The sequence below is a fragment of the Alphaproteobacteria bacterium genome (assembly GCA_017308135.1).
Taxonomy (GTDB): domain Bacteria; phylum Pseudomonadota; class Alphaproteobacteria; order CACIAM-22H2; family CACIAM-22H2; genus Tagaea.
The window spans coordinates 679,265-794,607 of the sequence record JAFKFM010000008.1; the positions used below are offsets into that span (position 1 = coordinate 679,265).

Below are 115,343 nucleotides of genomic sequence, written 5' to 3' on the forward strand. Positions count from 1 at the left end.
CCCATCGTCGCGCGCACCGCTTCGATCCCGAACGGATCGCATGTATTGCCGATCAAAATCACGCCGCCCGCCCCGACCGCATCGGCCGTGCGCACGCAAGTGCCGAGATTGCCGGGATCGCGCACGCCTTCCAGCGCCAGCCAAAGCGGCGCCGAATTCGGATCGAGATCGGCGAGACGGCGCAAACGCTGGCGGAACACGCCGATGACGCTTTGCGCGTTGTCGCGCTGGGAGATTTTCTCCAGCACCGCGTCCGACACTTCCAGCAATTGCGCGCCGGCGGCGGCGGCCCGGTCACATAGCGCCGCGATGGTTGGATCGGGCCGATACGCCAGCATCTCGGGCGCGAAACCGTGATCGAGCGCTTGGGCGATCGTGCGCGCGCCTTCGGCCAGGAAAAGCCCCGTCTCGGCGCGCGCCTTGCGCATATGCAGCGCGCGGATTTCCTTGACCAGCGGATTGGCCACACTGGCGATCTCGCGCACGCGCGGGCCGGAACTGTTCGAACGAAATTCGGTCACTGGATTGGGAAACCGCGACGAGACTGGGATTCCAGTTTATGCTTTATCGTTCCGGCCATGCAAACATCCCCTTCCGTTCTGATCCTCGGCGGTACGACCGAGGCTTACGATCTCGCCGCCGCCCTCGTCGCGCACGGGGTTTCGCGCGTCGTCACATCGTTCGCGGGACGGACGAGAACCCCTCGTTTGCCCGCGGGCAAATGGCGTAGCGGCGGCTTCGGTGGCGCGGAAGGCCTCGCCGCGTATTTGCGCGCCGAGAAATTCGATGCAGTGATCGACGCCACGCATCCTTTCGCCGCCGCGATGGCGATCAATGCCGCCGAGGCGTGCACGCAGGAGGGCGTGAAGTTGCTGCGCCTGGAACGTGAACCCTGGCGCGCCGGCCCCGGCGATCGCTGGACGGAGGTGGATACGCTCGACGAAGCCGCCGTGAACCTGCGGTGCGGTGCCAAGCGCGTGCTGATGGCCGTCGGCCGCCAGGAATTGGCGCCCTTCGTATCGCTCGACGATGTCTGGTTCCTGATCCGCTCGGTCGAAGCGCCCGAGCCGATGCCCGCGTTCAAGAAATATGAATTGCTGCTATCGCGCGGGCCGTTCGACGTCGCGGGCGAGCGCGCTTTGCTGCGCGACAAGCGCATCGACCTGATCGTCTGCAAGAACAGCGGCGGTACGGCGACGCAAGCCAAGCTGATCGCCGCGCGCGAGCTCGGCATTCAGGTGATCATGAAGCGCCGTCCGCCCCGGCCCGAATTGCCGATCGCCTATACGATCGACGATGCGCTCGCTTGGATCAAGATTCGCTGACCGGCTTCTTGTCGCCGTACCAGCGCGGCGTATAGATCCAGCGCCCGTTATCGAATGTCGTTGTCGTCGACGAGCCAACGATCACGACCGTGCGCATATCCACATAAGCCGGGTCGAGCGTCCCGAGCGTGACAACGCGCGAAGTTTCGTCCGGGCGGCCGATATCGCGGCCCAGTACTACCGGCGTTTGCGGAGCACGATGCGCGCGGATCGCCGTCAGCGCCTGCGCCAATTGCGTGGGCCGCGCACGAGAGATCGGGTTGTAGAGGGCGAGCACCAGATCGGCTTGCGCGGCCAATGACAGGCGGCGCTCGATCACGTCCCAAGGCTTGAGATTGTCGGACAGAGAGACGACGCAGAAATCGTGGCCCAGCGGCGCACCGCTGCGCGCGGCCGCGGCTTGCGCTGCCGATATACCCGGCACGATCTTCAATTCCACGCCGTGCCAGGCCGGATCGGCGTTGTCGTGCAACGCTTCCAGCACCGCCGCCGCCATCGCAAATATCCCCGGATCGCCCGACGACACCACAGCGACCGACCGGCCTTGCGCCGCCAACGCGAACGCATGGCGCGCGCGTGCCATCTCTTCGCGGTTGTCGGTGGCATGGACGATTTGATGCGGTGCGAACGGCCCCGCCATCCGCAAATAGGTCTCATAGCCGATCAGATCGTCGGCCCCGGCCAATTCGCGCTGCGCCTCGGGCGTGCGCCAGTCGAGCGATCCGGGGCCGATCCCGATCACACTCAGTTTTCCGCGCGCGCGCCCGATCGTCGCCGGATCGATCGGCGCATCGGCGACGGACAGCTTCACGGGATCGGCATCGAGGGCGGCGACGATGCGCAACGGCCGATCCAGCATTTTCGCAATCGCATGGATCGCCGGATCGGCGGCGTCTTCCCCGGCCACGACGACACAGGCGACGGCTTGCGGCGCCAGGCCTTGTGCTGCGAGGGCGGCCATCACGCGATCGGCGGCGCCGCTTTGAACATCGACGCGCACCGCGCGCGGATGGAAAACGAGTTCGCCCTCTGCCGGCGTGACCGCCTTCGGCGTAACGCGGATCGTCAACGTTCCGGCGGGATCGATCGGCAGGCGCGTTTCTTCGAGCCACGGCGCAACGCCGTCGATGCGAACCTTTGCCCCGGCGAGCAGATCGGACATGAAGCGCTTGCCCGCCGCCGGATTGGCGAGGACGTAGCCTTCCGGCGCCAGTTCCAGCGTCGTGCCGAAACGCACCTCGCCGGTCGTGGTGATCGCGGGTGCCGTTTCCAGCGCCGCACCGATCCGTTTTGCGAGATCGTTGACGCCGCGCAAGCCGCCGAGCAGCGGCACGATCGCGCTGCCATCCTCCGCGACCACCACGACCGGCGGTTCGGCGCGCTTGTCCTGCAGCAAGGGCGCAAGCGCACGCACCACGATGCCGGTCGCGCAGAGCACGATGATCGGCGTATCGCGGGCGAACAAATCGCGTAAATGAACGCCGAATTCCTCGAACGCGATATCGGCGTCGGTTACGCGGGACTTCAGGCCATGGATTTGCGCGCCCGGCAATGCGGCCGCGATCTTACGCGCGACCGGCAGACTGCCCGCCCCCAGAATCACGATCGCTGGAGCGCGGGCGTTCATCCCTGCCAACGCGTGCCGGGAACGAGGATCATCGAGAAATACGGCACGCTTGCCGGATCGATCTCGGCGAAGGGCACGATGCGTTGCGCCGCCATCGTCGCGCGTTCGACATAGAGCGCGCGGTCCGCGAGGCCGAGCTTGACCAGCACGCGGCGCACTTTCTCGAAATTGCTGCCGAGCTTCATGATCGCCGCCGCGTCGGCCTGCGCCAAGCGCGCTTCGAGATCCGCCTCCGGCGACACGCCCGACAACACCGTCAAAGTCTGATTGCGGTAGACGAGCGGTGCCGCCAACGCCGCCGAGCTCGCGACGATCGAGCACACGCCGGGCACGACATCGGTCGGGTAGCGCGTGCTGAGCCGGTCATGCAGATACATGAACGAGCCGTAGAAGAACGGATCGCCTTCGCACAGCACGGCGACATCCGTTCCGGCGTCGAGATGGCGCGCGATTTCGTTCGCCGCTTCGTCGTAGAACGCGGCGATGATGGTCTCGTAACAATGCGGCGGCTCGAGCTTCTCGGTCGTCACCGGATAGATCAACGGCATCATCGTCTGGCGCGGATCGAGATAGGATTCGACGATCGACAGCGCGTTGCTCTTCTTCGCCTTGGCCGAGAGATAGGCGACGACCGGTGCCGCACGCAGAATGCGCAATGCCTTGACGGTCAGAAGCTCGGGATCGCCCGGCCCGACGCCGAGCCCGAAAAGACGGCCGATCTTGTTCATCACTCGACCTCCGTCGCCAGCGCGTTGACGGCGGCGGCGGCGATGGCGCTGCCCCCGCGCCGCCCGCGCAGCGCCACGAAGTTCACGCCACGGCTGTTCGCCGCGAGCTCGTCCTTCGACTCAGCCGCGCCGATGAAGCCGACGGGAAAGCCGAGGATCAAAGCGGGGCGCGGCGCGCCGTCGTCGAGCATTTCGAGCAGGCGGTAAAGCGCCGTCGGCGCATTGCCGATGGCAACGACCGAACCGGCGAGATCGGGACGCCAAAGCTCGAGCGCGGCCGCCGAGCGCGTATTGCCGATCCGCGCGGCGAGATCGGGCACTTGCGGATCGCCCAGCGTGCAGATCACGCGGTTCTTCGCGGGCAAGCGCGCGCGGGTGATTCCTTCGGCGACCATGCGCGCGTCGCACAGGATGGGTGCCCCCGCCGCCAGCGCATCGCGGCCCGCCTTCCCCGCCCCGTCGGAGAAAACCAAATCGCCGGCCGCGTCGACCATGCCGCAAGCATGGATCACGCGCACCGCAAGCTTCTCCAAATCGGGCGGGAGGCGGGAAAGATCGGCTTCCCGGCGGATCGTGGCGAAGGATCTGCGATAGATCTCGGCGCCGTCGCGAATATAGTCCATCGACTTCCTAAGCTGCCGAAACGATGCCGGCGATTTTGGCGCGTGCGGCGTTTTCCGCGACGCACCGCCCGAACCGCGCCGAATCGTTTCCGTCTTTGCGGAACACCGTATAGCGCCCCGGCGCTTGCGCGAGGAGCGTGATATCGGCCGTGCCCGCGACGGCGCAGGATTTGGCGCAGCCGGTCAGATGGACCGTCTTCCCGCCCAACGCACCCAAATCGCGCGCCAGCGCCAGCGCGTCGTTCTTCGTGTCGGCAAAGGCCGAGGTGCAGCCGGAACTTCCCGAACACGCGACGATCGACGCCAACGGCAAAGCGGGATCGACGATCAACCCGGCCGCCGTCACCGCTTTTGCCGCCGCTTGCGCATCGGCGATCCCCGGCAGCACGACGCCTTGCCAAGGCGTCAGGCGCAGCGTGCCGTCGCCATAGGTCTGCGCGAGAGCGGCGAGGTCTTCGAGCATGGCGGGCGATAGGCGCCCGAGCGGCGGCACGGCGCCGAGAAACCATTTCCCGTCGCGCTGCGGATGGATGCCGACATGACTCATCGGCCGCAACGCCGGCCGGACCCAACTTTCACGACTCAAATCGCCGCCCAGTCGCGCCAGAATTTCCGCGCGCGATGTGGATTTCAGCAGATCGCGATAGCGCCGGATTTCCGGATCGGCACCCGCAAGTTCCAGGAACAGCGCGATGGCCAAGTTCACGGCCTTCGCCGCATCGGTTTCAGCGAAAACGAGATAGGGAACGCCGCGCGCGGCCTGTTCGACCGTACCCGCGATGCCGAGCGCGACATGGCCGTCGCCCATCGCGGCGAGCCAAATGTCGTTCGGGTGATCGATCGCAATGAGGCTTTCGCCCGCGTCGAGCGACACGCCGAATTTCGGGTTCAAACGCTCGGCGATGCCGTCACTTTGCAGGAAGGCGTCGATTTCGGCCGCCAGCGGCAGCGCATCGAAACACTGTACGGGATCGATACCGGCGGTCGGGCTGACCAGCACGTTGCGCGCCCCGTCGGCCTCGGGGCGTGTGGGCCCCAGCCCGGCCGCGACGAGTTCGGCGATCAACGCCGCTTCGCCGGCGGCATCCACACCACGCAGTTGCAGATTGGCGCGGTTGGTGATGTCGATCACGCCTTTTGTATGCTGCCTAGCGATCCCGGCGATGGCGCGCGCGGCCGAAGCGGAAAGTTGGCCGAAGGCGAGCCGCAAACGGCAAATCCCGCCGTCGCGCGCGGGCACGATTCTGAACAAACCCGGACAGGCCGTATTGCTCCGCATGCGATTCCCTGATCGAATTCGCCTCGACCGGTAAAGATCATACTCGTCCCGATCCCGCAACGCCCGTAATGTCCGGATCGGCCTGACGAATCGAGGACAAATGGACGCGTGGCTGGAGATCGTGGGGATCGGCGAGGACGGGCTGGCGGGCTTGAGCCCGGCGGCCCGCGCAGCCATCGCGCGCGCCCAGATCCTGGCCGGCGGCAAGCGCCATCTGGCGCTGGTTCCGGATGGGGCGCAGGAACGCTGGCCATGGCCCAGCCCGCTGGAAGCCGGGATCGAAAAACTGCTCGCCCTTCGCGGCACGAAGGTCTGCGTTTTGGCGAGCGGCGACCCGATGTGGTTCGGCGTCGGCGCCACGCTGGCGCGGCGATTGGCGAAGGACGAGTACCGGGTCCACCCGGCCCCGTCTTCCTTCGCGCTGGCGGCCGCGCGCATGGGCTGGCCGCTACAAGATGTCGTTACAATCAGCGTCCATGGCCGTCCAATAGAGGCGCTGCATCCGCATCTGCAACCCGGCGCCAAGCTGCTCGTGCTGAGCGATAGCGGCGACACGCCCGCAGCCATCGTGCGCATTCTGTGCGCGCGCGGATACGCGTCGAGCGACGTCACCGTGCTCGAGCATATGGGCGGCGAAGGCGAATTGCGCTTCGATGCGCGCGCCGACGCATTTCCACCCGACCGGCGGCGCGACCTGAACCTCGTCGCCGTCGCCTGCGTCGCCGACGCAATGGCGCCATTGCTGCCTATCGTCGCGGGCTTGCCGGACGAGGCCTATGTCCATGACGGGCAATTGACCAAGCGCGATGTTCGCGCGGCGACGCTCGCGCGCCTTGCCCCCTATCCCGGCGCGCTGCTGTGGGATGTGGGGGCCGGTTGCGGCTCGATCGGCATCGAATGGATGCGCACGCATCCCGCCTGCCGCGCCATCGCGGTCGAACGCGACGAGCCCCGGCGTGACATGATCGCGACCAACGCGAAGGCGCTGGGGGCGCCTGGATTGCAGATCGTCGCGGGTACGGCCCCCGCCACCCTCGAAGGACTGGAAACGCCCGACGCCGTGTTCGTCGGCGGCGGGGTCAGCGAAGCGGGCCTCTTGGAAAAATGCTGGGCGGCGTTGCGCCCCGGCGGTGTGCTGGTCGCCAATGCCGTGACGCTGCAAAGCGAAGCGGTGCTGATCGCCGCCCGCGCAACCTATGAAGGCGAGTTGGTGCGAATCTCGGTCGCGCACGCCTCGCCCGTCGGTAAGTTCGATGCGTGGCGCACGTCGATGCCGGTCACGATCCTGACGGCGCGCAAACCCGCTTAGCTTTTGTCGCCGCCGTCGTTGAGGCGCAGCAAATAGCTATCCATGATCCAGCCGTGCTCGCGGCGTGCCTCGGCGCGCACGCGCGCGATTTCGTCGGCGACGTCGGCGAGCTTGCCGGAGATCACGATCTCCTCCTTCATGCCGACATAGGCGCCCCAATGGATATCGACGTCGCGCCCGGCGAGCGACTTATAAGCGTCGCGCGCGTCGAGCATCACGGCCGCATTGTCGAACCCTTCGGGCCAACCGGCCGACAGACGCCGCCCAGTAGTGATCGCGACGGCGCCGCCGATGCTGTTGAGCGTCGTCTTGCAGCGCGCGGCGAGCGCCTGGATCGAGCTGATCCCGGCGATCACCTCGAATTCGATGTCGTGCGTACCGGCCTGGACGATCGTTTCGACGATGCGGATCGTGCTGTCGTAGAGCGACGGGTCGCCCCACACCAGAAACGCGCCGCATTCGCCGTCCTTCAATTCCGTGGCGAAGAGGCGCTCGAACACCGCCTGTTTGTCGCGGTTCAGATCGTCGACGGTCGCTCGGTAGTCGGGCGTGTCGCGCGCCCAGTCGGGGCTGGTCGCGTCGGCGAAGCGATAGACGCGATCCTTGGCGATATAGCGGCGGCAGATTTCCTTGCGCAGTTCGATCAGCTGCGACTTCGCCTCGCCCTTCTCCAGCAGGAAAAACACATCGACCCGGTTGAGGGCGTTGATCGCCTGGATGGTGATGTGCTCCGGATCGCCGGCCCCGATCCCGATAATCGCGATTCTCTTCATGCGCACTCCGCCGCCGGCGCATCTCGAAGCGCCCGCAAGGCGTCTATATAGCCGCGACTTGCGGCCGCGTCATGCCCCGTCGCGGGCGGGTTCAGCCGATGCGCAACGGCGGCCGGGCGGACATCGCGGCGGCGAGGTCGGGATCGTGCGTGACCAGCAGCATGGCGAGGCCGCGTTCGACGGCGAGTTCGCGCAGCAATTCCATCGTCGCGCGCTGGATCGGCGGATCGAGACGCGACGTCGGCTCGTCCGCGAACAGGAAAACGGGATCGACAATCAACGCCCGCGCGATCGCCACGCGCTGCAACTCGCCGCCGGAGACCTGACTGGGCGGCCGATCGAGCAGCTCGAGCGGCACCGATAGCCGCGCCAAGATTGCCTCGACGGCGGACCAAGCAGCGCCATGACGGCGCACGACGTCATCCAGCGCAACGCGCAGGGTCGAATACGGCGCGAAGGCCGCGACCGGATCCTGATAAAGCTTTTGATACCGCCAGGCTTCGACGCCGTCCGCGTGACGCACCACGCCGCGCTGCGGCGGCAAAAGCCCCAGCAACACCGCGCCCAGAGTCGTCTTGCCGCCACCGCTGGGGCCTTGCACGCAGGCGATCTCGCCGCGCGCAAGCGCAACGTCGATGTCCTCGAACAACAAATTCGCACCACGCGCGACGGCAAGTTTCTCGCCCCGCAGCACGTGTTCGCCGCCGGCATGCGCGTCCGGACGCGGCCAATTCGCCGGATCGGCGGCGACGAACATCTTCGTGTAATCTTCACGCGGCGCCGACAGCACATCGCGCGTGTCGCCGGTCTCGACGATGTCGGCGTTGCGCATCACGGCGATCCGCCCGCCCAGCGCGCGGGCGAGACCAATATCGTGGGTCACGACCACGACGGCGCGGCCATGTTCCATCTGCGCGCGCAGCGACGCGGCGACGCCGGCGCAAGCGTCGGCGTCGAGCCCCTTGGTCGGCTCGTCGGCGATCAGCAACCCCGCCTCCGCCGCCATCGTCGCGGCGATGGCCACGCGCTGCGCCATACCGCCGGACAGACGGAACGGCAATTGCCGCGCGGACTCCGAAAGGCCCAAGCGGCCAAGATCCTTGGCCGCACGCGCCTTGGCGTCGGCCCAATCGCGTCCCGCGACCAGCGCATGGGTTTCCGCGATCTGGCTTTCGACGCGCATCAAGGGATCGAGCGACAGCCACGGCTCCTGCGGCAGCAACGCGATCCGCCTGCCCCAAAAGGCGCGCCGCTCGCCTTGCGTCAGCGTATCGATCCGGTGGCCCGCGACGCTGATTTCGCCGCGCGCGACGAGACCGGGTCCGAGATCGCCCATGATCGCATGCGCCAGCAGCGATTTGCCCGAGCCGCTTTCGCCCATCACGACCAGGCATTCGCCCGCCGCGACGCGCAGTTCGGCGTCGCGCACCAGCGCTTTTCCGCCCGCGCGAACCGACACGCCCTTGATCTCCAGCATCGGTGCGGCACTCATGCTTCGTCTCCGGCCGAAGCGACCAAGCGCAGACCAAGCACCGTCGCGAATATCAGCGCCGCCGGCGCCAGTAATTGCCAAGGCGCGTCGGCGTAGTGCGGCAGCAACTCGACCATCATGCTGCCCAGCTCCGGCGTGGGCGGACGCAAGCCGATGCCGACGAAGCTGAGGGTGGAAACCGCCAGCACCGCGCTCGCCACGCCGAATGCCGCGAGCGTGCCGATCAACGGCGCCAATTCGGGCAACAGATGCCGGCGGAAGACGTGCCATCCGCCGAAGCCGAATAATCGTGCGGCCTCGACATCCGGGGCCGCCAGACGCCCGGCGGCGAAGGCGCGCACCGGGCGGAAGAACTCGACCCATTGCGTCGCCACGAGGCCCGCATAAAGCGGCCAAAGCTGGCCGGGCGCCAAAGCGGCGATCAGCACGACCGTCAATAGGCCGGGCAGCGCCATCGTCGCGTCGCACAACCCGGACAAGGCGCGATCCGCGGCGCGCCCGCGCGCGGCGGCCGCGAGTGCCGCCAGCGCCGTGCCGATGACGCCCGCCAGCAGCACCGCCGCCGCCGCCAGCCCCAGCGACAGCCGCGCGGCGGACGCGAGGCGCGCCAGCATCGACCGGCCGAGATGATCCGTGCCGAGCAGGAATTCGCCCGAGGGCGGGCGCAGCGTCGCGCGCAGATTCTGGCGCAGCGGATCGGCGTCGATCAGCAAAGGTCCCAACAGCGCGAAGGCGAGGATTGCGGCGAGCAATAACGCACCCGCAAGGCGGGAAAGAGGTATCGCCGTCATTCGCGCCGCCCCCTGGGGTCGAGCGCCAGGCAAAGCGCATCGACGGCCGCGTTGAGCGCCACGAAGATCAGCCCCATCGCCAGCGCGGTGCCCTGGATCATCGGCACGTCGCGCGCGACGACCGCATGGACCAGTGCATGACCGATCCCGGGCCACGCGAACAGCGATTCGACGACGACCACGCCTTCGACCAGCCAGACGAGCTGCACGCCCATATAGGCGACGACCGGAACGGCGGCGTTGCGCAGCACGTGGCGGCGCAGCACCGCCCCTTCCGCAAGGCCCTTGGTCCGCGCGAAATGCGTATCGGCGCGCGCCAGCACGCGCGCGGCCGCCTCGCGCGTCACGCGCATCGACATCGCGGCAAGGCCGATCGCCAGCGTGGCCGCCGGCAAAGGCCACGCGGCGGCGTTGTCGTATCCCGCGGCCGGCAGCAAACCCCACTGCACAGCAATCAACAGCATCAGGCCGAGGCCGATCAGATAAGCGGGTGTCGCGCGCAACGCCGCCGCGACGACCAGACCGGCGGCATCGAGCGCGCCGCCGCGCATCGCCATGGCGATGCCGAGCGGCACGCCGACCAGCGCCGACAGACCCAGCGCCAGCAGCGACAGCCCGACCGTCGCGCCGAGCTGGAGGCTCAGTTCCTCGATCACATCCTCGCCGCTGACGAGCGACACGCCGAGATCGAGCGTCGCGATCTGGCCGAGCCACACCGCCAAACGCGCGGGCCACGGCCGATCGAGGCCCAGTTCCGCGCGCACCGTCGCGGCGGCGCGCGCCGACGCCAGATCTTCGCCATAGCGCGCGGCGGCGATGCGGAAGGCTTGGTCGCCGGGCAACATCTCGACGATCGCGAAGCTGGCGATCCCCACCAGCAACGCGACCATCACAGCTTGCGCCAGACGCCCCGCCAGAACGCGGGTCAGGGCGCCCATTTCATCGCGGACAAGCGGTAGGACAATTCGAAGGGATCGACGCTCGCCCCTTCCACGCGCCGGTTGATCGCGACCGCGTAGTCGAACCACGCGATCGGCACGACCGGCAATTCGGCCTGCAGCAAGCGCGCGATGTCGCCGCGCGCCTTGGCGCGCGCCGCCGCGTCGGCCGGCGCGGACAGCGCCGCCAAAGCCGCCGCCATCACGGGGCTCGACCAATTCATCGCCCCCCAATCGCCGCCTTTGGGCCCGAAATCCTGCAACATCGTGCCGATCGGATCGGGGACGAGGGCGAAGTTGCGCGCGAGCAGCGCCATTTGCAGCGTGCCGTCCTGATGCCCGGCGGGAATTTCGCCGCTATTGACGATCGCGACCGTCACGTCGATCCCCGCATCGCGCAGCTGCGCTTGGATCGCGGCGGCCATCGGCGGCTGTTCGGGCCGGTCGGAGAAGGTCCGCAGCGTGACCGCGAAGCGCTTGCCGTCCTTGACCAGAATGCCGTCGGCGCCCGCCCGCCAGCCCGCGGCGGCGAGCAATTCCTTGGCGCGCGGCAGCGAATGCGCCAGCGGCGCCAAGTCCGGCGCGTGCCATTCGGCCAGGCCCGGCGGAAACATTTGGGTGGCCCGCGTGGCGGGGCTGCGCAGAATCGCTTCGGCGATACCTTCGCGATCGAGCGCGAAGCTGACCGCCTGACGCACGCGCACGTCGTCGAAATAAGGCGGTGCCGCGTTGAGCTTCAGCATGCGCGTGCGCGGAATCGCCTGCACGTCGAGATGGAGGCGCGCATTGCGTTGCAAACGCGCCACCGCTTCGGGCGGCACGACGTATACGAGATCGGCCTGTCCGCCTTCGGCCATCGCCACGCGCGTCTCGCCGCGCGGCACCGCCAGATAGCTCGTACGCGCGATCGCCGGCGCCGCCCCGCGCCAATCGGCGAAACGCTCCGCCTCGACGCGCAGCGGCGGTTCGACCACCGTGGCGCGATAAGGGCCGCTGCCGACGATCCGCGCCACGTTGCCCGCCGCATCGTAGGCGGAGGGGGCGAGCACGATCGTGCTGGAATGCGCCAGGAACGCGGGCAAGGCCGAGAACGGCCGCGACAATGCAATGACGATCGCCTCGCCTTCGGGCGCGATCGTCGCGATCGGCGCGTTGGCGAGCAATCCGGCGGCGTTCGCCTTGGCGCGATTGAGCGACGCGGCGACGGCCGCCGCATCGAGCTTCGTGCCGTCGTGGAAGGTTGTGCCCGCGCGCAAGTCGAAGCGCCAGGTTTTGCCGTCGGCCGACACCGACCAGCTGCGCGCGATCGCCGCCTCGGGCAGGCCGCCTTTATCGGCGCCGACGAGCGTCTCGGCGATCTGCATCCGCGCGAAGACATAGCCCGAGCGCGCCGGATCGAGGCCGGTGATCTCCCACGGCGAAACGACCCGCAAGATACGCGCCGCATCCTGCGCTGCCGCCGGCAACGCCGCCGCTCCGGCTATCGCCAATGTCGCGATCGCCGCCAAAAACACCGTCCGCCGCTTCGTCATTGCCAACCTCGCTCTGGAAAACGTGACTCAAATAAGCAATGATATAGCATTGCGCGTCAAGATTTTTTGGCGCAGGTTCTTCGCCTTAAATAGGAGGTCTTAATCTTAAACAATTGACTAAATAAACTTCTTTATAACTGTTATATTATATCACCCATCGGGAGCCACCAATGCTAGCCGCCGATAGCCGCCTTCCCGTCACCGTTCTGTCCGGCTTTCTCGGTGCCGGGAAGACGACCCTGCTGAACCATGTCCTGCGCAACCGCGAAGGACGGCGCGTCGCGGTCATCGTCAACGACATGAGCGAGATCAATATCGACGGCGCCCTCGTCCGTAACGGCGACGCCAAGCTCAGCCGGACCGAGGAAAAGCTGGTCGAGATGTCGAATGGCTGCATCTGCTGCACGCTACGCGACGATTTGCTGAAGGAGGTCCGCGACCTCGCCGCCGCCGGGCGCTTCGACTATCTCTTGATCGAGTCGACCGGCATTTCCGAGCCGATGCCCGTCGCGGCGACGTTCCAGTTCCGCGACGAGGACGGCCAAAGCCTGTCCGACATCGCGCGCGTCGACACGATGGCGACAATCGTCGATGCCGAGCGCCTGATCCGCGACTACGAGTCCAGCGATTTGCTGGGCCATCGCGGTCTGGCGCTGGGGCCGGAGGATACGCGCCCCGTCGTCGGCCTGCTGGCCGAGCAGATCGAATTCGCCGATACGCTGATCGTCAACAAGGTGGACCAAGTCGATAGCGAGCAACTCGATCGCGTGCTCAGCCTCGTCAAAGCGCTGAACCCGTCCGCGCGTATCGTGCTGGCCGATCACGGCCGCGTGAAGCTCGACGAGATTCTGGGCACGCATCGCTTCGACCCTGTGAAGGTCGAGGAATTCCCGGGCTGGGCGCAGGCGATGGCCGGCGGCTTGCCGTCGGAAACCGAGGAATTCGGCGTGCGCAATTTCGAGTTCCGCGCGCGGCGCCCCTTCCATCCCGCGCGCTTCAAGGCGTTCATCGATTCCGAATGGCGCGGCGTGGTGCGCGCCAAAGGCTATCTGTGGCTCGCCACGCGCTTCCATTGGGCGGGCACGCTCGACCAAGCCGGTGCCGCGGTGAAGGTCGAAGCCGCCGGGCTGTGGTGGTCGTCGATGCCGCAGGAACGCTGGCCCGACGATCCCGAATGGCGCCGCCACTACGACGCGACCTGCGCAGGCGAATTCGCCGACAAGCGCCAGGAGCTCGTCTTCATCGGCATCGGCATGGACGAAGCCGATTTGCGCAAACGCTTGGAAGGCTGCTTGCTGACCGACGACGAAATGGCGCTGGGCCCGAAAGCTTGGCCGCGCAAATTCGCCGATCCCTTTCCACCCTGGAAACGGAGCGCGCAATGACGGCGACGCTTGAACGCGAAGCGCTTGTCCTGCACGGCTATGCGCCGTCGATTCTTGATCGCATCCGCGACAAGGCGGTCGAACTCGCGATATGGGAACGCGAACTGCCGCAAGCATTCGCCGAGTGGCTCGACGCGCTGCCGTCCGAGAATTTGCCCGATGCGCGCGCAATCGCGGACGATAACGGCGTCGTAGCCACCATCGCGGCGATGCTCGACGGCGCGCGCACGCCCCAGGGCGCGATGCGCGACATGTTGCTGGACGATATCGCGGGGCTCGCCCGGCGATTCATGGCAATCATGGACAGCGCGCAGGTGGATATCCGCCTCGAAGCCGTCGATCACGACGCATGCTGGAAGTTCCACCGCGATTGCGTCGAGGCGCGCCTGCTGGCGACCTATCGCGGGCCCGGCACGCAATGGGTTCCGCCGGCCTTTGGCAAAGCCGCTCTCGACCGCCAGAAGGATTATCGCGGGCCGATTCCAAGCCTGTCGCGCTTCGCCGCCGGCATGTTCAAAGGCAGCTGCGCCGCCCCCGCCAGCGGGATCGTCCATCGCTCGCCGCCGATCGACGGAGCGGGCGTGACGCGGCTGGTGCTGTGCCTCAATTTGCCGCGTCCCGTACACCATTGATTTTCCGTCGTTTCCGTCGGAAACGCGTTACACGGCATGACGGGCGCCAGCGTTCGGCGGCGCCAGGACCAATCGAAACGGGTTTGCGCGGGCCGAAGGCATCCACAGGCGGGCACATCCGGTAACATTCCGGAACAGCACCGCAGGGCGGTGCCGCTATATTCGTCGGCATGACACGCTTCGAACGAACGAACACGACATGCCGCCGGTAAAAAGCCGCACTTCGATCTTCATCACGTGGCTTCTAACGCTCGCCGTGCTGGGCGGGGGTGCGGCCGGGGCCTGGTATTGGTTCGTCCAGATGCCGCGCGAGCGCGCCGTCGCGACGCCCGCGCCGCGCTTCCGCCCGGCGGCGACGGTCGGCGTGGCGCAAGCGACCCGCGCCGACGTGCCCGTCGTCGTATCGGCGATCGGCACCGTGCAGCCGGTCGTCACCGCCACGGTGCGCACGCAGCTTGCCGGCATTCTGGTCGGCATCAATTTCACCGAAGGCCAGATGGTGACCAAAGGTCAGGTTTTGGCGCAGATGGATGCGCGGCCCTATCGCCTCGCCCTCGCCCAAGCCCAGGCCAATCTCGCCCGTGATCAGGCCCAGCTCGCCGATGCGCAGCGCGATCTCGGGCGCTATCGCACGCTGCTGGCGCAGGATTCGATCGCGCGCCAGCAGGTCGATACGCAAGCCTCGCTGGTGAAGCAGCTCGAAAACACCGTCGCCGCCGACGAGGCGTTGGTCGGTACGGCGCGGCTCAATCTCGAATACACGACGATCACCGCACCGGTGGCCGGGCGTATCGGCCTGCGCCAAGCCGATATCGGGAACTACCTGACGCCCGGTGACGCGAACGGCATTGCCGTTATTACGCAGCTCGATCCCATCGACGTGATATTCGCGGTTCCCCAGGATCGCCGCCCCGCCTTGCAAGCGCGCATCGCCGGCGGCGCGCCGTTGCCCGTACTCGCCCTCGATCAACAAAGCGTCGCAACACTCGCCGAGGGAACGTTCCTCACCTTCGACAATGTCGTCGACGCGACCAGCGGCACGGTGAAGGCCAAAGCGCGCTTCGCCAATACGGACGGCCGCTTGTTCCCCAACCAATTCGTCAATGTGCGCGTGCGCGCGGATACGATCGCGGGCGCCATCACCGTGCCGGTCTCGGCCGTGCGTCATGGTGCACGCGGCGCGTTCGTCTTCGCGCTGAATGCGGACCGTACCGTCAGCCTGCGCCAGGTCACGACCGGAATCGCCGACGGCGATCGTATCGTTATCCTGTCGGGCATCTCGGAAGGCGAGCGCGTTGTCTCCGAAGGCGCCGACAATCTGGTCGACGGCGCGCAAGTCGTGATGCCGGGCGACGGGCCGCGCGAACGCCCGCCGGGTGCGGGCGGCGGCGGCGGACGCCAGCGCCCGTGAGCGATCCCGCGAACGACGCGGTCGAAGACGGCCTCAATCCGTCACGGCTTTTCGTGCTGCGCCCCGTGGCGACGACGCTGCTGATGCTGGCGATCGTGCTGATCGGCCTGGTGGCGTTGCGCTTGCTGCCGCTGTCGTCCTTGCCCGAGGTCGATTACCCGACGATCCAGGTCCGTACGCTTTATCCGGGGGCGAGCCCCGACGTGATGGCGAACACGGTGACCGCCCCGCTCGAACGCCAATTCGGCCAGATGGCCGGGCTCGACCGGATGTCGTCGTCGTCCTCGGCGGGCGCCTCGGTCATCACGCTGCAATTCGCGCTCGATCTGCGCTTGGACGTGGCCGAACAGGAAGTGCAGGCCGCGATCAACGCGGCGAGTTCACTGCTGCCCAGCGACCTGCCCGCCCCGCCGATCTACGCCAAGATCAACCCCGCCGATGCGCCGATCCTGGCGCTGGGCGTCACCTCGCCGACGCGCGGCCTGCCCGAAATCCAAGATCTGGTCGATCAGCGCTTCACCAAGAAGATCGCGCAAGTGCCCGGCGTGGGCCTGGTGAGTTTGAGCGGCGGCCAGCGCCCGGCCGTGCGTATTCAAGCCAACGTGCAGGCTTTGGCTGCGCGCGGGCTGTCGCTGGACACGCTGCGCACGGCGATCGCGGCCGCCAACGTCAACACCGCCAAGGGCAGCTTCGACGGGCCGACGCGCTCGTGGAGTATCGATGCCAACGACCAGCTCGCCGATGTCGCCGCCTATCGCAATCTCGTGATCGCTTATGCCGATGGCGCGCCGGTGCGCTTGTCGGACGTGGCCGAGGTGGTCATGTCGGCCGAGAATACGCGCCTGGGCGCTTGGATGAACGCCACACCGGCGATCATCGTCGAAGTGCGCCGCCAGCCCGGCGCCAACGTCATCGGCACGGTCGATGCGATCAAGCGCGCCTTGCCCGAACTCGAGCGCCAATTGCCCGGCGATATGCGCGTCACGCTGCTGACCGACCGCACCGAAGGCATTCGCGCTTCGGTGCGCGACGTCAGTATCGAACTCGTGCTCGCCGTCGTACTGGTGATGCTGGCGATCTTCCTGTTTCTGGGCGATCTGCGCGCCACGATCGTCGCGGGCATCGCCGTGCCCGTCTCGCTGATCGGCAGTTTCGCGGCGATGTATCAGCTCGGCTTCAGCGTCAACAATCTGTCGCTGATGGCGCTGACCATCGCGTCGGGCTTCGTCGTCGACGACGCGATCGTGATGATCGAAAACATCGCGCGCCATTTGAAGAAGGGGGCCACACCCTTCGCCGCCGCGATCGAAGGCTCGAAGGAGATCGGCTTCACGATCATCTCGCTGACTGTCAGCCTGATCGCCGTGCTGATCCCGCTGCTGTTCATGGACGACGTCGTCGGGCGGCTGTTCCGCGAATTCGCGATCACGTTGGCGATCTCGATCCTGATTTCGGCGATCGTCGCGCTGACGCTGGTGCCGATGCTGACCGCGCGCTGGATGAAGCCGGAAGCGGAAGGCGAAGCCCCCGCCCTCGTGCGCTGGACGATGGCCTGGTTCGATGCGGTGGCGCGCGTTTACGCGGCGATGCTCGATTGGGTTCTGGCCTATCGCGCGATCACGTTGTTGTTCTTCGCGGCGACGCTGGCGCTGACCGTGGCGCTCTATATCCAAATCTCCAAAGGCCTGTTTCCCGAACAGGACACCGGCCAGATCCGCGCCACGATCATCGCCGACCAAGACGTATCGTTCCAGCGCATGTCGGCGCTGCAAGCGCAGATCGCCGACGCGATCCTCGCCGAGCCGGAAGTCGCGAGCCTCAGTTCCAATGTCGGCGTCGACGGGCAGAACCCGACGCTCAACCAAGGCCGCATGCTGATCAACCTGGCGCCCAAGGACCAGCGCGGCCCTCAAAGCGCGCTGCTGGACCGCTTGCGCGAACGCGCGCGCGCCGTCGCGGGCGTCATGCTGCATCTTCAGCCCGTGCAGGATTTGACGATCGAGACCGAAAGCGGCGCCAATCGCTATCGCTTCTCGCTGGAGGGCGCGAAGCTCGACGAGGTCAACGCGACGGCCGAACTATTGCTGACGGCGTTGCGTCGCGAACCGATGCTGCGCGACCCGACGTCGAACGTGCTGGCGCGGGGTGCCTCCGTCACCGTCGCCATCGACCGCGATGCGGCGGCGCGCCTGGGCATCAGCGCCGCGACGATCGACGCCGCCCTCTACAATGCCTTCGGCCAACGTATCGTCTCGACGATCTTCGCGCCGGCCGCGCAATATCGCGTGATCCTGGAAAGCCAGCCCGGCATGCTGGCGACACCGGATTCCCTCAACCGGCTTTACGTGCCGGTGAATTCCACCACGTCGGTACCGCTGGGTACGATCGCGCGTTTCGTGACCGGCCAAGCGCCGCTACTGGTCTCGCGCGTCGCGCAATATCCCGCCGCCACGATCGGCTTCGACGTCGCCCCCGGCGTGGCCTTGGGCGATGCGGTCGACCGCATCACGGCGGTCGCCGCACAGATCGGCATTCCGCCGGGTGTCGCGATAAAATTCACCGGTACCGCCAGCGCTTTCCGCGCGGCGCTGACCAATCAGGTCTATCTGATCCTCGCGGCGATCGTCGTTGTCTATATCGTGCTGGGCGTGCTGTACGAAAGCTTTGTGCATCCGCTGACCATTCTATCGACGCTGCCGTCGGCCGGCGTTGGCGCGTTGGTCGCGCTGATGTTGACCGGGAACGACCTCGGCGTGATCGGCATCATCGGCTTGGTGCTGTTGATCGGCATCGTCAAAAAGAACGCGATCATCATGATCGATTTCGCGATCGAGGCGCGGCGCGCCGGCGAAACCGATCCCGTCGCCGCGATCCGCCAAGCGGCGCTGCTGCGCTTCCGCCCGATCCTGATGACCACGCTGGCGGCGTTGTTCGCCGCCTTGCCGCTGATCTTCGGGGCGGGCATGGGTGCGGAATTGCGGCAGCCTTTGGGTATCGCCATCGCCGGCGGCTTGATCGTCAGCCAAGCGCTGACGCTGTTCACCACGCCGGTCATCTTCCTGTTCTTCGATCGGCTGGGGCGATGAATCTCTCCGCCCCCTTCATCCGCCGCCCGATCGGCACGATCCTACTGACGATCGGCCTCGCCTTGTCGGGCCTGGCGTCGTTCTTCCTGTTGCCGGTGGCGCCGCTGCCGCAGGTCGATTTCCCGACCATCGTCGTCACCGCCACCGTACCGGGCGCAAGCCCCTCGACCATGTCGGCAAGCGTCGCCGCCCCGCTGGAAAAGCATCTCGGCACCATCGCGGGTGTGACCGAGATCACATCGCGCTCGGGTATCGGCAGCAGCAACGTGATCCTGCAATTCGATCTGAGCCGCTCGATCGATGGCGCCGCGCGCGACGTGCAAGCCGCGTTGAACGCCGCGCGGCTCGACCTGCCCGCCGCCCTCAAAAGCAATCCGACCTATCGCAAGATCAATCCGGCCGACGCGCCCGTGCTGATCCTGGCGCTGACCTCGCCCACGCTCACACCGCCCGAGATCTACGACGCCGTGTCCAACATCGTGCAGCAGCGCCTGTTGCAGATCGAAGGTGTCGGCGACGTGGAAATGGGCGGGGCCGCCCTGCCCGCCGTGCGCGTTGATCTCAACCCGCTGGCGCTGACTCGTTTCGGTATTTCCAGCGAGGACGTTCGCGCGGCCCTGGCCGCGATCAGCGCCAACCGGCCGCGCGGCGCCATCGAAGGCGAGGCTTTGTCCTGGCAGGTCTATACGACGCGCCAGGGCCGTTTCGCCGCCGACTATAAGGATTTGGTCGTCGCGTGGCGCAATGGCGCCGCCGTGCGCCTGTCGGATGTCGCGGAGATCACCGACGGCCCCGAGGATGTGCGCACGATGGGCCTTTATAACGGCCAGCCGGCGGTGATGATCCTGCTGAGCCGCCAGCCCGGTGCGAACATCGTGGCGACGGTCGATGCGGTGAAGGCGGAATTGCCAATCCTCGAAGCTTCGCTGCCAGCGGGTATTTCGTTGCATGTCGCCTCCGACCGCACCAAAACGATCCGCGCGTCGTTGAAGGAAGTCGAGACCGCGTTGGTCGTCGCCACGCTGCTGGTCGTCGTGGTGGTCAGCTTCTTCCTGCGCTCGCTGCGCGCGACGTTGATCCCGCTCGTCTCGATCAGCGTGTCGCTGCTCGGCACGCTGGCGATCATGTATCTGGCGGGGTTTTCGCTGAACAACCTGTCGCTGATGGCGCTGACCATCGCGACCGGCTTCGTCGCCGACGACGCGATCGTGGTGATGGAGAATATCGCCCGCCACATCGAAAAGGGCGAAAGCCCGCGTATGGCCGCCTTGAACGGGGCGCGCGATGTCGGCTTCACGGTGCTGTCGATTTCCGTCGGCCTGATCGCGGCCTTCATTCCGCTGCTGTTCATGGGCGGCGTGGTGGGGCGCATTTTCGCCGAGTTCGCGGTGACGATGACGATCGCCATCGCGATCAGCCTCGTCGTCTCGCTGACCACGACTCCCATGCTCGCTTCGCTGCTGCTGCGTGGCGATGAAAAGCCCAATACGTTGAGCCGGGCAGCCGAATATCTGTTCGGCCTGGCGCAGCGGCGCTACGCGCATGATCTCGATTGGGCCCTCGCCCATCCAAAGATCGTCATGTTGGCTTTCGCCGCGACGCTCGCGGGCAGCGTCTATCTGCTCCAGACGATCCCCAAGGGCTTTTTCCCGGAGCAGGACACCGGCGCTTTGATCGGCGGTCTGCGGGCCGATCAAAGCATCTCGTTCCGCGATATGCAGAACAAGTTGCAGCAGATCGAACGTATCGTGCGTTCCGATCCCGGCGTCGAAGCCGTCGTCGCCTTCACCGGCGGCACACGCGCCGGCAGCGGTTTCATGTCGATCGCGCTGAAGCCGGTGGCGCAACGGGATTCGAGCCGCGCGATCATCACGCGCTTGCGCCCGCAACTCGCGCGCGTCACGGGGCTTACGGTGTTCCTAAGTCCCGTCCAAGACATGCGCATCGGCGCGCGCAGTTCCAACAGCGCGTATCAATATTCGCTGAAGGCCGACGATCCCGACACGCTGTGGGACGCGGGGCAGAAACTTCTGGCCAAGTTGCGGAACACGCCGGGCCTGACCGACGTGGATATCGACCAGCAGCGCAGCGCCATGTCGGTCTATGTCGAGATCGATCGCGACCGCGCGGCGCGCCTGGGCGTCACGATGCAAGCGGTCAACGCCGCGCTCTACAACGCTTTCGGCCAGCGTCAGGTCGCGACGATCTACGCCGATCTCAACCAATATCGTGTGGTGCTCGGCGTCGCCCCGCGCTTCACCGGCGCGCCCGAGGCGCTGGAGAATATCTACGTGCCCATCGGGGCGGCCGCTCTCGCGACTGCCGCCGCCGGTACGCCGCGCGACGCGAGCGCGGGTTCCCCCGTCAGCACGAACCCGCGCGGTTTCGTGCCGTTGTCGCAGATCGCGCGCTGGGCGCCGCAAGCGGCACCCGCGTCGATCGCGCATGATGGCGGCCAGCCGGCGGCGACGTTGAGCTTCGCGGTGGAAGACGGCGTGACTTTAGGCGAAGCCGCCGATCTGCTGCTCGAAGCGCAGCGTTCGCTGAACCTGCCGACCTCGGTCCATGGAAGCTTCGCCGGCAGTGCGCGCACCTTCGCGCAGACGACGCGCACGATGCCGCTGTTGATCCTCGCCGCCATCGTCGCGATCTATATCGTGCTCGGCATTCTCTACGAAAGCTGGATCCATCCTTTGACGGTCTTGACGACGCTGCCTTCCGCCGGAATCGGCGCGTTCCTGGCGCTGCTGGCGACGGGTACGGCCTTCGATCTGATCGGCATGGTCGGGATCATTCTGCTGATCGGTATCGTCAAGAAGAACGCAATCATGATCATCGATTTCGCCCTGGCGGCGGAACGCGCACGCGGCCTTACCCCGCGCGAGGCGATCCGCGAAGCCGCGTTGCTGCGCTTCCGCCCCATTCTGATGACGACGCTGGCAGCGGTCTTCGGCGCGGTCCCGCTCGCCATCGGTTTCGGCGACGGGGCGGAGTTGCGCCGCCCCTTGGGCATCGCCATCGTCGGCGGCATGATTGCGAGCCAATTCCTGACCCTGCTGATCACGCCCGTCGTCTATCTCGCCCTCGAACGTTTGCGCCTGCGCCGAACGACGCTGGGACAGGTCACGCCATGATCGCCCGCCGCACCCTTCTTCTCGCTTGCACGGCATTGGTCGCCGGTTGCGATCTTGTGCCCGACTATCTGCGCCCGACGACGGCGGCGATCCCCGCGACGTTCAAGGAGGAACCGGGCTGGCGCGTCGCCGCCCCGGCTGACGACATCGCGCGCGGCGATTGGTGGCGGCTGTTCGAGGATCCGATCCTCGACGATTTGCAGCGGCGCGTGATCGTGTCGAACCAGACGCTCGCCGCCGCGAAGGCCGCCTACGATCAAGCGCGTGCGCTCGTGCGCGAACAGCGCGCCGCCTATCTGCCGACGGTCAGTTTGAGTGCGGGCGGCAGCATGACCGAGAACCCGAGCACGAATTCGACCAGCCGCACGACGACGACGACCAATCGCAGCTCGGGCGCCTATACGGTCTCGTATAACGCGACCTTGGGGGCGACGTGGGAACCCGATCTATGGGGCCGCATTGGTGCCACGGCGAGCCAAGCGGGCGCGTTGGCCGAAGCAAGCCGCGCCGATCTGCTCGCCGCCACGCTATCCGCGCAGGGCGAACTGGCATTGAACTACGTTCAACTGCGCGGGCTTGAAGCGCAGAAGACGATCTACGCCGATACGATCACGGCCTACGAGCGCGCCTTGACCATCGTGCAGAACCGCTACGACGCGGGCACGGCGCAGCGTTCCGACGTGCTGCAAGCGGAGACCGCGCTCTATAACGCCCGCGCCAACGCCAGCGATCTCGACCGCCAGCGCGCCCAGCTTGAACACGCGATCGCCGTGCTGGCGGGCGAAAACCCTTCGACCTTCTCGCTTCATCCGGCGGTGAGCGAACCCGTTCTGCCCGCGATCCCGTCGATCCTGCCGGGCGAGCTGCTGCAACGCCGGCCGGACGTCGCCGCCGCCGAACGGCGCGTGGCCGCCGCCAACGCCAATATCGGCATCCAGCGCGCGGCCTATTTCCCGGCCGTCGATCTGACCGGCGATCTGACGTCCAGCGCGCAGCGCGTGGGCCGCTTGTTCGATGCGGCGAGCACGCTGTGGTCGCTGGGCGTCTCGGGCGCGGTGACACTGCTCGATTTCGGCGCCACCGCCGCGCGTGTCGAACAAGCGCGCGCCGCCTACGCGCAGACGGTCGCGAATTATCGCGGCGCGGTCCTCGTTGCCTTCCAGCAGACCGAAGACCAGCTCGCCGCGATCCGTGTGCTGGCGAACGTGGCGGAGTTCCGTATCGCCGCCGCGCACGCCGCCAATCAAGCCGAGACGATCGCGCGCAATCAATATCTCGCGGGCCAGATCGGCTATGCCGACGTGATCGTGGTGCAGACGACGGCGCTGAGCGCGCGGCTTGCCGAAGCGCAGTCGATCACCGACCGGCAGAGCGCGGCGGTCTCGCTGATCCAGGCGATCGGCGGCCATTGGCGCGACGACGCACTCCAGACCGCGCCGTAATTACTGTTCGAGGCCGGAAGCGAGCAGCCAATCGCCGATCGGCTTTACCTGGCTGCCGACCATGTCGCGCCCGGTGACGACGGGCACGTTCGCCGCCCGCGCCATCGCGGCAAGACGCGTCTTGGGCGGATCGGCGACGATATCGGCGACGCAAATCGCCTTGGCGATCTGGGCTTCGTCGAACGGCGACGGGTCGCCGTCACGCATGCCCAACGGGGTCGCATTGACCAGAATATCGGTGGCGGCACCGTCATACGCCGCAACAGGGCCGAGATCGCGCAAGCTTGCGACCGCCTTGGCCACCACCTCGGCGCTGGCGTCGGCAATCGCCAAGCGCTTGCAGCCTTGCGCCAGGATCGCCTGGGCGATCGGCAGTCCCGCCCCGCCAATCCCGGCGAGCAGGATGTTCGACGTGGCAACCGGTACGTCGCGGACCAGCAGCGCGTTGACCAGCGCGATACCGTCATATTGCGCGCCGACGAAGCGCCCGCCTGCCCCACGCTTCGCCGCGTTGACGCTGCCCGCGCGCTTCGCCACCTGCGAGATGGCTTCGAGATGCGGAATGATCGTGCGTTTATGCGGCATCGTCACGAGCAAGCCGTCAATCGACTTGTCGGCGGTCGCCGCCGCCATGAAGGCGTCGAGATCGCCGGGATCGACATGGCGCGTTTCGATCTCGACCGCGACGCCAAGCTCGCGCAGATATTCCGTCAGCAAGGCGGGCGTGCGCACGGTCGTCACCGGCGCGCCGATCATCACATAGCGCTTCATCGCTTCACTTGAATTTGTAAACGCCGAGCTTCTCGAAGATCGAGTAGATCCGGTTCGCGTATTTGGTGAACTCCGGATACTCGCCCAGATGCGCCGGGCGCGGCCGGGGCAGATCGATCTTGATCTCCTCGACGATCGTGCCGGGGCCCTTGGACATGACCAAAACGCGGTCGCTGAGGCCCACCGCCTCGTCGATCGAGTGCGTGATGAAGAGCACCGTCTTGCGCGTGTCGAGCCACAGCATTTCCAGATCGTGGCGGATCTGGGTGCGGCTGATCGCGTCGAGCGCGCCGAAGGGTTCGTCCATCAGCAGCATCGACGGATCGTGCACGAGCGCACGCGCGATCGACACGCGCTGACGCATGCCGCCCGAGAGCTGCCAAGGATAGCGGTTCTCGGCACCCTTCAGGTTCAGGCGCTCGAACAGCGACTCAGCGCGCGCTTGGATGACCGATTTGTCGAGGCCGCGGATTTCCTGCTGCAGCATGACGTTCTTCATCGCCGTGCGGAAATCGAGCAGAAGGTGATCCTGAAACACGATCCCGACTTCGGTGATCGGCTTGGTCAACGGCTTGCCGTCGACCTCGATGCTGCCTTGCGTCACGGGCTCCAGGCCCGAGGCGAGCAGCAAGGTCGTGCTCTTGCCGCAGCCCGACGGGCCGATCAGGCTGACGAACTCGCCCGGCTTGATGTCGAGATCGATCGGCCCCAGCGCGTGATAGGCGGAGCCGTCGGTCCCGTACACCTTGGTGATGCCGCGCGCGACGATGGAAGCGCCTGTCGTCATTCTCAATCGGTCCTGTTGCTAAAGATCACGCGTGCCGGGGACGGTTCCACGGCATCAGAAACTTCTCGGCCGCGAGCATCGCGCCGTTGAACACGAGCGCCACCAGCGCCGTGGCGATCAGGCCGCTGAACATCAGTTCCATATCCATGAAGCTGGACGCGCGCATGATCATGAAACCGAGCCCGGCGCTGGAGCCGATGAATTCCGCGATGATGACGCCTTCGACCGCCTTCACGATGCCGATCTTCATACCGGCGAAGATGTAGCCCATCGCGGCGGGCAAGCGCACATAGCGGAAGGTTTGGAAGGCCGATGCGCCCATCGAGCGCGTGATGTAGCGCAGCCTCGGATCCGTGGCGCGGAAGCCGGACATGCTGTCGACCAGAATCGGGAAGAAGCACATCAGGAAGACGATGAACACCGCGACCGCCGGGCTCACGCCGAACCACACGATCAGGATCGGCCCGATCACCGTCTTGGGCATGATGTTGAGGAAGACGATGACCGGGAACAGCCCGCGTTCGAGCGTGCCGACCGAGATGATGGCAAGTGCGAGCGGCACGGCGACCAGCACGGCCATGCCGAAGCCCAAAGCGATCGACATCGACGTCGCCCAAGCTTGCGCCAGCACGATCGTCCGATCGGCGACGAGGCGCGCAAGGAAATCCGACGGCTTGGGCAGGATATAGAGCGGCACGTCGTTGATCCGCACCAACGCTTCCCATAGCCCGAGGCACAAAGCGACCGCGAGCGTGGGATAGGCGATCCACGCGATCCAGGCGGTACGTTGGCGGAAGGTTTTCATCGGTGCGGTCATGCCGGCGCGTTCGTTCGATCTGAAAACGGATCCGGCGACGCGGAAGATCGCTCCCCCGCGCCGCCGGAAAACCCGATTACGGGCAGAGAACCGGCGTCGCCGGCAGGTAAGCGTTGGTGTAGTAGTTCGTGATCGGCTTGTCGGTCGGGAAGCCCATCGCGGTGGTCATCACCTCGTAGGTCTTCTGCCAAACTTCCGGCTTGGTGGCGCCGATCGTGTCGCCCTTGCCCGCCGGGCAGACCGACGCGAAGCTGTAGACCGCACCCTTCAGCAGATCTTCCTTCGACTTTTCCATATCGGGGAACAACGCCTTCAGCGCGTCGACCGAAGCGGACGGATCCTTGATCGCCGCTTCCCAGCCCTTCGCCGTGGCGGCGACGAACTTGCGGTACACGTCCGGACGCGCGGCCAGCTTGTCGTCGCGCGCGACGAGGCTGAGCGAAATCAACGGCACGCCGTTGTCGTAGAAGTAAATGACGCTGGCTTTCCGGCCTTGCGCCGCCAACGGCACGACGATGTTTTCCGGCGTTTCGGCGACGGCGTCCACACCCCCCGAGGTCAACAGTCCGAGGCTCGCGGCTTGTGCTGCCGAAACGATCGTGACCGAGGATTCGGGAATGCCGTTCGCCTTCAGGAACAACGGCACGAGCGGCACAACGGCGGCCCCCGGCGCGACGGCGATCTTCTTGCCGGCGAGATCCTTGGGCGACTTGATGCCGGAGCTGTCGAGGAAGTTGATGCCGAACTGGCCCGCCTTCCAGATCGTCGAAACGATCTTGATCGGCGCACCCTTCGACGCGGCGTTGAGGATCGCGCCCGCATCGGCGAGACCCAGATCGCTCTGGCCCGTCGCGACCAGCTGCGCGGCCACGCCCGAGCCGCGGCCTTCCTGCAGCACGACTTCCAGGCCTTCGGCGGCGTAATAGCCGTTCTTCTGCGCCATCGCGAAGCCCAGATGCGCCGAGTCAGCGCGCCAGTTCATCGTCAGCGTCAGCTTTTCGGCGGCGACCGCCGAAGCCGCCGAAGCCAGCACGAGGCCGGCCGCCACGGCGGCGAGTTTCGTGAATCTATTCATCGTTTCCTCCTTCGTTGAACTTCGTTGGTTGGTTCACTTGCGCCGCCAGGGCAGCAGCAATTTCTCGAGCGACGCCATCGCGTAGCTCAACGCCACACCGATCGCCGACGCGACGACCAGCGTGGCGAAGATCAGCGGCGTGTCCTTGTTGTCCATCGCGCGCAGCACGATGTAGCCGAGCCCGTTATTCGAGTTCATCCACTCGACGACGATGACGACGGTCACCGCGATGACGATCGTGGTCTTGAAGCCGGAGAAGATCGCGGGGGCCGCCGCCGGCAATTCGATGTAGCGGAAGGTCTGAAACCACGACGCGTTCATCGAACGGCTTAAATAGAACAAGCGCCGATCCGCCGCCTTGAACCCCGCCACGCCGTCGACCAGCACGGGGAAGAAGGTGATCAGCGCCGTCAGCAGGATCTTGGGGAAATCGGCGTAGCCGAACCACACGAGCATCATCGGCGCCAGCGTGATCTTGGGCAGGCCCTGGATGAACACGACCAGCGGATAGAGCAGCATTTCGCAGCGCCGCGAATTCGCGATCAGATAAGCGAGGATCAGGCCCGGCACCGCGCCCGCGACGAAGCCGTAGATGATGAGGCGCGTGGTGATCAGCCCGTGCGTGACGAAGCGCGGATACTCGTTGACCACGCGCATCAGGAAATTCGACGGTGCGGGCAGCACGAAGGTCGGTAACGCGAACACGCGCACGACCAGTTCCCACAGCAGCAACAAGCCGGCAAACCACAGCACGGGCTCGCGAAGGCGGGCGAAGGCGGCGTTCATGCGGGCGCCATGTCGCGCTGGCGGATCCGCAACGGCCAGATCTCCGCGATCTCGCGCGATGCGGCTTTCAACGCGTCGGCGAGATCGGCGTAGCGCGCGGGATCGATGCGCAGGATCGGGCCCGCAACGCTAATCGTGCCCGCGACCGGTGACCGGGAATCAAGGCCCGCGAAGAACGGCACGGCCAACGCCGCCGTCCCCGTCTCCGCCTCGTCCACCGCTTTGGCGTAGCCATGCGCGCGCGCATCGGCGAGTTCGCGCCGGAACCCTTCGACATCGTTGACCGCGCGCGGGCCCAGCGGGCGGCGCGCCTTGAAGCCGCGCGCGCAGACGATGCGCAAGGCTTCGCTTTCGGGCAGCGTCGATAGCCAGGCTTTGCCGTTGGCGGTCGCGTGCAACACGATCTCCTGCCCCATATCGGGGTCGTAGCGCAGGCCCGGCGGTGCGCCTTGCGCGCGTGCGACCCAAACGAGGTCTTCGCCTTCGACGATCGCCAAGCGGCAATATTCGGCCGTGCGCTTGGCCAAACGGTCGAGCACGGCTTGCACCATGTTGGGCACGGCGCGCGCGTCGAGATTGCGGAAGGCGAGCGTACTCAGGCGCAAGGACAGCGCGTAGCTCTGCGTCGCGGGGTCCTGCACGACCCAGCCGCGCGCCATCAATGTCGCGAGAATGCGGTGACCCGCGCTGGCCGGCAAATCGACGCGGCGCGCGAGCTCGGACAGCTCCATCGGCTCCGCCTCGCCGGCCAGAACCTCGATGATCGCAAGACAGCGCTCGACTGCGTTGACCGTCATGGATGTCTCGTTGGTGGCGGGCGGTTTCCCAGAGCGATTATGAAAAATTGATACTGAATTCCAAATTGGAATGCAATATCATTTTTAGATCGTCTTGCTTTACGACCCTAAGAAACGCGGAGAAATCGATGAGTTTGGTTGGACTTGGCGCCGTCGCGATCTGGCACGACATCGCCCCCGAGGGCCGCGACGAATTCTATGCGTGGCATGGCACCGAGCACATGCCCGAGCGCGTCGCCATCCCCGGTTTCCTGCGCGGCCGCCGTTATGTGGCGCGCGACGCGAACCTCGAATTCTTCAATCTCTACGAAGCGCAAACCCATGGCGACGTGACCGGCCCCGCCTACCACGCGCGGCTGCAAAGCCCGACGCCGTGGACCGTGTCGACCGTGAAGCATTTCCGCAATGTCGCGCGGTCGATCTGCGCGGTGGGGGCGAGCTTCGGGTCGGGCCAAGGCGGTCTCGCCGCCACTTGGCGCTACGACGTGGCGCCTGCGCGCGCCGAGGAACATCGCAAAGCGCTCGCCGAAACGATCCTGCCGGCGATCGCGCGCCAAGGCTTCATCGCGGGCGCGCATCTGCTGCGCGCCGATGCCGATGCCAGCGCCGTGGTGAATGCGGAGGAGAAAGCGCGCGGCGTGGCCAATCGCGTCCCCCGCTGGATCGTGATCGTCGAAGGCTGGGGCGACGAGGCGAAATTCGCCGCATATTGCCGCGCGGCGCTGGCCGACAAGACGCTGGAAGCGAGCGGCGCCGTCGGCCCGTTCGAAGCCGGGTTCTACGCGTTGCAGGCGACGATCGACCGCAGCGATCTGCCGAAGAGCTAAGCGAGCTTCGCGAATTTCGCCAAAAACTTTTCGCGCGCTTCTTCGGCGGACCATGCTTTCAGCGTGGCGACATGCGGCGTGCGGCGGAAGGCGAAAACCTTGCGCGCTTCGGGCTCGGTGAAACCGGCCAGCGCCACCGCCTCGATATAGGCGGCTTCGCGGTCGGCGCGCTTGATCGCCAGCGTCCATTCTTCCGGCAGGCGCGCAGGCAAGCCGAATCGCAGATGCACCGCCGCCTGCACGCGCTTCTCCAGCGACTTATACGAATCGCCGATCACCGCCTTGAACGGCGTAATGAGGTCGGCGGTGACGAACTCGCTGCCATCGTGCAGCAACGCCGCCCGGCGCATCTCGCGCGTCGGGCGCGTCATCGCCGCGTCGAAGATGTCGAGCACCAGAAGCGAATGCTGTGCCACCGAGAAGCCATGCGCACCCGTCGTCTGGCCGTTCCAGCGCGCGACGCGCGACAAGCCCAACGCGATATCCTCGATCTCGATATCCAGCGGCGACGGGTCGAGCAGATCGAGCCGCCGACCCGACAACATGCGTTGCCACGCACGGGTCACTTGCGATCCCCCACGCCGCCATGCGCCAAGGCCTTCGCCGCGTTCGCGCGCGCAAGGGCCGTAAACGCCGCCGCCGCCGGCGTGAGCGAACGGCCCGACGCCGCGATCAGGCTGATATCGCGGCCGACTTGCGGTCCGCGTAGCTCTTTGAGCGTCACGCGCCGGTCATGCGCGATCTTGCGCGCGATCGCGGGCAGCACGGCGATGCCCAGTCCCGCCTCGACCAGCGCTACCGCCGTCGTGACATGCGAAACCTCATAGGCCGGGCGTGCAGGCCGGCCCAAACCGCCGAAGCCCATTTCGACGAGGGCCCGCAAGCCGCTTTCGCGCGTCAATGCGATCAACGGTGCGTCGGCGATTTCGGCCCAGGTCGTCGAGCGGCGCTTGCGCCCGCCCGTTTCGGTTGCCGGTGCGAACACCATCAGCGTGTCGTGCATCAGCCTTGTTTGCGAAATTCCCGCCTCGCCCGCCGCAAATGTGCCGATCCCCAGATCGGCCTCGCCGCCGCGCACTTTGTCGACGATCATATCCGTGCCCGCATCGATCAACGAAACCCGGACACCTGGATACGCGCGGGTGAACGCGGCGATCAAGCCCGGCAGCAACACGCTGCCCAGCAGCGGCGCGCAAGCGACGGCGACATGGCCCTTCCGGCGCTGGGCGAGATCGGTCAAACCCCGCAGCGACGTGTCGATATCGGCGAGCAGTTTTTCAGCCTGCGGCATGAATTCGCGCCCGGCCTGGGTCATCTCCACCCGGCGCGTCGTGCGATCGAACAATGCGACGCCGACCTGCTGCTCCAAATCGCGGATCAGCGCCGACAAAGCGGGCTGGCTGATGCGCAAGCGTTCCGCCGCCCGGCGGAAGGCGCCCGCTTCGGCGACGGCCATGAAGCCGCGCAAATGGCGTAACTCGACATTCATAGGCCAGGACTATCAATCAATCCGAAAATTCCGTCTAGTCTCTCAAACCCGGCGGCGGGACAATCCCGATCAATCGAGGCGAACAGGAGCACAGCGAAGATGCCGGCCTATCCCGAAATCGGGCTTTATATCGACGGCAAGTGGCGCAAGACGTCCGACACGCTGCCCATTCTCAACCCCGCCGACGAAGCCGAAATCGGGCGTTGCCCGGTCGCGACCAAAGCCGATCTCGACGACGCCCTCGCCGCCGCCGCCAAGGGTTTTGCGCTGTGGAGCCGCACCTCGCCGCATAAGCGCGCCGCGATTCTATGCCGTGCGGCCGCCTTGATGCGCGAACGGCAGGAGGAGATCGCCCAGTCGATCACCCGCGAACACGGCAAGCCGATCGCGCAAGCGCGGCTCGAAGTCATTCGCGGCTGCGAATTCTTCGAATGGGATGCGGGCGAGGCCGTGCGTCTCTATGGCCGCGTCATCCCCAGCGAACAGGGCATTCGCTACATCGTCCATCACCAGCCGATCGGCGCGGTCGCCGCGTTCTCGCCGTGGAATTTCCCGATGAGCCAGCCCTGCCGCAAGATCGCGGGCGCCATCGCGTCGGGCTGCGCCATCATCATCAAGGCGGCCGAGGAAACCCCGGCGGGGGCCGTGCATATCGCGCGCGCCTTGCACGACGCCGGTTTGCCCGCTGGCGTGTTCAATCTCGTTTTCGGCGTGCCGGCGGATATTTCGAGCTATCTCATACCACGCCAGCCGGTGCGCATGGTCGCTTTCACCGGGTCGACCGCCGTCGGCAAATGGCTGAGCGAGCGCGCCGCGCAAGCGATGAAGCCCGTGCTGATGGAACTGGGCGGGCATGCGCCGGTCATCGTGTGCGACGACGTCGACCCGATCGAGGCGGCACGGCTTTCGGTCATCCGCAAGTCGCGCAACCAGGGCCAGGTCTGCACGTCGCCCACGCGCTTCTTCGTGCTGGAAAAGAACTACGCCGCGTTCCGCGACGCGTTCGTCGAAGGCGCCAAGGCGATCAAGGTCGGCGACGGGTTCGACCCCGCCACGCAGATGGGCCCGGTCGCCAATCATCGCCGTTTGGCGGCGATGGAGGAATTGACGGCCGATGCCAAAGCCAAAGGCGCCAAGCTGCTGGCGGGTGGCACACGGATCGGCAACCGCGGTTATTACTTCCCCGTCACCGTCTTCGCCGACGTGCCCGACGACGTGAAAGCGATGAGCGTCGAGCCGTTCGGCCCGCTGGCGCTGATTGCCCCCGTGCGCTCGCTGGAGGAAGGCATCGAGAAGGCCAATTCCCTGCCCTTCGGGCTGGCGGCCTATGCCTTCACCCATTCGGCGCGCAACGTGGATCTGCTGACCGACGGCGTGGAATGCGGCAATCTGTCGATCAACACGCTGGAAGCGTCGGTCGCCGAAACGCCGTTCGGCGGCGTCAAGGAAAGCGGCTACGGCCGCGAAGGCGGTGCGGAAGGTCTGCACCATTATATGATCGTGAAGAACGTCTCCCATCGCATGGCGATGGGCTGACGAACCGGGAGACACCGCGATGAAATATTCCCGCAGCGAAGCCAAGACCTACGCCCGCACCAATATGAAGGGTGTGTGGGCCGCCGCGTTGACGCCCTTCAAGGGGCCCGAACGCGCGATCGACGAGGCCGGTTTCCAGCGCAATGTCGATCATTGGGTCGGCAAGCTGGGCATCGACGGGTTGTTCATCGCCGGCAAGCAGGGCGAATTCTTCTCCATGAGCTTGGCCGAGCGCAAGCGCATGTTCGATCTGGCGGTCGAAGCGACCGGCAAGCGTGCCGGCACCATCATGTCGTGCTCCGACCAGAACATGGACACGGTGATCGAACTCGCCAAGCACGCGCAGAAGGCCGGGGCGGACTACATCGTCGTCCACGCGCCCGTGCTGCATTTCCTGAAAGCGCAGGACGAGACGCTGTTCAACTACTACAGCCATGTCGCGCGCCAGGTGGATATCGGCATCGCGCTGTGGAGCCATCCGGACTCCGGCTATCTGATGAGTCCGCAGCTTTGCGCACGGCTCGCCGAGATCCCGAACGTCGTCGCAATCAAGTACTCGGTGCCGCGCCCGATGTATTCGGAGCTCACGCGCTTGGCGGGCGACAATCTGATCGTCTCGACGGCATCGGAAGAGGAATGGTTCGACAACATCGTCGAACTCAAATGGCAGGTCTATCTCTGCTCCAACCCGCCTTTCCTATTCCAGACCGCCGCCGACAAGCGCATGCGCGACTATACCGACCTCGCCTTCGCGGGCCGCATCGAGGAAGCCAAGCGCATCCGCGACAGCCTGGAGCCGGTGCGCGAGGCCTTCAAACACAGCCGCCCGGCCGAAAAGCCCCATGCCCACGCCAAATATTGGCAGGATTGCCTGGGCCAAACCGGCGGCGAGGTCCGCATGCCGCTGCTGGGCTTGACCGATACCGAAAAGAAGGCGATCGAAACCGCCATCGCGAAAAGCGGTCTCAAACTCAGCTGAAGGGAGAAGAAGTCATGTCCATCCTCGACCAACCCTCCCCCCCCGTTTCCGATCTTTCGTTTCGCCAGCCGTTCAACTTCCAGAAATGGATCGACGAGAACCGGCATTTCCTGAAGCCGCCCGTCGGCAACAAGACGCTGTATCAGAACGGCGGGATCATCGTCATGGTGGTCGGCGGGCCGAACTCGCGCGTCGACTTCCACGACGACCCGGCCGAGGAGTTCTTCTATCAGCTGAAGGGCGACATGATCCTGAAGATCGCGGATCGCGGGAAGATCTACGACGTCACGATCCGCGAAGGCGACGTGTTCCTGCTGCCGCCCCACACCATCCATTCGCCCCAGCGCCCGGTGGCCGATTCCGTCGGCCTGGTGATCGAGGGCGCGCGCCGCCCCGGCGATATCGACGGTTTCGAGTGGTATTGCTTCGAATGCGGCGGCAAAGTCCACCGCGTCGAAGTGGAATTGAAGGATATCGTCAAAGACCTGCCGCCGCTTTACGATGCCTTCTACGCCGATGAAAAGGCGCGGGTTTGCCCGCATTGCGGATCGGTCCATCCCGGCAAAGTGCCGCCGCCGGGCTGGGTCAAAATCTGACGGCTAGGCAGCGTCCGGCCGTTGGGTTAGAAATAGTTTAAGTCTAAAGCTTTCGGCCGAGACCGAGGCTCAAAACAGGAGAGGCAAAGATGAAGAGAAGAACGTTCCTCACCGTCGCCGGTGCGGGTGCCGCCACCCTCGCCGCCCCGTCGCTGCTGCGCGCGCAAAGCGCCGTGCGCATCGGCCTGATCACGACGTTGTCGGGTCCCGGCGGCTATATCGGTGCGGATATCCGCGACGCGTTCAACCTCGCCGTCGAAATGGAAGGCGGCAAGCTGGGCGGCGTGCCCGTGCAGGTCGTCGTGGAAGATGACGGCTTCCGCCCCGGCCAAGGCAAGACGGTCGCCGAGCGCATGCTGCGCAACGACGGCATCAAGCTGCTGACCGGCATCGTGTTCTCGAACATCCTGGGCGCCACGCTGCCCGATATTCTGGACGCCGACGCGATCTATGTGTCGCCCAACGCCTCGCCGTCGAACTTCGCCGGCAAGGAATGCCACAAGAACTTCTATTCGATCGCTTGGCAGAACGACACGCTGCACGAATCGGCCGGCCAAGTGGCCAAGGAACTCGGCCACAAGCGCGCCTTCATCCTGGCGCCGAATTATCAAGCGGGCCAGGACGCGCTCGCCGGCTTCAAGCGCATGTTCGGCGGCACGATCGTGGGCGAGCAGTACACGCGCCTCGACCAAACCGACTACGCGGCCGAAATGGCGGCGATCCGCGCCGCCAACCCGGACGTGGTCTTCCAGTTCCATCCGGGCGGGCTGGGCATCGCCTTCCTGCGCCAATACGCGCAAGCCGGCCTCATCGGCCGCGTGCCGATGGTCGTGGCGGCCCCGTCGCTCGACCACACGACGCTGAAGGCCGTGGGCGACGTCGCCGACGGGCTGTGGGTGTCGTCGCACTGGAACGTCGATTTCGACAACGCGGCGAACAAGAAGTTCATGGCCGGCTTCACGCAGAAGCATAACCGCACGCCGACCTACTACGCCTCGCAGAGCTACGACACGGCGCTGGCGATCGCCGCGGCGTTGCAACAGACCAAGGGCGACATCAAGCCGGAGAACTTCCGCACGGCGATGGTGAAGGCCGACTTCGCGTCGGTGCGCGGCGCCTTCAAGTTCGGCCCCAACCAGCACCCGATCCAGGACTGGTACGCGCTGAAGGCCGGCAAGAGCGCTTCGGGCGAAATGCAAATCGTCACGCAGCGCAAAGTGCTGACCGCGCATGGCGACATCTACGCGCCTCAGTGCAAACTCTAAGCGTTTGAATCGCGCCCGGAAGCCGCCCCCGAGTTCGGGGGCCGGTTTCCGGGTGTCGATTTTCGGCGCGGGCGTTTTCGGATCGGCATGTCGCTTCTTTTCGTCGAACAGGTTCTGAACGGGTTGCAGCTCGGCGTCATGCTGTTTCTGCTCGCGGCGGGGCTGACGCTGATCTTCGGCATCATGGGCATCATCAATCTCGCCCATGGCTCGCTCTACATGGTCGGCGCCTATGCGGGTTCGATCGCCGCTTCGGCGACCGGTTCGTTCCTGCTCGCCGTTCCCGCCGGCCTCGCGGCGGCGGCCGTCACCGGCCTGGCGATCGAATATCTCGTCATCCGCAAACTCTACGACCGCGACCATCTCGATCAGGTGCTCGCGACCTACGGCCTCGTGCTGCTGTTCAACGAATCCATCAGCCTGATCGTCGGCCGCCAGCCGCTGTTCGTCGGCGTGCCCCCGGCTTTGTCGGGCTCGATCGAAATTCTGCCGGGCATGACCTTCTCGGTCTATCGCTTGACGATCATCGTCGCGGGCCTTGTCATCGCCGCCGGCCTCTACGCGCTGATCCAGCGCACGCGTCTGGGCATGTTGATCCGTGCGGGCGCCACCAACCGCGACATGGTCCGCGCGCTCGGCGTGGACATTAAGCTTCTCTACACGCTGGTCTTCGGCCTGGGCGCCTTGCTCGCCGGGTTCGCGGGCGTGATGGCCGGGCCGCTTCTGTCGGTCCAGGTCGGCATGGGCGAGCAGATCCTGATCATGACCTTCGTCGTCGTGGTCGTCGGCGGCGTGGGCTCGATCCGCGGCGCCTTGTTCGGCGCCATCGTCGTCGGCCTCGTCGATACGCTGCTGCGCGCCTTCCTGCCGCAACTCGTGCGCGGATTGCTCGCCGATCCGTCGGAAGCCGACCAGCTCTCCGCCGGCCTCGCCTCGATGGGCGTCTATGTCTTGATGGCGATCGTGTTGCTCTGGCGCCCGCAAGGGCTGTTCCCGGCGCGGAGCTAGGCGGGCGATGCACGATCCCTTCAAATTCTCCGGCAAGGCGCTGATCGCGATCGCCATCCTGATCGCGGCGTTGGTGGCGCTGCCGTTCATCGCAAAGGCCGTCGGCCTGCCCGCGACCACGCCGCTCGCCACGCGCCTGCTGATCTACGCGATCGCGGCGGGCAGCTTAAATTTGGTGCTCGGCTTCGGCGGCATGATCAGCTTCGGACATGCCGCGTTCTACGGCGTGGGCGGCTACACGGTCGGCATCCTGTTCCAGCATGTGCGCATCGGCGAGCCGCTGTTCGGCTTCATCCCCGGCACCGAGCAATTCCTGATCGCCGTACCCGCCGCGATCCTGGTGGCGGGCGCCTTCGCGCTGCTGATCGGCGCGCTAGCGCTGCGCACGTCGGGCGTGCAGTTCATCATGATCACGCTCGCCTTCGCGCAGATGCTGTTCTTCCTGTTCGTGGCGTTGAAGCGCTATGGCGGCGACGACGGTTTGATCATCCGCCGGCGCAACGCGCTGTTCGACCTCAACATGCGCGACGACTTGACCTTCTATTTCGTCGTGCTGATCGTGACGATCGGGTTCTATCTGCTGCTGTGGCGCATCGCCGCGTCGCGTTTCGGCATGGTGCTGGGCGCCATCCGCCAGAACGAGCGCCGCGTGGCGGCGCTGGGCATCGCCGTCTATCGCTACAAGCTCGCGGCCTTCACCATCGCGGGCATGGGTGCCGGTCTCGCGGGCGGTTTGGTCGCGAATTACGCGCGCTTCGTCAGCCCCGACATGCTGCACTGGACGAAATCGGGCGAGCTGATGGTGATGGTCATTCTCGGCGGGGCCGGCACGCTGCTCGGGCCGTTGTTCGGCGCCTTCGCGCTGGTGACGCTCGAAACACTCCTCAGCGGCTGGACCGAGCGCTGGCAATTGTTCCTCGGGCCCATCCTGCTGCTGATCATTCTCTATTTCCGTGGCGGTCTGTCGGGCCTGTTCAAATTCATCGGCGGAGGTGGCAAATGAGCGTCCCGCCGCTGCTGTCGATCGAAAGCCTCTACAAGACCTTCGGCGGCTTGACCGCGACGGACAACCTGACGCTCGACGTGCGCGCGGGCGAAGTTCATGCGCTGATCGGCCCGAACGGCGCGGGCAAAACGACGGTCATCAACCAATTGACCGGCGAGTTGGCGCCGAATGCCGGGCGCATCCTGCTCGACGGGCAAGACATCACCGCCCTGCCCGTGCACGCGCGCGTCCATCGCGGCTTGGGCCGCACGTTCCAGATCGTCCAGTTGATGGGCACATACACCGCCCTCGACCACGTCGCGCTGGCGGTGCAAGCGCATCAAGGCCACTCTTTCCGTTTCTTCCGCGCGGCGCGCGACGATCGCAGCTTGCGCGATCCCGCTTACGCGCTGCTCGAGCGCGTCGGCCTGAAAGCGCGCGCGGACGAACCCGTCGCATCGCTGTCGCATGGTGAGCGCAAACAGCTGGAACTCGCCGTGGCGCTGGCCATGGAGCCGCGCTTGCTGCTGCTCGACGAGCCGATGGCGGGCCTGGGTGCGGTCGAAAGCGCGCAGATGGTCGAGTTGCTGCAAAGCCTCAAAGGCCGCTTCGCGATGCTGCTGGTCGAGCACGATATGGAGGCGGTCTTCTCCCTCGCCGACCGTATTTCGGTGCTGGTCGGCGGGCGCGCGATCGCCACGGGTTCGACCGCCGACATCCAGGCCGATCCCGCCGTACGAATCGCCTATCTCGGCGAAGGAGACGCTTGATGCTGCGCGTTTCCGATCTCGCGGCCGCCTACGGCGACAGCCAAGTTCTGTTCGGTATCGAATTGGCGATCGATCGCGGCGAGGTCGTGACGTTGCTCGGCCGCAACGGCGTGGGCAAAACCACGACGATCCGCACCATCATGGGGCTGGTCAAAGCGCGCGGCGGCAAGATCGAGTTCGGCGGCACGGCGCTGATCGGCCGCCCGCCCGAAGGGATCGCGCGTTTGGGTATTGGTCTCGTGCCCGAAGGGCGCCAGGTCTTTCCGACATTGACGGTGCACGAAAATCTGGTCGCGACCGCCGCCAACCGCTTAAAGCGCGCCACGCCGTGGACGATCGCGCGCGTGACCGCCTTGTTCCCGCGTTTGGGCGAGCGCCTGACGCAATCGGCGGGCACGTTGTCGGGCGGCGAACAGCAAATGCTCGCCATCGGCCGCGCGCTGATGACCAATCCCGATCTGCTCATTCTCGACGAAGCGACCGAAGGCCTCGCCCCCGTGATCCGCGCCGAAATCTGGCGCTGCATCGAAGCCTTGAAGGGCGAAGGCCAATCGATTCTGATCGTCGATAAGAATTTGCGCGTTCTCCGCCGATTGGCGGATCGCCATTACGCGATCGAAAAAGGCCGCACGGTGTGGTCCGGCACGGGTGCGGATCTCGATCGCGATGCGGAGCTGGTGCATCGCTATGTCGGCGTCTGAAGTCTTTACCGTTCGCGGCACGTCCAACGCGGCCGATCCTTTAACCGCTTTCGCGGACGCGCTGTGGCAAGCGGTCGGCGGGCTGCTGAAAGCCGGCGGTACGCCCGGCACGATGCGCGGCATGGTATGGACCGCGCCGAACCCCGCCGCCTTGTCGCCGCAACGGCGCGTGATCGACCGGCTTTATCGCGAAGCCTTGGGCGGGGCGCGCACAAGCGTGACGGTACAGGCAGGCGACGCCATCGCCGTCGAGATCGCGGCCGTCAAAGCCCCCGCGCCCAATCCCGAGCCCGTGTGGCACGGTCTGTCGCGCGCCGAGCTCGCGCGCGAATATTCGCCGCGCAACCAGGTGCCGGATATGCGGCCCTTGTTCCGCCAATGGACGCGCGACGGGGTCGCGTGGCGCGCCAATCACTCGGCAATCGATATCCATTACGGCAAATCGCCCGACGAGACCTTCGATCTTTATTTGCCCAAGGGCAAAAAGGCGCCACCGGTATGGATGTTCATCCATGGCGGCTATTGGCAGGCGACCGGCAAGGAACAGCACGCGCAATATATGCAAGGCATGCTCGACGCCGGTTACGCCGTCGCCAATGTCGATTACACGCTGTGCCCCGATATTCCGCTGTCGGGCATCGTCGATCAGATCGGCGCATGCATCGACTTCATCGCCGCCAACGGTTCGGCATTGGGCGTCGACGGCGCGTCGATCCATGTCTCCGGCCATTCGGCGGGCGGGCATTTGTCCGCGATGATGGCGGCGCGTCAAACCGGCGCCCCGATCAAATCCGCACTGCTGCTCTCCGGCCTGTTCGACATGACGCCCTTCCCGTTCCTGCCGATGGCGAAGGTGATCGGCGTCACGTCCGCCGAGCACGTCGCGGCACTGTCCCCGATCCTGCGCAAATCGCGTGCGGCGAAGATCGGCGTGGCGCTGGGGGATCTCGAAAGCGCCGAGTTCAAATGGCAATCGGACGCCATCGCCACGGCCTGGGGGGCACCCAAGCCGTTGCATCTGGCGGGCGCCAATCACTTCTCGCTGCTCGACGGATTGAACGCCGGATCTTTACTGGCGCTTGCCAAAGCGACCGCGTCCGCCTGACGACATACAAAAATTCGCCAATCAAGCCGCAGCCTTAACGCGGGGTCCGCAGATTCCGGCTTGACAGCTTTATCGTTAAAGGCCCAGCGTTTCGTCACAGGGTGGCCATAACCAAGTGACGATCGTCGCAATCGAAACGATACGGACCGAAGCGCACGACAATCTCGTGTGGGTGCGCGTCGAAACGGACTCCGACTTGACCGGCCTGGGCGAGACCTTCTTCGCGCCCGAAGCGGTCGAAACCTATATTCACACCGGCGTCGCGCCCAACCTGCTCGGCCGCGACGAAGCCGCCATCGCCGGCATCAACCGCGATCTCGTGCGCCAGCCCACGGGCTACGCCTCGTCGGGCGTGGAAATGCGCGCCGCGTCGGCCATCGATATCGCGCTGTGGGATTTGCTGGGCCGCAAGACCGGCCAGCCGCTTTATGCGCTCCTCGGCGGCAAATCGCGCGACACGATTCCGATCTACAACACCTGTGCCGGCCCGCACTATGTGAAGCGCAAACGCGGCGCGGATGTCGACGCGTGGTTCGGCACCGACAAGAAGCCCCATCCGCTCGACGATCTTCGCGCTTTCGAGGAGGAGCCCGAGCGCCTCGCCCGCGAGTTGGTCGCCGAAGGCATCAAGGGCATGAAGATTTGGCCCTTCGATCGCGCGGCCTTCGCCAATCGCGGCGTCGGCATCGATGCGCGCCAGATCGAAGAAGGTTTGCGCCCCTTCAAGCGCATACGAGACGCCGTCGGCGGCGATATCGAATTGATGGTCGAGTTGCACGCGTTATGGGACGTCGCCAGCGCGCGCCGCATCATCCGCGCGGTCGAGACGGTCGATCCGCTCTGGATCGAAGACCCGCTGCGCATGGACGATATCGCGGCGTTGGGCGTTCTCGCGCGCGACACGCGCATCCCGATTCTGGCTTGCGAGACGCTGGCGCCCGCATCATCCTTCCTGCCGCTGATCGCCTCGGGCCATGCCGGCATCGTGTCCTGCGATCCGGGCTGGTGCGGCGGGCTTTCCCAAGCGCGCGCCATCGCCGACATGGCCGCCGCCGCACAGCTTCCCTTCTGCGTGCACGATTGCACCGGTCCCGTCGGCTATGTCGCGGGCACGCATCTATCGATCAGCGCACCGACCGCCATGCTGCAGGAAACCGTGCGCGCCTATTTGCGCGGCTGGTACGCCGACACGGTGACGGCGCTGCCGCGCATCGACAAGGGCGTATTGACGCCGCTCGACGGGCCGGGCCTCGGCCTCGACCTCGCCCCCGCCTTTCTCGCCGACAAGGAAACCAAGCGCCGCCGCACGGCGCTGCAATCCGGAGGAACCGCATGACGACGATGCTTGCCGATTTCGAGGGGCATGCCCTCGATCTCGACGCCGCCAAGGCGGCGTTCGACCGCGACGGGTTTCTGGTCATTCCGGGGGCCTTGTCGCCCGAACAAGTGAAGAAGGCCGACAAGGCGTTTCGCGATCTGCTCGCCGAACACCCGGAGGATTTCGCGCGCTTCAGCGAAAGCTTCATCACCGCCCCCGACATTCTGACGCGCACCGAAGCCTTCGACCATTTGATCGAAACCCCGATGGTGCTGTCGCTGCTGGGAAAACTGATCGGCCCGCGCTTCTCGATCGAAGAGCTCAGCCTGATCCTGCGCGAACCCACGAACGACGTGGGCGAGTTGAAGGGCTGGCATCGCGACATCATCCGCGCCTACGACCGGCGCTTCGAAATCGACCCGATCTCGGTCGTCTATTATTTGACCGATGTGGGGCCGAGCGACCATTGCTTCTCGATCGTCCCCGGCACGCACGGCCCGCGCGTCGATATGCGCCCCGAAGACGTGACGCCGGGCATGGAATTCGACGCGTTGGGGCCCGCGGGCTCCGCCTTCGTGTTCCACGCGCGCTGCATCCATGGCGGCAAGCTGAAGCTTGGCTCCAAGGCGCGGCGCACGGTCCATCTCTATTACGGGCCGACCGACAAGCCGCGCACCTCCGAATGGACGCGTTTCCCCGATCGCCTCGCCGACCGCCAAGCGCCGGGCGGACCGGCCACGCTTTACGCCAAAACGCGCCGCACCGACGTGATCGACGGCGTGGGCCGCCGTCCGCGCGATATCCCGCCCGGCTTGTCCACGGCCGAACAACTCATCCGCGTCCAACGCGCCGCCAACCGCAAACCCGGAGCGATGTAATGTCCCGGACTCTCGACGAAATCCGTACCAAGCTTTTCGCGTCCGTTCTGTCCGACTGTCTCGACCAAGCGGGGCTGATGGATCAGGCCCTGCCCTCGCGCATCCGTCCGCTGGACGATGCCAGCGTGATGGTCGGCCGCGCGCGCACCGCCGCGTTCATGGAGGTCTATCACGTCGCCGACGGCGTGAACCCCTACGAGCTGGAAATCGCGCTGATCGACAGTTTGAAGAAGGACGAGATTCCGGTCTTCGCCTGTTCCAACCCCGTGCGCGTGGCGCCATGGGGCGAATTGCTCAGCACCGCCGCCAAATATCGCGGGGCCGCCGGCGCGTTGATGGATGGCTGCGTGCGCGACATCAAACCGATCCGGAAGATGGGCTTCCCGGTGTTCCATGGCGGCATCGCGCCGCTCGACTCCAAGGGCCGGGGCAAAATCATGGCGATCGACGTGCCGATCGAATGCGGCGGCGTGAAGATCGAAAGCGGCGATCTGATCTTCGGCGACGCCGACGGCGTGGTCGTCATCCCCAAGGCGCACGAAAAGCGCGTGCTCGATCTCGCTTTCGAGAAAATCTCGGGCGAGCGCAACACGCTCGCCGATCTGCAACGCGGCGACAAGCTCGCCGACGTGTTCGCCCGCTACGGCATTCTGTGAGGACGCGACCATGATCGTCGACTGCCACGTCAACGTTTACGAAGACTCCCAAATCCTGCCGCTTTACGGCCAGATCGCCGGCATCGCGCGCGCGGGCGGCTTCACCATCAAGTCGGATCCGCCGACCGTCGAAGCGGCGATGAAGGATGTCGATCACGCGATCGTGTTCTCGCTGCGCTACAAGGATTCGATCGGCATCGACGGCGACGACGAAGTGACCGCGCGTCTGGTGAAGCGCGATCCCAAGAAGTTCATCGGCTTCGCCGCCGTCGATCCGCGTATGCCCAATTGCATGGAGTTACTCGAACACGCGGTCGAGGATTTGGGCCTGAAAGGCGTCAAATTCGGCCCGATCTATAACGGCGTGTCGCTGCTCGATCCGCGCCTCGTGCCCGTCTACGAATATCTGCAGCGCAAGAACCTGCCGCTGACGATGCATATGGGCACGACCTACGGCCAGAACGCGCCGATCGCGCAAGGCCGTCCGCTGGACGTCGATACGATCGCCGCGCGCTATCCCGATCTCAAGATGATCATGGCCCATATGGGCCACCCTTGGTACGAGGAATGCATCGTCGTCGCGCGCAAGAACCCGAACGTCTATTGCGAGGTTTCGGCGCTCTATTACCGGCCGTGGCAGTACTACAACATTCTGATCTGCGCGCAGGAGTACAACATTCTCGCCCGCGACAAGATCTATTTCGGCACGGATTTTCCGTTCACGACCGTCGCCGATTCCATCGCGGGCTTGCAGAAGATCAACGATCAGGTCGAAGGCACGCGCTTGCCGCGCGTCAGCCAAGACACGATCGACCGCATTATTCACTCCAACCCGCTGGCCCATTGGTGGCATGGCGGCTTGAAGGTCTGACGCCGCATGGCCGACAAACCCGCCCGGAAGTCGCGTAGCGCCGCGTGGTTCGGCACGGCGGACAAATACGGCTTCATCGCGCGCAGCTTCATGAAGAACCAAGGACATGCCGCGCGCATGTTCGACGGGCGGCCGGTCGTCGGCATTTGCAACACGTGGTCGGAGCTGACGCCCTGCAACGGCCATCTGCGCATGCTGGCCGAGCATGTGAAGCGTGGCGTCTACGAAGCCGGCGGGTTCCCGCTGGAATTCCCGGTCACGTCTTTGTCCGAACCGCTGATGCGCCCGACCACGATGCTCTATCGCAATCTCGCGGCGATGGATGTCGAGGCGGCGATCCGCTCGCAGCCGATGGACAGCGTCGTGCTACTCGCGGGCTGCGACAAGACCACGCCGTCCACGCTGATGGGCGCGGCCAGCGTCGATCTGCCCACGCTGCTGGTCTCCGGCGGGCCGATGCTGACCGGCCATTGGCGCGGCGAGAAGCTGGGCTCGGGCACGAGCCTCATCAAGCTCGACGCCGAAGTGCGCGCGGGCCGGATGACAATGGACGAATTGATGCAGGCCGAGGCCGCAAGTTCGCCCAGTGCGGGCTCCTGCATGTCGATGGGCACGGCTTCCACGATGGCGAGCCTGTGCGAAGGACTGGGCATCGCCCTTCCCGGCAATGGCGCCATTCCGGCGGTCGATGCCCGCCGTCAGGCTCTGGCCTTCGAAGCGGGTCGCCGCGCGGTCGAAATGGCGCGCGAAGATCTGCGCCTGTCGAAGGTGCTGACGCGCGAAGCCTTCGAAGACGCCGTGCGCCTTTGCGCGGCATTGGGCGGTTCGACCAATGCGGTCGTGCATCTGATCGCGCTTGCCGGCCGTATCGGCGTCGAATTCGGCCTGGACGATTGGGATCGTTGTGGGCGCGACGTGCCCTGCCTCGTCGATCTGATGCCGTCGGGCAAGCATTTGATGGAAGATTTCCACCGTGCGGGCGGCGTGCCCGCCGTGCTGAACCAGATCGCGCATCTACTACATCCCGATCGTCCGTCGGTCGCGGGCGGCAAATTCGGCGACGGCTACGCGAATGCGCGGATCGACGATCCGGCCGTGATCCTCACGCTCGACAAGCCGTTCAAGCCCGCGGGCGGCATCGCCGTGCTGCGCGGCAATCTCGCCCCCAATGGGGCGGTGCTGAAGCCCTCGGCCGCGTCGCCCGAATTGATGCGCCATCGCGGGCCGGCGGTGGTGTTCAACGGCCCCGACGATCTGAAGAAGCGCATCGACGATCCGGCGCTGAACGTCACCAAAGACAGCGTTCTCGTCCTGCGCAATTGCGGGCCGCGCGGCTATCCGGGCATGGCGGAGATCGGCAATATGCCGATCCCGGCCAAGCTGCTGCGCGATGGTGTGCGCGACATCGTGCGCATTTCCGACGCGCGGATGAGCGGCACGGCCTTCGGTACGGTCGTGCTGCATGTCGCCCCCGAAGCGGCGGCGGGCGGGCCGCTCGCCCTCGTGCGCGACGGCGACATGGTCGAACTCGATGTCGAGGGCCGCAAACTCCATCTCGACGTGTCCGACGCCGAACTCGCCAAGCGCCGCGAAACGCTCGCACCCTTCAAGTCGCCCTACACGCGCGGCTGGGAAAAGCTCTACGTCGAACACGTGCTCCAAGCCGATCGCGGCGTCGATCTCGACTTCCTGGTCGGCAAATCGGGCGGCGAGCCGCCCCGGGAATCGCATTGATGGCCGACGCCGCCCCGCCCCGCCGCGTGACGTTGCGCGATATCGCGCAAGCCGCCGGCACGACCACGATGACGGTCTCCAATGTCCTCAACGGGCGTTCGGATCAGGTCGGGACGGACACGGCACGGCGGGTGATGGCGGCGCGCGATCGCTTGGGCTATCGCCCGCTGGCGGCCGCACGCCAGTTGCGCGCGGCGCGGCGCATGGCGGTGGGCGTCGTCATCGTCGATCCCTCGCCCTATTATCTTTCTGACCTGTTCACGGCGGCGATGCTCGCGGGCCTCAATGAAGGCTTGGGCAAGCATAATTACAGCCTGATCCTGCATGGCAGCCCGGCCAACGATCTCGCTTCCGTGCCGATGCTGCGCAGCATCGAGAGCGACGGCTTATGCGTCATCACTTCGGGCCCGGCGCGCGAACGCAAACGCATCGTCGAGCGTATGGCCGATCTGGGTCAGCCGATCGTCGTCATTCAAGATGTCGCCCCGGCGGATGCGGAGGATTGCTGTTCGATCCTGCTCGACGATGAAGCGGGGGCCGAAGCGATCGGCGAGCATCTCGCCCTTTCCGATCCCAAGCGCATCGTCATGCTGGTGCCCGGGGTCGAATGGCCGGCGATGGCGCGGCGCGAGACGGCGCTGCGCCGGGCGCTCGCGCGCAAAAAGGCGGGCATCGAGCTTGTCGTGCTCCGCTGCCCCGATGAAGGCTTCGAAGCGACGCAAGCCACCCTCGCCCGCCATATCGACGCGGCGGGCCTGCCCGACGCGGTCGCCGGCGGCAACGACCGCATGGCGCTGGCCGCGTTGCAGCTGTTCGCCGCGCGCGGGATCGACGTGCCGGGCCGCGTGCGCGTGACCGGCTTCAACGGCTTCGAGAACCATTTTTATGCCCGCCCCGCGCTGACCACGGTGTCCGTGCCCGCCTTCCGTTTGGGCGAGGACGCCGCGACCGCCTTGGTCGAGCGCCTGAAAACCGGGCGCTTCGCCTGGCGCAAAAAAATCCTGCCGGTGGAATTCGCACCGGCGGCTTCGTCCGACATCACGCCGACAAAACGAACCAGCAAACCAACCTCCAAACAGGGAGCTCAAAAATGAAACTCCGTAAATCCATCCTGGCCGCGACGGCGCTCACCGCCGTCGCCCTCGCCGCGACGCCGTCGCAAGCGCAAGGCTTCCAATGCCCGCGCACCGGCGGCGATCTGATCTTCGCGCTGGAAAGCCAAGTACCCGGCCTCGATCAACACGCCTCGAACTCCTCGGCGACGCGCAACGCCGCCATGAACATCTTCGAGACGCTCGTCACGCGCGACGAGAGCATGAACCCGATCCTGGAACTGGCCGAAACGCTGGAAACCAGCGCCGACGGCCTGACCTATACGTTCCGTTTGCGCCAGGGCATCAAGTTCCATAACGGCAAGACGATGAGCTCGGCCGACGTCGCGGCGTCCTACGACCGCTACAAGCGCCTGGGCATCGACCGCTCAATCCTCGATCCGGTCGAATCCTGGACGACGCCGGACGCGAACACCTTCGTGATCAAGCTCAAGGAACGTCAGCCGCTGTTCCTAGAAGCGCTGTCGTCGTTCACCGTGCCGATCGTCATCATCCCGTCGGAAAACGCCGGCGCCGCCGCCGGTCAGTTGCCGACGGTCGGCACGGGCCCGTTCCGTCTCGACGAGTTCCGCGCCGACAGCCATGTGCGCCTGCGCCGCTTCGACGATTATCGCCCCGACACGCGCCACGCGACGATGTCGGGCTTCGGCGGCGGCAAGCGCGCCTGCGTCGATACCGTGACGCTGCGCATGATGACCGAACCGGCGGCGCGTACGGCCGCGCTGGAGGTCAACGAAATCCACGGCGTCGAAGACGTGCCCGCCGCCTCGCAGAAGCGTCTGGCCGACAACCGCGCGATCAAGCTCGCACGTCTGGAGACGTTCTGGATGAACGTCACCTATCCGAACTGGTCGGCGCCGCCGACCGACAATCCCAAGGTGCGCCAAGCGATCCTCGCCGCGATGAATTTCGACGAGATCATGGAGGCCGCGACCGAAGGCCAGTACAAGCTGAACACCGGGTTCCAATATCCGGGCATGCAGTACTTCACCGATGCGGGCAAGGAACTGCTGAACCAGAAGAACCCGGCCAAGGCGCGCCAGTTGCTGCAGGAAGCGGGTTATAAGGGTGAAAAGGTCGTGCTGCTGACCAATCGCCAATTCCCGGTCATGTACAACACGTCGCTCGTGATGGCCGAACAGTTGAAGGCCGCCGGCATCAACGCCGAGCTCGAAGTGCTCGACTGGCCGGCCGCGTTGCAGAAGAGCCAGCGCGAAACCCAAGGCTGGAACTTCTTCTACACGGGCTGGATTACGGTGATCGCGCTCGGCGGGCCGCAGACTTTGCGTCAGATGGCCGAGCCGAACCCGGTCTACAAGCCGAAGGACAACAAGGTCGATCCGGCCTATATGGCCGCGTTCAACCAAGTGAACACGGCACCCGATCTCGCCCAGCGCCAAGCCGCCTTCGCGCGCGCGCAGCGCATCGCGCTCGATCAGGTGATGGCGGTCCCGTTCGGCGTGGCGCCCAAAACCCAGGCCGTGCGCGCGAATGTCGAGAACTACGTGCCCTACTTCAACACGCGGTTCTCGAACGTTTGGATCCGTCCGTAACGGAAAAAGCGGGACCGGCTTTCCATCGGCCGGTCCCGCCCTTACGCTTCGCAAATGCTCGCTTTCGCCATCAAACGTCTGCTGCACACGATCCCCATCCTGGCGATCGTCAGCCTGATCGCGTTCGGGATGATCAAGCTCGTCCCCGGCGATCCGGCCGTCGTCATGGGCGGCACCAACGCGACCGCGGCGGAGATCGACCAGATCCGCCGCAATCTCGGGCTCGATCAGCCGTTCCATGTCCAGCTCGGCGCGTTCTATTGGAATCTGCTGCATGGCGATCTGGGCAATTCGCTGCTGCTGAACGTGCCCGTCACCAGCGCCATCATCGAACGCCTGCCCGCGACGTTGTGGCTTTCGGCTTACGCGATGCTGCTCACACTTATCTTCGGCCTTGCGACCGGCATCATCGCGGCGTTGCGGCACAATACATGGGTCGACCAAGCCGCGACGACGCTCGCGTTGATCGGCGTGTCGCTGCCGAATTTCTGGCTCGGCCTTGTGATGATCGTCGTCTTCTCCGTCCATCTCGGCTGGCTGCCGACCAGCGGCTTCGTCGATCCCGCCGACAGCATCGTCGGATTCCTGCGCACCGCCACGATGCCGGCGGCGGCGTTGGCGATGCTCCAGATCGGTCTGCTCGCGCGCATCACACGCTCCGCGATGCTGGAAGTCTTGCGCCAGGATTACGTGCGCACGGCGCGCGCCAAGGGCCTGCCCGAATGGGTCGTGGTGATGAAGCACGCGCTCGCCAACGCGATGATCCCGATCGTCACCGTCGTCGGCCTGATCTTCTCGGTGCTGATCTCGGGCTCGATCGTGATCGAGACGATCTTCACCATCCCCGGCATGGGCGCTTTGCTCGGCAACGCGATCCTGCGCCGCGACTATCCGATGATCCAAGGCGGATTGTTGTTCGTCGCGGCGGCGCTGATGCTGCTCAACCTGCTGGCCGATATGCTCTACGCCTATTTCGATCCGCGCGTGCAGGTGGATCGCGATGGCTGATCTCGCCTTGACGCTGTTCCCCGCCAATGCGCGGCGTACGGGCCGCAAGCTGCTGCGCAACCGCGCCTTCGTGGCCGGCGCGTTCCTGGTCACGCTCGTCTTCCTCGCCATCTTTTTGGCGCCGTTGCTCGCGCAGTACGAGCCCAACCGGATGCAGATCCGGATGCGCTTCCGCGAACCGTCGTCCGAATTCTGGTTCGGCACCGACAATTTGGGCCGCGACATGTTCGCGCGCGTCCTTTACGGCGGCCGGTTGTCGATCGAGATTGGCTTCTGGGTCGTCATGCTCAACGCCGTATTCGGCGTGGCGATGGGCGCGCTGGCCGGCTATTTCCGCGCGCTGGATAATCCGCTGATGCGCCTGTCGGACGCGCTGATGGCCTTCCCGTCGGTGCTGCTCGCCATCGGCATCGCCGCGATCCTGGGCCCGTCGACCAGCACGGCGGTCATCGCGCTGGCCGTCGTCTATATCCCGCGCACCGCGCGTATCTTGCGCGCGAGCGTGCTGGTCGTGCGCGAACTCGACTATGTCCACGCCTCGCGCGCGGCGGGTGCTGGCGATTGGCATATCCTCACGCGCCACATCCTGCCCAATTGCATGGCGCCCCTGCTCGTTCAGCTCAGCTTCGTCTTCGCCTATGCCGTGCTGTCCGAGGCGGTGCTGAGCTTCCTGGGATTGGGCGCGCCGCCGACCGTGCCGAGCTGGGGCATCCTCATTTCCGAAGGCCGGTCCTATATCCGCGAAGCATGGTGGCTGACGGTCGTGCCCGGAATCGCCATCGCGGTCACGGTGCTCGGCCTCAATCTGCTGGGCGACGGTCTGCGCGACGTGCTCGACCCGCGCATGAAGATCCAACAGGAGTAGCCGTGAGCGACGCGTTGCTCAGCGTACGGAATTTGACCACGGCCTTCGCGACCGAAAGCGGAAGCACGATCGCCGTCGACGATGTCGGCTTCGACGTGCGCGCGGGCGAAGCCGTCGGCCTGATCGGCGAAAGCGGCTCGGGCAAAAGTGTCGCGGCGCTGTCGATCTTGGGCCTGCTGCCGACACCGCCCGCGCGCGTCTTGTCGGGCAGCGCCATGTTCGAAGGCCGCGACCTTCTGCAAATGCCCGCGAAGGAACTTCGCCGCATCCGGGGCAAGCGCATCGGCATGATCTTCCAGGAGCCGATGACGAGCCTCAACCCCGTCTTCCCGATCGGCGAACAGATCGCCGAAAGCTTGCGCTTGCACGAGCGCCTCGGCAACGAAGCCGCGCGCAAACGCGCCGTCGCGATGCTCGACCGCGTGGGCATTCCCTCGGCGTCGCGCCGCCTCGACGATTATCCGCACCAGTTGTCGGGCGGCATGCGCCAGCGCGTGATGATCGCCATCGCGTTGGCCTGCGATCCCAAGCTGCTGATCGCCGACGAGCCGACCACGGCGCTCGACGTTACGGTGCAGGCGCAGCTCCTCGACCTGCTGAACGATCTGCGGCGCGAGACGGGCATGGCGATGCTGCTGATCACCCATAACATGGGCGTGATCGCCGAATTCGCCGATCGCGTGGTCGTGATGTATTCGGGCCGCGTGGCGGAGGAAGCGCCGATCGAAACCTTGTTCGATGCGCCCCGCCATCCCTATACGCAAGGCTTGCTCGGCGCCACTCCCACCCTCGCCCAGACGGAAGTGCGCTTGCGCACCATTCCCGGCGCGCTGCCGGACCCGGCCGCCCCGCCGCCCGGTTGCCGCTTCGCGCCGCGCTGCGACTTCGCCGAGGCGGCGTGTTCGGCCGCGCGACCGACGGACGTCACGCTCGCCGCCGGCCATCGCGCCGCCTGCCGACGTACCGACGCGACGATGAATTGGCAAGCGGCATGACAACGACGCCCCTTCTGCGCGTCCGCGACCTCACCAAGCATTTTCCGGTGAAGGGCGGCGCCTTGTTCGCGCGCGAAACCGGCCGCGTGCGCGCGGTCGACGGCGTGTCGTTCGATCTTCACGCCGGCGAAGCCTTGGGCGTGGTCGGCGAAAGCGGTTGCGGCAAATCGACGACCGGGCGTTTGACGCTGCGCTTGATCGAGCCGACATCGGGCGACGTCGAATTCGACGGCCGGAACGTTCTGGCGCTCGGCAAGGCCGAACTGCGCCAGCTGCGCCGGTCGATGCAGATCGTCTTCCAGGATCCGCAAGCCTCGCTCGATCCGCGCATGACGGTCGAGGAGATCGTGACCGAACCGCTCGTCGTGCAAGGCGATTTGCGCGGTGAAGCGCGGACGAAGAAGGCGCGCGCGTTACTGGAGCTTGTCGGCCTGCCCGCCGCGCATATTTCGCGCTATCCGCACGAATTTTCCGGCGGGCAGCGCCAACGCATCGGGATCGCACGCGCGCTGGCGCCGGGCCCGAAGCTGATCGTCTGCGACGAACCCGTCTCGGCGCTCGACGTTTCGGTCCAAGCGCAGATCGTCAATCTGCTGAGCGATCTGCAAAAGGAACTCGGCCTCGCCTATCTTTTCATCGCGCATGACCTCGCGGTCGTACGGCATCTGTGCCAGCGCGTTGCGGTCATGTATCTCGGCCGTATCGTCGAGATCGGCGCGGTCGCCGATCTGTTCGCCAAGCCCCAGCATCCCTATACGCGCATGCTGCTGGCGTCGGTGCCGGCCGCCCATCCGCGCTTGCGCCGCACGCAAGCGATCCCGCGCGGCGACGTGCCCTCGGCATTGAACCCGCCCACGGGCTGTCATTTCCATCCGCGCTGCGCCTTCGCGACCGACAAATGCCGGGCGGAAGCGCCGCGTCCGCGCGAAACATCGCCGGGCTATGTCGTCGCCTGCCACTACGCGGGCGAATTGGGAGAGAAGAAATGAAGATCGTTGCCGTCGACCCGATCCTGCTGCGCGGCGAACAAACCTATGTCGCCACGCAAGGCGGCGAAGAAGCGGTCGATAACGGCGATTGGCAATTGATCGTCAAGATCACGACCGATAGCGGCTTGGTCGGCTGGGGCGATATCGAAACCCTCGCTTCCGCCGCCGCGGCGATCATCGGCGGTCCCGGCATGTCGATCCTGGGCTTCAAGGCGCTGGGCGATCTGCTGATCGGCGAAGACCCGACCGACACGACGCGCATCTGGAACAAGCTATATATCGGCAGCGCCTATTACGGGCGGCGCGGCATCGCGATCCAATGCATGTCGGCGATCGACAACGCGCTGTGGTCGATCAAGGCGCAGGCCGCCGGAAAACCGTTGGCCGCGCTGTTGGGCGGGCGCAAACGCGACCGCATCCGCGCCTATGCTTCCACCTTGTTCCGCGCCACGCCCGCCGGGATGCGCGACGCGGCGCAGGGCTATATGGACAAAGGCTTCACGGCCGTGAAATTCGGCTGGGGCGTGTTCGGCGAAGACGAAGGCCGCGACCGCGAACTGGTCGCCGCCGCGCGCGAAACGTTGGGACCCGATCGGCTGTTGATGGTCGATCCCGGCTGGTATCCGGTCGGCTGGGCGAAGCCCGAACGCTGGGCCCCGCGCACCCGCGATCAGGCGCTGCGTTTGTGCAACTGGCTCGCCGAATACAACGTCTACTGGGTCGAGGATTTCATCCACCCCGAGCATTTCGACACCTATGCGGCCGTGCGCAAGGAAAGCCCGGTGAAACTCGCCGCCGGCGAGCAGGTCGCGACGAGCTGGGAATTCGAGCGCTTCATCGGCTGTGGAGCCGTCGACGTGATCCAGCCGGACCTCACGCGCTGCGGCGGCTTGACCGTGGCGCTCGACGTCGCGCGCATGGCGGAAAAAGCGGGCATCCAGCTCGTCACGCATTCCTGGTTGACGCATCTGCTGACCGGGCACAGCCTGCAATTCCTGTCGACGTTGAAGGAAGCGCCGCTGGTCGAGTTCAACGTCAGCCAGAGCGCGCTCACCGGCGGCATCGCCCAGGCGCCGTTCAAGCTCGACGCCGAAGGTTTCCTGGCCATCCCCGATGCCGTCGATATCGGCGTGACGGTCGACGAGAAATTCATCGCCGCGCACCGCGTGAACTAGGAACCGAGAAGATGACCGCGACCCGCAAGATCGTCCGCCCCGCCGAGATCGATTTCGATACGCCCGGACGGCGCGACTATCACGTGGCGCTCGACCACGATTCGATCTGGGGCGATCATTTGATCCCGCTGACCGTATTCGTCGGGCCGGAAGCCAAGCCCGGCCAAGGTCTGGTCGCGTTCGGCTCCAATCATGGCAACGAATATGAAGGCCCGGTCGCGATCAAAAAACTGACGGGCGAGATCGACGTCGCCCGCGTGCGCGGGCGGATCGTGCTGGTCCCCGTGCTCAACGTCGCCGCTTTCATGGCCGGGACGCGCGATTCGACGCAAGACGACGGCGTCAATCTCAATCGCGCCTTCATTCCTGGAGCCGGGATCGAGCCCGGAAGGCGCGGCATCACCCATCGCATCGCGCGTTTCGTGCGCGAGACGATCTTTCCGCGCGTGCATGTCGTGCTCGATCTTCATGCCGGCGGCCAGATCGCGCGTTTCATTCCCTGCGCCAGCTTCCACCCGATCCCCGACCCCGTGCAAGGCAAGGCGATCGAGGACACGGCGCGCTGGTTCGCGACCCCGCTGGTCATCACCTATCAGAACGAAACGCCGGGTCTGCTGACCAGCGAGGCCGAGGCGATGGGCAAGATCACCGTCGGCTGCGAGCTCGGCTGGGGCGAAGCGCTACAGCCCGCCGGCGTGCGCTACGCCCGCCAAGGCGTGCTCGCCGCCGCGATCCATCACGGCCAGCTCGACGGCAAGATCGAAAAGATCGGCGCGCACGCGGACGGCACGCAGCGCCGGGCCGAGATGGTCGACCGCGAATGCTTCGTCCCCGCCCCGTTCGGCGGCTTGTACGAACCGCTATTCGATTGCGGCACGCAAGTCCGCAAGGGCGAGACGATCGGCCTGCTGCACGATTTCGAACGCATCGATCTGCCGCCCGAACCGATCCGGGCGGGTGTCGACGGCGTGGTGATCGCGCAAGCCTGGCGCGCCCCCGTCCGCCAAGGCCAGCATGTGCTGGTCGTGGGCCAGATCCGCGAATTCGGCGCCTAAGCGGCCGGTCGCGGCGCGCCACGCAGATATTGCGGCGACACGCCCGGCGGGTTTTCGCCCAATGCCACGGCCGCATGCCACGGCCAGCGCGGATCGTTGAGAATGCCGCGCGCCAAACCGATCGCCTCCGCCTTGCCTTCGGTCAGAATGCTTTCGGCGTGCTTGGGATCGGTGATCAGACCGACCGCGATGGTCGGGATCTTGGCACGATCGCGCACCTTCTCCGCCAACGGCACCTGATAGCCCGCCCCCAGCGGAATACTCGCCGCCCCGTTGCCGCCCGACGTGACATGCACGAAATCGCTGCCGCGCTTGGCGAGCTCGGCGGCGAAATCGGCGGCTTCGTCGACCGTGATCCCGTCCTCGCGCCAATCGGTGCCGTTGAGGCGCACGCCCAGCGCCTTTTCCTTCGGCCACACGGCGCGCACGGCGTCGAACACTTCCAGCGGAAAACGCGCGCGATTGGCGGCCGATCCGCCGTATTCGTCGGTACGCTTGTTGGCGATCGGCGACAGGAACTGACACAGCAAATAGCCATGCGCGCCGTGCAGCTCGACCAGATCAAGACCGAGGCGCAACGCGCGCTTAGCGGCGTCGGCGAAGGCCTTCTTGACGCGCGCCATCTCCGCCTTGCCCATCGCACTTGGCGTGTCGTGGTTCTCGTCGAACGCGACGGCGGAGGGCGCGACCGTCGGCCACGGGTTCTGCCCCGCCTTCAATCCGCCGCCGCCCAGCCACGGAATTTGCGTCGAGGCCTTGCGCCCGGCATGGCCCAATTGAATGCCGATCGGCATTTTCGAATAGGGGCGCACGATCTTCAGCACGCGCGCCAAGGCTTCTTCGTTCGCGTCGGAATAGAGGCCGAGACAGCCATGCGAGATGCGACCCGCCGCCTCGACGCCCGTCGCTTCGAGGATGAACACGCCCGCCCCCGATTGCAGCATGTTCGAGAAATGCACGGTGTGCCAATCGGAGGCGCTACCGTCGACGGCGCTGTACTGGCACATCGGCGCGATGACGATGCGGTTGGCGAGTTCGAGCCCGCCGAGTTTGAGCGGCGAGAAGAGTTTGCTGGTCATACTGTCGGTCCCCGGACGAAGAATTTCATCCAATGTGGGGCATCGACCCGCCGATTTACAGCCCCCTTAAAAGAAAAGAGGCCGCCGGCGAACCGGCGGCCCAAGTTGGAGCCGAAACGGTCGATATCCGGCTACTAACGCTTCAGGTTGACCACTTCCTGGAGCATCTCGTCCGCCGTCGTAATCATGCGGGCGTTCGCCGAATAGGAGCGTTGCGCGACGATCATCTTGGTGAACTCGGCGCCGATATCGACGTTGGAGTTCTCCAGCGAGTTCGCACTGATGCCGCCGGCCGACCCGGTCCCCGGCGCCTGATAGCCGACGAAGCCGGCTTCGGGCGAGTCGAGGAAGGCCTCGCCGTTCTGGCGGACGAGACCGCCCGGATCGTTGAACGTGGCGAGCGCGATCTGGTACTGGACCAAGCGCTGGCCGTTCGAATAGGTCGAATAGATGTTTCCGGCGTTGTCGATGCCCACACCGGTATAGGTGCCGGCGGAATAGCCGTTGGCGTTGGCGGCCGACAGCGAGATCGACGTGCCGCCATATTGCGACGTGCCGCCGCCCGCGACGTTCAACTGCGACGGCTGACCGGAAACCGAATTCGGCGCGCCGAACTCGGCGTTGATGGTCTGCGCGGGGGCCGCCGCCAAGCCCGGCGCGCTGTAGCTCAACACCACCTGCCCCGTCCCGGCGGTCACCGCCGCGCCGAACTCGCCCGCCGGCGACGTGGTGCCGGCCACGGTGATGCCGGTCAGCTGGCCCGCCGTGGTCGTCGTCGTGCCGAAGGAAAAGTCGAGCGCGATCGATTCCGTGCCGTTGCCGGAACTCGTCGGCACGCTCAGCACCGCGCGCCATTGCGGCACGTCGCCGGCCGCCGACGCGCCGATCGCGTTGGTGCCGGTGGACGTTCCGGCCGTCACGCCGGGCAGCGTGCCCGTCCCGTCCAACGCCGAACGATTATACCAGGTGATGGTGACGGGCTGCGCATTGCCGTTGGCGTCGGTGATGGTGATCGTGCCGCCGTTATAGACGGTCCCCGCCGCGGCGTTCGAAGGAATGTTCGCGGCGTAATTCGCCAAGGTCGATGCCAAAGCGGGCATCTGATCCTTGTTGATCTGCACCGGCACCAACGGCCCTTGATCGGGCTGAGGGTTGGGGGTCGCCGTCGTCGGGCGCGGCACGGAGCGCGCGTAGAGATACTTCCCCGCCCCGTTCACGAAGTAATTGTTCTGGTCGAGCGTGAAATCGCCGCGCCGGGTGTATTGCCGCACGTCGTTGGTCGACAGGCCGGACGCCGTCGTGAACCCATCCTGCACCGGCAGCCAGCCCGAGCCGGTGACCGCGATCGAGGTCGGCGACGCATCCTGGATGATCGGCCCGCTGAGCGAGTTGACGAATTTCGGCGTCGCGGTGGCGCCGCCCGGATTGAAAAAGCGCGACGACGAAGCGGAAACGTAGGACGAGAAATTCGCGTCGATGCGCTTGAAGCCGATCGTCGCAGAGTTCGCGACATTGTCGGAAATATAGTTGATCGCGGTCTGGAACGCGTTCAGACCGCTGATCGCGGAATTCATTGCGACGGTTGCCATATGCTTGGACTCCTTATCGTCAGGACAAATATTTCGCGAGGCTGAGGTTCAAAATATCGCGGGTGGTGATGTAGGTGGCTTCGAGCGAGGCCTGAACGCCGGCGATCTTGGTGCCGACCTCGCCGATATCGACGGCGACGATCTTGTCGGCCGAAATCGTGCCGGCGGTCGCCGTATCCTCCTGGATCGCGCGCATATCCTTCAGCATCGCCTGGTTGGCGCCGTTGGTGCCGGACAGATTGGCGATGTCCTTCATCGCCTGCTGGATCTGCGCTTGGGCTTGCGCCAGATATTGCTGCGCATTGCCCGTGGGATCGTTCTGCAAATAGGTATCGGGCGTGTTCTGCGCCCAGCGCAACGCCATCTTGTAGTTCCGCAGCCCGTTGACCAGATTCTGGAACGCGCCATTGGCCGCGCTGATGCCGAAATCGACATTCATGCCGTCGGCGACCGATACGCTGGTCTGCGAGTAGATCCACTGCCCGTTCGCGGTCGAGGGCGCGGCGGTATCGAGGCTCGCATCGATATAGCCGGGCACGTTCGTATTGCCGTCGCCCGCGAACTGCGCGGCGTTCACCGGCGCGGTGAACGGCATCGACTGCACGGCGTTCGCATAGGTCGCGTTGCGCGGCGGCGAATTCGTGCTCGCGCCGAAATCGTTGACACCCGCCGCCAAGGCGGCCGTATCGAGCCCGGTCAGGTTTTTCATCGGTGCGGTCGAATAAGCCGTGCCGCCGAAAATATAACGCTGCCCATCGGTCGTGTTCAGGATCGACTGGATACGGTTGAGCGCGCCATCCACCAGCGCCATTTGAACCGAGTATGTCGCGGGCGTGGTCGACTGGGTCTTCAACAGTTCCGAATTCATGTCGCTGGCGATGTCTTGCAGCGACGTCAGCGATTGCGCGTAAAGATCGGTGCGATACTGCGTCGCGTCGATCGCGCGGGTGTAGATCGTCGCCTGGACCGTCGTCTGGCGATATTGCTGATAGCGCAGCGTGTCGGATGCGAGGCCCGATTGCTGAAATGCGCCCGCCGCCACGCCGATCAAGCCGTCGCGCTTGCGCCCGGTGGAGAGTTCCTTCTGCAACGCATTGAGCTCGGTCGTTTGCGTCGAAATATTGCGCTGGATGCCCAGAAGCTGCGCGAGGCTGGTGATGCCGGCTGCCATGGTCAGTTCCTTCCGAGATTGATCAGCGTGTCCATCATCGTGCGCACGGTCTGCATGACCATGGCCGACGCCTGATACGCGTTTTGCAGCGTCACGAGATGCGCCATTTCCTGATCGACCGAGACGCCGACCGTATTGAGATAGGTTTGGTTCGTCTGCGATTGCAGCGTGTCGGCATAGGTCGCGGTGTTCTGCGCGTCGGCGATGCTCCAGGCCGTGTAGGAAACGGCCGAGCCGATCGTGTTGGCGATCGTGAGCGCGCCTTGCACGATGCCGGTGTTGTTGAGCGCACCCGCCCCCGTCGGCATCGGAATGCTGTCGAACGTCGTTGCGGTCGCGTTGTTGAGCGCGTCGGACATGTCGCCGGCGGCACCCGCCTTCGCCGTCATGCCGCCATTGGCGAGGGCCGGATTGACCTGCAACATCGACGCGGCCGACGGATTATTGCCGTAAGCGGGCTCGATCACGTAGACGCTGCCCGCCCCCGGTGCCGAGGTGAAGGGCGAATTGAGGTTCAACGTGTCGCCCGTGTTGCCGGTGATCGCGGCGACCTGTCCCGCCCCCGGCCCGGAAACGATGCGCACTTGGTAGCCCACACCCGTCGCGGTGGGCGCGAATTGGTTCGGCGTCCAGGAATTGGTCGTGTCGGTCAGGCTCGTCGTCGTCGCCGCGGTCGTGGCGTTCGACATCAGCGGGCCTGTCACCTCTTGGATGACGTATTTGCTGGTGCCATCGGTTGCGGCCAAGCCCGGGGCGGTGATCGAGGTGCCCGTGCTGGCGGTGATGATCGCGGACGATCCCTTGCCGAGCCCGTCGGTGATCGTCACGCGGTAGTAAGCCGTCGGCGTGGGCGAATAATTGCCGAACGCGGCACCCGTATCGGTGAGGCCGCCGGCGGCGGTCGAAGCCGTCGCCCCGCCGGTCGCGACGGTTGTGGCGGTCGTGTTCGATACGGGATACGGCAAGTTGGAGTAAGTGAAGAAATTCGCCGCCAGTTCGCTGCCGTAGGAAGCGCTTTTGTTGTAGGCGGTGTTGACCGCATAGGCGACCTGGTTGGCGATCGCGTCGAGCTGGTTCTGGAATTTGCGCAAGGCGCCGTCGCCCGGCTCGCTCGACGCCATCACGCCTTGCGAATAGCTCGACGTGGACGCCTGCGCTTCGAACCCGGCGCGCAGGCGCATCAGCGATTCAAGCTGGCCGCCGGGGAACGACGACGCCGGCACGCTTTGCGTGGCGCCGTTGACCGACATTTGGATCTGGTTGGAGTTCGGATCGTAGCTGAAGCTCGGCGGCACGGCGCCCGACACCAAGGTCTGCCCGCCGGCCGTGACGATCTGCAGCGAATTCGTGCCCGTGCCCAAGATCTGCACCTTGGTGATCTTGGACATCTGCGCCACGACCTGATCCATCTGGTCCTGCAGATCGCCGATCGGCTGTCCGGTCGAGGACTGGTTCACGATCTGGGCGTTGAGCGTATAGGCCTGTTGAACCAACTGGTTGAGTTGCGTCACACTCTGCGTGATGTCCGTCTGGATCATCGCGTCGATCTGCTGCGGCTGCCCGGCGAGATTGTTGATCTCCCCCGCCAGCAGCGTGCCTTGCGTGACCACCGCACGCGCCAGCGTCGCGTTTTCGGGATTCGCCTCGTAATCCTTCCACGCTTGCTGAAACGCCTGATAGGTCGAGGTCAAACGCGGCGTGCCGCTTTCGACGTTCAGGAACGAGCCGATGCGCTGCAGATATTCCTGGCGCACCGCCGCCCCGGCCGATTCCGCCGTACGGTTCAGCAATTCGTTCTGCAACGTCGTGTTGGTCGTGCGGGTGATCGACGCGATCGCGACACCGCTCGGCAAACCCTGCACGACCGGCGTGGTCAGGTTCACCCGTTTCTGCGTGTATCCGGCCGTCTGCGCGTTCGCAACATTTGCCGAAGCGATGCGCGATTGTTGCTGCAAGGTCAGCAGCGAGCTCAGCGACGAATAGAGTGCCGCGGAAAGCGACATCGGAAATCACTCCGGAAGAAAACGTGCCGTCGAAAAACGAAAATCTTTATGTCGAAATGAACTGCAAGCCGCTTGCCAGTTATGTCGCCTTGATTCGTTTGGAAGATTCTCGCTCCGGATTTCGGCGGCGGAAGAAACGACCCGGCAAGACTCGGTTTAGAGGAATTTTTTACCTATCAATACAATCTTTACGTGGATAACGATTTTCCGGAAAACCCCGGAGACGCGAAGAAATTGTAGCCGTGAAAACGAATCGGCCGCGTATCGATATGTAACGCGCGCTCATACGCACGGCGAAGAAAAAACGTCGCGCGACTTCGATAATGTTTGGTTGAAACGCCGTTAACCTCAATGCGCATTAACCACAACGCGGCGTTAACCAAGCCCCCGCGAATTCTCCACCAACGCCGCGTGCGCTTATCGTAGGCTCGTCGCAGCCAAGGAGATTCGGCCGTGCTGCACGGACGCATGTTGCGTTACCTGGACGAGATCGTCCGCTCGGGCTCGATCCGCAAAGCCTCGGCGCGCTTGAACGTCGCGTCGTCGGCGATCAACCGTCAGCTTCTGGCGCTGGAGGCGGAACTCGGCGCGCCGCTGTTCGAGCGCCTGCCCCGCGGCCTGCGTTTGACGGCGGCGGGCGAAATGCTGATCGCCCATGTCCGCCAGACTTTGAAGGATCATGACCGGTTGCGCCGGCGCATCGAAGGCCTGAAGGGGCTGCGCCACGGCAAGGTCGCGATCGGCACGGTCAGCGGTCTCGCCAGCGGCTTGCTGTCGACGGTGATCGCCGATTTTCGCGCCAAGCATCCCTTCATCCGCGTGACGGTGCGCAACGCGTCGCTCGACGCGCTGATCGCGGCGGTGCTCAGCGGCGATCTCGATCTGGTGCTTGCCTATAACCTGCCGCGCCATCCGCGCTTGCGCGTGCTCGCCGATGTCGGCTGCCCGCTCGGCGCGGTCGTCGCCCCCGATCATCCGCTGGCGCGCGAGACCAAGCTGCGCTTGGCCGACTGCCTCGACTATCCGCTGGTCCTGCCCGATCCCAGCGTGACGATCCGGATGATTCTGGACGAGGTGATCCCGCCGCAGCCCGAGATCCTGCCGGTCCTGGAAAGCAATTCGACCGATCTTCTGAAGAAGCTGGCGCGGGAGGCGCCGCACCTCACCTTCCTCAACGAGGTCGACGTGGCGGAGGAGCTGCGCCAGCGCAAGCTCGTGTTCATTCCCGTCCAGGAACTGGCGGCACGGCCCCAATCGCTGATTCTGGCCCAACGGACAAAAGCGCCCCTGGAGGGACTTGCCGATCTTCTGGTCCGCGCGCTTCAGGCCGAGCTCGACCGCCTCTACCGGCCCCAATCGGGCCATGGTGCCTTAAAGGCAACAATGCGTCCCTAAATCGATGCTTTTCGGGTGATGGTCGGCTCGGCCACCGTTTCGGGGTGCCGACCGGCACGGGGTTTGCCTCTCCGACCGGTGCCGAGGCGACCACCGGAAGGATCGAGACCGCGATGCAAGCCGCCGCCATTCTGGCCCCCGCCGGGGCCGAACAGCTGAAAATCGCCCCGAACGCCAACGGGTTCGGGGCCGAAATCACCGGCATACAGCTGAAGGACGCCGACGCGGCGACCTTCGCCGCCGTCGAAGCGGCGTTCAACCGCTACTCGGTCGTCTGCCTGCGCGACCAGCGTATGACCCCGCCGGAGCTTCGCGACACGATCAAGCGTTTCGGCCCGCTCGAAACGCATACGTTGCTGCAATACACCCTGCCCGGTATTCCCGAGATCTATGTCCTCGCCAATATCGAGGAGAACGGCCGCCAGATCGGCGCGCACAATGAGGGCATCGGCTGGCACACCGACCTTTCCTATAAGGAAAAGCCGGTGATGATGACGGCGCTTTACGGCCTGATCTGCCCGCCGGAAGGCGCCGACACGCTGTTCGCCGACATGACGTCGGCCTACGAGGCGTTGCCCGAAGACGAGAAAAGCGCCCTCGACGGTTTGCGCATCCATCATTCCTATCAAAGCTGGATGGCGACGCGCGCCGATCGCGCCCCGTTGACCGAGGCGCAAAAGGCGCTGACGCCCGACGTGAAGCACCCGTTGATCCGCACCCATCCGGTGACCAAGCGCAAATCGCTGTTCATCGGCACGGGCACGGTGTGGGGCATCGACGGCATGGACCGCGCCGAAGGCAAGGCGCTGGTCGATCGCTTGGTCGAGTACGCGACCGGCCCCCGCTTCCAGCTCGCCCATAAATGGCGCGAAGGCGATCTGGTCCTTTGGGACAATCGCTGCACGCTGCACACCGGCACGCTGTTCGACGACCAAAAATACAAGCGCCATATCCATCGCATGATGGTCAAAGGCGACCTGCCCTTCTGATCCACCCACAGGGATGCCCCCGATGAAAAAATTCGTCACCGCCGCCGCTCTCGCCTGTCTGGCCGTTTCGGCCCCGGCACTCGCGCAAGATACCGTCCTGTTCCAGGCCAATTGGCTGATCCAGGGCGAGAACGCCTATATGGCCGCCGGGATCGAGAAAGGCTTCTTCAAGGAAGCCGGCATCGATCTCAAAATGCAGCGCGGCTTCGGCTCGGGCGACACGGTCAAGAAGATCGTCACCGGCGCGGCGACAATCGGCACCGCCGATCTGGGCGTCGTCGCGCTGGGCCGGGTGCGTGAAAGCCTGCCGGTCAAATGCATCAGCGCCGAGTATTCCTATTCGCCGCAAGGCTTCTGGACGCTCGAATCCTCGCCGATCAAAACGGTGAAGGATCTCGCGGGCAAGCGCGTGGGCATCACGCCCGGCAACTCGCTGATGGTCTATTTCCCGCTGCTCGCCAAGGCGAACAATATCGATCCCGCCTCCGTCACCTTCGTGAATATGGAGGCGAGCGCTTTGCTGCCCACGCTGCTCGCGGGCCAGGTCGACGCGATGCCGGGCTTCAGCACCGTGTTCCCGTTGCGCAACGCCGAAACGACCGCGCAGGGCAAGCCGCTGCACGCCATGCCGATGGCCAAGAACGGCGTGCAGGTCTACGGCGAATGCCAGTTCGTCACCGAACAGACCGCCGCGACCAAAGGCGATATGCTCAAGCGCTATCTCGGCGCCGTCGTCAAATCCTGGCAATGGTCGCGCGCCAACCCGGACGAGACGGCGAAGATCCTGTCGAAGGCCTATCCCGAATTGAAGGAAGAGAACGTCAAGCTGAACCACATGGCCTATATGGATTTCGTCTTCAACGAGACGAGCCAGAAGGTCGGCCTGGGCGGCTTCGATATGGACCAGCTGAAGCGCACTTGGGAAGCCGTCAAGGAAGCGCAGAAGCTGACGCAGACGCCCGACGTCTCGACCTTCATCGACGCGCGCTTCCTGCCGGGCCGCTCGTGATCGAACTCGACTTCGTCTCGCACCAGTTCGAAACCCCGGAAGGGCCGATCCCGGCCCTTTCGGGCGTTTCGCTGGATATCGGTGCTACGGAGTTCGTCGCCGTGGTCGGCCCGTCGGGCTGCGGGAAATCGACGCTGCTGCGGCTGATCGCGGGGCTGGTCGCGCCCAGTGCGGGCAGCATCCGCATCAAGGGCGAAAAAGTGACGAAGCCGACCGCCGATGTCGGCTTGGTTTTCCAGGCGCCCACATTGCTGCCCTGGGCCAACGTGCTCGACAACGTGCTGTTCCCGCTGCGCATGCTGAACGAGTACGGGCCGCAAGGCGAGAAACGCGCGCGCGAGTTGCTCGCACTCGCCGGGCTTTCGGGTTTCGAAAATCGGATGCCGGACGAGCTTTCCGGCGGCATGCAACAGCGCGTGGCGATCTGCCGCGGCTTGGTCCGCGATCCCGCCGTGCTGCTGATGGACGAGCCCTTCGCGGCGCTGGACGCGCTGACGCGCGACGAGATGGGCGCGCTGCTTTTGGATCTGTGGGCCGCCAAGCCCAAGGCGATCGTGTTCATCACCCATTCGGTGCCCGAGGCGGTGATGCTCGCCGATCGCGTGATCGTGATGGGCGCCCGTCCCGGCCGCATCGTCGACGATGTGCGCATCGACCTGCCCCGGCCGCGCAATTTCGACATGGAGTCCCGCGATGAGTTCCAGGCCGCAACCAAGCGCATCCGCGCCCACGTCTATCGCGGGTCCCGTCATGCGCCCCCCAGCGCGACGCAAGCCGCTTAACGCATCGGCGTTGCTGCCGGCGGCGGTCGTCGCGGCGTTGTTCCTCGCCTGGGCGCTGGCGGTCGAAATCTTCGCGATCCCCGTCTATATCCTGCCCTCGCCCCAGCGCATCGTCGTCGCCCTTTGGGAAATCCGCGACACGGTCGCCATGCATGCGGCGGCCACGCTCGGCACGATCCTGGCCGGTTTCGCGCTGTCGATCGTCGTGTCGCTGCCGCTTGCGGCCTATCTTACGCTCTCCGCTTTCGGGCGCGCGGCGATCTATCCGCTGCTGATCCTGTCGCAATCGATCCCGAAAGTGGCGCTGGCCCCCATCCTGGTGCTGCTGCTGGGCACCAACGTGCTACCGAAGATCGTCATCACGTTCATGGTCGCGTTCTTCCCGCTGGTCATCAGCAGCGCCACCGGCTTCGGCGCCACGCCGAAGGAATTGATCGAGCTCGGCCGTTCGCTGCAGACCAATCGCTGGAAGGAATTCCTGCGCATCCGCCTGCCCTACGCGATCCCGTTCGTGTTCTCCGGATTGAAAATGGCGATCACGCTGTCGGTCATCGGCGCGGTCGTGGGCGAGTTCGTCGCCGCCGATCGCGGCCTCGGCTTCCTGATGACCTCGTCGCTCGCCTTCTTCAACACGCCCGTCGGCTATGGCGCCATCGTCGTGTTGTCGCTGCTGGCGATGATCCTGTTCCAGCTTGTGGTGCTGGCCGAACGCTTGCTGTTCCCGTGGAGTGCCCGCATGCAAACGGGTGCGGGGCGCTAACCCTTCTTCGGCCCGTAGGCGGCCATGAACATGGCGATCGCGGAATCGATCGCCTTCGCCATCTCGGCGGGATCGGGCGTTTCGATCACGCAGAACAGCATCTGCTTCAATGGCCGCGTGAGGCACAGATCGATGAACTGGAACGCCGCGCGCTGCGTGTCGCCGATCGACAAGCGACCGGCCGAGACCTGGCGATCGAGATAGGCCGCGAGCCGCCCCGCCCCGTACATCGGCCCCGCCTCGTAGAAGGCGTGACCGATGCTCGGGAATTTCGCCGATGCGGCGATGACCGTGCGCAAATGCGCCATATGTCCGGGCCGCGTCACCGCATCGACGATATTGCGCGCGATCTCGCGCAGCACGTCCGCGACGTTTTCGTCGTCCGCGGAGAACCGGCAAATCTGCTCGGCCTGGATACGCCGATCCTCGCGGATCAGCGCTTCGAACAGCGCTTCTTTCGACGGGAAATAGGCGTAGACCGTGCCCTTCGACACGCCGGCCGCCTTGGTGATGTCGTTCATGCTGGCGCCGTCAAAGCCGTCGCGCATGAAGATTTGTCGAGCACCTTCAATGATTTGACGCCGTTTGGCGGTGTCCGAAACCTCGGCAATTTGGGCGACCTGCGTGGACATCAACGGACCTATGCCGTGGAAAGTTATTGACCGAACCGTTCGGTTCAATTTGAATGAGGCCCTCGCCCCTGTCAAGGCGCACCCTTTTTCTCACCCCTCCGGTTCAAATGAAGATGGATAACGAAGCGGCCAAGTTGCGGCCCGATGGCGAAGTTTCCCCCACAGCCGCCGCCCCCAATCGCAAGCGTCTCGTTCTGCTCGCCGTGCTGGCCGTCGCCCTCGGTTTCGGCGGCTGGAAAGGCTATGGCTGGTACACCGACGGGCGCTTCGTCGTCTCGACCGACGACGCTTATGTAAAAGCGTATCAATCGATCGTCGCGGCGAAGGTCTCGGGCCTCGTCGCTTCCGTCGCCGTCGCCGACAACACCAAGGTCAAAGCCGGCGACGTGCTGCTGCGCCTCGACGACGGCGACTACAAGCTCGCGGTCGATGCCGCCCGCCTGCGCGTGGCGACGCAAGACGCCACCATCGCCCGCCTCGCCCGCCAGACGTCGGCGCAACGTGCGTCGATCGAACAGGCCGTCGCCCAGCTTGCCTCGGCGCAAGCCGAACTGGCGCGCGCCAATCTCGCCTTCAATCGCGCGGACTCGCTCGCGCGCACCGGCAACGCGTCGATCGCGACGTTCGATCAAGCCCGCGCCGATCGCGATCGCGGCGTGGCCGGCGTGGCGGGCGCGCGCGCGGGCGTCGAAGCGGCCAACGCGGCGATGGACGTTCTGCGCGCTCAGCAGACCGAAGCCGAAAGCCAACGCCGCGAACTCGATACCGCCTTGCAGCGCGCCGAACGCGATCTCGAATTCACCGTGATCCGCGCCCCCTTCGACGGCACGGTCGGCAACCGCGCCGCCCAGCCGGGCCAATACGTGCAGCCGGGCACGCGGCTGATGGCGCTCGTCCCGCTCGACGGCGTCTACGTCCAAGCCAATTTCAAGGAAACGCAGCTCGCGAATTTGCGCCCGGGCCAGGATGTCGAACTGCATGTCGACGCCTATCCTGGCCGCATCATCCATGGCCATCTGGCGAGTGTCGCCCCCGCCACGGGCGCCGAGTTCTCGCTGCTGCCGCCCGAAAACGCGACCGGCAACTTCACCAAGATCGTGCAGCGTTTGCCGGTGCGTATCGCCCTGCCCGAGGCGATCGCGCGCGAAGGCCGTTTGCGCCCGGGCATGTCGGTGGTCGTCGACGTGCGCACGAAGGACGTGACCGCCGCCGGAGCCGACGATTCGAATTGAACGGGGCGAAGTGAGTCCGGCCATGGCCGCCCAAACCGCCGACGCGGATCGCATCGATCCCAAACGCCTGGTCGCGTTCATCGCGATGGTGTTCGGGATGTTCATGGCGATCCTGGATATCCAGATCGTTTCGGCGTCGCTCGCCGAGATCCAGGCGGGGCTGTCGGCCAGCGCCGAGGAAGTTTCCTGGGTTCAGACGAGCTATCTGATCGCGGAAGTCATCATGATTCCGCTGTCGGGGTTTTTGAGCCGCGCCTTCTCCACCCGCATCGTCTTCACGCTATCGGCGGGCGGATTCACGCTGATGAGCTTCATGTGTGCGCAATCCACTTCGATCGGGGAAATGATCGTGTGGCGCGCGCTGCAAGGCTTCATCGGCGGCGGCATGATCCCGACCGTCTTCGCCGCCGCCTACACGATCTTCCCGCGCAGCAAACAATCGATGATCGCGCCCGTGGTCGGCCTCGTCGCCACGCTCGCGCCGACGATCGGCCCGACGGTGGGCGGCTATCTCACCGATCTGTTCTCCTGGCACTGGCTGTTCCTGGTGAACATCGTGCCGGGCATCGTCGTCACCCTCTCGGTTTGGGTGCTGGTCGATTTCGACCGCCCCGATCTGTCGCTGCTCGAAGGGTTCGACTGGCTGGGCCTGGGCGCGATGGCCGTGTTCCTCGGCTCGCTCGAATACGTGCTCGAGGAAGGCCCGGCGAAGGATTGGTTCGGCAGCGATCTGATCGTCACCGCCGCCTTGGCCGCGACGCTGGGAAGCATGGTGTTCTTCTGGCGGAACCTGACCGTCAAGCGGCCGATCGTGGATTTGACCGCTTTCGCCAACCGCACCTTCACGGCCGCGTCGATCTGCTCCTTCGTCATGGGTATCGGGCTTTACGGCCTCACCTATCTCTATCCCGTCTATCTCGCGCGCGTGCGCGGCTTCTCGCCGTTGCAGATCGGCGAGGCGATGTTCGTGACGGGGCTTTGCATGTTCCTCACCGCGCCGGTCATCGGCCGCCTGGCCGCCAAGGCCGATCCGCGCGTGCTGATCGCGGCGGGATTCGTCATGTTCTCGGCCGGCACGTGGCAAGCCTCCGCCATCACGATCGATTGGGATTTCTGGGAGTTGCTCGTGCCGCAGATGCTGCGCGGCATCGGCATCATGACCTGCATGGTGCCGATCAACAATCTGGCGCTGGGCTCGCTGCCGCCCGAGCGATTGAAGGGCGCGTCGGGGCTCTACAACCTCACGCGCAATCTCGGCGGCGCGGTCGGCTTGGCGCTGATCAACACGCTGCTGAACGACCGCACGGATTTGCATCTCCAGCGCCTGCACGAACAGGTGACGTGGTCGAGTCAATCGGCGCTGGAAACGCTGACGCTGATGACGGGCGCCCTATCGCGCCTGGGCAGCGACGCCGAATTGGGCGCCATCAAAAAAATGGCGGGGCTCGTGCACCAGCAAGCCTTCGTGATGGCGATGGGCGACGTGTTCATCGCCCTCACCTTCCTGTTCATGCTGCTGGTGGCGTTGACGCCGTTGATGCAGCGCCCCAAACGCGCGGCGGGCGGCGGCGGTCACTAACCGGCCTAAGCGCGGCGCTCCGGCGCGTATCGGAACAGCTTGGTCGACACCAGGATGATGTCGACATTCGTGCCGTCGCTCGCCAGCGGCAGAATCAAATTCTCGATCTCGCGGTAATCGGCATGGATCCAAAGCTGCGCGATGCCGCGCCGCCGGCTGGGAATGCCGGTACGTACCACACGCTCGTAACGCTCGAAGAACTCGGCGCGCGACTTGACGTGCGGATGCGCTTCGTCGAGCCACTTGCCGGTCGGATCGGCGCGCATCGCCTCGACGATCGCCGTGCCCACCAAGCGATAGCGCAAGCGGAACGGATCGCGTTGAACGTCGAGCAGCCAAAGCGACGGCAGCAACCGCGTGGGAATGTCCGCGGGATCGACATGCTGGCGGCCGGGCAGTAGCCGGTCGGGCGCCAGCCCGTGCCAATAGTCGTAAATTTCCGCGATATCCGGATCGAGCGGCACGCCCGGATTCATATCCTCGAAGCCCAATTCGCGGCGCGCGGGGTTCATGGAAAACTCGATCCGGGGAGAAGGGCTGCGTCCACTATGCGCAGACGGACGCGAAAGCGTCTAGACCAACGCCGTTTCCAGATCGGCGAGCTTCGCCGTGCGTCCGACGATACCGCCCTGCGCCCGAATCATCGACAAAGCGGCCGATTTATATTCGGGGAAATAACTTTCGGTCGCTTCCTCGACGACCAAGCACACATAGCCGCGATCGTTGGCTTCGCGCATCGAGGTCTGGACGCAAACCTCCGTCGTTACGCCCGCGAAGACGAGATGCGTGATTCCCTTGCGGTCGAGAATGGTGCCGAGCGCCGTCGCGTAGAAGGCCCCCTTCCCCGGCTTGTCGATTTCGATTTCGCCTTTCATCGGCGCGCAACGTTCGACGATCGCGTTGCCGGGCTGACCGCGCACCAAGATGCGCCCCATCTTGCCGATATCGCCGATGCGCAAGCCCGGCTTGCCCTTGCGCTTCGCGGGCGGACAATCGGAAAGATCTGGCAAATGGGATTCGCGCGTATGGACGATCGGCCAGCCTTTGGCGCGGAACAGCGCGAGCAGTTTCGCGACCGGCTCGATCGCGGGTTGAAGCCGCGAAACGTCGTTGCCGAGCGCCGCGCCGAAACCGCCGGGCTCGATGAAATCGCGCTGCATGTCGATCACGACCAGCGCGGTCTTGCCCGGCACGAAGGGAAACGCATCGGGCAGTGCGGGAATCTCGATCTCGTCCATTTTAGTGACCATGCCCGGCCATGTGATGGCCGATCGTCGCGCGATCGGTTTTGCCGACCGCCTCGACATAGGCGATCTTGCCTTCCGACATCACGGCGACGCGATCGGATAGCGACAGGATTTCGTCGAGATCTTCGGACACGAGCAGCACCGCCGCCCCGCGATTGCGCTGATCCATGATCTGGGCGCGGATTTCCTCGACCGAGGCGAAATCCAGCCCGAAACACGGATTGGCGACGATCAGCACGTCGACCTCGCCCGAAAGCTCGCGCGCCAGCACGGCACGCTGCACGTTGCCGCCCGACAGCGCCGCGATGGGCGCGTCGGCCGAGGGCGTTTTCACGCGATAACGCGCGATCAGTTCCTGCGCGCGCTTGCGCATCGGCGCCGCCGACAGCCACCAGCCGAGCGTGGCGATCGGCGGCTGATCGAAGGTCCGGAACGCGATATTCTCCGCCACCGTCATATTGGGCACGGCGGCGTTCTTCAACGGCTCCTCGGGCAGACCGAAGACCTTGTACTTTGCCATCGACTGGCGGCTGGGCGCGAATTCCGCGCCCTTGATCGTCAACTGGCCTTCGCGCATCGGGCGCTGGCCGGACAGAACTTCGACCAAAGCGCTCTGCCCGTTGCCCGAGACGCCCGCGATGCCGACGATCTCGCCCGCATGGATTTTGAGATTGATCCCGTCGATCGCCACGCGGCCGTCATCGGCGTCGGCGCACACGCCGGCGATATCGAGCGTGACGGGCGCATCTTGATGCGCCACGCGCGCCGCGCGTTCGCGGATTTGCGTATCGCCGATCATCATCTTGGCCATCGCGTCGACCGGCGTTTCGCTGACTTTGCCCGCGCCCGCGTAAGCGCCTTTACGCAGCACGGTCAGGTCGTCGGCGAAAGCCTGCACTTCGCGGAATTTATGCGTGATCATCAGCACGGTGACCTCGCCGCGCTGGGTCATGCCGCGCAGCAAGCCGAGCACTTCGTCAGCCTCGTCGGGCGTCAGTACAGACGTCGGCTCGTCGAGGATGATGAAGCGCTGGTCGAGGAAAAGCTGCTTGAGGATTTCGAGTTTCTGCTTCTCGCCCGCCGACAGCATGTGGACGGGCTTGTCGAGCGGCGCGCGGAACGGCATGCGGGCGAGGAATTCCTCCAGCGCCGCGTGCTCGGCTTTCCAATCGATGATCTGCGACCCGCGCGGGCGCGACACGACGAGGTTCTCGGCCCCGGTCAGCGAGGGCACCAGCGTGAAATGCTGATAGACCATGCCGATCCCGGCTTCGGCCGCCTCGCGCGGATTGGCGATGGCGCTTTGCCGCCCGTCGACCAGAACCTGGCCGCCATCGGGTTTGTAGAAGCCCATGATGCATTTGACGAGCGTGGACTTGCCCGCGCCGTTCTCTCCCAACAGCGCATGGAACGTACCGGCGGGCACTTTCAGCGAGACGTCGTCGAGCGCGACGAGCCCGCCAAAGACTTTGCGCATCTTGACGGCTTCCAGACCGATGGCGCGGCGTTCGTTCGTCATGCCGGTCACCGCGTCAACGACAATTCGCCCGGCGCATCGCGCAAGGCTTTCTTGGAACCCGCCGAGCCGATCATCAGGAACAGCGTCAGAATGTAAGGGGCGGCATTGAAGAAGTAATAGCCTTGCGTCACGCCGATGGATTGGAGCGCCGGCCCCAACGCCCCCGCCGCCCCGAACAGCAACGCGGCGTACAAGCAGCGGATGGGGTCCCAGCGCGCGAAGATGACGAGTGCCACGGCCATCAAGCCTTGGCCCGACGACAAGCCTTCGTTCCAACTGCCGGGATAGTAAAGCGACAGGAACGCGCCGCCCACGCCCGCGAAGAACCCGCCCACGGCGGTCGCGAGCAACCGGATCAGCATCACCGGATGGCCGAGGGCGCGCGCCGCCGCTTCGCTGTCGCCCGTCACGCGCAGCACGAGGCCCATGCGCGTGTTCTTCAAAGCCCAGGCGAGGAAGATCGCCAGCGCGATACCGATCAGGAACAGCGGATTGATCTGCAGCGCCTGTTCGAAACGCGGGTCGCCCGTCCACGCCCCCAGCGAGATCGACGGCAGACGCGGCGCCGTCGGCTGGATGTAGGGCTTGCCGAAGAAGAACGCGATGCCCGTGCCGAACAGCATCAACGCGATGCCGACGGCGATATCGTTGACGCCCGGCAAGCGGCAGATCGTCGCGTGCAGCGTGCCCATCAGAAAGCCGAAGCAGCCCGCCGCCAGCACGCCGATCCAGGGCGAACCGGTGCCGTAGGAAAACGCGTAGGCGGTCATGGCGCCGAGCACCAGCGTGCCTTCGAGGCCGAGATTGATCCGCCCCGACCGCTCGGTCAGCATTTCGCCCAACGCGACGAACAGGAATGGTGTGGTCACACGGATCGCACCGCCCAGCATCGCGGCGATCACGGTCGAAAGGGCGAGGCCGGCATCCATCAGGTACGCTCCGTCCGCGCTTTGGGGTTGAAGATCGCAAGGCGCCCATAGAACGTCTCGCTCGCCAGCAGCACGACGAAGGTCAGACCTTGCAGCAGCAGCACCGTCGCATCGGGCAAGCCCATTCGGCGTTGAATGATGCCGCCCGCCGCCGCGATACCGCCGAACAAGATCGCCACCGGCACGATCGCCAAAGGATGCTGGCGCGCGAGGAACGCGACCAGGATTCCGGTGAAGCCGTAACCGGTGGCGAGCGACGCATTCGCCTTGCCGTGCACCGCCGCGACTTCGAAATACCCGGCCATGCCGGCGCACGCGCCCGCGATCAAGGTCGCGACGATGACGAGCCGCCCGACCGGCAAGCCTTGCGCCAGGGCCGCGCGCGCATTGCCGCCCGCGATCTTGCAGGCGAAGCCGAAGGTCGTGCGGAACATCAGGATATAGACGGCGACGCAGGCGACGACGGCGAACGCCAATCCCCAATGCACGTCCACGCCCGGCAGCTTTCCGATCATCTCGGCACTTTCCAGCGCCTTGGTCGACGGCTTGTTGGGATCGGCGGGGTCGCGCAACGCGCCCTCGACGAAGAAATTCATGATCGCGATGGCGATGTAGGAAAGCAGCAGCGTCGAGATCGTTTCGTTGACGCCGCGGAACTGGCGCAAGGCGCCCGCGATCCCGACCCAGGCGGCCCCAACCGCCAGCGCGCCCGCGAACATCAGAATATGCATGACGAACGGCGCGCCGCCGCCGATCAACGGAATGGCGATGGCCGCGGCGGTGAAGCCGCCGAGCACCAACGCCCCCTCCCCGCCGATCATGGTAAGGCCCAGGCGCGCGGGGACCGCCACCGCCAGAGCGGTCAGCATGACCGGGGCCGCGCGCAGCAGCGTATTCGACCACGAGAAGCCCGTGCCGAAACCGCCAAGCCAAATGAGTTGGTAGAACTGCGCGGGCGACTTGCCCAGCGCCAGCAGGAAGACCGAGAACAGCACCGCCGACACCAGCAGCGCCGCGATGGGAATGGCGAGCGCTTCCGATCCGCGCCGCACGCGGATCATCCAATCGGAATCGAAAATGCTTTGCGGCGCGGCGGCGGCGGAACGGGCGATGTCGGTCATCCTTCGGCCGGAAAAGAAAGGGGCGGATGATTGCGCATCCGCCCCGGTCCCTTAGGTGATCGACCCGACCACGCCGTCGGCGAGGAAGTTCATGCCGTCGAGCACGCGATCGAGATTGTCGTAGCCATCCGCGCTGGGCAGCGCCACGGCGCCCTTGTTGTCCTTGACCGGGCCTTTCAGGATGCGCTTGCCGGCCTTGAGATCGGCGATCGCCGCGTCGGCCGCCTTGCGCGCGGCCTCGGGCGCGCCCGCACCGTAAGCGGTGTTGCGCACCATGTCCTTCTCGTAGCCGCCGGCCAGCATATTCGGCACGGGCTGGCCCTTGGCGATGTTGTCGGCGTAGGAACGATAGATCGTCTCCCACTTATACTCCGCCCCGGTGATGAAGCCTTTGGGCGCCAACGCGGCTTGGCTCGCGTTATGCCCCAGGCTCATGATCCCGCGCCGCTCGGCCGTTTCGATCACGACCTTCGGGCTGTCCACGTGACAGGTCAGAATGTCGCAACTCGCGCCGGCGAGCGCGTTGGCGGCTTCCGCTTCGCGCACGGGCAACGCCCAATCGCCGGTGAAGATCAGCTGCAGCGTGACGTTCGGATTGACCGAGCGCGCGCCCCACAGAACCGAGTTGATGTTGCGCAACACCGAGGAGATCGGCTTGGCGGCGACGAAGCCGATCTTGTTGGTCTTGGTCGCAAGGCCCGCGGCCACGCCGTTGATGTAATGCGCCTGATCGAGATAGCCGAAATAGCTACCCGCGTTGGCCGGGTGCTTGTCCTTTTCCCACAACGGGGCGGCGTGGCGGAACGTGACCTTCGGATATTTCTTGGCCGCATCGACCATGAACGGATTGAAATAGCCGAACGAGGTCGCGAGGATGAGGTTCGCGCCCTCGAGATTGATCATCGACTCCATCGATTTGAGAACGGCCGCTGTCTCGGGCACGTTCTCCTCCTCGACGATCGTCACGTTCGGCAGGCTGCGCAACGCCGCGACGTTGACCGCATGGGCCTGGTTCCAGCCGAAATCGTCCTTCGGACCGACATAGACGATACCGATGGTCACCTTCGCCTGGGCGGCGGCCAGCTTGATGTCGCCCAGCGACAAGGCGGCGGCGCCGGCAGCGGTACCTTGCAGGAACGAGCGGCGGGAAAAACGGTCCAGGGGCATGGGCCCTCCTAATTCTTGGTTTCGGGCGTCCGACACGCCCTACGGTGGATCAAGCAATGGATATGCCAGGGTCCTCGCGGGTTCGTGCGGAAGCGCAAAAAGGGGCGCGAAATTGCCCTGATTCGCAATTCGCGCCAGGGGGTTTGGTCCGATCCGGGTGCCGGGTTACGCTTCCGTCATGATCCCGACGACCGATTCCCGGTACGGCTGATATGGGCCGCCTGCGCTATCTGCTGCATCCGTTCGACAAGCCGTTCGGCGGTGTGGCGACCATTCACCGCCATGTCGAATGGCTGGTGGCGGCGGGGTTCGACGCGGCGATCGCCATGGCCGCCCCGCCCGCTCAGGACTTCTACGCCTCGCGCGCAAAGCTCGATCTTGCCTATACGCCGCAGGCGGGCGACCGCATCGTCGTGCCCGAAGGTTTGCCGCATCTATTGGCGCCGCTGGCGAACGCGCCGATACGGCGCATTCTGTTCTGCCAGAACCAGTATTATTTGCCCTTCGGTGCGGACCCAATGGCGGGTATCGCGGAGTTCGGCGTCGATCGCGTGTTGGGATCGAGTGTGGCGGTGCGCGATTTCTTCCGCGACGTCTATAACGTCGACATTCCGATCGTGCCCTACGCGATCGACCCGGCCGAATACGCGCCCGCCGCCAAAACGCGCGCGATTTTGCTGATGCCGCGCAAACGCGCCGATCTGGCGGCATTGATCCACCACACGTTCAAACGCCGCCACAAGCGCCACGCCGATATTCCCTGGCTGTCGGTCGACGGCGCCACGTCGGCCCAGGCGGCGGCGGAAATGGCGCGGGTACAATGGTTCCTGTCGCTGTCGCATCGCGAATCCTTCGGTCTGCCGCCGCTCGAAGCGATGGCGTGCAAAGCCATTCCGGCCGGGTTCAAGGGCGATGGCGGGCGCGAATATATGTCCGAAGCGAACGGCTTTTGGGCGGCGGAGGAGGATTGGCTTGCTTGCGTCGACGCGCTCGCCGCCGCGATCGACATGGTCGATAAGGATCCCGCCAAGCATCAGGCGATGCTCGATGCCGGTGCGGCGACGGTCGCCGCCTATTCGCCCGCGCGCGCGCGGGCCGCGTTGCTCGATTTCTGGCGCGACGAATTGGCATGACCGCGAAACTGTTCTGGAGCGATCCGTACGCGACGCAGTGCGACGCGACCGTGACGGCCGCCGGCGTGGATTGGATCGAACTCGACCGGACGATCTTCTTCGCCGAATGCGGCGGCCAGGAAAGCGATCACGGCAGTATCGCCGGGTGCCCCGTGCGCCAAGCGACGCTGCATGACGACGGCCGCATCGATTACGCGCTCGATCCCGGCCATGGCTTGACGCCGGGCCGCGCCGTGAAAGTCCAGATCGATTGGGCGCGGCGCTACGCCTTGATGCGCCTGCATTTCGCGGCGGAGATCGTGCTCGAACTCGCCGTGCGGCAATTTCCCGGCGTCGAGCGGATCGGCGCGCATATCGCCCCCGACAAGGCGCGGATCGATTTCGTTTGGCCCGAAAATGTCGCCCCCGCCTTGCCCGCCATCGCCGATGCGGCCAACGCGATCGTCGCCGCCGACCGGCCGATCCTGTCCGCTTTCGAACCGGGGATGGAAACGGCCGAGCGGCGCTATTGGGAGATCGAAGGTTTCGCGCGCGTGCCGTGCGGCGGCACGCATTTGAAGCGCAGCGGCGAAATCGGCGCGATCGCGCTGAAACGCCGCAACCCGGGCAAAGGCAAGGAGCGGATTGAGATTTCCGCGACCGCGCCGTTGGGTTAAACTGGCGCCATGCCACTGACCGGACTTTTCCATATCGCCATCAAAACCGCCGATCTCGGCGCCACGGTGCGTTTCTATTGCGACGTGCTGGGCTTGCGCCAAGCCAAGCGCCCGGCCTTCGATTTTCCCGGCGCGTGGCTTGCCTTGCCCATGCCCGGCGGCGACGCAATCTTCCATATCTATGCTGGCGGACCCGCCATGGGCCCCTCGGGCATCGCGCCCAACGGCACGGCTGCGATCGACCACGTTTCGCTCGCCGCGATCGGCTTCCACGACTATCGCGCGAAACTCGAGAGCTTCGGCCTGCCTTACCGCGAGTTCCTCGTGCCCGGCACGACGCTGTGGCAGTTGTTCGTCTACGACCCGTCGGGCGTGCAGCTGGAATTGACGTTCGAAGGTGCGGGCGAGCCCGGCCGGCCGCCCGATATGTCGCCGGGGCGCGGCTATCTCGCCGGCACGAATTTCTTCGATCCCGAAAAATACAAAAGCTTCGCGACGCGCGAACTCGCCTGAGTTACGGCAATCGCACGACGATCGTCGTGCCTTTGCCGGGCGCCGAGGCGATATCGAGCGTGCCGTTTTGCGCTTCGACCAAACCTTTGGCGATGGCAAGGCCCAAGCCCACGCCGTCGCGCGGCGTTCCCGCTTCGCGCTCGCCGCGCTCGAACGGTTTGACGACGCGGGCGAGATCCGCCGGCCCGATCCCGCAGCCGTTATCCGCGATCTCCAATTCAGCGCTGCCATCGTCGCCGCGCGTCAAACGCACGCGCACGGCACCGCCCGCATCGGTATATTTGATCGCGTTGCCGATCAAATTTAGCGCGATCTGCGAAAGGGCGCGCGCATCCGCTTCGATCTCGACATCGGGGGCGAGATCGGCGGCCAACGAAACGCCTTTCTGCGACGCCGCCATCGCCAGCGTTTCCAAGGCGAGGCCCAGCGTGTCCGCGACGTTCAGCCGTTCGCGCGCCAATTCGAGTTTGCCGCTTTCCAGCCGTGCCGCTTCCAGCACGTTCTCGACCAGCGTGCGTAGCAATTCGCCCGAATGGGTCACGCTCGTCGCGTAATCGGCGATCTTGGTGAGCTGCGCTGGGCCCTTCGCGGGATCGGACGCGATGCGCGTGATCAATTCGCCGAAGCCGATGATGGCGTTGAGCGGCGTGCGTAGATCGTGGCTCATCGCCGCGAGGAATCCCGCTTTCGCGCGCGCGGCCTCCTCCGCCGCTTCGCGCGCGGCGACGAGTTCGAGTTCCAGCGCGCGGCGCTGCGAAAGATCGATCAGCCAGATTGCGATCCCGGCCCCGCCGTTATAGCTGCCGCGCGCGAAGGTCAGGCGCATATGCGCCTTGCGCCCGCGCGCCAGCATGATGTCGGTCTCGATCTGCTCGGGCGCACCGCCCGCGACGATCGTTTCGGCGACCTTCTTCCAAATGGCGGTGTCGGCGAACATCGACGCGGGCTCGAACGCGGCAAGGCCTTGCGCGTCGAGCCCGAACGCGTCGAGAAAACCGGCATTGGCGTAGCGCAAGCGCGACGCGTCGACCGCCAGCAGCCCGAACGGGATCGGCCCGCCATCCAGCATCTGCACCGCGGAGCGGTCGGCCGCGCGCGTCAAGGCGGCGGCGGTTTCCAACGCGAAGCGGCGATGGCGATCGTTGCAGCGCGCGACGATCTCGGGGCTCGCCCCGCGCGGGCTGACCGCACGCCACATCGGCGGCCCGGACAGCCCGATATTGCCGACCGCGAAGCCTTCGATGGGGCCGCGCGGCGCACCGACGGGCACCACGAAGCGGCACCAAGTGCGCACCGCGAAGCCGGCGCCGCCGGCGTTTTCGGTATAAAGCGTCTTGCGCCGTTTGCCGGCCGCCAGATATCCCGCCTGATAATAACGCGCGAAATGCGTGCGCGTGGCCATCGACGATAAACGCTGCCCGGCCCAGGAATAGCCGCCGGTACCGGCAAGCGTCTCGCCGTAATGGACATATTCCATGTCGCCGTCGTCGAGCAGGCGGACGACCAGCGAATTGGCCGCGATCTCGGCATGGCTTGGCGCCTGCAACGCGTCCAGCACCGCCGCCATCCCGCCGCGCGCGAAAAGCGGCATGCTTTCCGCGAAGGCGCGCAACGTGGCGTGCGGCAGGGTCGCCACGTCGGGCGTCCAGCACGCATAAGGCAGGACCAGATCGGCGGATTTGAAAATGCCCTCGATTGCCGCCTCGCGGTCGTCGAGGAGGGCGCGGGTCATGCTTTGAACGAGAACGTCGGCGGCGGGACTGTCGGTCATGTCTATTCGGCAGCAAGAATGAACGTCAATATACTCTCTAAACCCATTGATATAAATATTGTTTTTTAGAACGCATCTGCAATATCCGAAAATTTTAGGGAACCTTTAACGTTAACCGGATATCGTCCGATGATCCGCCGAACCCATCCGCTTGAAGAATCCCGGGTGGGGATGGAAGCGGAGGAGTTCGTTTGACGTGAACGCGACACCGCCCCCGTCCGAAGCCGAACCGGCGCCGCAGCGCCGGCGGGGAACGCTCGCCGCCTGCTTCCCGGCGATCGCCAAGCATTTCGATCTGGCCGACGCGGCCGCCGCCCTCGTCCAGGCCGCCGACACGCCCGCCGCCTTCGTCGAGAATTGCGCCAAAATCGGCATTGAGGCCGAAGCGCGCACGATGATGCTGGAGGCGATCCCGCGCCAGCCCCTTCCCGCCGTGCTGCTGTTGAAAAACGGCGAGGCGGCGATCGCGGCCGACGCCAAGCCCGACGCTTTGCGCGTCTATTGGCCCGAAGACGACCGCTTCGAATGGTACGGCTTCGAGGATCTCGGCAAGATCTACGCGGGCGCTTGCGTGTTCGCGCAGTTGCGCCGCAAGCCCGACGAGGAAGACGTCGAGGAAAAAACCGCGCCGCCGCGCGGCAAGCGCTGGTTCTGGCAGGCGCTGTTCCTCGCCTGGCCCACCTATATTCACGTGCTGCTCGCCTCCGTCGTCGTCAACGTGATGGCGACCGTGGCGCCGATGTATTCGATGAGCGTTTACGACCGCGTCGTGCCCAACGGCGCCATCGAGACGTTGTTCGTGCTCTCGTCGGGCATCCTGCTCGTCTATCTGTTCGATTTCGCGATCCGCATGCTGCGCGGTTATTTCGTCGACCACGCGGGCAAGAATGTCGACGCGCTGCTCGCCAGCCGCATCTTCGACCAAGTGATCCGCATCCGGCTGGAGGCGCGCCCGCCGACCGCCGGCGGCTTCGCCAACAACCTGCGCGAATTCGAATCGCTGCGCGAGTTCTTCTCCTCCGCCACGGTCAACACACTGGTCGATCTGCCCTTCGTGGTGATGTTCCTGGCGCTGATCTGGTGGATCGGCGGCTGGCTGGTGCTCACGCCGCTAATCGCCATTCCGCTGGTGCTGCTTGTCGGTGTGCTGATCCAGATCCCGCTCGAACGCGTCGTCAAGCAAGCGATGGCGCTGGCGGCGTTGCGCCACGGCGTGCTGGTCGAAACAATCTCGGGCCTTGAAACCATCAAGGCCGTCGGCGCGGGCGACAAAATGCAGCAGCGCTGGGAAGCGTCGGTCGGCGCTTCGGCCGAAGCGGCGGTCAAGTCGCGCACTTGGTCGTCGCTGGCGATCAACTTCTCGTCGCTGGCGCAGAACCTGACGACGATGATCATGATCGTCCACGGAGTCTATCTGTTCGTCGAGATGTCGCTGACGACCGGTGCCTTGATCGCCTGCACGATGCTCGCGGGCCGCGCGATGGCGCCGATCGGCCAGATCGCCGCCCTGCTCACGCGTTTGAAGCAAAGCCAAGCCTCGCTGCAAACGCTCGATCAGATCATGAAGCTGCCGCAGGAAGGCAATTCCAAGAAGCGCTATCTGGAGCGCACGGGCCTGACGGGCGAGATCGAGTTCCGCAACGTGTCCTTCGCCTATCCGGGTCAAGGCAACGAAGTGCTGCGCAACGTGAGCTTCACGATCCGCCCGGGCGAGCGCGTGGGTATCGTCGGGCCGATCGGCTCGGGCAAAAGCTCGATCCTCAAACTCATTCTCGGTCTCTACACCGCCAAAGAAGGCCAGATCATGGTCGGTGGTGCCGATATCCGCCAATTGGCGCCCGAAGATCTGCGCAAGCATATCGGTTGCGTGCCGCAGGACGTGGTGCTGTTCGCGGGCTCGGTGCGCGAGAATATCTCGCTGGGGGCCCCCCTGGCGGACGACGCGCAAATCCTGGAAGCCGCCCAGCTCGCGGGCGTCGACGAATTCGTGCGCCAGCATCCGGAAGGCTATGACTGGGCCGTGGGCGAACGCGGCGAGCGCCTGTCCGGTGGCCAGCGCCAAGCGATCGCGCTGGCGCGCGCGCTGCTGTTGAAGCCGCGCGTGCTGGCGATGGACGAGCCGACCTCGGCGATGGACCAAGGCTCCGAACAGGCGATGAAGATCCGCCTGGAGGAAGTTCTCGACGGCCGCACGCTGGTGCTGATCGCGCATCGCCCGTCGCTGCTCACCCTCGTTTCGCGCCTGATCGTCGTCGATCGCGGCCGCATCATCGCCGACGGTCCGCGCGAACGCGTGCTCGATGCGCTGGCCAAGCGCCGCACGCCGCCGCAAGGCGGCGGACGCGCGGTCGAACGCGTGGGGAATTGAGCATGTCGCTTCCCGCGCGCGCCCTCCCCCCGCCCGACCGGCTTTCCGGCGCGTTGATCACGCCGCCCGCCGGCGGCGCTCTGTTCCTGATCGCGGTCGCGGCGCTGATCGTATCGCTGGGCGCCTGGGCGGCGGTCGGCAAGCTCGATACCTACGCGTCCGGCCAAGGCAAGGTCGTGCCGTCGCTGCAGATCCAGCGCATCCAGAATCTCGAAGGCGGCATTCTCGAACGGCTCTATGTCGGCGAAGGCGATCGCGTCACCGTCGGCCAGATGCTCGCGCGCATCGACGACATCGCCTTCGCGTCGGAATTGCAGCAGAACCGGCAGAAATATCTCGCGTTGATGGCGGCCGCGTCGCGCCTGGAAGCGGAAGCGGCGGTGCGCCCCAACGTCACCTTCCCCGAGGAAGCGCTGCGCGAAGGCGTTTCCTTCGTCGAGACCGAACGTTCGCTGTTCGCCGCGCGCAAGGAAGAACTCGACGCCGCGCGCGAAGGTCTCGGCCGCAACCTCGCCCAGCGCCAGCAGGAGCTGCGCACATTGGTCGATCGGGAGATTTGGCTGTCGCGCAGCCTCGACCTGTCCAATCGCGAGCTCGAGATCGTGCGCGAAGTGGCCGAGCGCGGCTATCGCTCGCAGCTCGATCTTCTGCGCCTGCAACGCCAGTCGAACGAGATCGAAGGCCAGCTGCGCACGACGCGCTTCCAGATACCGGGTTTGCGCGCGGCGATCGCCGAAGTCGAAGCCAAGCTCGACGAGCGCGGCCGCACCTATCAGCGCGAAGCCTCGACCGAACTCGCCCGCGTGCGCGCCGAATTCTCGGCGACCGCCGAAATTCTGCGCTCGATGGCCGATCGCGTCGCGCGCCGCGACGTGCGCTCGCCGGTCGCAGGCACCGTGAAGCAGATCGCCGTGCGCACCATCGGCGGCGTGCTCGAACCCGGCTCCGTCATCATGGAAATCGTCCCCGGCGAGGACGAATTGCTGGTCGAGGCGCGCGTGCGCCCGATGGATATCGCCTTCGTCCATATCGGCCAGGAAGCGCTTGTGAAAATCACCGCCTACGATTTCTCCATCTATGGCGGGATCAAGGGCGTTGTTTCGGCGATCAGCGCGGACTCGATCCCCGACGACAAGGGCGAGCCCTGGTTCCTGGTGCGCGTGCGCGCCGACCGGATGGCTTTGGGGACCCCCGATCGGCCGTTGCCGATTTCCCCCGGTATGACCGCACAAGTCGATATCGTTACTGGCGAACGGACGATCTTGCAGTATCTTCTGAAGCCGATCCTCAAGACGACCGACCGCGCAATGACGGAACGATAAACCGGGGAAACAATGGCCGAAAAACCGACCCGCCCACCCGCCGCCAAACAAGCCGCCAAACCGGCGGCCAAACCGGCGCCCGCACCCGCGAAGGCGCCCGCGCCGGCAGCCGCCTCCGCCCCGGCGATCCGCGAAGCCGCCCCTTCGGGCGACATGCCGCCGCTCTATGCCCGCGTGCGGCCGATCGATCCCCAGCGTCACGAGCAATTCGCGGTGCTGGAAACCCGCGATTTCAAATTCGCCGCCAAGACCCGCGCCGTGCCGATCACGGGTGCCGAATTCCCGGTCGCGGCGCGCGAATACCCCATCGTGTTCGTGACCAAGCCGTCGCCGATGGCGGCCGTGCTGGTCGGCCTGCGCGCCGACGAGAATCTCTATGTCGGCGACGACGGCAAATGGCGCCAGGGCGCCTATATGCCCGCCTATTTGCGCCGCTACCCCTTCCTGATCGCGCAGTCGAACGACGGCCAGCGCCTGATCCTTTGCATCGACGAAGGCTCGCCGCTGGTCTCGACCGAACAAGGCATGCGCTTTTTCGAGAACGGCAAGAAATCGGCGTATCTCGACCGCATGCTGCAATTGGGAGCCGATATCCATCGCGACCAGGTGCGCACCGCGCAGATCGTCAAACTGCTCGGCGATCTGGGCCTGCTGATCGAACGCCGGATCGAAGCCAAGCTCGCCAGCGGCGAGACGGTGGGCTTCCAGGGTTTCGGCATCGTCGACGAGCGGAAATTGAACGAACTGCCCGACGACAAGTTCCTGGAGCTGCGCAAATCGGGCGGGCTCGGCCTCGTCTATCTGCACCTCGTCTCGTTCGCCAATCTGCGCCATTTGGGCGATATCGCGGTTCAACGCGGCAAGAAAACCGCCTAAGCCGGCGCAACGCCTGAACGACGAAGGACGGCTTCTCGCGAAGCCGCCCTTTTTCTTTGCGCGATAGACCCGCCGATTACGGCGTCGAGCTTTGCTGCGCCGTGATCGCGTGCTGGCTGAGCAGATCGTCGATCGAGGTCTGCACGCCGACCAGCAACACGCCCCATTCCGGCGTCGCGGAGCCTTCGCTCGTCACCCCGATATAGGTGCCGCCCGCACCCGCGTCGTATTGCGCGGTCAGCATCGCCGCCCAATCCGCGGGCACGTCGGCGCCGAACAACGCCGTGACGTCGATCGTATCCTCGGCCGCCTGGAAGCCGACGACGGTGTCGGGCGCATCGCCCGCCCCTTCGTCGATCGCCGTGACGACGACATTGTCGTGCACGTAGTCCTGAAGGTTCCAATTGCCCGACAACACGCCGGGGCCGGCCGAATGCTCGGCCTCGCCGTAGAGATCGATCGTGTGCGTGGCTTGCGTGACGCCGCCGAAGCCGTCGTCGACTTGGTAGACGAAGCTCTGCGGCCCCACGGCGTTGCCGCTGGGCTGATAGTTGAAGCTGCCGTCGGCGTTGAGCGTCAGCAGGCCGTCGGCCGGCCCCGAGATCAGCGAGAAAGTCAGCGCGTCGTCTTCCGCGTCGCTCGCCAGGATCTGGCCCGTGATCGGCCCTTGCGAGAGCAAGGCCGTTTCGTGGCTCGGGGAGTCGATCACCGGCGCGTCGTTCGGCGTGACTGTGATCTCGACCCAGCGTTGTTCCGATTGCGCGTTGAAATACGCGGTCACCAGGAACCGGTCGGTGCCGGTGAAGCCGTCGTTCGGCGTATAGACGAACGTGCCGTCGGGATTGAACGACAGCGTGCCGTTCGAGGCCCAGGAATCCTGGGTGTACGCCGTGCCGTCGGCGCTGCCGCCGATATAGCCGGACAGCGTGTGACCGCTATCGGTCGTCAGGCCTTGCGTCCAGATCATCTGATCGACGACCGACGACACGTAGATGCTGGGCGCTTCCAGCGTGACGATGCCGCCGTCGGCGTCGGTGACCGTGTAGGAGAACGTATCCCAGCCGTAATAATTGGCGTTGGGCGTGTAGATGAAGTCGCCGTTCGCGTCGAGCGTGACCGTGCCGTGCGCCGCCTGTCGCGCGACCGCGAAGGCGAGGTCCTGGCGCGCGGTTTCGACGTCGCTGACGAGCGCCGCGCCCGTCTCCGGATTGACGCCGAGATTGCCGCTATACGTCGTGTCTTCCGCGATCGCGATATGGGTGTAGTTGCTGCCGGTCGGCAGATCGTTGACCGGCGTGATCGTGAAGGTGAGCAGCACCGGCTCGGACACGAAGCCTTCCTTGTCGGTCAGGCGCATATGCACCGTCGCCGTGCCGTACCAATCGGGGTCAGGGCGGAAGGAGAACGTGCCGTCGAGCGCGATGTCGAGATAGCCTTCCGCGAGATACGCGTTCTCGCCCGGCGCGTCGATCCACCAGTAATCGGTGCCCATTTCGCCGCCGTCGGGATCGTAGCCTTCGAGCTTGCCGGTGATCACCGTATCCTCGGTGCCCGTGAAGCTCTGCGGCCAAGTGACCGGCGGGTCGCCGACATTGGCGACCGCGATCGTCGACGTCAGCGTCGACGAAGCGCCCGTCGTATCCGTGACGACATAGGTGAAGCTGACATTGCCGTAGTAATCGGCCGGCGGCGTGAACGTGAAGGTGCCGTCGTTGTTCAGCGTGAATTCGCCGATATCGGGCCCGTCGACCAGCGTGAATCCGGCGATGCCGCCGCCGTCCGGGTCGCGGGCGTCGACACGGCCGGAGATCGTCGTGTCCTCCAGCATGCCGAAGTTCAACTGATCGACGCGCGGGCCGTCGTCGACCGGCAGGATGTCGATCACGACGGGAATTTGCGTGCCCACGCCGTTCGCGTCCCACAGGATCAGCGAAAGATCGGCCGTGCCGTTGGCGTCCGCGTTCGGGGTGAAGGTCAGCGACTGACCGTCGGCCGACCAAGCGTAGCTGCCCAAGGGCGAGCTCCACGTGCCCGACGACACGCCGAACGCCAAGCCGTCGGGATTGACGACGTTGACCGGGAAGGTGATCGGGCCGGAATCCTCGTCGATCGTGATGTGGATCGGATCGAGGCGCGGCACGTCGATCACCGAGGCGACCGCCAGCGAGATCGTCTGCGTTTGCGTGGCGCCGTACACGTCGGTCAACGTGATCTGGAAGCTGTCGTTGCCGTGATAATTCTCGGCCGGCGTGAAGACGAAATTGCCGTTGGGCCCCAGCATCAGCGTGCCGTGATCGGGGCCGTCGGCCAGCGCGTAGGTGAAGGCGTGGCCCTCGGGATCGACGATCCCGAGATTGCCGTTGAGGACGGTGTCCTCGTCCAGCGCGAACGACGTGTTGGTGGCGACCGGCGCGTCGTTGTCGCCGACCAGCGTCAGCGACACGGTCGCGGTGGCCGTACCGCCCTTCCCGTCCGACACGACATAGGTGAAGGCGTCGGTGCCGTCGTAACCGTTGGCGGGCGTGTAGACGAAGCTGCCATTGGGCGCGATCGTCACCGTGCCGTGCGACGGGCCGCCATTCGCGGCCAGGGCGAAGGTCAGCGCGTCGCCGTCCACGTCCTGTCCGGTCAGCGTGCCGGCGACCGGCGCGCTGTTGAGCGATACGGCGTCGAAACCGACGGTGGTCGGCGCGTCGTTGACCGCGGCGACCTGGATCGTCTGCACGACGTTGGTCACGCCGCCATGGCCGTCGCTGACTTGGTAGACGAACGTGTCGGTGCCGTTGTAGTTCGCCGACGGCGCGTAGGTGTAGCTGCCGTCCGACGCGAAGGTCAGCGCGCCATGCGTCGGCGCCGACACCAGCGTGTAGCTCAGCGCGTCGCCGTCCAAGTCGGTCGCGATCACGCGGCCGGTGACGACCGTATCTTCGATCCCGGCGATCGGCGCCGTATTGGCGACCGGCGCGTCGTTGACGGCGGCGAGATTGATCGTGACGGTCGCGGTGGTGATGCCGCCGTTGCCGTCCGACACGCGATAGGTGAACGAGTCCGTGCCGTTGTAGTTGGCGTGCGGCACGTAGGTGTAGCTGCCATCGGCCGCCATCGTGACCGTGCCGTGCGCCGGCCGGCCCGAAGCGGGCACCGAGAAGGTCAGATTGTCGCCCTCGATATCCGTCGCCGTCACCTGGCCGATGATCGCCGTATCTTCGGTGCCAGCGACCGTTGCGTTCGGCGCGACCGGCGCGTCGTTGACGCTGGCGACGCTGATCGCCACGGTCTGCGTGACCGTGCCGCCATTGCCGTCGCTGACCGTGTAGGTGAACGTGTCGGTGCCGTGATAATTCGCGGCCGGCGTGTAGAGATACGTGCCGTCCGGCTGCAGGTCGAGCGTGCCATGCGTCGGCCCTTGGCCCGGCGCCAGCGCGAAGGTCAGCGTATCGCCATCCGCGTCGTTCGCCACCAAGCGCCCGGCGAGGACCGTATCCTCGTTGACCGCCAGCGCGGTCGTGCCCGCGACCGGCGCATCGTTGACGCCCGCGACGTTGAGCGTGACCGTCGCCGTGGCGAAGCCGCCCTTGCCGTCGCTGACTTGATAGGTGAACGAGTCCGTGCCGCTATAGTTCGCGGCCGGCACATAGGTGAACGAGCCGTCGAGATTGAGCGTCAACGCGCCGTGCTGAGGCGCGCCGTCGGCGGCGAGCGAGTAGCTGAGCGCGTCGCCATCCACATCGGTCGCGGCGAGCTGACCGGCGATCACATGATCCTCGGTGCCGTTCAGATCCTGGCCTTGCGTCGCCGGCGTGTCGTTCACCGCCGCGATATCGAGCGCCACGGTCTTGGTCGCCGTGCCGCCATTGCCGTCGTTGACCTGATAAGTGAACGAGTCCGTGCCGTTGAAATTCGCGGCAGGCACATAGGTGTAGCTGCCGTCGGGCTGGATCGTCAGCGTGCCGTGCGCGGGAGCACCACCGGGGGCCAGCGCGAAGGTCAGCGCGTCGCCATCGACGTCGCTCGCGGTCAAACGGCCGGCGAGCGTCGTGTCTTCGGTGCCCGACGCGCTGACGGTCAGCGCGATCGGCGCGTCGTTCACCGGATCGACGACGATCTTCAGCGAGCCCGAGGTCTCGGCGCCCCACGCGTCGCGCGCGTGATAATAGACGTCGAGCTGGCCGTTCCAATCGGCGTTCGGCACGAAGGTGAACGAGCCGTCGGGGTTGAACGACAACTGGCCGTTCGACGCGTCGTAGCCGAACGGCAGGTAATACGTGATCGCATCGCCGTCGGGATCGGTCGCCGACAGCTGGCCGGAGATCGCGTTGTCTTCCTGGCCCGTCGCGGTCGTCGGCGTCGTGACCGGCGCGTCGTTGACCGGCGTGACGGTGAAGGAAACGGTGCCGATCGTCGTGGCGCCGTTGGCATCCGTCACCGCGACCTGGAAGCTGTCGTTCCCGGCGAAATTCGGATTCGGCACGTAGGTGTAGGTGCCGTTGGCACCCAGCACGACCGTGCCGTTCTGCGGCGCGCCGCCGTCGGCGATCGCGACCGTGAGCGTATCGCCATCGACATCGCCGTATTGAAGCACGCCGGCGGAACCGGCGCCTTCCGCGATCGTGATCGATTTGTCGTTGAACCACGGCGCGTCGTTGACCGGGGTCAGATGAATATAAATGCGGCTTTGCACCGTCTCACCCGACGGATCGCTGACCGTGTAGTCGAAATAGGCGACCGGACCGTCGGCGTTCGCCGCGGGCGTATAAACATAGGTGCCGTCGGGATTGAGCGTCAGCCCCGCGGGCGGCGCGCCGACCAGCGCGAAGGTCAATTGATCGCCGTCGATGTCGGAACCCGGCAACGTGCCGGACATCACGATATCTTCGGTGCCTTGCAGGATCGTGTAGGCCGAGGCTTCGGGCGAATCGTTGACCGGTGCCACCATCACGTTGACGACGCCGCGCGTCACACCGCCATTGCCGTCCGACACTTCGTAGGCGAAGGAATCCGAGCCGTTGAAGTTCGGCGCCGGCGTGTAGCTGAACGAGCCGTCGGGATTGAGCGTGACCGTGCCGTGCGCCGGGGCGCCATCCGACGCCAGCGCGAAGCTCAGCGCGTCGCCGTCGACATCGGTCGCCGCGACCTGACCGGTGATCGCGGGCGCGTCTTCCTGGCCGTTGGCCGTCGTCGGCTGCGCGACCGGCGCGTCGTTGACCGACGCGACCGAGATCGTGACCGTGCCGGTGGTCGTGCCGCCGTTCCCGTCGCTGACCGTGTAGGTGAAGCTATCGGCGCCATGATAATTCGCGGCCGGCGTATACGCGTAAGTGCCGTCGGCGTTCAGCGTGACGGTGCCGTGCGCCGGCGCGCCGTTCGCGGCCAGCGCGAAGCTCAGCGCGTCGCCGTCCACATCATGCGCGGTGACGCGGCCGAACAACGGCTCATCCTCGTCGGTCTGCGCGGTCGAATTGGTCGTCGTCGGCGCGTCGTTGATCGCCGCGACATTGACCGAGACCGTGCCCGTGACCGTGCCGCCCTTCCCGTCGCTGACGGTATAGGTGAAGCTATCGGTGCCGTTGTAGTTCGCGGCCGGCGTGTAGACGAACGTGCCGTCCGGATTGAACGTGACGGCGCCGTGGGCCGGACCGCCATTCGACGCGAGGCCGAAGGTCAGCGTGTCGCCGTCCACGTCGTGACCGGTGACCTGCCCCGAGATCGTGCCGTCCTCGTTGCCCGAGACGATCGCGCCCGACGTCGTCGGCGCGTCGTTGGCCGGGCTGATCGACACGGTGATCGCACCGGTGACCGTGCCGCCCTTCCCGTCCGACACCGTGTAGGTGAAGGAGTCGTTGCCGTTGAAATCGGCGGCGGGCGTGTAGGTGTAACTGCCGTTCGGGTTGATCGTGACGGTGCCGTGCGCGGGGCCGCCATTCGCGGCGAGACCGAAGGTCAGCGCGTCGCCGTCCACATCGTTCCCGGCGAGTTGACCGGTGACGACCGTATCTTCAGCACCCGAAGCCGTGCCGCCCGTCGTCGTCGGCGCATCGTTGACCGACGCGACATTGACCACGATCGTGCCGGTGGCGGTACCGCCCTTGCCGTCGCTGACCGTGTAGGTGAACGCGTCGGTGCCGTGATAATTCGCCGCGGGCGTATAGGTGTAGCTGCCGTCCGGCGCGATCGTGACCGTGCCATGGGCGGGCGCGCCGTTCTGCGCCAGCGAGAACGTCAGCGGATCGCCGTTGGGATCCTGCGCGACCAGCTGGCCGGTCGTGGCGGAATCTTCCGTGCCATCGACGACGCCGCCGGCCGTGACCGGATCGAGATTCACTTCGTCCACGACGACCGAGGCGCTGTCGCTGCCAGTCGTCGTGCTGGTGCCGTCCTTCGCCGTGGCGGTCGCGGTCACGTCCAGCGTGCCCGTGAAGCCCGGCGGCGTGGTCAGCGACAGCGTGCCGAGCTGCGATGGCGTCAGCGAATACGAACCGTCGCCGTTCGGCGCGATCGTGTTGCCGTTGGCGTCCTTCAGCACCGAACCGGCGGGAATGCCGGTCAGCGTCACGCCGGTGATCGTCTCGCTGCCGTCGCGATCGGACGGCGACGCGCTGACATTCAGCGGATAGGTGCTGGTCGAATTGTTCTCGGCCGTCCACGCCGTGGTCGTGTTCACATCGTTGAAATCGTTGTCGCCGCCCCCGGCCAGATCTTCCCAGTTCTGGTTGCCGGGATTGCCGTTGTCGATGACCTGGACGAAGCCGCCCGCGTTCAACACCGGCTTGTCGAACAACACGTTGGCGCCGTTGCCTGTCAGCGTGTTGCCTTGCGCGTCGGTCGCGATCCACTTGCCATCGGAACCCTGGCTGAAGGTGATCGCTTCGCCGTTCTGGATTTCGCCGGGGTTGTTGTTCGAGCCGTTCGGGATCACGAAGAAGCCGACGCGATCGGCATCGAGGCCCGCGATCGTCGCGGTCTGCCCGACCGTCGCGTTCATGTTCGCCCAGATGATGCCGCCGCTGACCGGCTGGCCGGAATCGTTCAGTACGTAATAGCCGTAGCTGTTGTTGTAGCCGGCCGAACCGCCATGATTGGTGACGGTGACGCCGCTGGTGCCGTCGTTCACGCTCGGCGTGCCGAAGCCGATATCGACATTCGGCACGTCGGCGACCGCCGCCACATCGACGGAAACCGTCGCGGTCGTCGTGCCGCCATTGCCGTCGCTGACTTGGTAGGTGAACGAGTCCGTCCCCGCCCAATCGGCATCCGGCGTGTAGGTGTAGGAACCGTCCGGATTGACCGTGACACTGCCATGTGCCGGGCCGCCATTGTCGGCCAGCGTGAAAGTCAGCGCGTCGCCATCCACATCCGTCGCAGTCAATTGACCGGTGACGACGTTGTCTTCGGCGCCCGAAGCGGTGGTGTTCGCCGCGACCGGCGTATCGTTGACCGCCGCGACGTTGACCGAGACGGTGCCCGTGATCGTGCCGCCGTTACCGTCCGAGACGGTGTAGGTGAAGCTGTCCGTGCCGTTGAAGTTCGCGGCCGGCGTGTAGCTGAACGACCCGTCGGGATTCATGGTGACGGTACCGTTGGCCGGCGCGCCATCGACCGCGAAGCTCAGCGCATCGCCATCCACATCATGGCCGGTGACTTGACCGGCGATCGAACCGTCTTCCTGGCCCGCGAGCGTCGCGCCCGAGGTGGTCGGGGCATCGTTCACGTTGGCGACGTTGAACGAAACGGTACCGACCGTCGTGCCGCCCTGCCCGTCGCTCACCGTATAGTGGAAGCTATCGCGGCCGACATAGTTCGCGTCCGGAACATAGGTGTACGTGCCGTCCGGATTGATCGTCACGGTCCCATGGGTCGGGCCGCTGCCGTCGCGCAACGCGAAGCTCAACGCGTCGCCGTCCGTGTCGGAGGCGATCAACGTGCCCGTCACGCTGCGGTCTTCCAACGTCTCGACATGACCGCCGATCGTGATCGGATTGTCGTTGGCGTCCGCCCCGAAAGTCACCATCACGGTGCCGAGAGTCTGCGTGCCCCGGCCGTCATCGACCGCGTAAACGAATTCGACCGTACCCGTGAACCCGGGATTGGGTACCAGCACGAAGGTGCCGTCGGGGTTGATCGTCAACGACGCGTAATTCGCGTCGGGCGCATCGTCGGGATTCTCGAACTGGAACGCGCCGAAGGTCAGCGTGTCGCCTTGCGCATCGACGCCGACCAAGCGGCCCGAGACGGCCTCGTCCGTACCGGCCGAAACCAGCGTCAATTCCGGCGTATTCGGCGCGTAATTCCAGGAATCGCTGCCTGCAACATTCATCACGCCGGTCGTGACGCCGCCTCGCCCGTCGTCGATCGTGAAGCTGAACGTGTCGCCGCCGGGCGGGATCGGCCCGTTCGGAACATAGGTGTAGGTGCCGTCCGTATTGACGGTAACAGTGCCGTAAGCCGGCGCGCCATCCGGCGCCAGCGCGAAAGTCAGCGCATCGCCATCGGCATCGACGCCGCCAAGCGTTCCGACGATCGTGTTATCGGCGCCGAACAGGTAAACCCCGCCCGCCGCGATCGGATCGGTGTTGGGCGCGGCCATCACCTCGATCGAGAAGACGCCTTGCGTCGTTCCGCCATTTCCGTCGTTGACGGTGTACACGAACGAGTCCGAACCGACATAGTCGGCGGCGGGCGTGTAGCTGAACGTTCCGTCCGGATTGACCGTCACGGTGCCGTGCGCGGGACCGCCGTTCTGCGCCAGACCGAAGGTCAGCGCATCGCCGTCGATGTCGTCGCCGCGAAGACGCAGATTGAGGGTGGTGTCCTCGACGATGCTGGCCGAGCCACCGGCGGTCGTCGGCGCATCGTTCACGGCCGCGACGTCGAGCGTGATCGTGCCCGTCGTCGTGCCGCCGTTGCCGTCGCTCACCGTATAGGTGAAGCTGTCGGTGCCGTTGAAATTCGCCGCCGGCGTATACGAATAAGAACCGTCCGAATTCACCGTGACGACGCCGTTTGCCGGACCGCCGTTCGGCGCGAGCGCGTAGGTCAGCGCATCGCCATCGACATCGGTGGCGGCGAGCTGGCCCGCGATCGTGTTGTCTTCGCTGCCCGGCACCGTCACGTCGGCCGTCACCGGCGCATCGTTGACGGCGGCGACGTCGACCGAGATCGTGCCGGTGGACGTACCGCCATTCCCGTCGCTCACCGTATAGGTGAAGCTGTCGGTGCCGTTGAAGTTCGCGGCGGGCGTATAGGTGTAGCTACCGTCCGGATTGACCGTGACCGTGCCGTTCGTCGGCGCACCGTTCGGCGCCAGACCGAAGGTCAGCGCATCGCCATCGACGTCCGTCGCGGTCAATTGACCGGTGACGACGTTGTCTTCGGCGCCCGAAGCGATGGTGTTCGCCGCGACCGGCGCGTCATTGACCGCCGCGACATTGACCGAGACCGTGCCCGTCGTCGTGCCGCCGTTCCCGTCGGAGACGGTGTAAGTGAAGCTGTCGGTGCCGTTAAAGTTTGCGGCGGGCGTGTAGCTGAACGACCCGTCCGGGTTCATCGTCACGGTGCCGTTGGCCGGCGCGCCATCGACCGCGAAGCTCAGCGCATCGCCATCGACATCGTGGCCGGTGACTTGGCCCGCGATCGTGCCGTCTTCCTGACCCGCGAGCGTCGCGCCCGAAGTGGTCGGCGCATCGTTCGTCGGATCGACGGTGACGCTGATCGAGCCCGTCGTCACGCCACCGTTACCGTCGCTCACCGTATAGGTGAAGCTGTCGGTGCCGTTGAAGTTCGCGGCGGGCGTATAGGTGTAGCTGCCGTTCGGATTGATCGTGACCGTGCCGTTGGTCGGACCGCCGTTGGGTGCCAGACCGAAGGTCAGCGCGTCGCCATCCACATCGGTCGCGGCGAGTTGGCCAGTGACCACCGTATCTTCGTCGCCGTTCGCCATGCCGCCAGCGGTCGTCGGCGCATCGTTGACCGCCGCAACGTTCACGGAGACCGTGCCCGTCGTCGTGCCGCCATTGCCGTCGCTCACCGTATAGGTGAACGAGTCCGTGCCGTTGAAGTTCGGCGCGGGCGTGTAGCTAAACGACCCGTCGGGGTTCATCGTCACGACGCCGTTGGTCGGCGCGCCATCGACCGCGAAGCTCAGCGCGTCGCCGTCGATATCCACGCCCGTCACTTGGCCCGCGATCGTGCCGTCTTCCTGGCCCGCGAGGATCGCGCCCGAAGTGGTCGGCGCATCGTTCGTCGGATCGACGGTGACGCTGATCGAGCCCGTCGTCACGCCACCGTTACCGTCGCTCACCGTATAGGTGAAGCTGTCGGTGCCGTTGAAGTTCGCCGCCGGCGTGTAGGTGTAGCTGCCGTCCGGGCTGACCATGACGGTGCCGTTCGTCGGCGCACCATTCGGCGCCAGACCGAAGGTCAGCGTGTCGCCGTCCACATCGGCGGCCGCGAGTTGGCCGGTAACCGAACCATCTTCCGCGACATCGGCCGTGCCGCCAGCCGTCGTCGGCGCATCGTTGACCGCCGCGACGTTCACGGAGACCGTGCCCGTCGTCGTGCCGCCGTTCCCGTCGGAGACGGTGTAAGTGAAGCTGTCGGTGCCGTTGAAGTTCGGCGCGGGCGTGTAGGTGAACGTGCCATCCGGATTGAACGTGACCGCACCGTTGGACGGCGCACCATCGACCGCGAAGCTCAGCGCATCGCCGTCGATATCCATGCCCGTCACTTGGCCCGCGATCGAACCATCTTCCTGGCCCGCGAGCGTCGCGCCCGAAGTGGTCGGTGCATCGTTCGCCGGATCGACGATGATCGAGATCGAACCGGTGGTGACGCCACCATTCCCGTCGCTCACCGTATAGGTGAAGCTGTCGGTGCCGTTGAAGTTCGCGGCCGGCGTATAGCTATACGAACCGTCCGGGTTAACCGTGACCGTGCCATTCGTCGGCGCGCCGTTCGGCGCGAGGCCGAAGGTCAGCGCGTCGCCATCGACATCCGCACCAGCCAACTGGCCGGTGACCACCGTGTCTTCGTCGCCGTTCGCCGTGCCGCCCGAGGTCGTCGGCGCGTCGTTCACCGCCGCGGCGTGTAGGTGAACGACCCGTCCGGGTTCATCGTCACGGTGCCGTTGGCCGGCGCGCCATCGACCGCGAAGCTCAGCGCATCGCCGTCGATATCCATGCCCGTCACTTGGCCCGTGATCGAACCATCTTCCTGGCCCGCGAGCGTCGCGCCCGACGTCGTCGGCGCATCATTCGTCGGGTCGACGGTGATCGAGATCGAGCCAGTGGTCGTGCCACCGTTCCCGTCCGAGACGGTGTAGGTGAAGCTGTCGGTGCCGTTGAAGTTTGCGGCCGGCGTATAGCTATACGAACCGTCCGGGTTAACCGTGACAGTGCCATTCGTCGGCGCGCCGTTCGGCGCGAGGCCGAAGGTCAGCGCGTCGCCATCGACATCCGCACCAGCCAACTGGCCGGTGACCACCGTGTCTTCGTCGCCGTTCGCCGTGCCGCCCGAGGTCGTCGGCGCGTCGTTCACCGCCGCTGAAGCTGTCCGTGCCGTTGAAGTTCGGCGCGGGCGTGTAGCTGAACGACCCGTCGGGATTCATCGTGACGGTGCCGTTGGACGGCGCACCATCGACCGCAAAGCTCAGCGCATCGCCATCGATGTCGAGGCCTGTGACCTGACCGGCGATCGAACCGTCTTCTTGGCCCGCGAGCGTCGCGCCCGAAGTGGTCGGTGCATCGTTCGCCGGATCAACGGTGATCGAGATCGAGCCAGTGGTCGTGCCACCGTTACCGTCGCTCACCGTATAGGTGAAGCTGTCGGTGCCGTTGAAGTTCGCGGCCGGCGTGTAGGTATAAGAACCGTCCGGGTTAACCGTGACCGTGCCGTGCTGCGGCGCGCCATTCTGCGCCAGACCGAAGGTCAGCGCATCGCCGTCCACATCGGTGGCCGCGAGTTGACCCGTGACAGTCGAATCTTCGTCACCATTCGCCGTGCCGCCAGCGGTCGTCGGCGCGTCGTTGACGGCCGCGACGTTGACCGACACGGTGCCGGTGGTCGTGCCACCGTTCCCATCACTCACCATATAGGTGAACGAGTCCGTGCCGTTGAAGTTCGGCGCGGGCGTGTAGCTGAACGACCCGTCCGGGTTCATCGTCACGGTGCCGTTGGCCGGCGCGCCATCGACCGCGAAGCTCAGCGCATCGCCATCGATATCGACGCCCGTCACTTGGCCCGCGATCGAGCCATCTTCTTGGCCCGCGAACGTCGCGCCCGAAGTGGTTGGCGCATCATTCGCCGGATCAACGGTGATCGAAATCGAACCGGTGGTGACGCCACCGTTCCCGTCCGAGACGGTGTAGGTGAAGCTGTCGGTGCCGTTGAAGTTCGCGGCCGGCGTATAGCTATACGAACCGTCCGGGTTCACCGTGACCGTGCCGTTCGTCGGCGCGCCGTTCGGCGCCAGACCGAAGGTCAGCGTGTCGCCGTCCACATCGGCGGCCGCGAGTTGACCCGTGACAGTCGAATCTTCGTCACCATTCGCCGTGCCGCCAGCGGTCGTCGGCGCGTCATTGACGGCCGCGACATTGACCGAGACCGTGCCCGTCGTGGTGCCGCCGTTGCCATCGCTCACCGTATAGGTGAACGAGTCCGTGCCGTTGAAGTTCGGCGCGGGCGTGTAGCTGAACGACCCGTCCGAGTTCATCGTCACGGTGCCGTTGGCCGGCGCGCCATCGACCGCGAAGCTCAGCGCATCGCCATCAACATCGTGGCCGGTGACTTGACCGGCGATCGAACCGTCTTCCTGGCCCGCGACCGTCGCCGACGACGCCGTCGGCGCATCGTTGACCGGGTTCACGCCGACTGTAATCGTGCCGAGCGTCGTACCGCCCTTGCCGTCGCTCACCTGATAAGTGAACGAGTCAGAGCCGTTGAAGTTCGCGGCGGGCGTGTAGGTGTAGCTGCCGTCCGGGTTAACCGTGACCGTACCGTTGGCCGGACCGCCGGTGGGTGCCAGCCCGAAGGTCAGCGTGTCGCCGTCCGCATCGCTCGCGGCAAGCTGGCCGGTGATCGCGGTGTCTTCGTTGCCGGTGGCCGTGCCGCCCGATGTCGTCGGCGCATCGTTGACCGCCGCGACATTGATCGTGACCGTGCCGGTCGCCGTGCCGCCCTTGCCGTCGCTGACGGTGTAGGTGAACGCGTCCGAGCCGTTGTAATTCGGCGCCGGCACGTAATTGAACGTGCCGTCCGGATTGAACGTGACCGTGCCGTGCGTGGGCGACCCGTTCGGCGTCAAACCGAAGGTCAACGTATCGCCGTCCACATCCGAAGCCTGCACGCGGCCGCCGATCGAGCCGTCTTCCTGCGCGCTATAGGTCGCGTTCGACGTGGTCGGCGCGTCGTTGACCGGCGACACGTTCACCGAGACCGTGCCGGTGGTGACGCCGCCATTGCCGTCGGACACGCGATAGGTGAACGAGTCCGTGCCGTTGAAATTCGCGTGCGGCACGTAGGTGTATGTGCCGTCGGGATTGACCGTCACCACGCCATGCGCGGGCATGCCGTTGGGCGCCAACGCGAAACTCAGCGCGTCGCCATCCACATCCGTCGCCGTCAGGCGGCCGGTGACGTTGCTGTCTTCGGTTCCGGCCGTCGCACCGCCAACCGTGAGCGGCGCGTCGTTCACCGGCGCCACGTTCAACGTGACGGTCGCAGTGTCCGTGCCGCCCTTCCCGTCGCTGACCGTGTAGGTGAAGCTGTCCGTGCCGTTGTAATCGGCGGCCGGCGTGTAGGTATACGAACCGTCCGGATTGATCGTGACCGTGCCGTGCGCGGGCCCGCCGTTCTGCGCCAGCGCGAAGGTCAGCGCGTCGCCATTCGGATCGGTCGCCGACAACTGGCCGGTGATCGCGTGATCTTCCGTGCCGCTACCCGTGCCGTTCGCGGCGTCGGGGGCCGCGTTGTAGCCGAGATTGCCCGTCGGCACGACTACGCCGTTGAGGAATTCGAGGAATTCGACATTGACCAGCGTGTCGGTGCCGTCCGCCGAACCGGGGCGCGCGTCGGTGACGACGAGTTCGCCCAGCGAATTGCGCGAGAACACGTAGTCGGTGATGTAGCTCGAATAGACCGACGTGTCGGTGCCGGCACCGCCGTCGATGCGGTCATTGCCCGCCCCGCCGATGATTCGGTCGTTGCCGCCCATCTGCGCCGTGTCGGGCACCACGGCGGTCGTCGTGATCGCGCGGATCAGGAAGTCGGAACTGTCGTCGGTGATCGAACCCTGCGCCGTGGCGCCCGACGCGGTGACGTAAGGGCCCGCCCACATCACCAGCGTGTCGAACACCGCGTTGCCCGGCGGATCGATCGTGAAGCTGAAATCGCCCGACGTGCCGGTCGCGATGACGCGCCCTTCGGCGACGACGTTGCCGTCGTTGAGGATGCGCCAGAACGCCTGCTCGGATTTGTTGTAATCCGTGCTGGTCTGCGCGCTGTAGAACCAAGCGAGACTGACATTGGCCGAGGCGACGTCGCCCGGCAGCGCCACCGAAACGGTTTCGGAAACGCGGCTGACAGGATCGTAACCCGTTTCGGCTTTGATCGACGGGCGCGAGGCCTGGTTGCCCGAAGCGCCCATACCGTCGTTGGTGAAACCGACATTCGACGCCGAACCGGCGCCGAGTTGCCCGTTCGCGCCGATATTCTGCGCGGTGACGTTGACGCCCGCCCAAGTCGACTGGCCGCCGCCGCCATAGCTGTTAGTGACGGTAATCGTGGCGCCTTCGTTGCCCGCACCGCCGAAGATCAAATCGTCGCCCGCACCGCCGATCAGCAGATCGTTGCCGCGCCCGCCGTCGATCGTGTCGTTGCCGTCGCCGCCGGACAGCGTGTCGCGGCCCGAGCCGCCGAACAGATTGTCGTTGCCCGTACCGCCGAGGATGCTGTCGTTGCCGGCATTGCCCCACAGCACGTCGTCGCCGGCGCCGCCGTCGATCGTCACGTCGCCATAGCTGAAGCGCGTGCTGGTGAGATCGACGACGTCGTTGCCGTCGCCCGCATTGATCACCTCGACGTTGCGGATGCGCGCCCCTTCCGACGGCGTATCGCTATAGGGATCGTCGAGGAACAGCGCGTCGTTGGCCGAGGAAAGCAGGATCGTGTCGGTGCCAGCACCGCCGTCGAACACGTCGTAGCTGCGCACGTTGCCGAGGATCGTCACGCGCTCGTTCGTGCCCGCAGCACCGGGGTCGCCGACATTCAGCGCCACCCAGCCGCCCGGCCAGGTCGAATCGACCGAGCCCATCAGCGTGTCGTTGCCGTCGCCGCCGAGGATCCAGTCCGAGCCCGTGCCGCCGGTCAGCGTGTCGTTGCCCGCACCGCCATCGAGCTTGTCGTTGCCCGCTTCGCCGAACAGCTGATCGTTGCCCTTGCCGCCGGAAATCGTGTCGTTACCCGAACCGCCGCGGATCACGTCGTTGCCGTTGCCGCCGGTGATGACGTCGTTGCCGGTCGAGCCGGTCGGATTGGTGGAGACGACCGACGAGAACTGGAACGTCGACGCGAAATTATTCGGGTTGTTGAAGTAGCTGGAGCTGAAATTGGTCAGGCGCAGGCTGGTCGACGATCCGACGAAACTCAGCACCGTGTCGGCGCCGTCGCGATCGATCATCAGGCTCGACGAAGTCAGTCCGGATCCTTCGAAGCGCAAAATCGCGCCGCTCGTGAACCCGTCGATGACGAGGTCTTGCCCCAACCGGATCGTATAAATTTCGCCTTGGGCCATTTTTTTCCGCGCTTCCGTTCGTTGGCGTTGCCGCCCCGAAGTTTTTGTCGTTGCCCGCCCCTTGGAACCGCCCCCGGCCAGCCGCCAAATTGCGGGTGTGGCCCTTCGGTCCCAACTGCCCAGATTCCGACCTCGCTACATTATTAGCGCTGCCTGAAGGGGTCAATATAAGACTATCAAATGGTCTTGGATTGTTTAGGTCGATAGTGAATCATTAAAAAACAGATACTTAACCTACACGCACTGGTTATTGACCTACTAATCAAATCGGATATCGAGATTCTGACACCTCGATACCCGATTATGCCTATAAATTAAGCATATCTTGAATTTTGATATTCGTATTTTTATTCAATATGTTATAGATCATTTCACAACTCACCTCTTAGCCGCTATTTCGACAATTTTTGCGGCGATTTTGGACTTTCACGCCACGTCGCACGGCTGCGGCAAATTATCCCGCTCCTCGCCCTCTCTCCCGGCCTGGAGTCGAAAGCCGCCCATTTCCGCAAAATTCTTCCCGATGTTGACCTGCATCAATGTGCCGCGAGGCCGATCGCCGCATTTTGTCGCCGAGGCTCGAAGTCGAGCCGTCTCAAGGGGAGAGACAAAATGGACACCGCCGAACTCGTCTATCTGTGCTTCGCGATCGCCGCCTTCGTGACCTTCGCGGTCACGCTGTTCTTCGTCACGCGCGAAGACGCCGCGCGCCGCGACGGCCAGTTCGTAAAGGACGCCGATCCGGTGAACGAGAACGCCGTGCCGACGATCCGTCACGCGGCCTAGTTTTCAACGGTGCGCGCCGAACGCGTCGGCGCGCACCGGCCGTAGCGGAAAGCGATAGCTGGGCGGTTCGTCCGCCCCGATCGCCGCCTGGACCGCCGGATGACAAGTCCGGCCCTGGCAAAATCCCATCCCGGCCCGCGTCGCGAGCTTCGCCTCGCGCGGGCCCGACAAACCCATCGCCGCGGCGCGCGAAATCTCGCCGCGCGTCACCGCTTCGCAGCGGCAGACGATCGACGCCGCATCGCCCGCCGGCATATCGGCACGCGCCCAATTTCCAAGTACCCGCGCAGCGTGCATAAACTTCTCCCGCCTTTCGCGCGCGGCCGACGCCGCGCGGGCAAGCTCCGTGCTGGGAATGCGGCCCTCGGCTTCGATGATCGCGGCGGCCGTAATCACGCCATCGCACAACGCCACCTCGACGCCGCCAATGCCGCGCGTTTCGCCGATCGCGTAAATCCCGCTTTGCGACGTCGCCCCTTGCGCATCGACCCGCGCATGCCAACCGCCGAGCAGCGGATCATGCGCGAGCGCCGCACCTGCTTGCGCGGCGAGTTCGATATTGGGCCGCAAGCCCAAGCTCGTCCCGACGACGGCCACGTCGAAGCGCCGGCCGCCGCTGGCCGACACGCGCAACGCCTCGCCATTGCGCTCGATGCGCTCGATCCGGGAACCCCGCAAAATCGGCACGCGTGCCGCGCGCAATTTCCATTCGTATTTCAGCGCTTGGCGGAACAGGCCGGGGGCCGTCGATAGCGCCTTTAAAACGTCGATGGAAGGCCACGGCGCGGCATCGACGACCGCAACGGGCCGAACGCCGGACACAACCAGATCATGCGCGACGACGTAAAGCAGCGGCCCCGCGCCCGCGAGCAAGACGGGCCCGTCCGGGATCACGCCGTCTGCTTTGGCGAGGATCTGCAAGGCGCCGAGATTGACCACGCCGGGCAGCGTCCAGCCCGGAATGGGGTTCGGCACTTCCAACGCGCCCGCCGCAATCACCAGATGGCGCGCACGCGAAATCGTCCCGCGCCCGTCGCGGTCGGCAAGCATCAGCGCGCCATCGGCGCCGCGACCCAACACTTCGTAGCCGGCCCGATGGTCGATGCGATCCTTCGTGGCGGTCAACCGCGATCGCAGCCAAGCGCCGCCGCCCTGCTCGGCATCGAAACGTTTGCGCCAGATCTGCCCGCCCGCCGCCGCATTGTCGTCGATCAGCGTGACGCGCAAGCCTTCGGCGGCCAGCGCCAACGCGCAAGCCCCGCCCGCCGGCCCCGCGCCGACGACGGCCACTTCCGCGTCGATTTCAACCGGGGTTTGTATCGGCCGCGCCGGTGCGCGCGCCGCTGCGGTCGAGATTTTCATGCCCGGCGCCACCGATACCCGGCACGCGCGCGCGTCGGGCACGCCGTCGATCGTGCAGGCGCATTGAAAGCACGATCCCATCATGCAGGCGGGCCCGCGCGCTGCACCCTTGGGATCGGCGCCGAACGCGGCGATTCCGGCGGCGAGCATCGCGGCGGCGGCACTCTCCCCCGTCCGGGCGGGGATGCGCGCACCATCGACCTCGATTTCGAGATCGGCGGAATCGTGACGGCGGCGGAAGGGCTTGGACATCGGAAGCGGAACCTGTCACGGATTCCGGGTCGCCGCCAACACGTACGAGAACATGCGTCGCATCGAAACGGACATCGCCATTTTCGGCGCCGGGATCATGGGGGCGGGTTGCGCCTACGAACTCGCCAAGGCGGGAAAGCGTGTCCATCTGGTCGACCGCGGTTTGCCCGCCGGCGGTACGTCGGGCGCTTGCGACGGCTTCGTCTCCGTCTCGACCAAGACGCCGGGCCCCGCCATGACGCTCGCCATCGCCAGCCAAAAGCTGTGGCGCGATTGGGCGGCGGAGCTCGGCGCCGAACGCGTCGAGTATCACATCACCGGCGGTTTGATGCTGATCGAAGCGCCCGATGAAATCGCCAAGATGGAAGCGCATACTTCGCTGCTGACCGGCCAAGGCATCGCGGCGCGATTGGTCGATCGCCAAGCGATGCTGGCGATCGAGCCCGAATTGTCGCCCGAGCTTCACGGCGCGGTCGATGTGCCGAACGAAGCGGGCGTCACGCCCTATCTCGCCACTCTCGCCTTGCTCGATGCCGCGCGCGCGAAAGGTGCCGTGACATCCTGGAAGACGCGCCCGCTCGAATTCGACATCGCGGGCGGCCGGATCGCATCGGCCACGCTGGAAGATTCCGAGGGCGGGCGCTTCCGACTCGCCGCCGAGCATTTCGTGTTCTGCGCGGGCATCTGGAGCCGCGATCTTGGCGCGCTGATCGGGCTCGATCTGCCGGTCATTCCACGGCGCGGCGAATTGCTGGTGACGGCGCGCGGGCTTCCTCTCGCCAAACGCTTCCTCGTTTCGGCGCGCTATCTCACCGCCAAGCTCGATCCGGATCTCGCCGCCAAGTCCGACGATCCGCTGATCCGCATGGGCTACGGATTCACACTGGAAGCCACGCCCCACGGCCAGCACCTGATCGGCAACACGCGCGCCTTCGTCGGCTACGACCGCAGCGTGTCGGATGACGGCTATCGCACCATTCTGACCGAAGGCGCCAAGCGCGTCCCCGCCCTCGCCCAAGTTTCCATCCTGCGCGCCTTCGCCGGTTTGCGGCCCTTCGTGCCCGACAAGAAGCCGCTGCTGGGCAGAAGCGCCACATATGCCAATCTTTTGGTCGCCGCCGGGCACGAAGGCGACGGCATCACGCTATCCGCCGTCACCGCCAAGTCTATTTGCGCTTTGGCGCTGGGAAATACGCCGCCCGTTTCGCTTGCCGGGTTCGAACCGGATCGCTTTCTGGCCGCCGCCTAGACTTCGCCCCATTTCAAGGCGACAATCGCCGTCGAAACAGCGAATCAGGCGGCAGAACGCATGGCCCTCACCGCGCCCACGCCCGACGATATCCATCGCCGCAAATCGATGGATCAGCGCGAATGCGATCTGATGATGCGCCGCCACGAGCTTTATATGCTCGCGCGCTCGGGCGGCCAGCGCGCGAATTTCTCCTACCGCAATCTCACCGGCCTCAATCTCGCCTGCAAAAATCTGTCGGAAGCGGATTTCACCGGCGCGATCATGGTCGAGTGCGATTTGTCGGGCACGAACCTGACGCGCGCGTTGCTGTTCTGCGCGAATCTGACCAAGGCGAAGATCGTACGCGCGAATTTGACCCGCGCCGATTTGCGCGGCGCGTGTTTGAAGGGGGCCGACCTGACGGCCGCCGAGCTTTTCAACGCCGATCTGCGCGAAGGTCAGATCTTCACCCGCGCGAAGGCCAGCGACCTCGAAAGCATGGCGGTCGATCCCGACCCGGCGGATATGAGCCGCGCCAAGCTCGTCAACGCGAACCTGACGCAAGCGAATATGTCGGGCTCGGTCGCGGCGATGGCCGATTTCACCGACGCGATTTTGAAGGGCGCCAATCTCGCCAAGGCAAATCTCAAAAACGCGGTGATGGAAGGCGCGGATTTGGAAGGCGCGGATCTCAGCCGCGCCGATTTGCGCGGCGTGGTCTTGCGCAACGCCAATCTCTATGGCGCCGTATTCATCGCCGCCGACCGCACGGGTGCGGACGAAACCGGCGCTTTGACCGATGCCCCGCGCGGCAAGCCGATGAGCATGCTGCGCGACTCCCTGCACACGCTGATCCGCGACCATCAAAGCTGGGTCGAAAGCGGCGGCGCCTCGGGCAAAGCGCTGGATATTTCGGGCTTCGATATGCGCGATATCGAATGGCCCGATCACGCGTTGCTCACCTCGATGAAGGCGGCGGGCGCTTGCCTAGCGCATGCCCGCATCCAGGGCGCTTGGCTGCAAGCCAGCAATTTCGAAGGCGCCGATCTGCGCGGCGCCGATTTCCGGGCGGCGGATCTGCGCGGCGCCAATCTGCGCGCGACCAATCTGGTGCGCGCCAATTTCGAAGCGGCGAATCTCGCCCCGCTCGTCGTCGCCTCGGGCAAGGCGCTGGTCACGCGTCTTGATCGTGCGACCTTGCGCCATGCGCGCTTCGTCAATTGCCAATTGACGCAGACCTCGTTCCGCGAAGCCGATCTGCGCTGGTCGAGTTTCGTCGATTGCGAAACGATGGGCGCCGATTTCGAATTGTCGATCGGCCGCCCCGCCTCGGCGCCCCCGCCGCCGCCCGAACCTTCGGCCTAGAATTTCAGTTCGACGCGCGGCTTGGCGCCGTCGGCGGTTTCGACCACCGGCCGGCATTCGAACAAGCGGTTGGCCGCCACGCCTTCGCGCGCGATCAAACGGTCTTTGACCGCGCGCATGCGCGCTTCGGCCAAGCGGCGCAGATCGTCTTCGCCATGGACCGGCGGCGGCGCGCCGGTGGCGCGCGCGATCAAGTTCTGGATGCCTTCGATCATCTTCTGACCTTGCGCATCCGTCCCTTGCGCGGCGTTGAGGGCCCGCAAATCGTCGGGTCCCGCGAAGCCGCAAATCTCCATCCGCAAGGTCGGGCGCGCGGCCAGCGCATCGGCCAAGCGATCCAGCGTCGTCGCGGGCGCATCGTCCAGCGCCGATTTCCCGGCCGCGAAAGCGACGGGCGCCAGCGCGATCTCCGGCCCGCCGCCGCCGTCGATCAGCGCGCCAATCACCATACCGAAGGGAAACAGCACGTTGAACGTGCCCGTAATGGCGCCGCGCATCGCACCCCCGACCGCTTGGCGCACGGCGCCCGACGTATCGAAGCTCGGGTCGTCGAGCTTGCCCGCGATGGGAATATCGAGCGCGATATCGCCGGCGGAATCGCGCAACAGCGAAAGCGCGAGCCCGATCGGCACGCCCGTTTCCTCCGACAAACGCGGCGCGCCGCGCTCGTCGATTTCCAGATTGCGGATATGCCAGTTGGAAACGCCGGTCAGCGCTTCCTCCTTCGCCGTCAGCGTCAAATCGAGATCGAAATTGCCGGTGCGCAGATCGACGCCCAAAGCGTCGGCGACATAGGGCGAGATCGGCGGTAGATCTATTCCTTGCGCTTTTCCTTTCAAATCGAAGCCGCGTTTGGCCGCGAGCGGCATCGCCGTGCCTTCGAGGGATATCTCGCCGTAGCCGCCGACCCGGCCTTTCAGCGACACCGGCGTGGGCCGGTCGACCGCGCGCGTGTCGAGCGCCCCGACACGGATCGCGACGCGCGAGGCGTCGAGATAGACCGGCGTTCTGATCGCGCGATCCTCGAATTCAAGGCGCGCATCGTCGATCTCCACCCGCGCCACGCGGATCGCGGGCGTGGGCGCGTCCGGGTCGGCATCGCCCGCCGCCAGCGCCTCGAAACTCGCCAGGCCCTTGGGCGTGCGCGTGACGCGAACGACGGGGGCGCGCGCGCGCACCGTGCCGAAACGCAGGATACGGTCGGGATCGAGATTGGCGCCGCCGACATCCACGCGCGCGGCTTCGAAGCGCCACGGGAAGGCGGCGATTTCGCCCATCGCGGTTTCGCGGCGCAGCGCCTTCATCTGCTCGACCGCCAAGGCGCGGATGCGCAACGCCGCGTCGGCATAGGTGAAGCGGTCGAATGAAATCGACGCCGCCTGGAACAGGTCCATGCCGTCGTCGCGCCGTGCCGCCAATTCGCGCAAGCGCAATTGCTGGGCGGCGAAGCGCGGCCGTTCCGGGGCGATATCCATATTGCCGCCGATACCGGCGGCGGTGATCGTGATCTTCTCCGTCTTGTGGCGCGCTTCCAGCCCGTCGAGCGATACCGGCCCGGTGAAATCGCCGTTGGCGTAGCGCCCCTGGATCGCGGCGCGCGCGATCTTGGCGGCGAATTCCGCGGTCTCGGCATTCGCGTTATCGATTTCGACTTTGCCGTCGAAATCGCCCTGCACGTATTTACCCGCGACGTGCAGCGCATCGAGTGTGGCTTGCGCGTCGGGCAATTTGCCGGTCATGCCGGTCGCGCGCGCGTCGAATTCGGCTTCGATCGTCTTGCCGATCGCGGCCCGGGTCAACGTCACGTCCACGCCGTCAAGCGTCGCGCGGGTTTCGCCGACGACGATATTCAATCCTTGGCCGGTCGCCTTGCCGTCGATCGCGATCCCGCCGCCGGCATCGCTTTGCGCTTGCAGATCGGCAAGCGTCAAACGCCGCGCGCTGAATTGCAAATCGGGGATCGTCGTTTCCAGCGCATCGACCATGCCCGATACGGCACCGCGCCATGTCATGTTCGGCGCCAGCCGGAAAGCGAACGCCGAAGCGGCGATTCCGCCGGCTTTGGCCTGGTCGATCGCAAGGTCGGCGGCGTTCGCCGCGCCGGTCACGGCCAGACCATCCTTCGGCGACCAAGTTGTCTGGCCACGCCAATCGAACGCACGCGCGGCGGCAATCGCGGGCAGGCGTGCATTGGCCAGCGCGAGTTCGCCATCGACCGCCACCGCATCGAATTTGGCGTCGAGTTTCAGATCGGCGCGCAAACGACCCGCCATCGCGAAATCGGCGAAGGGTGCCACAGCACCCAAATCGAGATCGGCGATCGCGATATCGAATTTGGCGCCCGGGGCGTTCGCCATCGGCGTGGCCGTGCCCTTGGCGCGCAGCGTGCCGCCGGCGAGTTTCGCGTCGACCTCCAAGCGCAGCGGGCGTTCGGCATCGGCGAGCGCGAAATCGGATACGTCGAATTTCTCGATCGCCACCGGCAGCGTCTTGCCGTCGGCATCGGCGAGCGTCACGCGCCCGTTCTTCGCCGTGAGCCGCGCGATGCCCAGCGGGAACGGCGACGATGCGGGCGGTGGCGTCGCCACCGCCGCGGCCGCGTCGGCGACCGGCACGGTTTCGCCGCTGGGGAAAGGCAGCACCCAGCGCCGGTCCTTGTCGCGCTCCATGCGCAACTCGAACCCATCGACCGTGACTTCCAGAATGTCCACGCGGCCCGCGAACAAGGGCTTCCAGGCGAAGGACACGTCGATATGGTCGACGATGAAAGGCGGGCCCATCGGCGGGCGCATGTCCAAGCGGCGCAGATCGATCTGGCCGCGCGTGAGCGAGAACACCGCTTCGTCGAGGGCGGCGACCTTGATGCCTTGCGCTTCAAGCCCGCGCGTCAGTGCAAAACGCAAAGCGGCGGACGGCCCCCACCACAAAGCGGGGGGCAGCAGGACGGCCAAAAGGGCTGCCGCGACGATCGACACGCGCCGCCGCCGGCCACCTTTCCGCCATATTTTAATCAATCTTTCCAACACACTACCTATATAGCGCGAACGGCCGGCGATTTCGCCCTATTCCGTTCGAGTGGATCGCGCTATACTCCTGGCTATCAGAACGACTTATTCTTTTTTTGGGAGAACCCAATGGAACTGTCGATGACCTCCGCCGCCGCGTCGCTGGGCAGCTCGGCCGGTGGCGTTCAAGCCGCCGCCGCCATTCAGGCGTTCAAGATCGCGGCCCAAGCCCAGCAAGCGCTGGTCGGCTTGGTCGAAACGATTCAGCCGCCGGCCTCGTCGGGCCGCGGCCAGAACGTCAACCTGCAAGCCTAGTTTCCGGCTTCACGGCGCCTTTCGCCCGGATGCGGCAGCGCATCCGGGTTTTTGGCGTTAATCCCGCTGGGCGCCGTCGAAGCGGGCGTCGGCGATAACGCAGTCGCGCAAATCGGCGCCGCGCAGATCGGCGCCATCGAACGTGGCCCCCGCCAAGCTCGCGCGCGTTAGATTGGCGCCGGCGAAATCGGCGCGCCAGAAGCGGCCGAATTCCAGATTGGCGGCCATCGCCTGTCCGCCGGGCCCGCCCACGCGCACCGGGCGGAAATCGGCCTGCGCGAACCGCGCCTCGGCGAAGAATCCGCGCTTCAGCGTGACCGCGCGCAGATCGGCGCCGCAAAAATCCGCCGCCGAGAAATCGCCGAACGACAAATCGGACAAAACCAGCGACGAGCGCGCGAATTTGGCGCCGGCGGCATAGGCATTGCGCAAACTCGCCCCCGACAGGTCGAGCCCCGCGAGATCGGCACCGCCAAGATCGGCCCCGGCGAGATCGAGCCTGGCCCCTTCGGCGCCTTGCGTGGCGATCCACGCGACATGCGCTTCGACCAGCGCCGCGAGCTTGGCGCGCACATCGCGCAATTGCGCGCTGGCATTGCCGCCGGTGGCCAGCGCTTCGCGGATCGCGCGATCGAGAATGGCGCCCGCGATATCGGCGCGCGCCAGCGACGTGCCCGCCAGGATGGCGCCGGCGACGACCGTGCCGCGCAAGGTCGCCCCGGCCAGATCGCAGGCGCGCATTTCCGCGTCGCGCAGATCCGCACCGGTGAAGTTGGCGTTGCGAAAATCGACGCGCACCATCTTGGCGCCGGCGAATTTCACGTCGGTCAGATCGACCTGCATGGCGATCGTGCCGTCGAGCTGAGCGCGGCTGAGATCCACCCCCTTCAGCACGGCGGTCGCGGCATCGACCACGCCGCCGATCGATTGACCCGTGGCGCTCGAGCCTTCGTGGCGCTGGCGGGCGAGTTTGCCTTCGCGCAGATCGCAGGCGACCATTTTGGCGTCGGACAAATCCGCCCCGCGCAAGGTGGCGCCGCGAAGATCCGCACCCGATAGATCCGCACCGCCCAAGCGCGCGAAACGCAAATCGGCGCAGAACAGCGTGGAACCCTTGAAATTGGCGCCGCGCGCCGAACAGCCGCGCATCTGCGCGCCGGTGAGATCCGCGCCGGAAAGATCGAGCCCGTCGAGATCGAGCCCGGCGAGATCGTAGAAACTGAGCTTGGCGCGCCGTCCTTGCGGATCACCCTTGCGGAAGCGCGCGTGCGAGGAAGCGATCTCGCGCAATGCGATGCGGTCGAGCTTCGGCTGCCCCGCTCCCGTCACGCGACGTTCTCCCACGGATGGATCGGCGGCGGGCCGCTGCGCGCGCGCCAAGGCGGCAGCGACACCCAGGCATCCGTGCCCGAACCCGGCACGCTATCGACGGCGAGCTTGCCGCCGTGCAACTCGGTCAGCAGGCGCACGATCGACAGCCCCAGCCCCGTGCCCTTCTCGCCGCGCACGCCTTCGCTGGATATCGCATAAAGCTTGGTAACGCGCGCCAACGTCTCGGCGTCCATTCCGGCACCGGTGTCGGACACGCCGAAACCCGGCGTGCCGTCCGCCGCGACGCGCGCGGCCAAGCGGATCGTGCCGCCGGCCGGCGTGAACTTCACCGCGTTCGACAGAAGATTGATCGCGATCTGACGCAAGGCGCGCGGATCGGCGAAGACGGAAAGATGCGCGGGCAGATCGAGATCGAGATTTTGCCGGTTGCGCTCGGCGAGGCCGCGCACCGTGGCGGCCGCGAAATTCAACACGCCGGCGAGATCGCAAACCTCCTCCTCCAGCGTGTACTGGCCCGAGGAGAAGCGCGCGACGTCGAGCGTATCGACGACCAGCTCGCTTAAATGGATCGCGGCGGTGTGGATGTCGCGCGCGTAATCGACGTAGCGCGGATTGCCCATCGGGCCGAATTTGCCTTCGGCCATGATCTCGGCGAAGCCGGCGATCGCGTTCAGCGGGCTGCGGAACTCGTGAATCAATTGCGCCATGAAATCGCGCTGGCGTGCGATGCGCGCATGCGCTTCCGCCAGTTCCGCCCGCAGGGCCGCGATTTCCGATTCATCGTCCATGTCGAATAACATGGCATGGGGCGGTGAAATCTTGTTTAAAGAATTACGCCGGCGCCGCATCCTCGATATGCAGTTGTACGCGCTGCGTGCCGCGCCAAGTGTCGCGTTTCAACCGCCCGGCGATGTGCAATGCAGCACCGTCGCCGCGCAGCAACAGTGTACCCAACGGCGAGGACGCGGACCGGAAAGCGATACCGGCCAGCCTGGCGCCCCGCGCATCTTGCAAAAAGCAACGGACATGGTCCGTGCCGACGATATCGGCTTTTGCGATCCGCAAATTGGCGAAGGCGAAGCGCGGTTCCGGGTTGCCCATGCCGAAGGGACCGATCTTCTCGATCTCGTCCAGGAAGCCAGTGGTAGCGCCCGCGAGCGACATTGCGCCATCGAGGTCGTAGGTCGAAACGCGCGGCGCATCCGAAAAATATGCGGCGACGCGCGCGCTCAGGAAATTCTGTAACGCCGGCAGCGCGTCGCGCGCGACGGTCAAACCCGCCGCATTGGCATGGCCGCCGCCGTTGATCAGCAGACCTTCGGCGCGTGCCGCGATGGTCGCGGCCCCGATATCGAAACCCATCGCCGAGCGCGCCGAGCCCTTGCCGATTTCGCCGTCCAACGCGATCACCAGTGCGGGCCGGTCGTATTTTTCCTTGAGGCGGCTGGCGACGATACCGATGACGCCCGCATGCCAGCCCTCGCCCGCCACGCAGACGAAATCGGATTTGCCCATCGCCTCGGCTTCGGTCAGCGCGGCTTCGAGCACTTCGGCTTCGATGCGCTGCCGCTCGCGATTATAGCCGTCGAGCTTGCGCGCGATCTCCGCCGCTTCCAGCGGATCTTGCGTCGTCAGCAATCGCGTGCCGAGATCGGCCTCGCCCACGCGCCCGCCGGCATTGACGCGCGGGCCCAGCGTGAAACCCAAATGGAAGGCCTGCGGGGTTTCGGAAAGCCCCGCGACATCGGCCAGCGCCGCGATCCCCGGCCGCGCACGCGACGCGATGGCCTTCAGGCCTTGCGCGACATAAGCGCGATTGACGCCGGTAAGCGGCACCACGTCGCAGACGGTGCCAAGCGCCACGAGATCGAGCAGACCGAGCAGACCTTCGTTGTCGAGATGACGCAAACCTTCGTCGCGCAAACGGCGATTGACCGCGACCGCCAGCAGGAACGCCACCCCCACCGCCGCCATCTGCCCATGCGCGCCGCTTTCGTCGAGCCGGTTCGGATTGACGATGGCGAACGCCTTGGGCAGTTGCGGTTCGGCGGCGTGATGATCGACCACGATCATGTCGAGGCCCGCGTCGCTCGCCGCTTGCAACGGCGCATGCGCGGTCGTGCCGCAATCGACGGTCACGGCGACACCCGCCCCGTCGGCTTTCAGTTTCAGCAAGGCCGGCGCGTTGGGGCCGTAGCCTTCCTTCATCCGGTCGGGGATATAGACGACGCTTTCGCCGCCGACGGAAGCGAAGAAGCCGCGCAGCAAGGCCGACGACGTGGCGCCGTCGACGTCGTAATCGCCGAACACGGCGATCGTCTCTTTGGCTTTGATCGCGGCGACAAGGCGCGTGGCCGCGCGATCCATATCCTTGAAGCCGAACGGATCGGGCAGCGCGTCGCGCAAGCGCGGCTCGAGGAAACCCGGTGCCGCATCGGCATCGACGCCGCGCCCGGCGAGAATACGCGCGACGATTTCGGGCACGCCCAAACGCTGGGCCAATGCCAACGCCGCGCGCTCGTCCGCCAGCCTCGGCCGCCAGAACCGGCCGAGGGCCGAACGCTGGACGCCGAGGAAAGCGGCGGCGTCCATCAGGGCCCCGGCTTGACCGCGTAGTTGTGCGTCGCCTCGATCGTGCGCACGGTGCCCGTCTTGGAGCGCATGATGATCGAATGCGTCGAAGCGCCGTTCTGGAAGCGGCGCACGCCCTTCAACATCGTGCCGTCGGTCACGCCCGTGGCGGCGAACATCACGTCGCCTTTGGCGAGATCGAGCAGACCGTATTTGCGGTTCAAATCGGTGATACCCAGACGCTTGGCGCGGCCGCGCTCGTCGTCGTTGCGGAACAGCAAACGGCCTTGGATCTGGCCGCCGATGCAGCGCAGCGCCGCCGCCGCCAGCACGCCTTCGGGCGCCCCGCCTGAGCCCATATAGATGTCGACACCCGACTCAGGGCGCGAGGTCGCGATCACGCCCGACACGTCGCCGTCGGAAATCAGCATGATGCGCGCGCCCGCCTCGCGCACCTTGGCGATCAATTCGGCATGGCGCGGCCGGTCGAGGATGCAGGCGACGATATCCGCCACGTCCAGGCCCTTGGCCTTGGCCAGCGCCTTCAAATTCGCTTCCGGCGTGGCATCCAGATCGACCAGATCGGCGGGCAAACCGCCGCCCACCGCGATCTTGTCCATATAGACGTCGGGCGCGTTCAAGAAGCCGCCCTGCTCGGCCATCGCGATGACGGCCAGCGCGTTGGGGCCGCCCTTCGCGGTGATGGTGGTGCCTTCGAGCGGATCGAGCGCGATATCGACCTTGATGCCGCCTTGGCCGACCTTCTCCCCGATATAAAGCATCGGCGCTTCGTCGCGTTCGCCTTCGCCGATCACGACGGTGCCTTCGATGGCGAGCGAGTTGAGCGCGCGGCGCATATGGTCGACGGCGGCTTGATCGGCGGCCTTCTCGTCGCCGCGGCCCATCAGGCGCGACGCGGCAAGGGCCGCCGCTTCGGTCACGCGCACGACCTCCATGGCGAGGTTGCGATCGAGGCTGATGGCGGTGGGGCTGGGCAAGGTTACTTCCTCCCGTCAGAAACGTTCGATCCGGACGACATGCGGCTCTTCGAGCACGGCGCCGAGTTTGGAAATGCGATCGAGGGCGCGGCGCATGCCGGCTTCCTCGGTCTCGTGCGTCACCAGCACGACGGGCACGCGCTCGCCGGGTGCACGGCCACGCTGGAGCATCGAGGCGAGGCTGACGTTTTCGTCGCGCAAGGTCGCGGTCACGTCGGCCATCACGCCGGGCCGATCGACCACATCGAGACGGATATAGTAGCTGCCCTTGCGCGCCGCGATCGGCAGACGCGTGGGGGCCGCGAGTTCGGCGGCGGGCAATTGGAACGTCATCGGCCGGCGGCCATGCGCGATATCGACAATATCGGCGACGACGGCCGAGGCCGTCGGCCCCGCCCCCGCTCCGCGCCCTTCGCAAACGAGACGCCCGACGAAATCGCCTTCGGCGACGACGGCGTTGTAGACGTCCTCGACATGCGCGATCGGCGTTTCCAGCGGCACCATGCAGGGATGCACGCGCTGCATCAGCCCCGCCTCGGTCAGCTCGGCGATACCCAGCAACTTGATACGGAAGCCGAGTTCGCGCGCGAACTGGATGTCTTCCGAACCGATGCGGCGAATGCCTTCGACATGCACACCGGGGAAATCGATGCGCGTGCCGAACGCCACGCCCGCAAGGATCGCGAGCTTGTGCGCGGCGTCGATGCCGTCGACATCGAAGCTGGGATCGGCTTCGGCGTAACCCAGCTTCTGCGCGTCGGCGAGCACGTCGGCGAAGGCTTCGCCCGATTTGCGCATCCGCGTCAGGATGTAATTGCAGGTACCGTTGAGGATGCCGTAGACGCGCGACACGCGATTGCCGGCGAGACCTTCGCGGATCGCCTTGATGATCGGAATGCCGCCCGCCACCGCCGCTTCGTAGGCGATGGTCAGGCCCTTATCCTCGGCGACGCGCGCGAGCTCCGTGCCGCGATGGGCGAGCAATGCCTTGTTCGCGGTGACGACATGTTTGCCCGCCTTCAACGCCGCTTCGACCGTTGCGTGCGCGATGCCGTCGGCCCCGCCGATCAGTTCGACGACCACGTCGCATTTGGCTTCGGCGGCCATGCGCGAAGCGTCGTCGTACCATTCGACCTTGGAAAGATCGACGCCGCGATCCTTCTTGCGCTCGCGCGCGGCCACGGCGACGACCCGCAAGGGCCGCCCGCCGCGCCGCGCGATCAGCGCGCCGTTGGCTTCGATCAACTTGATGACGCCCGCACCGACCGTACCCAGGCCGGCGACGGCGATGTCGAGAGGTGCAGCACTCATGCGTGTTTCTTTGCGAGCTTCTGGGTCGGCGGTTCGGGCAGGCGATCGGGCGACGCCATGAACGCCTTGATCTGGCGCACCGCCTGACGGATGCGGTGCACGTTTTCGACCAGCGCCATACGGACATGCGTGTCGCCGTATTCGCCGAAGCCGATGCCCGGCGCCACGGCGACATTGGCCCCGGCCATCAAACGCTTCGAGAATTCGAGCGAACCCAAATGCGCGAATTGCGGCGGGATCGGCGCCCAGGCGAACATCGACGCGGGCGGGCTCGGCACGTTCCAGCCCGCTTGCGCGAGGCCCTGGATCAGCACGTCGCGGCGCTGGCGATAGATCTCGCGCGCCTCGGCCACGCATTCTTGCGGCCCGTTCAACGCGGCGGTCGCCGCGACCTGCACGGGCGTGAAGGCGCCGTAGTCGAGATAGCTCTTGATTCGCGACAGGGCCTTGATCAGCGTCTTGTTGCCCGCGGCGAAACCCACACGCCAGCCGGCCATCGAATAGGTCTTCGACATCGACGTGAACTCGACCGCGACATCCTTGGCGCCGGGGATTTCCAGAATCGACGGCGGCGGATTGCCGTCGAAGAAAATCTCCGAATACGCCAAATCCGACAGGATCCAGATCCCGTGCGCGCGGCAATAGCCGACGCAACGCTCGTAGAAGCCCAGATCGACGACCTGCGCCGTCGGGTTCGACGGGTAGTTCAAGATCAGCGCGACCGGCTTGGGCACCGAGTGCTTCACCGCGCGCTCCAGGCTCGCGAAGAAGACTTCCACGCCTTCGGGTGTGGACACATCCGTCGGCAGATGGCGGATCGAAGCGCCCGCCATGATGAAGCCGTAGGGATGGATCGGATAGCTCGGGTTCGGCACCAGGATCACGTCGCCGGGGCTGGTGATCGCCTGCGCCAAATTGGCCAGGCCTTCCTTGGAGCCCAGCGTGACGATCGTTTCCGTTTCCGGATCGAGATCGACGTTGAAGCGGCGCGCGTAATAGGCGGCGTGCGCCTTGCGCAAACCGGGAATGCCGCGCGACGTCGAATAGCGATGCGTGCGCGGATCCTGCACGGCTTCCGTCAGCTTCGCGACGATATGCGCCGGCGTGGGAAGGTCCGGGTTGCCCATGCCAAGATCGACGACATCGTCCCCCGCAGCTCGTGCCGTAGCCTTCTGCGCGTTCACTTCGGCGAACACGTAGGGCGGCAGGCGCTTGATGCGGTAGAACTCGTCATTCATGGCACGAATTGGCCTTCTGGATTCGGCGCCCCACGGCGCCGGGAGGGTCTATCTACATCGCGGGGCCCGGTCGCGCACCCGAAAAAGGGACCGGGCTAAGACTTTGCTGTCCCATGACAATCCCGCCGGGTCGGCCATGTTTTCGCCGCGTTTGACAGCATCGCGGCCGCCGGGGGAGATACCCCCATGGTTTCGGATTCCATCACAGTCAGTTGGGCAGGCTTCAAACGCGGCTTCTGGCGCGCGCAGCCGATGTCGATCGGCATCCTGTTTTACGGCCTCGCCTTCGGCCTGTTGTCGCGCGAAGCGGGTATTTGGCTGGCCGAAGCGCTGGCGATGTCGGCGGTCGTCTATTCGGGCACGGCCCAGATCGCGGCGGCCAGCGCGTTGACCGGCACGGGGATCGACGGCGGCGGCTCGGCCGGAATCGCGGCGATCGCGGCGGCGATCCTGCTGCTCAACGCGCGTTACTTGCTTTACAGCGCGTCGATGTGGCCGTGGCTGTCGAAAACCAATCCCGCCTTCGCCTACTCCACCCTTGCCGTGCTCGGCGACGGGAACTGGGTCCTGTCGATGGCCGCCTATAACGACGGCGAGCGCGACGCCGGTTTCGTGCTTGGCTCGGGCGTCGCCAGTTTCGGGCCCTGGCTGTTGGGCACCTTCGCGGGCGCCACGATGGGCGGCTTGCTCGCCAATCCCAAGGCGCTGGGTGTCGATTTCCTGCTCGTCGCCTTCTCCGCCGCCATGGCGATCGGCATGGTGCGCAAAGCCAAGCGCGTGCCCTACGCCAACCTGATCGTCGCGGCGATCGTGGCGCTGATCGTCGATCGCTTCGCGCCCGGCGGCTGGACGATCGTCGCCGCCGGTCTTGCCGGCGGCTTGGTCGCCGCGCTGACGCATAAGCCCGACACGACCAAGGGGGCCGCCTGATGTTCCGCCCC

90 protein-coding genes (2 of these 90 running past the window's edge) are annotated in these 115,343 nt (G+C 65.7%); 49 read left to right on the plus strand and 41 right to left on the minus strand.

The annotated features are described in order from the left end of the window. On the minus strand, positions 1-428 hold the 5' portion of the coding sequence (locus tag J0H39_11500) for an RNA methyltransferase (protein ID MBN9497369.1). It extends 295 nt beyond the left edge of the window; only the first 428 of its 723 coding nucleotides appear in the window; the start codon lies at positions 426-428; the stop codon falls past the left edge of the window. 150 nt (positions 429-578) lie between these two features. Here J0H39_11500 and J0H39_11505 point away from each other — a divergent pair, with 150 nt between their 5' ends. Then, positions 579-1,325, plus strand: a complete 747-nt coding sequence (locus J0H39_11505) for a cobalt-precorrin-6A reductase (GenBank protein ID MBN9497370.1) — start codon at positions 579-581, stop codon at positions 1,323-1,325. Here the strand turns inward: J0H39_11505 and cobJ are convergent. The 4 genes from cobJ to cobG are packed head-to-tail and all read right to left on the minus strand — an operon-like array spanning position 1,312 to position 5,582. Further along, positions 1,312-2,952, minus strand: coding sequence for a precorrin-3B C(17)-methyltransferase (gene cobJ / locus J0H39_11510; protein MBN9497371.1), 1,641 nt, complete (start codon positions 2,950-2,952; stop codon positions 1,312-1,314). The two genes, J0H39_11505 and cobJ, sit on opposite strands and share 14 nt — an antisense overlap. Further along, entirely contained in the window at positions 2,949-3,680 is a 732-nt protein-coding gene (locus J0H39_11515) for a precorrin-2 C(20)-methyltransferase (protein MBN9497372.1), read from the minus strand. Before J0H39_11515 ends, cobJ begins: the two co-directional genes overlap by 4 nt. Next, complete coding sequence (locus J0H39_11520) at positions 3,680-4,303, minus strand: precorrin-8X methylmutase (GenBank protein MBN9497373.1); 624 nt, start codon at positions 4,301-4,303, stop codon at positions 3,680-3,682. The genes J0H39_11515 and J0H39_11520 overlap by 1 nt, the downstream gene beginning before the upstream one ends. A gap of 7 nt (positions 4,304-4,310) precedes the next feature. Beyond that, complete coding sequence (gene cobG, locus J0H39_11525) at positions 4,311-5,582, minus strand: precorrin-3B synthase (protein ID MBN9497374.1); 1,272 nt, start codon at positions 5,580-5,582, stop codon at positions 4,311-4,313. A gap of 100 nt (positions 5,583-5,682) precedes the next feature. Between cobG and cbiE the strand changes: the two genes are divergently transcribed. Beyond that, the gene (cbiE, locus tag J0H39_11530) at positions 5,683-6,891 is read left to right on the plus strand and encodes a precorrin-6y C5,15-methyltransferase (decarboxylating) subunit CbiE (protein ID MBN9497375.1); all 1,209 of its coding nucleotides are present in this window, start codon (positions 5,683-5,685) and stop codon (positions 6,889-6,891) included. Here cbiE and J0H39_11535 read toward each other — a convergent pair. The 5 genes from J0H39_11535 to J0H39_11555 form a co-directional block, all read right to left on the minus strand. Then, the gene (locus J0H39_11535; GenBank protein MBN9497376.1) at positions 6,888-7,664 is read right to left on the minus strand and encodes a precorrin-6A synthase (deacetylating); all 777 of its coding nucleotides are present in this window, start codon (positions 7,662-7,664) and stop codon (positions 6,888-6,890) included. The genes cbiE and J0H39_11535 overlap by 4 nt on opposite strands. Before the next feature lie 91 nt (positions 7,665-7,755). Then, a complete protein-coding gene (locus J0H39_11540) occupies positions 7,756-9,156 on the minus strand; it encodes an ABC transporter ATP-binding protein (GenBank protein ID MBN9497377.1) in 1,401 nt (466 codons plus the stop codon). After that, complete coding sequence (locus J0H39_11545; GenBank protein MBN9497378.1) at positions 9,153-9,947, minus strand: ABC transporter permease; 795 nt, start codon at positions 9,945-9,947, stop codon at positions 9,153-9,155. The genes J0H39_11540 and J0H39_11545 overlap by 4 nt, the downstream gene beginning before the upstream one ends. After that, positions 9,944-10,885, minus strand: a complete 942-nt coding sequence (locus tag J0H39_11550) for an ABC transporter permease (GenBank protein ID MBN9497379.1) — start codon at positions 10,883-10,885, stop codon at positions 9,944-9,946. Before J0H39_11550 ends, J0H39_11545 begins: the two co-directional genes overlap by 4 nt. After that, positions 10,873-12,417, minus strand: a complete 1,545-nt coding sequence (locus J0H39_11555) for an ABC transporter substrate-binding protein (protein ID MBN9497380.1) — start codon at positions 12,415-12,417, stop codon at positions 10,873-10,875. The genes J0H39_11550 and J0H39_11555 overlap by 13 nt, the downstream gene beginning before the upstream one ends. Before the next feature lie 170 nt (positions 12,418-12,587). Here J0H39_11555 and J0H39_11560 point away from each other — a divergent pair, with 170 nt between their 5' ends. The 6 genes from J0H39_11560 to J0H39_11585 all read left to right on the plus strand — a co-directional run bounded on the left by J0H39_11560 (position 12,588) and on the right by J0H39_11585 (position 23,507). Next, on the plus strand, positions 12,588-13,802 hold the full coding sequence (locus tag J0H39_11560) for a GTP-binding protein (GenBank protein MBN9497381.1): 1,215 nt from the start codon (positions 12,588-12,590) through the stop codon (positions 13,800-13,802). Further along, positions 13,799-14,434: a DUF1826 domain-containing protein gene (locus J0H39_11565; GenBank protein MBN9497382.1), complete on the plus strand. Its 636-nt coding sequence runs from the start codon at positions 13,799-13,801 to the stop codon at positions 14,432-14,434. The genes J0H39_11560 and J0H39_11565 overlap by 4 nt, the downstream gene beginning before the upstream one ends. Before the next feature lie 199 nt (positions 14,435-14,633). After that, complete coding sequence (locus J0H39_11570) at positions 14,634-15,845, plus strand: efflux RND transporter periplasmic adaptor subunit (protein MBN9497383.1); 1,212 nt, start codon at positions 14,634-14,636, stop codon at positions 15,843-15,845. An 83-nt stretch (positions 15,846-15,928) separates the two neighbouring features. Then, positions 15,929-18,931 (plus strand): efflux RND transporter permease subunit, encoded by a 3,003-nt coding sequence (locus J0H39_11575; protein ID MBN9497384.1) that lies wholly within the window; start codon positions 15,929-15,931, stop codon positions 18,929-18,931. After that, complete coding sequence (locus J0H39_11580; protein MBN9497385.1) at positions 18,928-22,065, plus strand: efflux RND transporter permease subunit; 3,138 nt, start codon at positions 18,928-18,930, stop codon at positions 22,063-22,065. The genes J0H39_11575 and J0H39_11580 overlap by 4 nt, the downstream gene beginning before the upstream one ends. Further along, a complete protein-coding gene (locus J0H39_11585; protein MBN9497386.1) occupies positions 22,062-23,507 on the plus strand; it encodes an efflux transporter outer membrane subunit in 1,446 nt (481 codons plus the stop codon). Before J0H39_11580 ends, J0H39_11585 begins: the two co-directional genes overlap by 4 nt. Here J0H39_11585 and J0H39_11590 read toward each other — a convergent pair whose 3' ends face one another. The 6 genes from J0H39_11590 to J0H39_11615 form a co-directional block, all read right to left on the minus strand. Then, positions 23,508-24,278 carry a hypothetical protein gene (locus tag J0H39_11590; GenBank protein ID MBN9497387.1) on the minus strand — a complete coding sequence of 257 codons (771 nt, stop codon included), beginning with the start codon at positions 24,276-24,278 and terminating at the stop codon, positions 23,508-23,510. It abuts the gene before it with no gap. 4 nt (positions 24,279-24,282) lie between these two features. Beyond that, positions 24,283-25,065 (minus strand): ABC transporter ATP-binding protein, encoded by a 783-nt coding sequence (locus tag J0H39_11595; protein MBN9497388.1) that lies wholly within the window; start codon positions 25,063-25,065, stop codon positions 24,283-24,285. 25 nt (positions 25,066-25,090) lie between these two features. Then, complete coding sequence (locus J0H39_11600; protein ID MBN9497389.1) at positions 25,091-25,882, minus strand: ABC transporter permease; 792 nt, start codon at positions 25,880-25,882, stop codon at positions 25,091-25,093. Positions 25,883-25,958: 76 nt separating this feature from the next. Next, positions 25,959-26,957 carry an ABC transporter substrate-binding protein gene (locus J0H39_11605; protein MBN9497390.1) on the minus strand — a complete coding sequence of 333 codons (999 nt, stop codon included), beginning with the start codon at positions 26,955-26,957 and terminating at the stop codon, positions 25,959-25,961. Between the two features lie 33 nt (positions 26,958-26,990). Beyond that, on the minus strand, positions 26,991-27,743 hold the full coding sequence (locus J0H39_11610) for an ABC transporter permease (protein ID MBN9497391.1): 753 nt from the start codon (positions 27,741-27,743) through the stop codon (positions 26,991-26,993). After that, positions 27,740-28,540: an IclR family transcriptional regulator gene (locus J0H39_11615; protein ID MBN9497392.1), complete on the minus strand. Its 801-nt coding sequence runs from the start codon at positions 28,538-28,540 to the stop codon at positions 27,740-27,742. The genes J0H39_11610 and J0H39_11615 overlap by 4 nt, the downstream gene beginning before the upstream one ends. Before the next feature lie 128 nt (positions 28,541-28,668). Between J0H39_11615 and J0H39_11620 the strand changes: the two genes are divergently transcribed. Beyond that, positions 28,669-29,367, plus strand: coding sequence for a hypothetical protein (locus J0H39_11620; GenBank protein ID MBN9497393.1), 699 nt, complete (start codon positions 28,669-28,671; stop codon positions 29,365-29,367). Here the strand turns inward: J0H39_11620 and J0H39_11625 are convergent. Then, positions 29,364-29,912: an HD family hydrolase gene (locus tag J0H39_11625; protein MBN9497394.1), complete on the minus strand. Its 549-nt coding sequence runs from the start codon at positions 29,910-29,912 to the stop codon at positions 29,364-29,366. The genes J0H39_11620 and J0H39_11625 overlap by 4 nt on opposite strands. A gap of 17 nt (positions 29,913-29,929) precedes the next feature. After that, positions 29,930-30,856 carry a LysR family transcriptional regulator gene (locus J0H39_11630; protein ID MBN9497395.1) on the minus strand — a complete coding sequence of 309 codons (927 nt, stop codon included), beginning with the start codon at positions 30,854-30,856 and terminating at the stop codon, positions 29,930-29,932. 99 nt (positions 30,857-30,955) lie between these two features. Here J0H39_11630 and J0H39_11635 point away from each other — a divergent pair, with 99 nt between their 5' ends. From J0H39_11635 to J0H39_11740, 22 genes are all read left to right on the plus strand, one after another. Beyond that, complete coding sequence (locus J0H39_11635; GenBank protein ID MBN9497396.1) at positions 30,956-32,392, plus strand: NAD-dependent succinate-semialdehyde dehydrogenase; 1,437 nt, start codon at positions 30,956-30,958, stop codon at positions 32,390-32,392. A gap of 19 nt (positions 32,393-32,411) precedes the next feature. After that, entirely contained in the window at positions 32,412-33,371 is a 960-nt protein-coding gene (locus J0H39_11640; GenBank protein ID MBN9497397.1) for a dihydrodipicolinate synthase family protein, read from the plus strand. Between the two features lie 14 nt (positions 33,372-33,385). Further along, positions 33,386-33,967: a 3-hydroxyanthranilate 3,4-dioxygenase gene (locus J0H39_11645; GenBank protein MBN9497398.1), complete on the plus strand. Its 582-nt coding sequence runs from the start codon at positions 33,386-33,388 to the stop codon at positions 33,965-33,967. A gap of 89 nt (positions 33,968-34,056) precedes the next feature. Next, positions 34,057-35,232, plus strand: coding sequence for an ABC transporter substrate-binding protein (locus tag J0H39_11650; protein ID MBN9497399.1), 1,176 nt, complete (start codon positions 34,057-34,059; stop codon positions 35,230-35,232). Between the two features lie 87 nt (positions 35,233-35,319). Beyond that, the gene (locus J0H39_11655) at positions 35,320-36,240 is read left to right on the plus strand and encodes a branched-chain amino acid ABC transporter permease (protein MBN9497400.1); all 921 of its coding nucleotides are present in this window, start codon (positions 35,320-35,322) and stop codon (positions 36,238-36,240) included. Between the two features lie 7 nt (positions 36,241-36,247). Beyond that, entirely contained in the window at positions 36,248-37,243 is a 996-nt protein-coding gene (locus J0H39_11660) for a branched-chain amino acid ABC transporter permease (protein MBN9497401.1), read from the plus strand. Continuing rightward, on the plus strand, positions 37,240-37,995 hold the full coding sequence (locus J0H39_11665; GenBank protein ID MBN9497402.1) for an ABC transporter ATP-binding protein: 756 nt from the start codon (positions 37,240-37,242) through the stop codon (positions 37,993-37,995). Before J0H39_11660 ends, J0H39_11665 begins: the two co-directional genes overlap by 4 nt. Beyond that, positions 37,995-38,696, plus strand: coding sequence for an ABC transporter ATP-binding protein (locus tag J0H39_11670; protein ID MBN9497403.1), 702 nt, complete (start codon positions 37,995-37,997; stop codon positions 38,694-38,696). Before J0H39_11665 ends, J0H39_11670 begins: the two co-directional genes overlap by 1 nt. After that, entirely contained in the window at positions 38,683-39,801 is a 1,119-nt protein-coding gene (locus tag J0H39_11675; GenBank protein ID MBN9497404.1) for an alpha/beta hydrolase, read from the plus strand. Before J0H39_11670 ends, J0H39_11675 begins: the two co-directional genes overlap by 14 nt. Before the next feature lie 115 nt (positions 39,802-39,916). Beyond that, the gene (locus J0H39_11680) at positions 39,917-41,137 is read left to right on the plus strand and encodes a mandelate racemase/muconate lactonizing enzyme family protein (GenBank protein ID MBN9497405.1); all 1,221 of its coding nucleotides are present in this window, start codon (positions 39,917-39,919) and stop codon (positions 41,135-41,137) included. Continuing rightward, the gene (locus tag J0H39_11685) at positions 41,134-41,997 is read left to right on the plus strand and encodes a phytanoyl-CoA dioxygenase family protein (GenBank protein ID MBN9497406.1); all 864 of its coding nucleotides are present in this window, start codon (positions 41,134-41,136) and stop codon (positions 41,995-41,997) included. Before J0H39_11680 ends, J0H39_11685 begins: the two co-directional genes overlap by 4 nt. After that, a complete protein-coding gene (locus J0H39_11690) occupies positions 41,997-42,653 on the plus strand; it encodes an RraA family protein (GenBank protein MBN9497407.1) in 657 nt (218 codons plus the stop codon). Before J0H39_11685 ends, J0H39_11690 begins: the two co-directional genes overlap by 1 nt. 10 nt (positions 42,654-42,663) lie before the next feature. Then, positions 42,664-43,524, plus strand: coding sequence for an amidohydrolase (locus J0H39_11695; GenBank protein MBN9497408.1), 861 nt, complete (start codon positions 42,664-42,666; stop codon positions 43,522-43,524). Between the two features lie 6 nt (positions 43,525-43,530). Then, positions 43,531-45,258 carry a dihydroxy-acid dehydratase gene (locus J0H39_11700; GenBank protein MBN9497409.1) on the plus strand — a complete coding sequence of 576 codons (1,728 nt, stop codon included), beginning with the start codon at positions 43,531-43,533 and terminating at the stop codon, positions 45,256-45,258. Further along, positions 45,258-46,352 (plus strand): LacI family DNA-binding transcriptional regulator, encoded by a 1,095-nt coding sequence (locus J0H39_11705; GenBank protein MBN9497410.1) that lies wholly within the window; start codon positions 45,258-45,260, stop codon positions 46,350-46,352. The genes J0H39_11700 and J0H39_11705 overlap by 1 nt, the downstream gene beginning before the upstream one ends. Further along, complete coding sequence (locus J0H39_11710) at positions 46,349-47,923, plus strand: ABC transporter substrate-binding protein (GenBank protein MBN9497411.1); 1,575 nt, start codon at positions 46,349-46,351, stop codon at positions 47,921-47,923. Before J0H39_11705 ends, J0H39_11710 begins: the two co-directional genes overlap by 4 nt. Before the next feature lie 54 nt (positions 47,924-47,977). Then, on the plus strand, positions 47,978-48,931 hold the full coding sequence (locus J0H39_11715; protein MBN9497412.1) for an ABC transporter permease: 954 nt from the start codon (positions 47,978-47,980) through the stop codon (positions 48,929-48,931). Further along, on the plus strand, positions 48,924-49,796 hold the full coding sequence (locus J0H39_11720) for an ABC transporter permease (protein MBN9497413.1): 873 nt from the start codon (positions 48,924-48,926) through the stop codon (positions 49,794-49,796). Before J0H39_11715 ends, J0H39_11720 begins: the two co-directional genes overlap by 8 nt. Next, positions 49,679-50,791, plus strand: coding sequence for an ABC transporter ATP-binding protein (locus J0H39_11725; protein MBN9497414.1), 1,113 nt, complete (start codon positions 49,679-49,681; stop codon positions 50,789-50,791). Before J0H39_11720 ends, J0H39_11725 begins: the two co-directional genes overlap by 118 nt. Further along, positions 50,788-51,780 (plus strand): ATP-binding cassette domain-containing protein, encoded by a 993-nt coding sequence (locus tag J0H39_11730; protein MBN9497415.1) that lies wholly within the window; start codon positions 50,788-50,790, stop codon positions 51,778-51,780. The genes J0H39_11725 and J0H39_11730 overlap by 4 nt, the downstream gene beginning before the upstream one ends. Beyond that, positions 51,777-52,955, plus strand: coding sequence for a mandelate racemase/muconate lactonizing enzyme family protein (locus tag J0H39_11735; protein ID MBN9497416.1), 1,179 nt, complete (start codon positions 51,777-51,779; stop codon positions 52,953-52,955). Before J0H39_11730 ends, J0H39_11735 begins: the two co-directional genes overlap by 4 nt. Before the next feature lie 11 nt (positions 52,956-52,966). Then, complete coding sequence (locus J0H39_11740) at positions 52,967-54,010, plus strand: succinylglutamate desuccinylase/aspartoacylase family protein (GenBank protein ID MBN9497417.1); 1,044 nt, start codon at positions 52,967-52,969, stop codon at positions 54,008-54,010. On the opposite strand, the gene J0H39_11745 is transcribed toward J0H39_11740, so the two are convergent. The 4 genes from J0H39_11745 to flgK all read right to left on the minus strand — a co-directional run bounded on the left by J0H39_11745 (position 54,007) and on the right by flgK (position 59,852). Continuing rightward, positions 54,007-55,089 (minus strand): NADH:flavin oxidoreductase/NADH oxidase, encoded by a 1,083-nt coding sequence (locus J0H39_11745; GenBank protein MBN9497418.1) that lies wholly within the window; start codon positions 55,087-55,089, stop codon positions 54,007-54,009. The two genes, J0H39_11740 and J0H39_11745, sit on opposite strands and share 4 nt — an antisense overlap. Positions 55,090-55,223: 134 nt before the next feature. Continuing rightward, a complete protein-coding gene (locus J0H39_11750; protein ID MBN9497419.1) occupies positions 55,224-56,678 on the minus strand; it encodes a flagellar hook-basal body complex protein in 1,455 nt (484 codons plus the stop codon). 19 nt (positions 56,679-56,697) lie between these two features. Continuing rightward, the gene (locus J0H39_11755; protein ID MBN9497420.1) at positions 56,698-57,849 is read right to left on the minus strand and encodes a hypothetical protein; all 1,152 of its coding nucleotides are present in this window, start codon (positions 57,847-57,849) and stop codon (positions 56,698-56,700) included. A 2-nt stretch (positions 57,850-57,851) separates the two neighbouring features. Then, positions 57,852-59,852: a flagellar hook-associated protein FlgK gene (gene flgK, locus J0H39_11760; protein MBN9497421.1), complete on the minus strand. Its 2,001-nt coding sequence runs from the start codon at positions 59,850-59,852 to the stop codon at positions 57,852-57,854. A gap of 453 nt (positions 59,853-60,305) precedes the next feature. On the opposite strand from flgK, the gene J0H39_11765 reads away from it, so the two are divergent. From J0H39_11765 to J0H39_11780, 4 genes are all read left to right on the plus strand, one after another. Next, positions 60,306-61,247: a LysR family transcriptional regulator gene (locus J0H39_11765; GenBank protein MBN9497422.1), complete on the plus strand. Its 942-nt coding sequence runs from the start codon at positions 60,306-60,308 to the stop codon at positions 61,245-61,247. A 113-nt stretch (positions 61,248-61,360) separates the two neighbouring features. Continuing rightward, entirely contained in the window at positions 61,361-62,236 is an 876-nt protein-coding gene (locus tag J0H39_11770) for a TauD/TfdA family dioxygenase (protein MBN9497423.1), read from the plus strand. A gap of 747 nt (positions 62,237-62,983) precedes the next feature. After that, positions 62,984-64,027, plus strand: a complete 1,044-nt coding sequence (locus J0H39_11775; GenBank protein ID MBN9497424.1) for an ATP-binding cassette domain-containing protein — start codon at positions 62,984-62,986, stop codon at positions 64,025-64,027. After that, positions 63,996-64,787 (plus strand): ABC transporter permease, encoded by a 792-nt coding sequence (locus J0H39_11780; protein MBN9497425.1) that lies wholly within the window; start codon positions 63,996-63,998, stop codon positions 64,785-64,787. Before J0H39_11775 ends, J0H39_11780 begins: the two co-directional genes overlap by 32 nt. Here J0H39_11780 and J0H39_11785 read toward each other — a convergent pair. Continuing rightward, positions 64,784-65,419: a TetR/AcrR family transcriptional regulator gene (locus J0H39_11785; GenBank protein ID MBN9497426.1), complete on the minus strand. Its 636-nt coding sequence runs from the start codon at positions 65,417-65,419 to the stop codon at positions 64,784-64,786. The genes J0H39_11780 and J0H39_11785 overlap by 4 nt on opposite strands. Before the next feature lie 113 nt (positions 65,420-65,532). Between J0H39_11785 and J0H39_11790 the strand changes: the two genes are divergently transcribed. Then, positions 65,533-66,651: an HlyD family secretion protein gene (locus J0H39_11790; GenBank protein ID MBN9497427.1), complete on the plus strand. Its 1,119-nt coding sequence runs from the start codon at positions 65,533-65,535 to the stop codon at positions 66,649-66,651. Positions 66,652-66,673: 22 nt separating this feature from the next. After that, complete coding sequence (locus tag J0H39_11795) at positions 66,674-68,230, plus strand: DHA2 family efflux MFS transporter permease subunit (GenBank protein ID MBN9497428.1); 1,557 nt, start codon at positions 66,674-66,676, stop codon at positions 68,228-68,230. Between the two features lie 5 nt (positions 68,231-68,235). On the opposite strand, the gene J0H39_11800 is transcribed toward J0H39_11795, so the two are convergent. The 6 genes from J0H39_11800 to J0H39_11825 are packed head-to-tail and all read right to left on the minus strand — an operon-like array spanning position 68,236 to position 74,213. After that, positions 68,236-68,742, minus strand: a complete 507-nt coding sequence (locus tag J0H39_11800) for a PAS domain-containing protein (GenBank protein ID MBN9497429.1) — start codon at positions 68,740-68,742, stop codon at positions 68,236-68,238. A gap of 60 nt (positions 68,743-68,802) precedes the next feature. Then, a complete protein-coding gene (locus tag J0H39_11805; GenBank protein ID MBN9497430.1) occupies positions 68,803-69,468 on the minus strand; it encodes a cysteine hydrolase in 666 nt (221 codons plus the stop codon). A gap of 1 nt (position 69,469) precedes the next feature. After that, the gene (locus tag J0H39_11810) at positions 69,470-70,954 is read right to left on the minus strand and encodes an ABC transporter ATP-binding protein (protein ID MBN9497431.1); all 1,485 of its coding nucleotides are present in this window, start codon (positions 70,952-70,954) and stop codon (positions 69,470-69,472) included. A gap of 47 nt (positions 70,955-71,001) precedes the next feature. Then, positions 71,002-71,925: an ABC transporter permease gene (locus J0H39_11815; protein MBN9497432.1), complete on the minus strand. Its 924-nt coding sequence runs from the start codon at positions 71,923-71,925 to the stop codon at positions 71,002-71,004. Continuing rightward, on the minus strand, positions 71,925-73,046 hold the full coding sequence (locus J0H39_11820) for an ABC transporter permease (protein ID MBN9497433.1): 1,122 nt from the start codon (positions 73,044-73,046) through the stop codon (positions 71,925-71,927). Before J0H39_11820 ends, J0H39_11815 begins: the two co-directional genes overlap by 1 nt. Before the next feature lie 51 nt (positions 73,047-73,097). Next, positions 73,098-74,213, minus strand: a complete 1,116-nt coding sequence (locus J0H39_11825; protein MBN9497434.1) for a BMP family ABC transporter substrate-binding protein — start codon at positions 74,211-74,213, stop codon at positions 73,098-73,100. Between the two features lie 212 nt (positions 74,214-74,425). Here J0H39_11825 and J0H39_11830 point away from each other — a divergent pair, with 212 nt between their 5' ends. Genes J0H39_11830 through J0H39_11840 form a run of 3 tightly spaced genes read left to right on the plus strand, consistent with a single transcriptional unit; the run spans position 74,426 to position 76,515 of the window. Beyond that, on the plus strand, positions 74,426-75,346 hold the full coding sequence (locus tag J0H39_11830; protein ID MBN9497435.1) for a glycosyltransferase: 921 nt from the start codon (positions 74,426-74,428) through the stop codon (positions 75,344-75,346). Beyond that, on the plus strand, positions 75,343-76,002 hold the full coding sequence (locus J0H39_11835) for an alanyl-tRNA editing protein (protein ID MBN9497436.1): 660 nt from the start codon (positions 75,343-75,345) through the stop codon (positions 76,000-76,002). Before J0H39_11830 ends, J0H39_11835 begins: the two co-directional genes overlap by 4 nt. A 9-nt stretch (positions 76,003-76,011) precedes the next feature. Further along, complete coding sequence (locus J0H39_11840; GenBank protein MBN9497437.1) at positions 76,012-76,515, plus strand: VOC family protein; 504 nt, start codon at positions 76,012-76,014, stop codon at positions 76,513-76,515. A gap of 1 nt (position 76,516) precedes the next feature. Here J0H39_11840 and J0H39_11845 read toward each other — a convergent pair whose 3' ends face one another. Then, positions 76,517-78,286: a HAMP domain-containing histidine kinase gene (locus tag J0H39_11845; protein ID MBN9497438.1), complete on the minus strand. Its 1,770-nt coding sequence runs from the start codon at positions 78,284-78,286 to the stop codon at positions 76,517-76,519. Between the two features lie 196 nt (positions 78,287-78,482). On the opposite strand from J0H39_11845, the gene J0H39_11850 reads away from it, so the two are divergent. From J0H39_11850 to J0H39_11860, 3 genes are read left to right on the plus strand one after another with little or no spacing between them, the layout of a single operon-like run. Further along, on the plus strand, positions 78,483-80,654 hold the full coding sequence (locus J0H39_11850) for a type I secretion system permease/ATPase (protein MBN9497439.1): 2,172 nt from the start codon (positions 78,483-78,485) through the stop codon (positions 80,652-80,654). 2 nt (positions 80,655-80,656) lie between these two features. Further along, positions 80,657-81,976, plus strand: coding sequence for an HlyD family type I secretion periplasmic adaptor subunit (locus tag J0H39_11855; GenBank protein MBN9497440.1), 1,320 nt, complete (start codon positions 80,657-80,659; stop codon positions 81,974-81,976). 12 nt (positions 81,977-81,988) lie between these two features. Beyond that, on the plus strand, positions 81,989-82,852 hold the full coding sequence (locus J0H39_11860) for a SapC family protein (GenBank protein ID MBN9497441.1): 864 nt from the start codon (positions 81,989-81,991) through the stop codon (positions 82,850-82,852). A 76-nt stretch (positions 82,853-82,928) separates the two neighbouring features. Here the strand turns inward: J0H39_11860 and J0H39_11865 are convergent, their stop codons facing one another. From J0H39_11865 to J0H39_11875, 3 genes are read right to left on the minus strand one after another with little or no spacing between them, the layout of a single operon-like run. Beyond that, positions 82,929-93,923, minus strand: a complete 10,995-nt coding sequence (locus J0H39_11865; protein ID MBN9497442.1) for a tandem-95 repeat protein — start codon at positions 93,921-93,923, stop codon at positions 82,929-82,931. Further along, the gene (locus J0H39_11870) at positions 93,920-94,330 is read right to left on the minus strand and encodes a tandem-95 repeat protein (protein ID MBN9497443.1); all 411 of its coding nucleotides are present in this window, start codon (positions 94,328-94,330) and stop codon (positions 93,920-93,922) included. The genes J0H39_11865 and J0H39_11870 overlap by 4 nt, the downstream gene beginning before the upstream one ends. After that, positions 94,230-98,636, minus strand: coding sequence for a tandem-95 repeat protein (locus J0H39_11875; GenBank protein MBN9497444.1), 4,407 nt, complete (start codon positions 98,634-98,636; stop codon positions 94,230-94,232). The genes J0H39_11870 and J0H39_11875 overlap by 101 nt, the downstream gene beginning before the upstream one ends. A gap of 612 nt (positions 98,637-99,248) precedes the next feature. On the opposite strand from J0H39_11875, the gene J0H39_11880 reads away from it, so the two are divergent. Next, entirely contained in the window at positions 99,249-99,422 is a 174-nt protein-coding gene (locus J0H39_11880; protein MBN9497445.1) for a hypothetical protein, read from the plus strand. Between the two features lie 3 nt (positions 99,423-99,425). Here the strand turns inward: J0H39_11880 and J0H39_11885 are convergent, their stop codons facing one another. Beyond that, positions 99,426-101,036, minus strand: coding sequence for an FAD-dependent oxidoreductase (locus tag J0H39_11885; protein MBN9497446.1), 1,611 nt, complete (start codon positions 101,034-101,036; stop codon positions 99,426-99,428). A 52-nt stretch (positions 101,037-101,088) separates the two neighbouring features. Here J0H39_11885 and J0H39_11890 point away from each other — a divergent pair, with 52 nt between their 5' ends. Both J0H39_11890 and J0H39_11895 read left to right on the plus strand, forming a co-directional pair. Further along, on the plus strand, positions 101,089-102,285 hold the full coding sequence (locus J0H39_11890; protein ID MBN9497447.1) for an FAD-binding oxidoreductase: 1,197 nt from the start codon (positions 101,089-101,091) through the stop codon (positions 102,283-102,285). Positions 102,286-102,345: 60 nt separating this feature from the next. Further along, positions 102,346-103,632, plus strand: a complete 1,287-nt coding sequence (locus J0H39_11895) for a pentapeptide repeat-containing protein (protein MBN9497448.1) — start codon at positions 102,346-102,348, stop codon at positions 103,630-103,632. Here J0H39_11895 and J0H39_11900 read toward each other — a convergent pair. Beyond that, on the minus strand, positions 103,629-106,607 hold the full coding sequence (locus J0H39_11900; GenBank protein MBN9497449.1) for a DUF748 domain-containing protein: 2,979 nt from the start codon (positions 106,605-106,607) through the stop codon (positions 103,629-103,631). The genes J0H39_11895 and J0H39_11900 overlap by 4 nt on opposite strands. A gap of 159 nt (positions 106,608-106,766) precedes the next feature. Here J0H39_11900 and J0H39_11905 point away from each other — a divergent pair, with 159 nt between their 5' ends. Then, positions 106,767-106,952 carry a hypothetical protein gene (locus J0H39_11905; protein ID MBN9497450.1) on the plus strand — a complete coding sequence of 62 codons (186 nt, stop codon included), beginning with the start codon at positions 106,767-106,769 and terminating at the stop codon, positions 106,950-106,952. A 57-nt stretch (positions 106,953-107,009) separates the two neighbouring features. Here J0H39_11905 and J0H39_11910 read toward each other — a convergent pair whose 3' ends face one another. Genes J0H39_11910 through J0H39_11935 form a run of 6 tightly spaced genes read right to left on the minus strand, consistent with a single transcriptional unit; the run spans position 107,010 to position 114,402 of the window. Next, positions 107,010-108,281, minus strand: a complete 1,272-nt coding sequence (locus J0H39_11910; GenBank protein ID MBN9497451.1) for a pentapeptide repeat-containing protein — start codon at positions 108,279-108,281, stop codon at positions 107,010-107,012. Continuing rightward, positions 108,278-109,072, minus strand: coding sequence for a HAMP domain-containing histidine kinase (locus J0H39_11915; protein MBN9497452.1), 795 nt, complete (start codon positions 109,070-109,072; stop codon positions 108,278-108,280). The genes J0H39_11910 and J0H39_11915 overlap by 4 nt, the downstream gene beginning before the upstream one ends. Before the next feature lie 43 nt (positions 109,073-109,115). After that, on the minus strand, positions 109,116-110,876 hold the full coding sequence (recJ, locus tag J0H39_11920; protein MBN9497453.1) for a single-stranded-DNA-specific exonuclease RecJ: 1,761 nt from the start codon (positions 110,874-110,876) through the stop codon (positions 109,116-109,118). After that, positions 110,876-111,811, minus strand: a complete 936-nt coding sequence (gene glpX, locus J0H39_11925; GenBank protein MBN9497454.1) for a class II fructose-bisphosphatase — start codon at positions 111,809-111,811, stop codon at positions 110,876-110,878. Before glpX ends, recJ begins: the two co-directional genes overlap by 1 nt. A gap of 57 nt (positions 111,812-111,868) precedes the next feature. After that, on the minus strand, positions 111,869-113,164 hold the full coding sequence (locus J0H39_11930) for a homoserine dehydrogenase (protein ID MBN9497455.1): 1,296 nt from the start codon (positions 113,162-113,164) through the stop codon (positions 111,869-111,871). Further along, complete coding sequence (locus J0H39_11935) at positions 113,161-114,402, minus strand: LL-diaminopimelate aminotransferase (GenBank protein MBN9497456.1); 1,242 nt, start codon at positions 114,400-114,402, stop codon at positions 113,161-113,163. Before J0H39_11935 ends, J0H39_11930 begins: the two co-directional genes overlap by 4 nt. A 186-nt stretch (positions 114,403-114,588) precedes the next feature. Here J0H39_11935 and J0H39_11940 point away from each other — a divergent pair, with 186 nt between their 5' ends. Both J0H39_11940 and J0H39_11945 read left to right on the plus strand, forming a co-directional pair. Next, entirely contained in the window at positions 114,589-115,332 is a 744-nt protein-coding gene (locus J0H39_11940) for an AzlC family ABC transporter permease (GenBank protein ID MBN9497457.1), read from the plus strand. After that, positions 115,332-115,343: the 5' portion of an AzlD domain-containing protein gene (locus J0H39_11945; GenBank protein ID MBN9497458.1), read on the plus strand. 291 nt of this gene lie beyond the right edge of the window; only the first 12 of its 303 coding nucleotides appear in the window; it begins with the start codon at positions 115,332-115,334; its stop codon lies beyond the right edge, outside the window. Before J0H39_11940 ends, J0H39_11945 begins: the two co-directional genes overlap by 1 nt.

Coding starts and splice junctions, on each gene's coding strand:
- cbiE (MBN9497375.1), top strand. CDS start 5,683: ATGGACGCGTGGCTGGAGATCGTGGGGATCGGCGAGGACGGGCTGGCG.
- J0H39_11930 (MBN9497455.1), bottom strand. CDS start 113,164: ATGAGTGCTGCACCTCTCGACATCGCCGTCGCCGGCCTGGGTACGGTC.
- J0H39_11750 (MBN9497419.1), bottom strand. CDS start 56,678: ATGGCAACCGTCGCAATGAATTCCGCGATCAGCGGTCTGAACGCGTTC.
- J0H39_11505 (MBN9497370.1), top strand. CDS start 579: ATGCAAACATCCCCTTCCGTTCTGATCCTCGGCGGTACGACCGAGGCT.
- J0H39_11695 (MBN9497408.1), top strand. CDS start 42,664: ATGATCGTCGACTGCCACGTCAACGTTTACGAAGACTCCCAAATCCTG.
- J0H39_11785 (MBN9497426.1), bottom strand. CDS start 65,419: ATGTCCACGCAGGTCGCCCAAATTGCCGAGGTTTCGGACACCGCCAAA.
- J0H39_11915 (MBN9497452.1), bottom strand. CDS start 109,072: ATGGACGATGAATCGGAAATCGCGGCCCTGCGGGCGGAACTGGCGGAA.
- J0H39_11890 (MBN9497447.1), top strand. CDS start 101,089: ATGCGTCGCATCGAAACGGACATCGCCATTTTCGGCGCCGGGATCATG.
- J0H39_11830 (MBN9497435.1), top strand. CDS start 74,426: ATGGGCCGCCTGCGCTATCTGCTGCATCCGTTCGACAAGCCGTTCGGC.
- flgK (MBN9497421.1), bottom strand. CDS start 59,852: ATGTCGCTTTCCGCGGCACTCTATTCGTCGCTGAGCTCGCTGCTGACC.
- J0H39_11645 (MBN9497398.1), top strand. CDS start 33,386: ATGTCCATCCTCGACCAACCCTCCCCCCCCGTTTCCGATCTTTCGTTT.
- cobG (MBN9497374.1), bottom strand. CDS start 5,582: ATGCGGAGCAATACGGCCTGTCCGGGTTTGTTCAGAATCGTGCCCGCG.
- J0H39_11855 (MBN9497440.1), top strand. CDS start 80,657: ATGTCGCTTCCCGCGCGCGCCCTCCCCCCGCCCGACCGGCTTTCCGGC.
- J0H39_11895 (MBN9497448.1), top strand. CDS start 102,346: ATGGCCCTCACCGCGCCCACGCCCGACGATATCCATCGCCGCAAATCG.
- J0H39_11705 (MBN9497410.1), top strand. CDS start 45,258: ATGGCCGACGCCGCCCCGCCCCGCCGCGTGACGTTGCGCGATATCGCG.
- J0H39_11825 (MBN9497434.1), bottom strand. CDS start 74,213: ATGCCCCTGGACCGTTTTTCCCGCCGCTCGTTCCTGCAAGGTACCGCT.
- J0H39_11905 (MBN9497450.1), top strand. CDS start 106,767: ATGGAACTGTCGATGACCTCCGCCGCCGCGTCGCTGGGCAGCTCGGCC.
- J0H39_11710 (MBN9497411.1), top strand. CDS start 46,349: ATGAAACTCCGTAAATCCATCCTGGCCGCGACGGCGCTCACCGCCGTC.
- J0H39_11660 (MBN9497401.1), top strand. CDS start 36,248: ATGCACGATCCCTTCAAATTCTCCGGCAAGGCGCTGATCGCGATCGCC.
- recJ (MBN9497453.1), bottom strand. CDS start 110,876: ATGGACGCCGCCGCTTTCCTCGGCGTCCAGCGTTCGGCCCTCGGCCGG.
- J0H39_11590 (MBN9497387.1), bottom strand. CDS start 24,278: ATGAAGCGCTATGTGATGATCGGCGCGCCGGTGACGACCGTGCGCACG.
- J0H39_11540 (MBN9497377.1), bottom strand. CDS start 9,156: ATGAGTGCCGCACCGATGCTGGAGATCAAGGGCGTGTCGGTTCGCGCG.
- J0H39_11515 (MBN9497372.1), bottom strand. CDS start 3,680: ATGAACAAGATCGGCCGTCTTTTCGGGCTCGGCGTCGGGCCGGGCGAT.
- J0H39_11650 (MBN9497399.1), top strand. CDS start 34,057: ATGAAGAGAAGAACGTTCCTCACCGTCGCCGGTGCGGGTGCCGCCACC.
- J0H39_11620 (MBN9497393.1), top strand. CDS start 28,669: ATGAGTTTGGTTGGACTTGGCGCCGTCGCGATCTGGCACGACATCGCC.
- J0H39_11745 (MBN9497418.1), bottom strand. CDS start 55,089: ATGACCAGCAAACTCTTCTCGCCGCTCAAACTCGGCGGGCTCGAACTC.
- glpX (MBN9497454.1), bottom strand. CDS start 111,811: ATGGAGGTCGTGCGCGTGACCGAAGCGGCGGCCCTTGCCGCGTCGCGC.
- J0H39_11615 (MBN9497392.1), bottom strand. CDS start 28,540: ATGACGGTCAACGCAGTCGAGCGCTGTCTTGCGATCATCGAGGTTCTG.
- J0H39_11725 (MBN9497414.1), top strand. CDS start 49,679: ATGGTGGCTGACGGTCGTGCCCGGAATCGCCATCGCGGTCACGGTGCT.
- J0H39_11740 (MBN9497417.1), top strand. CDS start 52,967: ATGACCGCGACCCGCAAGATCGTCCGCCCCGCCGAGATCGATTTCGAT.
- J0H39_11550 (MBN9497379.1), bottom strand. CDS start 10,885: ATGGGCGCCCTGACCCGCGTTCTGGCGGGGCGTCTGGCGCAAGCTGTG.
- J0H39_11555 (MBN9497380.1), bottom strand. CDS start 12,417: ATGACGAAGCGGCGGACGGTGTTTTTGGCGGCGATCGCGACATTGGCG.
- J0H39_11640 (MBN9497397.1), top strand. CDS start 32,412: ATGAAATATTCCCGCAGCGAAGCCAAGACCTACGCCCGCACCAATATG.
- J0H39_11585 (MBN9497386.1), top strand. CDS start 22,062: ATGATCGCCCGCCGCACCCTTCTTCTCGCTTGCACGGCATTGGTCGCC.
- J0H39_11700 (MBN9497409.1), top strand. CDS start 43,531: ATGGCCGACAAACCCGCCCGGAAGTCGCGTAGCGCCGCGTGGTTCGGC.
- J0H39_11545 (MBN9497378.1), bottom strand. CDS start 9,947: ATGACGGCGATACCTCTTTCCCGCCTTGCGGGTGCGTTATTGCTCGCC.
- J0H39_11790 (MBN9497427.1), top strand. CDS start 65,533: ATGGATAACGAAGCGGCCAAGTTGCGGCCCGATGGCGAAGTTTCCCCC.
- J0H39_11635 (MBN9497396.1), top strand. CDS start 30,956: ATGCCGGCCTATCCCGAAATCGGGCTTTATATCGACGGCAAGTGGCGC.
- J0H39_11595 (MBN9497388.1), bottom strand. CDS start 25,065: ATGACGACAGGCGCTTCCATCGTCGCGCGCGGCATCACCAAGGTGTAC.
- J0H39_11600 (MBN9497389.1), bottom strand. CDS start 25,882: ATGACCGCACCGATGAAAACCTTCCGCCAACGTACCGCCTGGATCGCG.
- J0H39_11795 (MBN9497428.1), top strand. CDS start 66,674: ATGGCCGCCCAAACCGCCGACGCGGATCGCATCGATCCCAAACGCCTG.
- J0H39_11840 (MBN9497437.1), top strand. CDS start 76,012: ATGCCACTGACCGGACTTTTCCATATCGCCATCAAAACCGCCGATCTC.
- J0H39_11935 (MBN9497456.1), bottom strand. CDS start 114,402: ATGAATGACGAGTTCTACCGCATCAAGCGCCTGCCGCCCTACGTGTTC.
- J0H39_11880 (MBN9497445.1), top strand. CDS start 99,249: ATGGACACCGCCGAACTCGTCTATCTGTGCTTCGCGATCGCCGCCTTC.
- J0H39_11730 (MBN9497415.1), top strand. CDS start 50,788: ATGACAACGACGCCCCTTCTGCGCGTCCGCGACCTCACCAAGCATTTT.
- J0H39_11675 (MBN9497404.1), top strand. CDS start 38,683: ATGTCGGCGTCTGAAGTCTTTACCGTTCGCGGCACGTCCAACGCGGCC.
- J0H39_11690 (MBN9497407.1), top strand. CDS start 41,997: ATGTCCCGGACTCTCGACGAAATCCGTACCAAGCTTTTCGCGTCCGTT.
- J0H39_11860 (MBN9497441.1), top strand. CDS start 81,989: ATGGCCGAAAAACCGACCCGCCCACCCGCCGCCAAACAAGCCGCCAAA.
- J0H39_11535 (MBN9497376.1), bottom strand. CDS start 7,664: ATGAAGAGAATCGCGATTATCGGGATCGGGGCCGGCGATCCGGAGCAC.
- J0H39_11605 (MBN9497390.1), bottom strand. CDS start 26,957: ATGAATAGATTCACGAAACTCGCCGCCGTGGCGGCCGGCCTCGTGCTG.
- J0H39_11685 (MBN9497406.1), top strand. CDS start 41,134: ATGACGACGATGCTTGCCGATTTCGAGGGGCATGCCCTCGATCTCGAC.
- cobJ (MBN9497371.1), bottom strand. CDS start 2,952: ATGAACGCCCGCGCTCCAGCGATCGTGATTCTGGGGGCGGGCAGTCTG.
- J0H39_11625 (MBN9497394.1), bottom strand. CDS start 29,912: ATGTTGTCGGGTCGGCGGCTCGATCTGCTCGACCCGTCGCCGCTGGAT.
- J0H39_11715 (MBN9497412.1), top strand. CDS start 47,978: ATGCTCGCTTTCGCCATCAAACGTCTGCTGCACACGATCCCCATCCTG.
- J0H39_11560 (MBN9497381.1), top strand. CDS start 12,588: ATGCTAGCCGCCGATAGCCGCCTTCCCGTCACCGTTCTGTCCGGCTTT.
- J0H39_11815 (MBN9497432.1), bottom strand. CDS start 71,925: ATGGATGCCGGCCTCGCCCTTTCGACCGTGATCGCCGCGATGCTGGGC.
- J0H39_11580 (MBN9497385.1), top strand. CDS start 18,928: ATGAATCTCTCCGCCCCCTTCATCCGCCGCCCGATCGGCACGATCCTA.
- J0H39_11800 (MBN9497429.1), bottom strand. CDS start 68,742: ATGAACCCCGCGCGCCGCGAATTGGGCTTCGAGGATATGAATCCGGGC.
- J0H39_11845 (MBN9497438.1), bottom strand. CDS start 78,286: ATGACCGACAGTCCCGCCGCCGACGTTCTCGTTCAAAGCATGACCCGC.
- J0H39_11755 (MBN9497420.1), bottom strand. CDS start 57,849: ATGGCAGCCGGCATCACCAGCCTCGCGCAGCTTCTGGGCATCCAGCGC.
- J0H39_11775 (MBN9497424.1), top strand. CDS start 62,984: ATGGTCGCGCGCCAACCCGGACGAGACGGCGAAGATCCTGTCGAAGGC.
- J0H39_11630 (MBN9497395.1), bottom strand. CDS start 30,856: ATGAATGTCGAGTTACGCCATTTGCGCGGCTTCATGGCCGTCGCCGAA.
- J0H39_11835 (MBN9497436.1), top strand. CDS start 75,343: ATGACCGCGAAACTGTTCTGGAGCGATCCGTACGCGACGCAGTGCGAC.
- J0H39_11885 (MBN9497446.1), bottom strand. CDS start 101,036: ATGTCCAAGCCCTTCCGCCGCCGTCACGATTCCGCCGATCTCGAAATC.
- J0H39_11820 (MBN9497433.1), bottom strand. CDS start 73,046: ATGACCGACATCGCCCGTTCCGCCGCCGCCGCGCCGCAAAGCATTTTC.
- J0H39_11670 (MBN9497403.1), top strand. CDS start 37,995: ATGCTGCGCGTTTCCGATCTCGCGGCCGCCTACGGCGACAGCCAAGTT.
- J0H39_11575 (MBN9497384.1), top strand. CDS start 15,929: ATGCTGGCGATCGTGCTGATCGGCCTGGTGGCGTTGCGCTTGCTGCCG.
- J0H39_11720 (MBN9497413.1), top strand. CDS start 48,924: ATGGCTGATCTCGCCTTGACGCTGTTCCCCGCCAATGCGCGGCGTACG.
- J0H39_11520 (MBN9497373.1), bottom strand. CDS start 4,303: ATGGACTATATTCGCGACGGCGCCGAGATCTATCGCAGATCCTTCGCC.
- J0H39_11735 (MBN9497416.1), top strand. CDS start 51,777: ATGAAGATCGTTGCCGTCGACCCGATCCTGCTGCGCGGCGAACAAACC.
- J0H39_11565 (MBN9497382.1), top strand. CDS start 13,799: ATGACGGCGACGCTTGAACGCGAAGCGCTTGTCCTGCACGGCTATGCG.
- J0H39_11665 (MBN9497402.1), top strand. CDS start 37,240: ATGAGCGTCCCGCCGCTGCTGTCGATCGAAAGCCTCTACAAGACCTTC.
- J0H39_11610 (MBN9497391.1), bottom strand. CDS start 27,743: ATGAACGCCGCCTTCGCCCGCCTTCGCGAGCCCGTGCTGTGGTTTGCC.
- J0H39_11570 (MBN9497383.1), top strand. CDS start 14,634: ATGCCGCCGGTAAAAAGCCGCACTTCGATCTTCATCACGTGGCTTCTA.
- J0H39_11780 (MBN9497425.1), top strand. CDS start 63,996: ATGCGCCCCCCAGCGCGACGCAAGCCGCTTAACGCATCGGCGTTGCTG.
- J0H39_11655 (MBN9497400.1), top strand. CDS start 35,320: ATGTCGCTTCTTTTCGTCGAACAGGTTCTGAACGGGTTGCAGCTCGGC.
- J0H39_11770 (MBN9497423.1), top strand. CDS start 61,361: ATGCAAGCCGCCGCCATTCTGGCCCCCGCCGGGGCCGAACAGCTGAAA.
- J0H39_11810 (MBN9497431.1), bottom strand. CDS start 70,954: ATGCGCAAAGTCTTTGGCGGGCTCGTCGCGCTCGACGACGTCTCGCTG.
- J0H39_11875 (MBN9497444.1), bottom strand. CDS start 98,636: ATGGCCCAAGGCGAAATTTATACGATCCGGTTGGGGCAAGACCTCGTC.
- J0H39_11940 (MBN9497457.1), top strand. CDS start 114,589: ATGGTTTCGGATTCCATCACAGTCAGTTGGGCAGGCTTCAAACGCGGC.
- J0H39_11805 (MBN9497430.1), bottom strand. CDS start 69,468: ATGGACGAGATCGAGATTCCCGCACTGCCCGATGCGTTTCCCTTCGTG.